The 115,343-nt window shown below is 33.6% G+C and carries 103 protein-coding genes and 1 tRNA gene (2 of these 104 running past the window's edge); 63 read left to right on the forward strand and 41 right to left on the reverse strand.

Features of this window, described 5'->3' with window-relative positions; all coding sequences use genetic code 11:
- From ACMDB5_RS12030 to ACMDB5_RS12040, 3 genes are all read left to right on the forward strand, one after another.
- Positions 1-74, forward strand: the 3' portion of a protein-coding gene (locus ACMDB5_RS12030; protein ID WP_413998502.1) for an ATP-dependent Clp protease adaptor ClpS. It extends 202 nt beyond the left edge of the window; only the last 74 of its 276 coding nucleotides appear in the window; its start codon lies beyond the left edge, outside the window; the stop codon is at positions 72-74.
- A 98-nt stretch (positions 75-172) separates the two neighbouring features.
- Positions 173-1,444: a sterol desaturase family protein gene (locus ACMDB5_RS12035; protein WP_413998503.1), complete on the forward strand. Its 1,272-nt coding sequence runs from the start codon at positions 173-175 to the stop codon at positions 1,442-1,444.
- Between the two features lie 99 nt (positions 1,445-1,543).
- Positions 1,544-2,215 (forward strand): lysoplasmalogenase, encoded by a 672-nt coding sequence (locus ACMDB5_RS12040; RefSeq protein WP_413998504.1) that lies wholly within the window; start codon positions 1,544-1,546, stop codon positions 2,213-2,215.
- 47 nt (positions 2,216-2,262) lie between these two features.
- Here ACMDB5_RS12040 and ACMDB5_RS12045 read toward each other — a convergent pair whose 3' ends face one another.
- The 3 genes from ACMDB5_RS12045 to ACMDB5_RS12055 form a co-directional block, all read right to left on the reverse strand.
- Entirely contained in the window at positions 2,263-2,676 is a 414-nt protein-coding gene (locus tag ACMDB5_RS12045; RefSeq protein ID WP_413998505.1) for a DUF6691 family protein, read from the reverse strand.
- Between the two features lie 3 nt (positions 2,677-2,679).
- Complete coding sequence (locus ACMDB5_RS12050) at positions 2,680-3,237, reverse strand: YeeE/YedE family protein (RefSeq protein ID WP_413998506.1); 558 nt, start codon at positions 3,235-3,237, stop codon at positions 2,680-2,682.
- A 266-nt stretch (positions 3,238-3,503) separates the two neighbouring features.
- Positions 3,504-5,393 (reverse strand): peptidase U32 family protein, encoded by a 1,890-nt coding sequence (locus ACMDB5_RS12055; RefSeq protein WP_413998507.1) that lies wholly within the window; start codon positions 5,391-5,393, stop codon positions 3,504-3,506.
- 370 nt (positions 5,394-5,763) lie between these two features.
- Between ACMDB5_RS12055 and ACMDB5_RS12060 the strand changes: the two genes are divergently transcribed.
- From ACMDB5_RS12060 to ACMDB5_RS12080, 5 genes are all read left to right on the forward strand, one after another.
- Positions 5,764-6,222, forward strand: a complete 459-nt coding sequence (locus ACMDB5_RS12060; protein ID WP_413998508.1) for a 2-dehydro-3-deoxyphosphooctonate aldolase — start codon at positions 5,764-5,766, stop codon at positions 6,220-6,222.
- 160 nt (positions 6,223-6,382) lie between these two features.
- Entirely contained in the window at positions 6,383-7,201 is an 819-nt protein-coding gene (gene kdsA / locus ACMDB5_RS12065; protein ID WP_413998509.1) for a 3-deoxy-8-phosphooctulonate synthase, read from the forward strand.
- An 89-nt stretch (positions 7,202-7,290) separates the two neighbouring features.
- The gene (locus tag ACMDB5_RS12070; protein WP_413998510.1) at positions 7,291-8,064 is read left to right on the forward strand and encodes a hypothetical protein; all 774 of its coding nucleotides are present in this window, start codon (positions 7,291-7,293) and stop codon (positions 8,062-8,064) included.
- Between the two features lie 217 nt (positions 8,065-8,281).
- Positions 8,282-9,391: a PAS domain S-box protein gene (locus tag ACMDB5_RS12075; RefSeq protein WP_413998511.1), complete on the forward strand. Its 1,110-nt coding sequence runs from the start codon at positions 8,282-8,284 to the stop codon at positions 9,389-9,391.
- 7 nt (positions 9,392-9,398) lie between these two features.
- Positions 9,399-10,481, forward strand: a complete 1,083-nt coding sequence (locus ACMDB5_RS12080; protein ID WP_413998512.1) for an AI-2E family transporter — start codon at positions 9,399-9,401, stop codon at positions 10,479-10,481.
- A gap of 43 nt (positions 10,482-10,524) precedes the next feature.
- Here ACMDB5_RS12080 and ACMDB5_RS12085 read toward each other — a convergent pair whose 3' ends face one another.
- The 8 genes from ACMDB5_RS12085 to ACMDB5_RS12120 all read right to left on the reverse strand — a co-directional run bounded on the left by ACMDB5_RS12085 (position 10,525) and on the right by ACMDB5_RS12120 (position 25,894).
- Entirely contained in the window at positions 10,525-11,901 is a 1,377-nt protein-coding gene (locus ACMDB5_RS12085) for a M20/M25/M40 family metallo-hydrolase (RefSeq protein ID WP_413998513.1), read from the reverse strand.
- 197 nt (positions 11,902-12,098) lie between these two features.
- Positions 12,099-13,874, reverse strand: coding sequence for a family 43 glycosylhydrolase (locus ACMDB5_RS12090; RefSeq protein WP_413998514.1), 1,776 nt, complete (start codon positions 13,872-13,874; stop codon positions 12,099-12,101).
- Between the two features lie 118 nt (positions 13,875-13,992).
- Positions 13,993-16,293 carry a beta-glucosidase BglX gene (gene bglX / locus ACMDB5_RS12095; RefSeq protein WP_413998515.1) on the reverse strand — a complete coding sequence of 767 codons (2,301 nt, stop codon included), beginning with the start codon at positions 16,291-16,293 and terminating at the stop codon, positions 13,993-13,995.
- A gap of 7 nt (positions 16,294-16,300) precedes the next feature.
- Complete coding sequence (locus tag ACMDB5_RS12100) at positions 16,301-16,999, reverse strand: prolyl oligopeptidase family serine peptidase (protein ID WP_413998516.1); 699 nt, start codon at positions 16,997-16,999, stop codon at positions 16,301-16,303.
- Positions 17,000-17,012: 13 nt separating this feature from the next.
- Positions 17,013-18,386, reverse strand: a complete 1,374-nt coding sequence (locus ACMDB5_RS12105; RefSeq protein WP_413998517.1) for a glucoamylase family protein — start codon at positions 18,384-18,386, stop codon at positions 17,013-17,015.
- A gap of 70 nt (positions 18,387-18,456) precedes the next feature.
- Positions 18,457-19,878 (reverse strand): RagB/SusD family nutrient uptake outer membrane protein, encoded by a 1,422-nt coding sequence (locus tag ACMDB5_RS12110; RefSeq protein WP_413998518.1) that lies wholly within the window; start codon positions 19,876-19,878, stop codon positions 18,457-18,459.
- 4 nt (positions 19,879-19,882) lie between these two features.
- Positions 19,883-22,906 (reverse strand): SusC/RagA family TonB-linked outer membrane protein, encoded by a 3,024-nt coding sequence (locus ACMDB5_RS12115; protein ID WP_413998519.1) that lies wholly within the window; start codon positions 22,904-22,906, stop codon positions 19,883-19,885.
- Between the two features lie 246 nt (positions 22,907-23,152).
- Complete coding sequence (locus tag ACMDB5_RS12120; RefSeq protein WP_413998520.1) at positions 23,153-25,894, reverse strand: histidine kinase; 2,742 nt, start codon at positions 25,892-25,894, stop codon at positions 23,153-23,155.
- A 506-nt stretch (positions 25,895-26,400) separates the two neighbouring features.
- Between ACMDB5_RS12120 and ACMDB5_RS12125 the strand changes: the two genes are divergently transcribed.
- From ACMDB5_RS12125 to ACMDB5_RS12185, 13 genes are all read left to right on the forward strand, one after another.
- Positions 26,401-26,883 carry a hypothetical protein gene (locus ACMDB5_RS12125; protein WP_413998521.1) on the forward strand — a complete coding sequence of 161 codons (483 nt, stop codon included), beginning with the start codon at positions 26,401-26,403 and terminating at the stop codon, positions 26,881-26,883.
- Between the two features lie 267 nt (positions 26,884-27,150).
- Complete coding sequence (locus tag ACMDB5_RS12130; protein WP_414000386.1) at positions 27,151-27,714, forward strand: helix-turn-helix domain-containing protein; 564 nt, start codon at positions 27,151-27,153, stop codon at positions 27,712-27,714.
- Position 27,715: 1 nt separating this feature from the next.
- A complete protein-coding gene (locus ACMDB5_RS12135) occupies positions 27,716-30,418 on the forward strand; it encodes a PAS domain S-box protein (protein WP_413998522.1) in 2,703 nt (900 codons plus the stop codon).
- Positions 30,415-30,849 (forward strand): response regulator, encoded by a 435-nt coding sequence (locus tag ACMDB5_RS12140; protein WP_413998523.1) that lies wholly within the window; start codon positions 30,415-30,417, stop codon positions 30,847-30,849. The genes ACMDB5_RS12135 and ACMDB5_RS12140 overlap by 4 nt, the downstream gene beginning before the upstream one ends.
- A 216-nt stretch (positions 30,850-31,065) precedes the next feature.
- Positions 31,066-31,260 carry a hypothetical protein gene (locus ACMDB5_RS12145; protein ID WP_413998524.1) on the forward strand — a complete coding sequence of 65 codons (195 nt, stop codon included), beginning with the start codon at positions 31,066-31,068 and terminating at the stop codon, positions 31,258-31,260.
- Positions 31,261-31,941: 681 nt separating this feature from the next.
- Complete coding sequence (locus ACMDB5_RS12150) at positions 31,942-32,229, forward strand: hypothetical protein (RefSeq protein ID WP_413998525.1); 288 nt, start codon at positions 31,942-31,944, stop codon at positions 32,227-32,229.
- Positions 32,230-32,290: 61 nt separating this feature from the next.
- A complete protein-coding gene (locus ACMDB5_RS12155) occupies positions 32,291-32,962 on the forward strand; it encodes a flavodoxin reductase (protein WP_413998526.1) in 672 nt (223 codons plus the stop codon).
- Positions 32,963-33,164: 202 nt separating this feature from the next.
- Positions 33,165-33,350: a CsbD family protein gene (locus tag ACMDB5_RS12160; RefSeq protein ID WP_413998527.1), complete on the forward strand. Its 186-nt coding sequence runs from the start codon at positions 33,165-33,167 to the stop codon at positions 33,348-33,350.
- A 246-nt stretch (positions 33,351-33,596) separates the two neighbouring features.
- Positions 33,597-34,241, forward strand: coding sequence for a porin family protein (locus ACMDB5_RS12165; protein WP_413998528.1), 645 nt, complete (start codon positions 33,597-33,599; stop codon positions 34,239-34,241).
- Between the two features lie 59 nt (positions 34,242-34,300).
- Positions 34,301-34,453, forward strand: coding sequence for a lmo0937 family membrane protein (locus tag ACMDB5_RS12170; RefSeq protein WP_413998529.1), 153 nt, complete (start codon positions 34,301-34,303; stop codon positions 34,451-34,453).
- A gap of 30 nt (positions 34,454-34,483) precedes the next feature.
- A complete protein-coding gene (locus ACMDB5_RS12175; protein WP_413998530.1) occupies positions 34,484-34,795 on the forward strand; it encodes a YtxH domain-containing protein in 312 nt (103 codons plus the stop codon).
- Positions 34,796-35,583: 788 nt separating this feature from the next.
- Positions 35,584-37,278: an Ig-like domain-containing protein gene (locus ACMDB5_RS12180; RefSeq protein ID WP_413998531.1), complete on the forward strand. Its 1,695-nt coding sequence runs from the start codon at positions 35,584-35,586 to the stop codon at positions 37,276-37,278.
- Between the two features lie 11 nt (positions 37,279-37,289).
- Positions 37,290-39,320: an outer membrane beta-barrel protein gene (locus ACMDB5_RS12185; protein WP_413998532.1), complete on the forward strand. Its 2,031-nt coding sequence runs from the start codon at positions 37,290-37,292 to the stop codon at positions 39,318-39,320.
- 117 nt (positions 39,321-39,437) lie between these two features.
- On the opposite strand, the gene ACMDB5_RS12190 is transcribed toward ACMDB5_RS12185, so the two are convergent.
- The 7 genes from ACMDB5_RS12190 to ACMDB5_RS12220 all read right to left on the reverse strand — a co-directional run bounded on the left by ACMDB5_RS12190 (position 39,438) and on the right by ACMDB5_RS12220 (position 46,526).
- Complete coding sequence (locus ACMDB5_RS12190) at positions 39,438-40,484, reverse strand: o-succinylbenzoate synthase (protein ID WP_413998533.1); 1,047 nt, start codon at positions 40,482-40,484, stop codon at positions 39,438-39,440.
- Positions 40,485-40,555: 71 nt separating this feature from the next.
- A complete protein-coding gene (locus ACMDB5_RS12195) occupies positions 40,556-41,755 on the reverse strand; it encodes a tetratricopeptide repeat protein (protein ID WP_413998534.1) in 1,200 nt (399 codons plus the stop codon).
- 116 nt (positions 41,756-41,871) lie between these two features.
- Positions 41,872-42,549, reverse strand: coding sequence for a metal-dependent hydrolase (locus ACMDB5_RS12200; RefSeq protein ID WP_413998535.1), 678 nt, complete (start codon positions 42,547-42,549; stop codon positions 41,872-41,874).
- 62 nt (positions 42,550-42,611) lie between these two features.
- Entirely contained in the window at positions 42,612-43,574 is a 963-nt protein-coding gene (gene menA / locus ACMDB5_RS12205; protein WP_413998536.1) for a 1,4-dihydroxy-2-naphthoate octaprenyltransferase, read from the reverse strand.
- Positions 43,575-43,624: 50 nt separating this feature from the next.
- A complete protein-coding gene (locus ACMDB5_RS12210; RefSeq protein WP_413998537.1) occupies positions 43,625-45,127 on the reverse strand; it encodes a PH domain-containing protein in 1,503 nt (500 codons plus the stop codon).
- Entirely contained in the window at positions 45,128-45,643 is a 516-nt protein-coding gene (locus tag ACMDB5_RS12215; RefSeq protein ID WP_413998538.1) for a PH domain-containing protein, read from the reverse strand.
- Between the two features lie 52 nt (positions 45,644-45,695).
- Positions 45,696-46,526, reverse strand: coding sequence for a 1,4-dihydroxy-2-naphthoyl-CoA synthase (locus ACMDB5_RS12220; protein ID WP_413998539.1), 831 nt, complete (start codon positions 46,524-46,526; stop codon positions 45,696-45,698).
- A gap of 232 nt (positions 46,527-46,758) precedes the next feature.
- Between ACMDB5_RS12220 and ACMDB5_RS12225 the strand changes: the two genes are divergently transcribed.
- Positions 46,759-47,598 carry a histidine kinase dimerization/phospho-acceptor domain-containing protein gene (locus ACMDB5_RS12225; RefSeq protein WP_413998540.1) on the forward strand — a complete coding sequence of 280 codons (840 nt, stop codon included), beginning with the start codon at positions 46,759-46,761 and terminating at the stop codon, positions 47,596-47,598.
- Between the two features lie 59 nt (positions 47,599-47,657).
- Here ACMDB5_RS12225 and ACMDB5_RS12230 read toward each other — a convergent pair whose 3' ends face one another.
- Positions 47,658-48,512, reverse strand: coding sequence for a S1 RNA-binding domain-containing protein (locus ACMDB5_RS12230; protein ID WP_414000387.1), 855 nt, complete (start codon positions 48,510-48,512; stop codon positions 47,658-47,660).
- Between the two features lie 176 nt (positions 48,513-48,688).
- On the opposite strand from ACMDB5_RS12230, the gene ACMDB5_RS12235 reads away from it, so the two are divergent.
- Positions 48,689-50,041 (forward strand): M28 family metallopeptidase, encoded by a 1,353-nt coding sequence (locus tag ACMDB5_RS12235; protein ID WP_413998541.1) that lies wholly within the window; start codon positions 48,689-48,691, stop codon positions 50,039-50,041.
- Positions 50,042-50,108: 67 nt separating this feature from the next.
- On the opposite strand, the gene ACMDB5_RS12240 is transcribed toward ACMDB5_RS12235, so the two are convergent.
- Together ACMDB5_RS12240 and menD are read right to left on the reverse strand one after the other, a co-directional pair.
- The gene (locus tag ACMDB5_RS12240; RefSeq protein ID WP_413998542.1) at positions 50,109-50,450 is read right to left on the reverse strand and encodes a DUF2853 family protein; all 342 of its coding nucleotides are present in this window, start codon (positions 50,448-50,450) and stop codon (positions 50,109-50,111) included.
- Between the two features lie 125 nt (positions 50,451-50,575).
- Positions 50,576-52,237, reverse strand: coding sequence for a 2-succinyl-5-enolpyruvyl-6-hydroxy-3-cyclohexene-1-carboxylic-acid synthase (menD, locus tag ACMDB5_RS12245; RefSeq protein WP_413998543.1), 1,662 nt, complete (start codon positions 52,235-52,237; stop codon positions 50,576-50,578).
- Positions 52,238-52,353: 116 nt separating this feature from the next.
- On the opposite strand from menD, the gene ACMDB5_RS12250 reads away from it, so the two are divergent.
- Positions 52,354-52,848, forward strand: a complete 495-nt coding sequence (locus ACMDB5_RS12250) for an N-acetyltransferase family protein (protein ID WP_413998544.1) — start codon at positions 52,354-52,356, stop codon at positions 52,846-52,848.
- Positions 52,849-52,921: 73 nt separating this feature from the next.
- Here ACMDB5_RS12250 and ACMDB5_RS12255 read toward each other — a convergent pair whose 3' ends face one another.
- From ACMDB5_RS12255 to ACMDB5_RS12270, 4 genes are all read right to left on the reverse strand, one after another.
- Entirely contained in the window at positions 52,922-53,509 is a 588-nt protein-coding gene (locus tag ACMDB5_RS12255) for a glutathione peroxidase (RefSeq protein ID WP_413998545.1), read from the reverse strand.
- A gap of 130 nt (positions 53,510-53,639) precedes the next feature.
- Positions 53,640-54,935: a tetratricopeptide repeat protein gene (locus ACMDB5_RS12260; RefSeq protein ID WP_413998546.1), complete on the reverse strand. Its 1,296-nt coding sequence runs from the start codon at positions 54,933-54,935 to the stop codon at positions 53,640-53,642.
- Positions 54,936-55,010: 75 nt separating this feature from the next.
- Complete coding sequence (locus ACMDB5_RS12265) at positions 55,011-55,562, reverse strand: DUF4331 family protein (RefSeq protein ID WP_413998547.1); 552 nt, start codon at positions 55,560-55,562, stop codon at positions 55,011-55,013.
- A gap of 22 nt (positions 55,563-55,584) precedes the next feature.
- Entirely contained in the window at positions 55,585-56,238 is a 654-nt protein-coding gene (locus ACMDB5_RS12270; protein WP_413998548.1) for a DUF4331 family protein, read from the reverse strand.
- A gap of 227 nt (positions 56,239-56,465) precedes the next feature.
- Between ACMDB5_RS12270 and ACMDB5_RS12275 the strand changes: the two genes are divergently transcribed.
- From ACMDB5_RS12275 to ACMDB5_RS12285, 3 genes are all read left to right on the forward strand, one after another.
- Positions 56,466-56,996 carry an RNA polymerase sigma factor gene (locus tag ACMDB5_RS12275; RefSeq protein ID WP_413998549.1) on the forward strand — a complete coding sequence of 177 codons (531 nt, stop codon included), beginning with the start codon at positions 56,466-56,468 and terminating at the stop codon, positions 56,994-56,996.
- Positions 56,996-57,781, forward strand: a complete 786-nt coding sequence (locus tag ACMDB5_RS12280; protein WP_413998550.1) for an anti-sigma factor domain-containing protein — start codon at positions 56,996-56,998, stop codon at positions 57,779-57,781. The genes ACMDB5_RS12275 and ACMDB5_RS12280 overlap by 1 nt, the downstream gene beginning before the upstream one ends.
- A 106-nt stretch (positions 57,782-57,887) precedes the next feature.
- The gene (locus ACMDB5_RS12285) at positions 57,888-58,832 is read left to right on the forward strand and encodes a tRNA dihydrouridine synthase (RefSeq protein WP_413998551.1); all 945 of its coding nucleotides are present in this window, start codon (positions 57,888-57,890) and stop codon (positions 58,830-58,832) included.
- A 113-nt stretch (positions 58,833-58,945) separates the two neighbouring features.
- Here the strand turns inward: ACMDB5_RS12285 and ACMDB5_RS12290 are convergent, their stop codons facing one another.
- The 4 genes from ACMDB5_RS12290 to ccsA form a co-directional block, all read right to left on the reverse strand.
- On the reverse strand, positions 58,946-60,475 hold the full coding sequence (locus tag ACMDB5_RS12290; protein WP_413998552.1) for a fibrinogen-like YCDxxxxGGGW domain-containing protein: 1,530 nt from the start codon (positions 60,473-60,475) through the stop codon (positions 58,946-58,948).
- A 29-nt stretch (positions 60,476-60,504) separates the two neighbouring features.
- Positions 60,505-64,890, reverse strand: a complete 4,386-nt coding sequence (locus ACMDB5_RS12295) for a beta strand repeat-containing protein (protein ID WP_413998553.1) — start codon at positions 64,888-64,890, stop codon at positions 60,505-60,507.
- A 35-nt stretch (positions 64,891-64,925) separates the two neighbouring features.
- Positions 64,926-65,396 carry a T9SS type A sorting domain-containing protein gene (locus ACMDB5_RS12300; RefSeq protein WP_413998554.1) on the reverse strand — a complete coding sequence of 157 codons (471 nt, stop codon included), beginning with the start codon at positions 65,394-65,396 and terminating at the stop codon, positions 64,926-64,928.
- A gap of 432 nt (positions 65,397-65,828) precedes the next feature.
- Positions 65,829-69,020, reverse strand: coding sequence for a cytochrome c biogenesis protein CcsA (gene ccsA / locus ACMDB5_RS12305; RefSeq protein ID WP_413998555.1), 3,192 nt, complete (start codon positions 69,018-69,020; stop codon positions 65,829-65,831).
- Positions 69,021-69,375: 355 nt separating this feature from the next.
- On the opposite strand from ccsA, the gene ACMDB5_RS12310 reads away from it, so the two are divergent.
- The 12 genes from ACMDB5_RS12310 to ACMDB5_RS12365 all read left to right on the forward strand — a co-directional run bounded on the left by ACMDB5_RS12310 (position 69,376) and on the right by ACMDB5_RS12365 (position 82,605).
- Positions 69,376-70,497 (forward strand): acyltransferase, encoded by a 1,122-nt coding sequence (locus tag ACMDB5_RS12310; protein WP_413998556.1) that lies wholly within the window; start codon positions 69,376-69,378, stop codon positions 70,495-70,497.
- A 205-nt stretch (positions 70,498-70,702) separates the two neighbouring features.
- Complete coding sequence (locus tag ACMDB5_RS12315; protein ID WP_413998557.1) at positions 70,703-71,476, forward strand: Rossmann-like and DUF2520 domain-containing protein; 774 nt, start codon at positions 70,703-70,705, stop codon at positions 71,474-71,476.
- Entirely contained in the window at positions 71,460-71,987 is a 528-nt protein-coding gene (locus ACMDB5_RS12320) for a KdsC family phosphatase (RefSeq protein ID WP_413998558.1), read from the forward strand. Before ACMDB5_RS12315 ends, ACMDB5_RS12320 begins: the two co-directional genes overlap by 17 nt.
- A gap of 90 nt (positions 71,988-72,077) precedes the next feature.
- Positions 72,078-73,004, forward strand: a complete 927-nt coding sequence (locus ACMDB5_RS12325) for a geranylgeranylglycerol-phosphate geranylgeranyltransferase (protein WP_413998559.1) — start codon at positions 72,078-72,080, stop codon at positions 73,002-73,004.
- Positions 72,997-73,581, forward strand: a complete 585-nt coding sequence (locus tag ACMDB5_RS12330) for a Maf-like protein (protein WP_413998560.1) — start codon at positions 72,997-72,999, stop codon at positions 73,579-73,581. The genes ACMDB5_RS12325 and ACMDB5_RS12330 overlap by 8 nt, the downstream gene beginning before the upstream one ends.
- A gap of 12 nt (positions 73,582-73,593) precedes the next feature.
- Positions 73,594-74,124, forward strand: coding sequence for a mechanosensitive ion channel domain-containing protein (locus tag ACMDB5_RS12335; RefSeq protein WP_414000388.1), 531 nt, complete (start codon positions 73,594-73,596; stop codon positions 74,122-74,124).
- Positions 74,125-74,424: 300 nt separating this feature from the next.
- On the forward strand, positions 74,425-76,245 hold the full coding sequence (locus tag ACMDB5_RS12340) for a hypothetical protein (RefSeq protein ID WP_413998561.1): 1,821 nt from the start codon (positions 74,425-74,427) through the stop codon (positions 76,243-76,245).
- A gap of 157 nt (positions 76,246-76,402) precedes the next feature.
- Positions 76,403-76,705: a hypothetical protein gene (locus tag ACMDB5_RS12345; RefSeq protein WP_413998562.1), complete on the forward strand. Its 303-nt coding sequence runs from the start codon at positions 76,403-76,405 to the stop codon at positions 76,703-76,705.
- A gap of 163 nt (positions 76,706-76,868) precedes the next feature.
- Entirely contained in the window at positions 76,869-77,372 is a 504-nt protein-coding gene (locus tag ACMDB5_RS12350) for a hypothetical protein (RefSeq protein ID WP_413998563.1), read from the forward strand.
- Between the two features lie 174 nt (positions 77,373-77,546).
- On the forward strand, positions 77,547-78,071 hold the full coding sequence (locus ACMDB5_RS12355; protein WP_413998564.1) for a hypothetical protein: 525 nt from the start codon (positions 77,547-77,549) through the stop codon (positions 78,069-78,071).
- A gap of 151 nt (positions 78,072-78,222) precedes the next feature.
- Positions 78,223-80,754 (forward strand): PIG-L family deacetylase, encoded by a 2,532-nt coding sequence (locus ACMDB5_RS12360; RefSeq protein ID WP_413998565.1) that lies wholly within the window; start codon positions 78,223-78,225, stop codon positions 80,752-80,754.
- A 123-nt stretch (positions 80,755-80,877) separates the two neighbouring features.
- Complete coding sequence (locus tag ACMDB5_RS12365) at positions 80,878-82,605, forward strand: sodium:solute symporter (RefSeq protein ID WP_413998566.1); 1,728 nt, start codon at positions 80,878-80,880, stop codon at positions 82,603-82,605.
- Positions 82,606-82,761: 156 nt separating this feature from the next.
- Here ACMDB5_RS12365 and ACMDB5_RS12370 read toward each other — a convergent pair whose 3' ends face one another.
- The 5 genes from ACMDB5_RS12370 to ACMDB5_RS12390 form a co-directional block, all read right to left on the reverse strand.
- A complete protein-coding gene (locus ACMDB5_RS12370) occupies positions 82,762-83,604 on the reverse strand; it encodes a DUF2911 domain-containing protein (protein ID WP_413998567.1) in 843 nt (280 codons plus the stop codon).
- Positions 83,605-83,678: 74 nt separating this feature from the next.
- Positions 83,679-84,332: an HAD family hydrolase gene (locus ACMDB5_RS12375; RefSeq protein WP_413998568.1), complete on the reverse strand. Its 654-nt coding sequence runs from the start codon at positions 84,330-84,332 to the stop codon at positions 83,679-83,681.
- Between the two features lie 66 nt (positions 84,333-84,398).
- A complete protein-coding gene (locus ACMDB5_RS12380; protein ID WP_413998569.1) occupies positions 84,399-85,112 on the reverse strand; it encodes a ThiF family adenylyltransferase in 714 nt (237 codons plus the stop codon).
- 33 nt (positions 85,113-85,145) lie between these two features.
- Positions 85,146-85,793, reverse strand: a complete 648-nt coding sequence (locus ACMDB5_RS12385) for a TatD family hydrolase (protein ID WP_413998570.1) — start codon at positions 85,791-85,793, stop codon at positions 85,146-85,148.
- On the reverse strand, positions 85,793-86,395 hold the full coding sequence (locus ACMDB5_RS12390; protein ID WP_413998571.1) for a DUF1684 domain-containing protein: 603 nt from the start codon (positions 86,393-86,395) through the stop codon (positions 85,793-85,795). The genes ACMDB5_RS12385 and ACMDB5_RS12390 overlap by 1 nt, the downstream gene beginning before the upstream one ends.
- Positions 86,396-86,701: 306 nt before the next feature.
- On the opposite strand from ACMDB5_RS12390, the gene ACMDB5_RS12395 reads away from it, so the two are divergent.
- The 14 genes from ACMDB5_RS12395 (at position 86,702) to ACMDB5_RS12460 (ending at position 98,409) form a co-directional block, all read left to right on the forward strand.
- Positions 86,702-87,922, forward strand: a complete 1,221-nt coding sequence (locus ACMDB5_RS12395; RefSeq protein WP_413998572.1) for an MDR family MFS transporter — start codon at positions 86,702-86,704, stop codon at positions 87,920-87,922.
- A 162-nt stretch (positions 87,923-88,084) separates the two neighbouring features.
- Positions 88,085-88,453: a BlaI/MecI/CopY family transcriptional regulator gene (locus ACMDB5_RS12400; RefSeq protein WP_413998573.1), complete on the forward strand. Its 369-nt coding sequence runs from the start codon at positions 88,085-88,087 to the stop codon at positions 88,451-88,453.
- A gap of 64 nt (positions 88,454-88,517) precedes the next feature.
- Positions 88,518-90,134, forward strand: coding sequence for a M56 family metallopeptidase (locus ACMDB5_RS12405; RefSeq protein ID WP_413998574.1), 1,617 nt, complete (start codon positions 88,518-88,520; stop codon positions 90,132-90,134).
- 88 nt (positions 90,135-90,222) lie between these two features.
- Positions 90,223-90,360 (forward strand): SsrA-binding protein, encoded by a 138-nt coding sequence (locus tag ACMDB5_RS12410; RefSeq protein ID WP_413998575.1) that lies wholly within the window; start codon positions 90,223-90,225, stop codon positions 90,358-90,360.
- 238 nt (positions 90,361-90,598) lie between these two features.
- Positions 90,599-90,672, forward strand: a tRNA-Arg gene (locus ACMDB5_RS12415).
- A 230-nt stretch (positions 90,673-90,902) separates the two neighbouring features.
- Positions 90,903-91,838: a DUF2806 domain-containing protein gene (locus tag ACMDB5_RS12420; RefSeq protein ID WP_413998576.1), complete on the forward strand. Its 936-nt coding sequence runs from the start codon at positions 90,903-90,905 to the stop codon at positions 91,836-91,838.
- A gap of 423 nt (positions 91,839-92,261) precedes the next feature.
- Positions 92,262-92,411, forward strand: a complete 150-nt coding sequence (locus tag ACMDB5_RS12425) for a winged helix-turn-helix transcriptional regulator (protein WP_414000389.1) — start codon at positions 92,262-92,264, stop codon at positions 92,409-92,411.
- A gap of 173 nt (positions 92,412-92,584) precedes the next feature.
- On the forward strand, positions 92,585-93,454 hold the full coding sequence (locus ACMDB5_RS12430) for an AraC family transcriptional regulator (protein ID WP_413998577.1): 870 nt from the start codon (positions 92,585-92,587) through the stop codon (positions 93,452-93,454).
- 91 nt (positions 93,455-93,545) lie between these two features.
- On the forward strand, positions 93,546-94,358 hold the full coding sequence (locus tag ACMDB5_RS12435) for an MBL fold metallo-hydrolase (RefSeq protein ID WP_413998578.1): 813 nt from the start codon (positions 93,546-93,548) through the stop codon (positions 94,356-94,358).
- A 316-nt stretch (positions 94,359-94,674) separates the two neighbouring features.
- The gene (locus ACMDB5_RS12440) at positions 94,675-95,796 is read left to right on the forward strand and encodes an LLM class flavin-dependent oxidoreductase (RefSeq protein WP_413998579.1); all 1,122 of its coding nucleotides are present in this window, start codon (positions 94,675-94,677) and stop codon (positions 95,794-95,796) included.
- A 113-nt stretch (positions 95,797-95,909) separates the two neighbouring features.
- Entirely contained in the window at positions 95,910-96,461 is a 552-nt protein-coding gene (locus ACMDB5_RS12445; RefSeq protein ID WP_413998580.1) for a cysteine hydrolase family protein, read from the forward strand.
- Between the two features lie 212 nt (positions 96,462-96,673).
- Complete coding sequence (locus ACMDB5_RS12450; RefSeq protein ID WP_413998581.1) at positions 96,674-97,441, forward strand: MBL fold metallo-hydrolase; 768 nt, start codon at positions 96,674-96,676, stop codon at positions 97,439-97,441.
- Complete coding sequence (locus ACMDB5_RS12455) at positions 97,441-97,854, forward strand: ester cyclase (RefSeq protein ID WP_413998582.1); 414 nt, start codon at positions 97,441-97,443, stop codon at positions 97,852-97,854. Before ACMDB5_RS12450 ends, ACMDB5_RS12455 begins: the two co-directional genes overlap by 1 nt.
- 141 nt (positions 97,855-97,995) lie before the next feature.
- Positions 97,996-98,409, forward strand: a complete 414-nt coding sequence (locus tag ACMDB5_RS12460; RefSeq protein WP_413998583.1) for an OsmC family peroxiredoxin — start codon at positions 97,996-97,998, stop codon at positions 98,407-98,409.
- Positions 98,410-99,277: 868 nt separating this feature from the next.
- Here the strand turns inward: ACMDB5_RS12460 and ACMDB5_RS12465 are convergent.
- The 5 genes from ACMDB5_RS12465 to ACMDB5_RS12485 form a co-directional block, all read right to left on the reverse strand.
- Positions 99,278-99,874, reverse strand: coding sequence for a pentapeptide repeat-containing protein (locus ACMDB5_RS12465; protein ID WP_413998584.1), 597 nt, complete (start codon positions 99,872-99,874; stop codon positions 99,278-99,280).
- A 6-nt stretch (positions 99,875-99,880) separates the two neighbouring features.
- Positions 99,881-100,435 (reverse strand): pentapeptide repeat-containing protein, encoded by a 555-nt coding sequence (locus ACMDB5_RS12470; protein ID WP_413998585.1) that lies wholly within the window; start codon positions 100,433-100,435, stop codon positions 99,881-99,883.
- 139 nt (positions 100,436-100,574) lie between these two features.
- Complete coding sequence (locus ACMDB5_RS12475; protein WP_413998586.1) at positions 100,575-102,140, reverse strand: hypothetical protein; 1,566 nt, start codon at positions 102,138-102,140, stop codon at positions 100,575-100,577.
- Positions 102,141-102,143: 3 nt separating this feature from the next.
- Complete coding sequence (locus ACMDB5_RS12480; protein WP_413998587.1) at positions 102,144-103,178, reverse strand: HlyD family secretion protein; 1,035 nt, start codon at positions 103,176-103,178, stop codon at positions 102,144-102,146.
- A 26-nt stretch (positions 103,179-103,204) separates the two neighbouring features.
- A complete protein-coding gene (locus ACMDB5_RS12485; protein ID WP_413998588.1) occupies positions 103,205-104,527 on the reverse strand; it encodes a TolC family protein in 1,323 nt (440 codons plus the stop codon).
- A gap of 127 nt (positions 104,528-104,654) precedes the next feature.
- Between ACMDB5_RS12485 and ACMDB5_RS12490 the strand changes: the two genes are divergently transcribed.
- Positions 104,655-105,557, forward strand: a complete 903-nt coding sequence (locus ACMDB5_RS12490) for a helix-turn-helix domain-containing protein (RefSeq protein ID WP_413998589.1) — start codon at positions 104,655-104,657, stop codon at positions 105,555-105,557.
- Between the two features lie 55 nt (positions 105,558-105,612).
- Positions 105,613-105,891, forward strand: a complete 279-nt coding sequence (locus ACMDB5_RS12495) for a hypothetical protein (protein ID WP_413998590.1) — start codon at positions 105,613-105,615, stop codon at positions 105,889-105,891.
- A 161-nt stretch (positions 105,892-106,052) separates the two neighbouring features.
- Here the strand turns inward: ACMDB5_RS12495 and ACMDB5_RS12500 are convergent, their stop codons facing one another.
- Positions 106,053-106,652 (reverse strand): YceI family protein, encoded by a 600-nt coding sequence (locus tag ACMDB5_RS12500; protein WP_413998591.1) that lies wholly within the window; start codon positions 106,650-106,652, stop codon positions 106,053-106,055.
- Positions 106,653-106,765: 113 nt separating this feature from the next.
- Positions 106,766-107,989 (reverse strand): M20 metallopeptidase family protein, encoded by a 1,224-nt coding sequence (locus tag ACMDB5_RS12505; protein ID WP_413998592.1) that lies wholly within the window; start codon positions 107,987-107,989, stop codon positions 106,766-106,768.
- 422 nt (positions 107,990-108,411) lie between these two features.
- Between ACMDB5_RS12505 and ACMDB5_RS12510 the strand changes: the two genes are divergently transcribed.
- From ACMDB5_RS12510 to benC, 8 genes are all read left to right on the forward strand, one after another.
- A complete protein-coding gene (locus ACMDB5_RS12510) occupies positions 108,412-109,494 on the forward strand; it encodes an FUSC family protein (RefSeq protein WP_413998593.1) in 1,083 nt (360 codons plus the stop codon).
- 211 nt (positions 109,495-109,705) lie between these two features.
- Positions 109,706-110,593 carry a helix-turn-helix domain-containing protein gene (locus tag ACMDB5_RS12515; RefSeq protein ID WP_413998594.1) on the forward strand — a complete coding sequence of 296 codons (888 nt, stop codon included), beginning with the start codon at positions 109,706-109,708 and terminating at the stop codon, positions 110,591-110,593.
- 173 nt (positions 110,594-110,766) lie between these two features.
- Positions 110,767-111,888 carry a muconate/chloromuconate family cycloisomerase gene (locus tag ACMDB5_RS12520; RefSeq protein ID WP_413998595.1) on the forward strand — a complete coding sequence of 374 codons (1,122 nt, stop codon included), beginning with the start codon at positions 110,767-110,769 and terminating at the stop codon, positions 111,886-111,888.
- Between the two features lie 2 nt (positions 111,889-111,890).
- Entirely contained in the window at positions 111,891-112,181 is a 291-nt protein-coding gene (locus tag ACMDB5_RS12525; protein WP_413998596.1) for a muconolactone Delta-isomerase family protein, read from the forward strand.
- Between the two features lie 27 nt (positions 112,182-112,208).
- Complete coding sequence (locus ACMDB5_RS12530) at positions 112,209-113,141, forward strand: dioxygenase (RefSeq protein ID WP_413998597.1); 933 nt, start codon at positions 112,209-112,211, stop codon at positions 113,139-113,141.
- Between the two features lie 130 nt (positions 113,142-113,271).
- Positions 113,272-114,618: a Rieske 2Fe-2S domain-containing protein gene (locus ACMDB5_RS12535; RefSeq protein WP_413998598.1), complete on the forward strand. Its 1,347-nt coding sequence runs from the start codon at positions 113,272-113,274 to the stop codon at positions 114,616-114,618.
- A gap of 11 nt (positions 114,619-114,629) precedes the next feature.
- On the forward strand, positions 114,630-115,115 hold the full coding sequence (gene benB, locus ACMDB5_RS12540; protein WP_413998599.1) for a benzoate 1,2-dioxygenase small subunit: 486 nt from the start codon (positions 114,630-114,632) through the stop codon (positions 115,113-115,115).
- Positions 115,116-115,126: 11 nt separating this feature from the next.
- Positions 115,127-115,343 carry the start of a benzoate 1,2-dioxygenase electron transfer component BenC gene (gene benC / locus ACMDB5_RS12545; RefSeq protein ID WP_413998600.1) on the forward strand. The gene runs 782 nt beyond the window's last position, so the window shows 217 of its 999 coding nt (coding positions 1-217); it begins with the start codon at positions 115,127-115,129; its stop codon lies beyond the right edge, outside the window.

Here is a 115,343-nt window from a genome sequence, read left to right on the forward strand (position 1 = left end):
CAGGTCCTTTGGACAAATTAAAGCCACAATGTATCCAATTATTGGAAGCAGGATTAAGCGCTGAAATTATTTAATCGTTACAGAATCGGTTTTTATAAATTATTTTTTATTATCAATAATTCACAAAACATTCTATTTTATTCTATATTTGAATGAAATAGAATGTTTTTTTATGGAAGAATACGGTAAAATACTAATTATTGCTATGCCTGTATTTCTATTGTTGATTATAATAGAAAAAGCATATGGCATATATATAAAAGAAGATAATGTTCCATTAATGGACAGTGTTTCCAGCATCAGTTCCGGAATTACCAATGCCGTAAAAGATGTTTTAGGTCTTAGTCTCACTTTCATTTCCTATGAATGGATGCTTTCTAAAGTGGCTGTTTTTCATATGGAAAGCAGCGTCCTTACCTATTTGATCGCTTTTTTTATAATTGATTTTTATGGCTATTGGACCCATCGATTAGCCCATCAAATTAATTTTTTCTGGAACAAACACGCCATACATCACAGCAGTGAGGAATTTAACTTGGCTTGTGCTTTGAGACAAACTGTTTCCAGTTTTGTAAATCTCTTCACTTTCTTGCTTATTCCTGCCGCCATTATTGGGGTTCCGGCAACAGTCATTGCCATTACGCTTCCTATTCAATTGTTTTTACAATTTTGGTATCATACCAAGCATATCAAAAAAATGGGTTTTCTGGAGCATATTTTGGTCACGCCATCGCATCATAGAGTGCATCACGCCATCAATCCGGAATACATTGACAAAAACCATTCGCAAATATTTATTTTTTGGGACAAATGGTTTGGAACTTTTCAGGAAGAATTAGAAACAGCTCCTCCTGTTTTTGGTATTACGAGACCCGCTCAAACTTGGAATCCTATCCGAATCAATTTTCAGCATTTAGCCTTATTGATTTCCGATGCATGGCGAGCCGAGAACTGGAAAGATAAATTTACCATTTGGTTTAAACCAACTGGGTGGCGTCCTGAAAATTTTGAAGAAAAATATCCTGTAAATAAGATTACAGATGTCTATAATTTCAATAAATATGGTACCGAAAACTCATCAAAATTAATCTATTGGTCGGTTACCCAAGTTTTAACAACCTTGTTATTTGTCACTTTTTTATTCGATAATATTGCAGTGATTGGTTTGCCAAACATATTCATTTATGGTTTGTTTATATTCGTGACCATTTACAGCTATTCTGAATTAATGGACAGTCGAAATTCTTCAGTTTTTTGGGAAACAATCCGATTCCTTTTTGGAATAAGCATTCTTTTCTATTTTGGAAATTGGTTTGGACTCAATGCTCAACTACCAATAATCAATTATATTATTGGTAGTTATCTATTAATTTCATTGAGTATATCGGCCTATTTTGTTGCTTTTGAGTTTAAAGCTAAAAAAGCAATTCTTGTCAATTCCTAAAAGCTTCTTATGAAATGAGCATCACTGTAAATTGGTAGCAAACACCAATCAGGATATGCGAATTACATATGACCTTAAAAAAACAATAAATATCTAAATATGAAAAGCAGCACTTTTTTATTAAGTTATATTGGCTTTAGTTTCATTTATCTTCTCATCATCTTAACAGGACAAGAAGATGTGGCATGGTATTTAAAACCGTTTTTACTTCCTTTTTTACTATTGGGAGTCTATTTTTACAATGACTTTCCTTCTAAAAAATTCTTACTAACGGCATTGACTTTTTCCTGGATTGGAGATGTTATTTTACTTTTTGCCGAGAGAGATGACTTGTTTTTCATTTCGGGATTAATCGCATTCTTAATTTCACACATTGTCTACATACTCCTATTTAACAAACAACTAAAAGAAAAAAACAAAAAAAACAAAGCAGTTTATTGGATTGGCGTGACGGTAATCATTGCTTATTTATTTGTAATGCTCACCATTTTATTGCCGAGTCTTGGCGATTTACAAATTCCTGTTCTAGTCTATGCCATAGTAATTTCGACGATGTTGTTATTTGCCTTAAAAGGTTTTTTAAGCTGGAGTGAACCCGCAAATTGGTATATACTCATTGGCGCAATTATTTTTGTGAGTTCTGATAGCATTTTGGCTTTCAATAAGTTTAAAGAGCCTATTGTATTGAGTTCCTTCCTGATCATGGTCACTTATCTTGCGGCACAATTTTTAATCGTAAAAGGAATTTTAAAATTAAATCAAAAAAAATAGCATCTCCTTTTCAGAAAATGCTATTTGTAATTTGAAATTATTTTTAATTAATGAGGCAATTTCTTTTGAAATAAACCATAAATGTAGGTTCCAAGCAAAGCACCGAAAAGTACTATACCAACATTCCAAAAACCGGCACCAAGCAATATAAAAATAGGTCCCGGACAAGAACCAACAAGTGCCCATCCCAATCCAAAAAACAAACCACCTACCCAATAACGAACAGATCCTTTTTCCTTGTCTTGAATTTCAATAGGCATCCCTTCGATGTCTTTTATATTTTTTCTTTTTATAATTTGAATTCCAATCAATCCCGTTGCAATCGCTACAGAAATAATCCCGTACATATGGAAAGACTGAAATTGAAACATTTCATAAATTCGATACCAAGAAACCGCTTCTGATTTTGTAAGAACAATTCCGAAAACAAAGCCAACTAATAAATATTTTAATACTTTCATGTTTTAAAAAATTAAGGGTAATAAAAAATGAGCCATGATCAATCCGCCGATAAAAAAGCCGATAACCGCTTTTAAAGAAGGTAATTGTAAATTACTTAAGCCTGAAATAGCGTGTCCTGAGGTACAACCACCTGCGTAACGGGAGCCAAAACCAATTAAGACACCTCCAATAATTAAAATAAAAATATGCTTTGGCGACTCAAAAATCTGACTTCCAAAAAGCGCATCCGGCATCAATTTACCATTTGGTGCCTCAATTCCCATTTGAGCTAACTGTGCAATCGTTTTTGGATTAATATCAACATTTGAGGGATCAGCCATAAAATGAACCGCTACAAAACCTCCTAACATGGCTCCTAAAACCACAACTAAATTCCAACGTTGCGACTTCCAATCAAAATTGAAAAAACCAACGCGTTTCCCTAATCCGGCCATAGAACAAAGAGAGCGCAAATTAGATGACATCCCGAATGTCTTACCAAAATAAACCAAAGAAAGCATGATCATGCCAAGTAAAAAACCGGAAACATACCAGCTCCATGTTTGAAAAATAAAATCCATATTGTATATTTTTTTAGGCAAATATAAGAAGCTTTCATTATTAGAAATGTGAGAAATGTTACATTAGCCCAAAAAGTATTCAACTTCCCTCAAAAGACATGCTATAATTGACAAATATTTGCGTTAGATCCCGATTTCAAATTGAGCAACTATATTTAAAATAATGAAAAAGTAAGTTCTAAACTAATCATTGGCATAAAAAAGAAAAACTACAGTACAAATCAAATGTGCTGTAGTTTTTTTATTTTAAGAATCGAGCTTTAAATTTATCTTTTCTTTACGTAATCCAGTTGATCATCTTGGTCTATAATTTCAAATTCGGCGTCTTTTTCCCAAATTTCCATCTCACAAGGTTTGCAATTGAATTTCAATTTATACTCGTTTTCACCATGTTTTAAGGTTAGCGGTTCTGCCACTTTCTCTCCCATCGTTGCTCTTTGGAATCTAGCACATTTACCCAACTCATATTTCACGCAATATTTGGTTGTCATCACGCGTGCTTTTCCCGGATCCCATTGCAGTTCGAATGCTTTTTCGATCTCGGTTACACCATGTCTTTTATAAAAAGCTTTGGCTAATTTGTTCGAAACATTAAAGGTGAAATCCAATTTTTCGGTTGGATAAGGAATATCTGATTTCGTAATCTGGAATTCTTCTCTATGGTATTCGTTGATTCGAATGTCAATGAGCTGTTCCAACACCGTTCTTCGCACTTCGTTTACTTTTGAAATAGGTAAAAACCAATTTTTAGTAAACTCCACTTCAATATCATCAACAATAAAAGGTGTATTTCCAGTTTTAGCTAAGTTTTTAGTAATATTTGGAACCACTGATTCTTCGCTTTTAGCCTCTTCTTTTTCGGCAACCAAAGTAGCAACACTCACATGTCCATCTTCATCAATAGCAGTTAATTGAAAACCATCCTGAGTTTCTGTAAATTGAAGATTTACGCCAATTTTTCTAACCGCAGCATTTTCTTTTTCTACAATTCGATTGAATTCCGCATCCGAATTTCGATAAATAACTGTTCCTACAGCAATGTTTTTAAAGGTGTTTGGTATCACAATATCATTCACAATAATATTGATTTGTACGCCATCAGCAATACCTTCTTCATTTATGAAAAATAAACCATCTCCGTTGTTCAGCTTATCATGATTTTCAATCACATAACCATTGGCTTTGATTTCAGTTATGGCACCTATGTATTGTCCTTGGGATTTTGGACTTTCCCAATTTCCAATTTTCTCTTTTCTTTGGTTTACAAAATAATCCGTGTAGCCTCTATTGAAACTTCTGTCCATTTCTGGTTCGAAATTATAGAAGGTTCTACCAGAAGATGCTTTTTGGAAACTCTCATTATTTTCTAAGAAAGCATCTAATTTCTTTCTTAAAAATGAAGTATTATTTTTTACGTAAACAATATCTTTTAATCGACCTTCAATTTTAAACGAAGTAATCCCTGCCTCAATTAAACTCGGCAATTGGTCACTAAGATCTAAATCTTTTATCGAAAGTAAATGGCTTTCGGTTAGCAAAGTCGTTCCGTTTCCATCAATCAAGTTGTACGGCAAACGACAGTTTTGAGCACAAGAACCACGATTGGCACTGCGTTCTCCTCCGGCAATACTCATATAACAATTTCCGCTAAAAGACACGCAAAGCGCTCCCGAAACAAAAAATTCTAATTCTACATCCGTTGCTGCAGCAATATCTCTTACTTGGTCTAAATTTAATTCTCTGGCTAAAACCACACGTTGCATCCCAATATCTTTAAGGAATTTGACATGTTTTGGTTCACGGTTGTTCGCTTGCGTACTGGCGTGAATTACTATTGGAGGTAAATCCATTTCCATAATTGCCATGTCTTGCACAATAAGCGCATCGACTCCAATATCGTATAAATGATGGATTAATTTTTTACAAGAATCTAATTCATTATCATACAAGATCGTATTAATAACCACAAAAACTTGCGCTTTGAATAAATGGGCATATTTAACCATCTCGGCAATATCCTCTACAGAATTAGTCGCATTAGTGCGCGCTCCAAATTGTGGTGCTCCAATATAAACAGCATCTGCACCCGCATTGATAGCGGCAATTCCTTGAACCAAATTTTTGGCTGGGGCAAGGATTTCTATTTTCTTTTTCATTTGTGGCTTTTTATTCTATTTTTAAAGTCAAATGTAATTCGCATAAATAATTTTTGCTGTTGGCACGAATTAAAGTTATGCTCATTTCATAGGAAATTAAACTACTATATCTTTTCTGTCTTAAAAAATGCAAAACTACTAAATACTTGATAAAAAGACAGAATTATGTTTAGAATTAGCTGACAAATTCGAAACTGAAGTTCTATTTCTTACAATTAAGCCCCATTTTCATCCTTTAGTGAAAACTATTTCATCAAAACAAAAAACAATTTTCTATAGTACGATCATTTAAAGTTCTCATTATATTTGTAGTTAAAATCAGAATTCCCAATTGCACTTTTATCTTCAACTGCTCAAAACAACTAAAAATATGAAAAAAACTTTTGTTTTTATTGCCCTACTAATTCTTTGCGTTTCTTGTATAAGCACTAAGTCAACACTTAAAAACATTGATGATAATGCCCCAATTCCCAAACTTACCAAAGACAACAGTTTTGTGATTACGGAATACAGCAAAGACAAAAAATACGGCTATGATAAGGATTATCCCATCAATGTTTTTTACAGAGATACCAAAGACGAATCTATAAATCAAGAACGATTTTTGAATGCTTTGGCCGGACCAAATGGAGAAAAAATCTCTTTCAAAAAATTAGAAAGCTGCTGTCCATTTCCAACGAAGAGAACCGAATTAGGAGCTGGATTCTTAGGTGTCTACGAAATAAAATGGGAAGGTCAAAAAAAGCCCGTTATACTTTATATAAACATTTATGAAAAAGGTTATTTATTGGTTCCTGTTGGACTTAGTTTGAAAAAAATTGAACTCTAAACGAATGTCCTAGCCCCGATAGCAGCGACATCCTTTATCTTTTTTCTTTAAAAAGATAAAGATATAGCGTAGAGCGGGAAACGGCTTCAAATTATTCGCAAATCATAAATCGTTAATCGCAAATCATAACTATCTTTGCAGTTTTAAAATAATACCTATTATGAACATACACGATATTCCACAAATTAAACATACCGATAGCGGTAACTTCTTTTTACTTGCAGGACCTTGCGCAATCGAAGGTGAAGAAATGGCGATGAGAATCGCTGAAAAATTAGTCGGCATCACCGATAATCTACAAATTCCTTTCGTTTTCAAAGGTTCTTTCAAAAAAGCAAATCGTTCTAGAATAGACAGTTTTTGTGGAATTGGAGACGAAAAAGCACTGAAAATTCTAAGAAAGGTTTCAGAAACTTTCGGAGTTCCAACCGTAACTGATATTCATACGAATGAGGATGCTGCAATGGCTGCTCAATATGTAGATATTTTACAAATTCCCGCTTTTTTAGTTCGTCAAACGGATTTAGTTGTAGCTGCCGCCAATACAGGAAAAACGGTAAACCTGAAGAAAGGACAATTTATGAGTCCGGAAAGCATGAAACACGCGGTTCAAAAAGTTTTGGATTGCAACAATCAAAATGTAATGGTTACGGATCGCGGAACGATGTTTGGTTACCAAGACATGATTGTTGATTTTAGAGGAATTCCTACTATGCAGCAATATGCTACAACGGTTCTTGATGTTACGCATTCCTTGCAACAACCCAACCAAACAGCTGGTGTAACCGGCGGAAGACCTGATATGATTGAAACCATTGCAAAAGCAGGAATTGCTGTTGGAGTTGATGGTATCTTTATAGAAACCCATTTTGATCCCGCTAATGCAAAAAGTGATGGAGCTAATATGCTTCACTTGGATTACTTTGAAGCCTTAATGACTAAACTGGTTGCTATCAGAAAAACCGTGAATTCTTTTTAAATTTTATATCTAGTTCATTGAAAAATATACTTTTATATTCAGCATTTTTAGCATTTCTTTTTTCAAATAGCGCAAGCGGCCAGGAAGAAATGAAAATACAAGAAAAATATACCGCTCACAATAAAGGAAAATTCTTTATTTCATGGGGCGGAAACAGAGAAAGCTATTCAAAATCAGATGTTACTTTTAAGGGAAAAGATTATAATTTCACCTTAGAAAACATGAAGGCGCAAGACAAACCAAAAGGTTGGCATGTTGATTATATAAATCCAGCAAGAATGACTATTCCTCAAACTAATTTTAGAATGGGGTATTTCATCAGCGATCATTATAGCGTAGCTGTAGGTGTAGATCACATGAAATATGTGATGACGCAAAATCAAACTGTTAATGTTAATGGTACAATTAATACTGGTAGTTCTTTTGATGGAGTTTACACTAACACCCCAACTGTAATGACCGAGGATTTTTTAATGTATGAACATACAGATGGTTTAAATTATGTAAATACTGAATTGTCAAGACATGATGATATTTCTTCGTTATTCAAAATTGAAAATACCGATAAAATTCAGGTAAATCTAACCGAAGGTGTTGGTGTTGGTCTATTATATCCCAAAACAAACACTACGCTTTTAGGGAAACAACGTCATGATGATTTTCATGTTTCGGGTTATGGAGTTTCTGCAAAAGCAGGATTGAATATTACTTTCTTCAAACACTTTTATATTCAAGGAGAACTTAAAGGCGGTTATATCAATATGCAAGATATACGCACAACACAAAGCAATGAGGATAGTGCTTCCCAAGATTTTTTCTTTTTTCAAAGAATAATTGCTTTTGGAGGAATCTTTAAAATCTAGTTTTAATTACAATAAAATAAATCAAAAGGAGGCTGAATTAAAAATTCAGCCTCCTTTTTTATGTCTTGGTTCTATTAGTTTTTTCAGAGTTCTTATGTTATATCATATTTTATCATTATTTTAGTATCAGTCTAAGCCCCAAATTAATTGAATTAAAAATGATAGCTTATTTTTTAAATAAAAAAAGCCTTCAATTATTAATTACAAGTAATTTAAAATGACAAAAATGATACAAAATGAAGGAAATGTCTTAAATAATCATTTAGACACCTTCAAAAATTTCGAAAAATTTTTCGATCTATCGCCGGATTTGTTATGCGTAGCTGGATTTGACGGCTATTTTAAACGTATTAATCCTGCAGTATGCAAATTATTAGGCTATTCGGCCGAAGAATTAATGTCAAAACCCATTAATGAATTTGTTTTTTATGCCGATCAAAATAATACTGCTACAGCCCGAAATGAGCTTCGAAAAAAAGTACCTTTATTTGATTTCGAAAATCGATATATAACCAAAAACGGAGGGATTGTTTGGTTGCTATGGACATCCTTTCCGGTAAAGAATGAAAAACAAGTGTATGCCATTGCCAAAAACATTACTTATAAAAAGGAACTAGAAGAAGAACGTAATTTTCATTTTGCAGAGCTAACTAAAATCAATACTGATCTAAGAGAATTGAACTATACTACCCTGCATGATTTAAGATCTCCGGTCAATAATTTGCTCTCCGTATTTGACCTTTTAGATACTTCTAAAATAAAGGATTCAGAAACACTCGAATATATTGCAATTCTTAAATCGACAAGCGAAAGTTTAAAGCAAACTTTAAATGAATATGTTGCCATTTTAAATAAAAAAAATGAAACAAATCTACATCTTGAAGAACAAAATTTAGCAGAATGTTTAAATGAAGTATTGCTTTCTATAAACTCATTAATTCAGAATTCACATACAACACTTAATGTCGATTTTTCACAGTTTGAAAAAGTGAATTTTGACAAAGCCTATTTGAAAAGTATCTTTTTAAATTTAATAACCAATTCGATTAAATATGTAAAACCAAATTGTTTACCAACAATTTCTATTCATTCCGAAAATAAATCGGGGAAAAAACAATTGATTATTTCTGACAATGGAATTGGTTTTGACATGGATAAAGTAAAAAACAAAATTTTCAAGTTGCACGAAAAATTTCATGATCATACAGACAGTAGCGGAATTGGGCTCTACTTAGTGTACAACCACATCACTAACTTGGGAGGCCAAATCACTGTAAAAAGCAAAATAAATGAGGGTACTAAATTCATCATTACATTTAAAGATTGAAATTCTCATGATACAAATTCCTAAAATACCAATCAATACAAATAAAAAAATTTCAGCCCTAGAAGTTCTTCAATACATAATACTGATTTCTTTAATACTTTATTACGGAAAAACACTTTTTATCCCGCTCAGCTTTTCATTATTGATTAGTTTTATACTATATCCTGTTTGTAAATGGATGGAAAAAAAAGGAACTAATAAAACTGTCGCAATATTTCTCTCTTTATCTGTTGTACTCTTTATGATGGGCCTAGTTCTACATTTGCTTTTTACTCAAATTAAAGAATTCACGAATGATTGGGAGCCATTTAAAGCAAAACTATTTGAAGCGTTAAACCAAATAAGTCTTTTTATTTACCAACAATTTGAAATAAGTTCAGAAGAACAATTACTATTTTTTAAAAGCTCAGTTGATAATTCTGGAACACAAATTTTTTCGTTACTGCAAACTATGTTATACTCCTTTTCGGAAACCTTTTTTTTTGTTTTAATCATCCCCCTTTTTTCGGCACTTATACTTTATCATCGTCAAATACTAGTGGATGTATTGTACCAAATTTTTCCCTTTGAAAAGAAAGAGATCATTCACGAAATTTTGGTTGAAACCATACACACCTACTACAATTTTATCAAAGGGATGTTATTGGTATATATAATTGTTGGACTTTTAAATAGTATTGGACTTGCCATTATTGGTATTCCACATCCTTTTATGTTCGGTTTTATTGCATCTATTCTTACTTTTATTCCGTACATAGGAATCATAATTTCTTCCCTTTTACCTATTGCAGTTTCATGGCTAACATTTAATTCTATATGGTATCCATTGGGTGTTATTCTAGTTTTTTCCGTTGTTCAAATTCTGGAAGCTTTTGTAATATTTCCCTTTGCGGTAGGCAGTCGTCTAAAAATAAATGCGCTCATCATAATTATCATGATTACTATTGGAGGGATTTTATGGGGCGCAGCAGGCATGATCCTATTTATTCCGTTTATCAGTATCCTTAAACTAATTGCTGATCGTACCAATCGCTTAAAAACATTATCGATACTTCTTGGCAATGGAGAAACAAAAAAACCACAAGAATAATACTTGTGGCTTTTTATATTTTCAATTTAATACAATAACATTTCTACTTCACAATCCCTTTTTGATCAATTAAATACATCAAAGAAGCCATTGTTGCCGCTCCGAGCTCTAGCTCTCTTTTGTTAATGGCGTCAAAAGTATCATTTGCAGCATGATGGTAATCAAAATAGCGTTGTGAATCTGGCTTTAATCCTGCTTTCACCAAAGGTTTATAGCTCAATGGTGCTATATCAGATCCTGCATGTCCTTTTGTAAAACTATGCACTAAATAAGGTTCAAAAAGATTTTTCCAACCCAGTATTCTATTAAAATTAGCATCATCGGTATCTAAAGAGAATCCTCTTGGGCTAAATCCACCAGAATCGCTCTCCAAAGCAAAAATGTGTTTTTCTTTGTTGGCTTGTGCCAATTCTTCGTATTTCTGTCCACCTCTGCCTCCATTTTCTTCATTCATAAATAATACAACACGAATGGTGTTTTTGGGTTTATAACCTAAATTTTTGAAGATGTTGATGACCTCCATACTTTGAACCACTCCTGCTCCATCATCATGAGAACCATCGGCTAAATCCCAAGAATCAAGGTGTCCGCCTACAACCATAATATTTTCCGGATGCTCGCTACCTTTTATTTCGCCAATAACGTTATGAGACAAAACATCATCCATTTGTTGGCATGACATTTTAAAATAAAATTTTAATTTTGGATTGCTTTTTAAGGTTTTACTCAACAATTCGGCACCATTTGTACTAATGGCGGCAGTAGGAATGTATTGCGATTTTGGAATTCCATTGTAACTTTGTGCTCCGGTATGTGGAAAATCATCCAATCTCAAATTTACGGAACGTACAATTGTACCCACCGCTCCAAATTTGGCGGCAGCCGCAGCTCCGGCATATCTCTGATCTACACAACCTCCATAAGAGATAAATGTTTCAATGTTTTCGGGTTCCATCGGTCTATTGTAAAAAACAATTTTTCCCTTTAATTTATCCCCTAAAATAGCCAATGCTTCAATGCTGTGCACTTCGACAACCTCGGCGGTTAATCCATTTTTTGGCGTGGCTACAGATCCTCCCAAGGCACAAATAGGCACATTTGTCTTAGTTTTCCCGTCTTGAATGTATGCGGTTTCCTTTTCGCCACGAACCCATTTAGGAACCATTACTTCCTGTAAGTATACGCGATCTAAGCCTAAGGTTTCTAACTGCGCTTTTGTATATTGAACAGCTTTTTCGGCATTCGCAGACCCGGATAAACGACCTCCGATTTTATTGGATAAATAGTCTAGCCAGGAATAACATTTTGAATTCGTTAAAGAAGAACTATAAATTTTTCTAATGGTTTCCTCTTCGTTGCTTTGGGCAAAAAGCAGTAATCCATTAAAAAGAAATAAAGCTAAAAAAATTTTTTTTTTCATGATTAATAGGTTTGGTTTTTCTTAATTCGACATTAAAATATTGAATTGGTTTGAAAAGATTATTTTTTGTAAAAGAACAAAATAATAGTTAGTTTTTCCAAAAAAAATTAAACCTCTAATTTAATAATCAGGAACAAGTATAAAAAAAACCTGCATATCTCTAAATTCATGCAGGTTTAAATTTCAAAAACTATTACTTATTCTGATTTCTTGATTTCCGTTTTTGGACCAATTCCGTTATTATTAAACGCTTCTATTTGGAAATAATAAGTATCTGATTTATCCAAACCATTAAAATAATATTCGTTTTTTCCGTAAACCATTATAGAACCGTACATCTTTTCTGGAGATTTTCCAAAATAGATAACATAACCATCCGCCGCAGGTTGCTGTTCCCATTTGAACCAAACATTGCGTCTTTCTCCTTTTTTTCTAGGTTCAGATCGCAAAGGAACAAAATTGTTAACCGCAGCTGGTGCCTTGCCGCTTCCCTTACCAAAAATCCTGAAACCGCTCAACGCAAATTTGCCAGTAGGCATTTGAATATTGACCATTTTCAGATAACGCGCCTTGATTGGTTTCTCTAATTCAATATAATCATGAGGAACATCTTTGGCGTTTTTGCTTTTGTCTACCAGAATTTCCCAATCCTTATTATTGTCTGAATAGTATAAAATATATTTGTGTCCCGTAGTCGCTTCCGGTTTTCCCATTAATTCTACATCCTGATCCGCAAAATTAATTTGGATGGCGTTGATGGTACTTTTTTCTCCTAAATCTGAAATAACCCATTCGCCTTTGTTTGCTGATTTTGCGGACCAATAGGTTTTGATATCTTCATTGACCATATAATTGGATTGGTATCCGCCAAGTGTTGACGAAACCTGAACCGATTTGTTGTAATTCAACAACATCCATCCTGCAAAATTGGCATCGAGGTGGTCTTTTTTTTGCGAAGGCAAAAAAGTTGGATAATCACCATAAGCCGTATTAGAATACAGAATACCATCCTTGTCAAAACCGGCAGGCCAAATTCCCAGTCTCCTTTCAAAATTATTTTTAGTTCCAATTACAATGGTTGATACATGCCAATAAGCATCATTGGCATCTTGATAAGTGGCACCATGTCCGGCACCTCTTGCAAAACCACCGGGTTTATAAGAAAACGGATTGTGGGATTGGTATTCGAAAGGTCCTAAAGGATTCTTGCTGACATAAACTCCATCGCCATAACCGCTAAACTCGGTTCCGGGTCCACCATATTGTAAATAATACTTATTGTTATGCTTTGTCATAAAAGCCCCTTCCATAAAAGGCTGTAAAAAAGTGTTATCGTTATTTTCTCCGAAACGCTCCCAACCGTGTTCATCTTCATTTAACGCAATTAACGGAATTCTCTCTCCTTCAGGTTGAAACGTTTTTCTGTTTAATTTCACTCCATACAAAGGATATAAATTGCTGGAGCCGTAATATTCATAAAGTTCGTCTTTTTCTTTATCCCAAAAAATTTGAGGATCCCAAGCACCGGCTTCTGATTTATGTACCAATTCTTTCCAATCGTCTTTGGACGGATTTTTACTCATCCAAATAGGGAATTCTTTGCCATGCGTAGAACCCACAACTAACAAAGTATCATTTACAAAAGACAAAGATGGTGCGCATAATTCATCATAAACTTTATGCTCGGGTCTGAGGAATTTTCTTGAAATAAATTTCCAGTCCAGCATGTCTTTACTGTGCCAATACCCCCATTGATTCGTAGAAAACAAATAATATTCCCCTTTGAAAAAAGTGATAACTGGATCAGCGGTAGCGCGATGTTTTCCTTGGGTCACGAAGTTAGGAATTGGGCAATATCCGTAATCTATATTGATCGGATTGCAATAGGTTTTTTGTTGTGCATTTACATTCGGGAGAAAGAAAAAGCAAACAACTAAAAAAGTAGTACAAAAGAAATTTTTGGCGTTTTTCATAATGGTATTTAAAAGTGTTATTCTTGTACAGTTTTATAAGCAATAAAATATTTTTATAAAAAAACCCTTCGGTATTTTATAACCGAAGGGCGAATCTCAAAAATAAACAAACCAAAATTTATTTAATCAACTCAAAACTAACATTCTTATCAGCGTTCGAATCCGTTCCTACGAAAATTTGGAAAGCGCCCGGCTCTGCCACAAATTCTAGATCAGAATTGTAAAATTTCAGATCTTCAACTGAGATATCAAAAGTTACCGTTTGTTTTTCTCCTTTTTTAAGGTTTATTTTTTGGAAACCTTTCAACTCTCTAACAGGTCTTGTAACAGAACCAATCAAATCTCTGATGTACAATTGAACAACTTCTTTTCCGTCATAATTCCCCGTATTCGTAACATCAACGGTAACTTTTAAAGTATCATTGAATTTCATTTTATCGGATGAAATTTTCAGGTTCGAATAATCAAAAGAGGTGTAGCTCAAACCATATCCAAAAGCGAATAAAGGCTCGTTTCTCTCGTCTATAAAATTAGATCGGAATTTTTCGAACTTTCCTTCTTTATTCATTAACGGCCTTCCGGTGTTTTTTTGATTGTAATAAATTGGCACCTGACCTACATTTCTAGGGAAAGTGGCAGTCAATTTTCCGGAAGGATTTTCATTTCCAAATAAGACATCGGCAATAGCATATCCTGCTTCACTTCCTGCAAACCAAGTATTCAAAATAGCTGGAACTGTTTCATTTTCCTCAACAAGAACCAAAGGTCGTCCGGTGAATAAAACCAATACAACTGGTTTTCCGGTTTTAATTAATTCCTTCAATAAATCTTTTTGTGCTTGTGGAATTTCAAGATTTGTTCTGCTGCTGCTCTCTCCGCTCATCTCGGCAGATTCACCAAGTGCGGCAACAATAACGTCTGATTGATTGGCAATTTTTAAAGCCTCGGCAAGTAATTCTTCCTTGGTTCTGTTATCACGGTGCAATGTTTTACCAAACATCGTTGCTTTCTCTTCGAATGTAACATCATAATCCAAGTTACTACCTTTGGCATAAAGAACTTTGGATGTATTTCCTAGCACTTCTTTGATCCCCGCAACTAATGAAATTGAATTATTCATATTAGTGGCAACACTCCAAGTACCTGCCATATTTTCTTTGGCATCGGCCAAAGGACCAATAACTGCAACCGTTGCTGACTTTTTCAATGGCAACAATTGGTCATCGTTCTTAAGCAAGACTAAAGATTGAGCCGAAATTTTTCTAGCTTCGGCTCTATTACTATTAGTGAAAATTTCAGTTTTTGCTCTTTTCTCATCACAATATTTATAAGGGTCTTCAAACAAGCCTAAATCATATTTAGCTTCTAAAATAAGACGAACAGCATTATCAATTTGCCCCATACTTACTTTATTATCACCCAATGATTTTTTTAATGTAGTTAGAAAACCTTCGCCTACCATGTCCATTTCAACCCCTGCATTCAATGCCAAAGCCGAAACGGTTTGTAAATCGCCCATACCATGATCAACCATTTCATTGATTCCGGTATAATCAGTTACCACAAATCCTTTAAATCCCCATTGTTTTCTTAAAACATCGGTCATCAACCATTTATTTCCTGTTGCAGGAATTCCATCAACTTCATTGAAAGACGCCATAACTGAACCTACTCCGGCATCGACAGCCGCTTTATAGGGTGGAAAATATTCGTTATACATTCTGATTCTACTCATATCAACCGTATTGTAATCACGTCCTGCTTCTGGCGCGCCGTATAAAGCAAAATGTTTTACACATGATAAAATCGTGTTGTTTTTAGAAAGATCTTGTTGTTGATATCCATTAACCATTGCCTTTGCAATTTGGCTTCCAAGAAACGGATCTTCTCCTGATCCCTCAGAAACTCTACCCCAGCGCGGATCACGAGAAACATCTACCATTGGAGAAAAAGTCCAGTTAATACCATCAGCACTAGCTTCTTGTCCGGCAATTTGAGCACTTCGCTCAATCAATTTCATATCCCAAGAGCAAGATAATCCCAATGGAATAGGGAAAGTAGTTTCGTAACCATGAATTACATCCATTCCAAAAAGCAATGGAATTTTCAATCGGCTTTTCTCAACGGCTATTTTTTGTACTTCTTTTATTTTTTTTACCGATTTAATATTGAATAGGCCACCTACTTTGCCTTCTTCTATATTTTTCGCCACATTAGAACTGTTTGCTTGACCAGTAGTAATATCTCCCGAAGTAGGTAAATTTAACTGTCCAATTTTTTCATCCAAAGTCATTTTCGCCATTAATTCGGCTACAAACTCTGTTTTGGGTTTAATTTTTGTTTTTTTAACTGTTTGCTTTTTTTGGCTATACCCAAAAATTGAGAATCCCAAAAGCACAATAAGTGATGCATTCTTCATTTTCATATTATTTTTTTGTTTGTTGTAACATCCAGTCATAAATCTCTTTGCTATCGTACACTCTGGACCAACTGTCGTGATTAGCATCATCAAAAATGGTTAACTCTATGTTTGGATTACAGCTTTTCAATTTTTTATATATTGAAATCGAATAATCTACGTTTACCACATCATCCAACAGACCATGGAAAATCCGAATTGGAATATTTTTTACCTTACAATTTTCAATCATTGGTACTCTATCCACAAATCCTGCAATAGGCACTAGAGCTGCAAACATTTCAGGATGAGCAAAAGCTAGATTCCAAGCGCCCCATGCCCCCATACTCAAACCCGTTAAATAAATTCTGTTAGGGTCGATGTTGTTTTCTTTTTGAATTTTTAAAATCAAGCGGTATAATGTTTCTTCATCCCAATATTCATTTTCCAGACATTGTGGAGCCAAAACATAAGCGCCAATTTCATTGTTTTTTAAATACTTAAATGGTCCATGAGTCTTAACTTTCTCTAAATCAGATCCTTTTTCTCCAGAACCATGAAGAAATACAATCAACGGTTGCTTTTCTTTGGTATCCTTTGGAATATGCAATGCAAAAGCTAATTCTTTCTTGTATACAATTTCTGTTTTAATTTTCCCAATTACTTCGCTTTGTGCAAGAGAAACAATGGAAAATAATAGAGTCAGCAGTATTAATTTGCATTTCATACTAAATTATTTTTTAAAATCCATATTTACCCGAATGAAAACCAAGATTGATTAATCCTTGTTTTACTTCCGGAGCATTCATGAATAATTTCCATAACAGACCACTACGATAATTTTCTAACATCACCATTTCGGTTCCTTGATCAATGGCCAAATAACGTTGTGCTTTCCAATTATAATGCAAACTATGTGCATCATAAAATCCTGCAACACCCCAAGTATCTTTTTTATAATTTTCATATAAATTTCGCATTACCGCAATAGACTCTTTTGGAGTATAAATGATTGAACTAATGGCTGCCGTTGGCGAAATTACTCCTATATCATTACTTGGCATGTGAGCGTTATAACCAATTGATCCATCATTATTTCTAGAATATGAGGCTGTTAATCCCCAATAATCAGCACCATAACCTTTAAAATTTTTAGGGTTTTCAATACTGTATAATTGATTTATTTTGGTGTGATTGTAATTTAAATCCCAATAATTGGCGTATTTATCGGTCAGTTGATTTGGGTCTAATCCTAAATAAGAATAATGAGCCCAAAAAAGAGGACCTCCAAATTCTTCGGCACCGTTGTGTTTTAAAACTAAAGGCAGATTGTATTTGGTTCTTTCTGTTTTAATTCCTCCGCTTCTCGCCCAACCTTCGTGATATGCTTTTGAATCAATCCCATGTGTTGGCGATGCTGCCGCCATTACATAGGTAATCAGGCATTCATTATATCCTTCCAAAGGAAAATTCATTTGCCATTCATAATTAGGAGACCAATGCCAGTACAAAACATTTTTATTATTAGTATACCATTGCCAATCCACACCTTTCCAAAGCGCGTCATATTTTTGGGCAACCGCTTTTTCGCTATCAGATCCATCTTTCAAATATTCTCGAACAGTAATCATTCCAGCTACCAGAAAAGAAGTTTCCACTAAATCTCCACCATTATCTTTGGTTCCAAATGGTTTTACACGTCCCGTATTGCCATCTATCCAATGTGACCAAGCACCATGAAAACGATCCGCTTTTGCAAGAAATGCAGCAATTTTATCTAATCTTTTTGTCCCTTCTTCTTTGGTAATATAACCGCGTGACATCCCAGAAACAATAGCCATAAGTCCAAAACCTGAACCTCCGGTTGTAATTATATTCGAATCATTTTCGGGATAAACTCCATCGGGATGCAAGCGCTCTCTTGCCAATCCTGAATTAGGCTCGGCATAATCCCAAAAATAGGCAAAGGTTTGTTTTTGCACCAGATCTATAAGTTCCTCATCCGTCAATTTAGCCGTAGGAGGATTTACTATCACATTTTTATTTGGCTTATCTCCAGGAGTAGCACAGCCTAAAAAAGCAAAAAGCATCAATGAAACTGTAATTTTAATCATTTTGGAATTTTTATAATAAATAAACACTCCCTCCGAAAAAATATGGAGGGAGTGAAAAATTAAATATCAATTAATAACGAGGGTTTTGAGTTAAAACACCATTACTTAAAGAAATTGCTACTGATGGAATTGGGAAAACTTCATTTTTTCCAGAAGTAAATCCAAGTGAACCTAAAACTTCTACTCCTCTGCCTTGACGTACCACATCTAAAAATCGGTCATATTCCATACCCATTTCCGATCTTCTTTCTTTCCAGATTGCTTGACGAAGTTGTTCTTTAGACATTGACACTAAAGCTGGTAATCCTGCTCTCAATCTAACTTTATTAACCGAAGTTAACGCCAATGTAGTATTACCCGTTTCATTTGCTGCTTCAGCATTCATCAAAAGAACTTCGGCAAAACGCATTATTCTAATATTTTGCTCAGAACCTTCAGAACAGTTACCTATTTGTCCTGATGGAACATAAGCTTTTTGGTTGTACATAGGATTATCACCCGTTAGATTAATAAAATCACCTTCGGGAGTGGTTTCTCCTCTGTAAATAATAGTTGCGTCTCTACGTAAATCACCCGCTTCATAAGAATCGGATAAATTCTGAGAAGGAACATTGAATCCCCATCCGTATTGATCCCTTACACCTTGTGTTTGAGAATATTGAGAATTTGATAAGTCGCAATTACCAGAAACATAAGTGCATTGCACTTCGAAAATTGATTCTATACTATTTTCATTTGCAATGCGGAAGACGCTGTTATAATTTGGCAACAAACCATATCCCATTCCCATCACTTCATTAGTAAAGGATAGTACTTTATCCCAATTTCCTAAATACATATTTACTTTAGCTTCAAATCCTTTTGCAGCTCCTTTCGTAGCTCTGCCAATATCAGTAGCACCGTAATTAGCCGGTAAATTCTCATCGGCAAATTTTAAATCAGCCAAAATAAAATTATAAACTTCCTCTTTTGTATTTCTAGGAAGATTGTAATTACCGTCGGCTGGAAGACCTTCATAAATAGGCACTCCGCCAAAAGCTTTCACTAAATTAAAATAATGATGTGCTCTCAAAAAACGAGCTTCGGCAAGTAATCTCGTTTTCAAAGCTTCGTCCATAGTAATATTTGGAATATTAGAAATGGTTTGATTACACAAATTAATACCTTTAAATTGCCCAGACCAATATCCTTCAATTATACCCGTTGCTGAAGTAAATGTAAAATTATTGATATCTGTAAAAAAAGAAGCATCACCGGGGCTACTGCCTTTCTCAGCATCATCAGAAGCTATAGACAAAATCATTGGAGAAAAAGCTGCTAAATCCCAGGTTCTTAAATTAGAATAAATTGCATTTACAGAAGCTAATGCATCTTCTTTTGTCTTAAAGAAATTTTCGGTCTTGATCTGATCTTCTGGCTTTATATCCAGATAATTTTCGTTACAAGCACTAAAAAGTGTTACTCCAAAAAGTATAAAAAATATTTTTTTCATTTTATTAAAAATTTAAATTAATACCAAAACTGTATATAGCTGATAATGGGTAAGCATTATTATCAACCCCTAAATTCTCAATACTTTGATTTCCAAACTCAGGAGAGAAACCATTGTATTTGAATGTTGTAAATGGATTTTGCGCACTTAAATAAAAGCGCAATTTTTCGATTTTAATTCTATCTAATAAATTTTTAGGAATTGAATATCCTAACTGTATTGTACGCACTCTAAAATAATCTCCTTTTTCTACGTAAAATGAACTAGGGCGAGAAGAAGTTTGATCTGAATTTGCTGCCGGATATGTATTAGAAGGATTAGAAGTTGTCCAACGATTGTTTACAAAATCCTGGTCCCAATTTTCGTTACCAAAACGAGAATTTCTATTGAAATTATAAATTTCGTTTCCTGCAACTCCTTGAAATTCTAATGCCAAATCAATATTTGAATATCCTAAGTTTAAACCAAAACCATAAGTAACTTCTGGAATTGGGCTACCCAAAAACGTTTTATCATTGTCATCAATTACACCATTTTCATCTAAATCTTTGAATTTAAATGCTCCCACTTTTGATCCTAAAGCAGTTGCTTCAGCTTGAGTTTGTATAACACCATTCGTCTGGAAACCATAGTATGCTCCTATTTCCTGACCTTTTTCATATCTTTTTACCGGATTACCAAACAAACTAGGACCTGTATTAAAGAAAGATCCTCCTATTACATCAGTAATTTGGTTCTTAATGGTTGTAAAGTTTCCATAAACTGAATATGTAAATTTCTCACCAATGTTATCATTCCAGGTAGCCGAAAATTCAACTCCTTTATTTTCAAATGAACCCGCATTAGTATAATAACTTCCTCCTAAACCTGAAGTAGACAAATTAGTTATATTAAAAATAGCGTCTTTGGTCTCTTTTTTATAATATCCTGCTTCAAGAGACAAACGATTGTTCAATGTTCTTAATTCAAATCCTAAATCAGTACCGGTAACAACTTCCCATTCGATAGACGGATCTACTAATTTTGTAATAGAAATTGCTGAATTTACTTGAGAAGGATTTCCAAAAAATGCTCCTGGAATAGTAGATGCTATATTATCAAATTGTCTGGTAATAGTTGCATTTCCTAGTTTACCCCAGCTTCCTTTTATTTTTAAGAAATCTAAACCTGATTTTTGCATGAAATTTTCCTTACTAATTACCCATCCTAAACCTACAGAAGGAAAAGTAGCTGATTTTTGATCTCCATTAAAATTATAAACTGAAGCTCCATCACGACGAACAGTCGCATTCAAAAGATACTTATCATCATAAGCATATTGCACACGACCAAAATAAGATTGAAAACGAGTTTCACTTCCTTGATCTCCTGGATTATCTGCAAATAAATCTGTTAAGGATGTTCCTAAATTCAAATATAACGTTTCATCAGAACCATAAAAAGGAACATCAATTACTGAAAATGAAGAATTTTTAGTTTTTCTACTCTCACGACTTGCTCCTGCCAAAGCTACAATTCTATGTTTATCAAAAGATTTTGTCCATGTAAGAGTGTTTTCTGTCAAAAGATTATCTCTTTGTCCATCATTCTTTATAAGCACACTATTTCTAAGTATACTTGATGTAAGAGGCATGTATTCAGGAGTAAAAATGTAACTTGAAGAAGTTTCATAATCTCTTGAAAGACTAATCTTGTAAGTTAAACTTTTGAAAATATCATACTCAGCAAAACCACCCAATAATGTTCTTGTTATATCCGTTTTTCCTCTAAATATATCCAACATCATTCTAGGATTGTTATCCCCTGCTGTTCCTAAACCAGATCCGGCAGGAACTTTTCCATAAGAACCGTCTGCATTATATACAGGAACTACAGGTGGTGTGATTCTAGCTGCTTGAAAAGGAGCATTTGAATCATTTGAATCTGATTTTGTATACGCTAAGCTGGCGCCAATTCTAAATCTGTCAGATACATCATAACTAGTATTAAAACGAGCAGTTATTCTTTTGTAATCTTCGCCAGAACTCACTCCTTTACCTGCATTCATCATACCATCTTGAGTAAAATAACCTATACCCATAGCATACTTTGCCTTTTCTGAAGCACCAGTAATACCCAAATTATGAGAATTTGTAAAAGAAGATTTCTTTAAAATTTCATCCATCCAATTTGTATTTACTCCATTAAATTGAGCCAGAGTCAATACTTTTGTCGGATCTGTATTATTTTCAAATGCTAATTTTTCATTATAAAGCGTTACATAATCTGCCGCATTTGCATATTTTGGAACGTTTGTAGGTGTCTGAAATCCGAAATTTGAATCATAATTAAATCTTATGTTTTCAGCACCATCCTTTTTACCTAGCTTAGTTGTTATTACAATAACTCCATTTGCTGCTCTAATACCGTAAATCGCTGAACTTGAAGCATCTTTAAGTACACTCATTTTGTCAATATCATTTGGATTGAGATAAGAAATATCATTTGTTATTACTCCGTCAACAACATAAAGAACATCTCCTCCTGAAATACTGCCAATTCCTCTAATGCTCACCTTTGGTTGTCCTCCAGGACTCCCTGAATTAGTAATTGAAACTCCCGCAACTTTTCCTTGCAAAGAACTCACCGCACTGGCATTGGGTCTGTTAGATAAATCTTTTTGAGAAACTACTGTAATAGAACCTGTAATATCTGATTTTTTTTGAGTTCCATACCCAATTACAACCACTTCTTTTAAGGCTGTGTCTTCAGATTCTTTTAAAGTTATAATCATAGAACCTGATGTTGCCTTTACAGACAAAGCTTCAAAACCAACCATGCTAATCTTTAGCATCTCGCCTACTTTGGCGTTTATATTAAAATTTCCATCAAAATCAGTATCAGTCGAAATTTTAGAATCAGCAGCAACTAATATCGCTCCTGGAATTCCAATTCCGTTTTTATCTAATACTTTTCCTTTGATTACTTGACCAGACATATAGGCCGGTAGTAAAATGAGCGCTAAAAAGCTAAAAATAAAATTTCTCATGTATTAATAATTTGTTAAAAAGTTAGTTGAGCCAAATTAGACAATTACAACGTTATAGTAAGTCTTACACGAATACTACATAAATACATCAAAACAAGTAAAAAAACTCGTAAATACATGTTTTACAAGTCATTAAAAACAATAATAACACACAAATAAACCCATCATGATGTAGTAATGATGTATTGCTATTTTATTGAAAAAGAGGAAATAATAATAAATTATCGTAAAAAATACATCTTTTTTTTACAGATTTAATAAAAAATTAGAAAGGCTTTCGTCATGAACAAGCTTCAATTTCTTCCTTAATCTATAACGATGTAGTTCTACACCTCTAAATGAAATATTCATCATAGGTGCAATTTCTTTCGAGGAAAGATTCATTTTTAAGTAAATGCAAAGCTTAATATCCTTTGAAGTAAGGTTGGGGAATTTTTTAGAAAGATTAATGGTAAATTCGTTATGAATCTGATTCAGATTACTTTCAAAGGTTTCCCATTCGTGTTTATTAACCGAATTGATTTTTATAGCTTTTTTAATCTCGCTTTTTAACTTATTAAAATTAGTTTCGGTATCTAATATACCTTGAATTTTTTCAATCATCTCACCTTGCTTGGCAATCGAAAGCGATTTACCGGCAACTTCTGAAGCTTTAGATTGCAATTCCAGTTCCAAAATGTGTTTTTCATATTCTTGAATATTTAGTTCATTTTCGGCTTTTAATTCCATTTCCAAAATTTCCTTTTGGTGCTTCAATTCTTCGTCACGCAATTCTAGCTTTTGGATGTAGCGTAATTTATTCCATTTATAATACACATATAATATGACTCCTATAACAACTAAGTATAATAAAATCATCCAAAAAGAAAAAAACCATGGTTTAGCTACTATAAATTCGAAATTGGAAATTGTATCATAATTTAATCCATCATAACTGTAAATGGTAACTTCTTGGGAGCCGCTATTCAAATTATTCAAAACAATCAAACCTTCTTTTACTGGAATAAATTCTTTGCCTCTATTTATTGTATAAAACAAATTGGGTCTTGAAGCTCCAAAAACTCCTGATACTACTTGTAACTGAAGCTCTGAATTATATGGTATCTTTGATTTATTTTCAACCAAATTAGCATTAGCAAAGGCTTCAATACATATTTTAGAGTCCCCTTTGTTCACATATTTTAATTGTAGCGAAATAAATCCATCATCAAGATTTAACAAATAATCATTTTTGTTTTTGAATACATTCAAATTGTCATTAATGATTTTTCCTTTGTAATATTTCTCTTGAATAATATTACGGATAAACTTATTATTGTGTGCATAAATATGATACAAAAGTCCTTCTTGAAGTATCAAAAAATGATTTTCATCAATAGAAACGATATTTGAAACATTTTTAAAGTTAGTATTAAACAAATCATTTTCCTCTAATTGGTTGGTAATTGAATTATAGGTGTACCAAGATTTATTAATCAAAAAAAGGATTTCGTTTCTAAATTCAAATATTTTCACTCCAAAATCATTAGTTATTTTACTGCGTTTGCTAACATTTTCAACATTTGTAGTTTCATAAGTATCATTGTATAAAATTCGATACAATCCTCTGTTATTATCAGCCGCCCATATTTCATTTTTTCTGTTTTGTGCAACATATTTTATAGGCTTCTGAATTTGTTTCACAACAATGCTATTATCTAAATCATTATAAATTACTACACCACTATAGGTCGATTGCAGATAAGAATTATTAATACTGCTTTTGGCTAAATTCCAGCCTCCGTTTATTGGACTTAATTTATAAAACAAACCATTGTCATATACAAAAGTTCCTTCATTATGACCAATTAAGTATTTATTATTTATTTCACCAATATTCCAAGCCTGACCTTGAGAATTAGAAATTAAAGAAAGTTGCTTGTTTTCATATTTAAAAACACCATGATTTGAAGCCATCAAATATCCTTTTGTAGTACTCGCCACAGAATAAACAGAGCCTAAAATTCCGGTACTATCATAAAAAATAGAAATAGGTGAATTGACCTCAATATGAGCAATTCCGTTGTCTAAACCCAACCATAAATCATTTTCTTTGTCTTGACCAATACTCAATATTGAATTATTCATCAATACGTTATTTCGATTGATATTTTTATACGAACCAAAATTTAAATCAAAAATATAAACCCCTTTATTAGCCGTACCTATTATCAGTTTATTATTTTTAATAAATTTAGCCACATTGATATTTGCAGCTTTCAAAATAGTATTTAAAGGGCTGTTCCAAGCACTTAGGTTTCCGTTTTCTTCAATATAAACTCCATTTTTTTTAGTAAAAATATAAGTTTTGTTTTGGAATTTTTCAATCGCATGAATCACATTATTCTCTAAGACTGACCATCCTTTAATTTTTTCAAACTCAAAATTATTCATCTTATAGATTCCTTTTTCAACAAAAGCTACTAATAATTGATTGTCTACCACAAAACAGTAAGAAACTAAATAAGGGAATTTTTTTTCTTTAATTGTTTTTCTATCATACTGAAAAATCCCATTGAAAGATTGGAAATATATTTTATTATTAAATTTGAAAATTTTCCAAATCTCTTCATTTTCACTATCATCAAAAACTTTATTTTTTTCAGAATTGGATATTGAAACGTAATGCATCTTTCCTTCTTTTCGAAACCAATAGCCAAATTCTTTATAAGAGCCTGTATATATTCGGTCACCATCAACCATTACAGAACGAATTATAGTTTTGTTAGGCAAGCTGTATTTTTCCCATTTCACACCGTTGTAACGCAATAAATAATAATTATTGGCAAAATACATTGCATCATCATTTCCTTGTTCTACACCCCAAATCTGATTATCACCTTGATAATTTGATTTGCTGTAATTTTCAACAAAAGGAAGTAACTCTTGAGAATAAAGTTGGGATGATATAAAATAAAGAAGGATTAATCTAACTATTCTTGCTTTCAAAATTCGTGGTTTAGTATCCAAATATAAACACATTTATTCAATAATAAAGAACAAAAAGAAGCCTTCTCAAGTTGTGAGACGGCATACTTTTTTATGTTTTTTGAGATTGCAAAATCGCTTCATGATATCTTAATTAAAAGTTATAAATTCAGCATAGATTTTTTATACCGGTTTTTTTATTTTAACTTAATAATTCGCAAAAAAAAATCTAAAATTAACTGCTCAGAAACTATATCAAAAGAAATTCAACATATAGATAAATAACCGTTTTTATTGACCTCAAAGACAATACTTCTTTGGTTTCATCCGTTTCTAATGTTGCATTAGCAAAGTGTAATTTATGCAAAGTAGAAGATTTCGCGAAATATATAGAAAATCAATTGGTCACAAACAACTCAAAAGTCAACTGTAATAACAAAAAAAGAAAACTTCATAAAAGAATCCGATTTTAGCAATAAAATACCGAGTAAAAAAAGCACAGATACCAACTTATTATAAAAAAAAGCATGAAAAAATTAGTTCTGATACTTAGCTTAATTGTTTTTTTTGGATGTAAATCCAAAAAAACTGTTTTAGAAACTGAGGAAAAAACAACGGAAATCAAAATCGAAAAATTAGCTTTGACAGAAGTCGATGCTGGCTTAAAAAATAAAGCATACGAACTAGGCAAAAGAGTTTTGATGACTTGTAATACTTCAAAATTCAAGCCTTTTACTCAAAGTGAAGCTACAAACTCCGTTATAACCAATATGACTTTAGAGAAACTCTCTAAAACATGTAACCGCTATCGCCAATTTTATGGCGATTTTAAAGATATCCAATTGACAGAAATCTACAAAGATTACGAAAACAACAGCACTATTTTTCGCTATAAGGCTCTATACACAAAGAAAGTTGCCAATAAAGAGCTTCGCGTTTTTATGAATAATGAAAACAAAGTCTCTGCAATAAAATCAATGGATTGGGTGGATACTTTTCAAAATAAATAACAATAATCATATCCATTGTGTCTTCAACAGTACCTTCTTTCTAATATAAAAAAGATACAGCAATCATCCGTATTTAATTAAATATAAAAGCAATCCTCTTTACAACAATTTAGCTGTAGATTTAAACAAATTATTAAGACCATTAAGATTTAAAAATGTGTGAATTATACAACTTTTTTTTAGAGTTGTATAATGCATATTGATAAAAACAGCCTCATTTTTACATCTACTAATAAAACTATCAATTTGAAACTATATATAAAATACATGGTCAGTAATCGCTGCAAGATTGCAGTTAAAGAAGAATTAAAAAAACTTAGACTGCATTTTATTCTTGTTGATTTAGGAGAAGTCGAAATCATGGAAAATATTTCCATGGAACAGCGAAATCAATTAAAGGTGGCACTTTTAGATTCCGGACTTGAACTAATGGATGACAAAAAAGCAATACTGATTGAAAAAATAAAAAATGTGGTTATCGAAATGGTTCACCATTCAACAGAAAGCATCAAAATTAACTTTTCCGATTATTTAAGTCAAAAACTGAATCACGATTACACCTATCTGTCCAACTTATTTTCTGAAGTACAAGGAACTACAATCGAGCAATTTATAATTTCCCATAAAACGGAAAGAATAAAAGAATTAATTATTTATGGTGAATTAAATATTACAGAAATTGCTTGGAAAATGAACTATAGCAGCGTTGCGCATCTATCAAGCCAGTTTAAAAAAGTTACGGGACTCTCGCCTTCCCATTTTAAAAAATTGAAAGATAAAAGACGTAATCCGATTGAAGAAATTGGTAATTTAAGTAATACAAATAAATAAAATGAAAAGTCCCAAAACACACGAATCTCATTACACACGAAGTTTAATTGAAGCCAGTTTAGATCCTTTTGTTGCCATTAGTGTTCAAGGAAAAATTACTGACGTCAATGAGGCATCAATAAAAATAATTGGAATTTCGCGAGAAAATTTGATAGGGACTGACTTTTCTGATTATTTTACAGAACAAGAAAAAGCAAAAAAGGGATATCAGCAAGTTTTTGATAAAGGCTCCGTTACCCATTCCCCTCTTACACTTCGACATAAAAATGGTAAATTGACCAATATAGTATTCAATGGCTCAGCCTATAAAGATGAAAATGGAAATGTATTAGGTGCTGTTATTGTTGCAAGGGATATTGCTGAACAAAAATGGGCAACCGAATTACGCATTGCCAATAAAGAGCTGGCTTATCAAAACCATGAAAAAGAAAAACGAGCCGAGGAGTTAGTGATTGCTAACAAAGAATTAGCCTATCAAAATGATGAAAAAGAAAAACGAGCAGCCGAGTTAGCTATTGCCAATAAAGAATTGGCCTATCAAAATGATGAAAAAGAAAAACGAGCCCAAGAATTAATAATTGCCAATAAAGAACTCCGATTTCAAAACAAAGAAAAAGAAAAGCGAAAAATTGAAAACAAAGAATTAGAAGAATTTAGTAATTCTTTAAAATTAGCCTCTCAATACTCTTTAAGTTTAATTGAAGCAAGTCGTGATCCCCTATTTACAATCAATCCACAAGGAAAAATAACAGATACTAATGAAGCATCAGTAACAGTTACAGGAGTTTCTCGTGAAAAATTAATCGGTTCTGATTTTTTTGAATATTTTACGGAACCGCAAGAAGCCCGCAAAGGATATCAGGAAGTTTTTGACAAAGGTTTTATCGCTGATTATCTCTTAACCTTAAAAGACAAAAATAGCACGGATGTTTTATTGAATGGCTCCGTATATAAAAATGAACAAGGCAAGGTGCTTGGCGTTGTTGTGGTAGCAAGAGATATTACCGATCAGAAAAGAATTGAAAAAGAATCAATAGAGGCAAGACTATTTGCAGAGTTGGCAACAGAAATTGCCGAAGAAGCAAAAATTAAAGCCGAAAGCGCAACTCTAATTGCAGAAAATGCAACTCTAATCGCAGAAAATGCAGTAAAAGCAAAACAGCAATTTTTGTCGAATATGAGCCACGAAATTCGTACACCAATGAATGCCATCATCGGATTTACAAAAGTGGTATTAAAAACAGACTTAACCGTTAAGCAAAGAGAATATTTAGATGCCATAAAAATGAGTGGAGATGCATTGATAGTACTCATAAATGACATCCTAGATTTGGCAAAAGTAGATGCAGGTAAAATGGTATTCGAAAAAACTCCTTTTAAGATGAAGGCCTCAATATCGGCAATGCTCCATTTATTTGAAACAAAAATCCAGGAAAAAAATTTAAAGTTAATTACGGAATATGACAATAAAATTCCAGATGTTTTGGTGGGAGATCCAGTTCGTTTACACCAAATTATTTTAAATCTGGTAAGCAATGCCGTAAAATTCACATCAAAAGGAAGGATCACCACAAGTGTAAATATGTTGCACGAAGATGAGGATAAAGCGATTATAGAATTTGCTGTTAATGATACTGGGATTGGAATACCTACTAGTAAAATAGACAGCATATTTGATAATTTTCAACAGGCAACCAGTGGAACTTCAAGATTATATGGCGGAACCGGACTTGGTCTTGCTATTGTAAAACAATTAGTTGAACCGCAAGGAGGTAAAATCCGAGTAAAAAGCGAAGTGAATGTTGGAACAACATTTAGTTTTACATTAAGTTTTCAAAAAACAAATGCAGATGCCGAGTTAGAAAACGAATTGATGGAGTTGGATTCAGAAATAAAAAATATCAAAGTATTAGTAGTAGAAGATATTCCTCTGAACCAATTGTTGATGAAAACACTCTTAGATGATTTTGGATTTGAACGAGACATGGCTGAAAACGGTCAAATTGCTATCGAAAAACTCCAAAATAATAGCTATGATATAATTTTGATGGACTTACAAATGCCCATAATGAACGGCTTTGAAGCTACAGAATACATTCGTAAAACATTGAATTTAAAAATTCCAATTGTAGCCTTGACCGCCGATGTCACTACGGTTGATTTAGCCAAATGTAAAGCCGTGGGAATGAATGATTACATTGCAAAACCCGTTGACGAAAGATTACTGTATAGCAAAATAGTCGGAATATTAAAAAAAAATAGACTTGCGGAACTTACCGCCAAGCTTAATGAAAATAGCACATCTGAAAATTGCATATCTGGAAATAGTGCCGAAAAAATGATAAAATGCATTGATTTGGTCTATTTGAATCAACGCACCAAATCAAACCCAAAATTGATGATCGAAATGATAACGCTGTATTTAGAGCAAACTCCTTCATTGATCGCCACGATGAAACAAAGTTTAGAAAAAAGAGACTGGAAATTATTGCAAGCTTCCGTTCATAAAATAATTCCTTCTTTTTCAATAATGGGAATTCATTCCGATTTTGAAAATATAGCCAAAAAAATTCAAGAATTGGCTGAAAAACAAGAGTTATTGGATGAAATTCATGATCTTGTATATCAGATAGAAACCATTTGTGTACAAGCATGCGAGGAATTAAAAGAAGAATTTAATAGAATTAAAAACATACAATTGTGAAAAACGATAACAAAATAAAAATTTTTCTGGTAGATGATGATGCCATTTTTTTAAAATCATTAGAAATTGATTTTATTCATAATACTGATTTTATCGTAGAAACATTTGCAACTGGCGAACTATGTATTGCTAATTTGCAAAGCAAACCCGATATAATAATCCTAGATTATCAACTTGATGGTATTGATAAAAATGCCATGAACGGAATTGATACTTTGGATAAAATTAAGGAATTCAATCGTGATACTCCGGTAATAATGCTATCCTCTCAAGACAAAATTGATGTTGCCATAAGCTGTATGCACCATAAGGCTTTTGATTATGTAGTAAAAAGTGAAACCGCTTTTTTACGTCTTCAAAAAAACATAACCGCTTATTTTAATTTCAAAAAAACTGAAGAAGAATTAAATTGGTATATGTCCAGAATGTAATTTTTCATTTTTAAAGTGTGAATGATGCAATATTTTTCAATAATTCTGTAACATCATTGAGATTTATCCGCAATACATTTGAAATATAATACTGCTGGCATAAAAATGCCTGTAAAATTGATTCTAAATACTTTTTTCCCAAATGGAATATATTTTGAGAATAAAAGCTTTCAAAAATGAAATTTAGATGTCATAAACCTTTAAAAATGAAAAATCATGAATATTAAAAGAATCTTTGGAGCATTACTTACTACTCTCGGAATTGGCGGCCTTATTTATACTGCGGTATTGTTCACTAACGCATCCAGCAACACAGCCGACATTAAATCGCTCATCATTTACGGTGTCCTGGGCCTTATATTCTTTATTTCAGGAATTAGTCTGGTTCGCACAACAAAAGACGAATCATAACGTTCATTGATCATAGTCAATTAGACTTTCATTAGCTAAACAAGAAATTATGCCATTTGTATATAGTATAATATATATTGTAAAGAATCGTATCCCAAAACTTCGGGTCAATGATGCAACAATGTTTTTATTGACTAAATAATAAATAAAAACAGTTATAAAAACAAAAAATAGAATCTCTCTGCGTATTTTCCAAATCAGAGAGATTCTATTTTTTTTGTTTCAACTTAAAATCAAATTTGTTAACACAATTTTTGGCGATTCCTACATTTTTATTTTTTAAAGAAAATTATAGAAATATCAGCTTTGCTTCCTTCTCATTTAAATCTCGAACAAAAGACCTATCACTCATCAAATCAGTGACTAATGCAATATTTTAGGTTAATATTATAACGCATTCCCGATTAAAAAAACTAACTTAGTGTTCTGATTATCAGCTTTCTAAAACAAAAAAAAGTCTCCAAAAAACAACTATACGTAGATTACAAAAATTATTTTGATTCCCAAATATATTCAACAGATTACATAATAAATCCTGAGGATATTTTTAAAAATGAAAGTGCATTAAACCAAATTCTAATTACATCCATAAAAAAAACATGTTTTTAAAAAAAGGATCAGCAATAGAAAATAAAAGGAAATTATAGAAACTCAATAATTTAATCATTAAAAATCAAGAACATGAAAAAGCTAATTTTATTTATCAGTTTGGTAGGATTCCTATCGTTTTTTAATTCCTGTTCAGTGGGATACGTTTCAGAGCAACCGCAATATCAATATTACAACAGGCCAGTAAATCCCGGCGCAGGTTATATTTGGATTGATGGAGGTTGGTCTTGGGATAGCAGAGCAAGAAATTACAGACAAAGGGATGGTTATTGGACCAGACAAAATGACGGGCGCAATCATTCAAACGGATATTGGAAAAAAACGAACCGTGGATACCAGTGGAGAAATGGCAGAAGGTAGATAAATAACGTACTTTCTATTAAAAATGAAAAGTTTAGTTAAAAAAACAAAGAAACCGATCATGGAAAAACACATTGTAAAAATCAAATCGATACAAAATGTCACACATGATGTGCTACAAATTGTAACCACCAAACCCGAAAATTATCATTTTTCACCGGGTCAAGCCACAGAAATTTCCATAAATAAGCCGAGTTGGGACAGCAAAAGAAATCCCTTTACTTTTACCTGTCTTCCCGAAAATGATTATCTGGAGTTTACCATAAAAACATACCCATCCCACAATGGGTTTACCAATGAACTTTTAAAATTGAAAAAAGATGATGAGTTAATTGTGCATGATGTTTTTGGTTATATTTCCTATAAAGGAGAAGGAATATTTATTGCGGGAGGAGCTGGAGTCACGCCATTTATATCAATTTTCAGGCATCTTAAATCCAAAGATGAAATAGGCAATAACAAACTTATTTTTGCCAATAAAACTAAAGACGATATAATATTAGAAGATGACTTCAAAAAATTATTAGGCAGTAATTTCATTAACATTTTATCCGATGAAAAAATAGATGGTTATGCAAACGGATTCATCACGGAAAATTTCATAAAAACCCATAAAAAAGCAACGGACGAGTTTTTTTACCTCTGTGGTCCTCCTCCAATGATGGAGGCAATAGAAAAACAATTACAAACATTAAATGTAAAAAAAGAACTTATAATAAAGGAAAAAATGTAAAGTGCAAAAAAATTACAAAAATAAAAATTAATACTATATATCCCCAAAACAAAAAACTGTTTTGCTATTTGAATTATAGACATATTCAAAATAGAATGTGTGAATGATGTAAGCCATAATTAGAATTGTGTAATTCCTTTATAAGCCTAAAAGCGGAACTTTGTTGGAGCATGTATTATTTTCATGATCTAAATAAAATAAAATGGATACTAAAGAAATAAAAGGGAATTGGGATGAACAAAAAGCCAAGTTAAAACAAAAGTTCGCTGCTTTGACTGAGAATGATCAACTATTTAAAGAAGGAAAGATAGAAGAAATAATTAGAAAACTTCAAATCAAGTTAGGTAAAAACAAAGAAGAATTACTTAAAATCATCAAGGAGCTTTAAAAGACATACAAACTGACAGTCTTAACTAGATGAGATTACTGTTTGTAATTCTTTAACTCTAAAATTGTCTCTAGCTTATCATTAATTAATAACTCAAACATTCTACAAAGAAATATATAACTATTCATTTTGTAAAATCAAAAAAAGTATTATTAACTGTTAATAATATACATTTCACAAAAAGTTTTGCAATTTTCCACCAAAAATAGTGATCCTCTTTGTATAAAAAAACTGAAACAAATTAATATGAAAAATTCAAGTAAAATAATTTTAGCCTCATTAGCAATGTCTCTTATAGCTTTCAATACTGTAAAAGCTCAAGAAAACAGAGCTAAATTTGGTGTAAAAGGTGGGATTAACTTCTCTAATTTATATACAGATAATGTAGATGATCAAAATGTATTAACGGGTTTTAATGTTGGTTTATTTGCTAAGTTACCGGTAACGAATTCTATTTCTATTCAACCCGAAATATACTATACAGAAAAGGGCTCCGAGCTAACTTACAATAATACTTTTGTTTCCGGAACCGCAAAATTCAAATTGAATTATATCGAAGTTCCTGTTATGTTAGTTGCAAATCTTACGAAAAACTTCAACGTGCAGTTTGGGCCTTACGCAGCTTACTTAATCGATGGAAAAACTACAAATGAATCAAATGGTGGAACATTTAATTTTTCGGACAATATAAATAAAGACGATTTCAATAAAATTGATGCTGGAATTGCAGCAGGTCTTGGGATTGATCTAGAAACTATTAGTTTTGGTGTACGTTATAATTACGGACTTACTAAAGTAGGAAAAGAAAGAAATTTTGCCGGAACAAACTATACTTTTCCCGACGGTAAAAATAGCGTATTAAGTCTTTATGGTGCCTTTTCATTTAATTAGGGCAATTTAATAAATAGAAAAAATTAATTATCATTTTAATAATTAAAAAACTAGAAATCATGGGCAATCTTCTTTACACATTAGCAGTAATTCTAATCATTTTTTGGGCAATTGGATTTTTCGTTTACAGCGTAGGATCACTAATACATATACTGCTGGTCATTGCAGTAATAGCAATCTTATTAAGACTAATCCAAGGAAGACGATTATAAAAAAAAGAATGTAATCATTAAAAAAAAATTATGAAAACAGACAAAGTAGTATTAGGAATATTAGGCGGCGTTGCCGTTGGAGCACTATTAGGGATCTTATTTGCTCCTGAAAAAGGGGACAAAACAAGAAGAAAAATTAAGGATAAAAGCAATGATTATACTGATGAGTTGAAAGACAAATTAGATACATTATTGGGAACCATTACCAATAAATATGAAAAAATTTGGAAAGAAGGCGAAAATTTAATCGCTGAAGGAAAATCAAGATTTGATCGAACAAAATCTGACGGCGAATTAAGGCTTGACGATCTAAAAAAAGAAATCAAGAATTCAAGTATCTAACACTAATTGAATATTAAAATTGCATAATCCAATACACTTAAAATTAACTCATAGGTAATGAATAAACAACAATATAAATGCTATTTGAAAAGCAGCCGAATTACTCTCGATGAACTTTAAAACTAGCAGAGTTCTACATCGTTGATCTATTTGAAAACACTTTAAAGATAGATTATTCTCAGGGTTTACCATTATTGCTGTTGTTATGTTTGTCCAACTAATTTAGATCAGACTTTCTATGTGGATAAACAAATTACTTGGTAAAATATATTATGCTTATTTTGAATTTGTAACAATAATTCAAAAAGAAAGAGAAACATCTCACATAATTAATTATTGACCATAGAGAGCAAATATGTCAAAAATCAAAAAAGAGTTAAGCACTTCAAAAAAAGATCTTAAACTAGCCTAAAACATCAATTGTATATGCAATATAGTCTCCCGAACAAATTTAGGAGACTATTTTTATATTAAATCATTACTTTACCAAAGACACTTCGAACTAAAATATAATCCATTTGGTATAACTTTCTAAAGCATTAAAGTTCTTTTAGTTCCAAAAACACCCCTCCCTTAATTTTACTTTTTTACGTTTATTTTTTAATAGCAACTTAGATTAAAAAACAAAACCATCAATTTAAAACAATTATAATCAACCACTTGCGCCAATCCACAACCTTTTAAAATGTGAATTTTGTAAGTTAATTTTTAAATTGTGTAATACATTTAGGCTAGAACTAAACAACCTTTGTTGAATATAATTCCTTAACCTAAATAAATAAAATATAATGAAAACTAAAAATTTACTATTAACCCTTGCAATAGTATTTATTGCATTAATCTCTGGATGTGAAAGCGATGATTTCCAGGAGACTATTGGCGTGTGTCCGGTGGTCACATCCGAAACCCCTTTAAACGGCAGCATAAACGTGCCTCTTGACCAAGTTATCACTGCAACATTTAATGAAGACATGGATGCTTCGACTTTTACAAAGACAACTTTTATTGTGCAAGGAGCCACGACCATAGACGGAAATGTAAGCTTTAGTGGAAAGACAGCAACATTTACTCCAACAGCTAATCTTAAGGCTAACACAACTTATACTGCCATAATTAAAACAGCTGTTAAAGACTTGATGGGTAATGCATTGCAAACTGATTATATATGGACGTTTAGTACTGGTGCAACTGTTAGGCCAAGCGTGATTCTTACAGATCCTTTGAGTAATGCCACTAACGTTGCAATTAATAAAACAGTTACGGCAAATTTTAATATGTTGATGAATTCCGCTACTATTAACAGTACAACGTTTACCTTAAAACAAGGGACTACCGTTGTAGCTGGAACCGTTACAGATAATGGAATGACAGCATTTTTTGATCCAACAGTTAATTTAGCTGCAAATACAGAATATACGGCTACCATAACCATTGGAGCTAAAAACACCCAAGGAACGACACTTGCTGCTGACTTCGTTTGGAAATTTACTACTGGATCATCTGTTGCTCCTAAGGTAGTTTCAACTGATCCTTTAAACAATGCTTCCAGCGTGGCGCTTAATAAAAAGATTACTGCTGATTTTAGTATGTTAATGGATCCTTCGACTATTAACGACACTAATTTTACTTTAAAAAATGGTACAACAACGATCACGGGAATAGTTACTTATTCTGGCACAATTGCTACGTTTAGTCCTTCAAGCGATCTTGTAACGGGTACCACTTATACCGCTACAATCAAAGCAGGAGCTAAAAACTTAGCTGGAACACCTTTAGCAAATGACTATGTTTGGACATTTAATACGAATGCTCCAATAATTGGCGGAGCAGTTATAAACCTTGGGACTGCAGCTAGATTTGGAATATTAGCAGGCGTAGGAGTAAGTAATAATGCGGGATTTAGCGTAATTAACAACTTGGATGTGGGTATTAGTCCCGGTGTCCGTTCTTCGGTTACTGGATTTCCTCCTGCGACCATTGTAGGTGGAGCAATTTATGCCTCAGACGATATTGCCCCGGCAGGTATAGCCGCTATGTTAACTCAAGCAAAATTAGATTTGACTAATGCGTATCTTTTCGTGGAAGGAGCTTCTTATAGCGCTCCGATAACTGTGGCTGGTGATCAAGGTGGAAAAACACTTGTGGCTGGAATTTATAAATCAACATCTACACTTTTAGTACAAAATGGAGATTTAACACTGTCAGGTAGCGCAACCGATGTTTGGATTTTCCAAGTAGCATCTGCTTTTACGACTGTTGGTGGAGCTGGTGGAAACATTATTCTTTCTGGAGGTGCCCAAGCTAAAAATATTTACTGGCAAACTGGTAGTTCAGCGACCATAGGAAACTACACCAATTTTAGCGGTAACATATTAGCCTTACAATCAATAACAATGGGAGATCATGCAAAAGCAACTGGTAGAATGCTTGCCAGAAATGGAGCTGTAATAATGACGCACACTAATATCATCAGCAAACCTTAATTCTAAAAAAAATGAATATAAAAAATAATAGTAAAGAAGGATCATACTTAGTATGGTCCTCTAATAATCTAACCATCAAAAGTGTTGCAATAATCGCTTTGTCATTGTTAAGTTTTCAAACTGCAGTTAACGCACAGGAAACGCAAGTGGTAAAATACACAAAACCTTCTTGGTTTTTCGGTGCCGCAGCTGGCGCTAATTTCAATTTTTATCGTGGTTCAACGCAACAAATGAATGCCAGTTTTACATCTCCAACCGCTTTTCATGATGGATTTGGAGGCGGACTGTTTATTGCGCCGCTTTTAGAATTTCACCGTCCGGATTCAAAATGGGGCTTTATGTTTCAAACCGGATATGATAGCCGAAAAGCTTCTTTTGATCAAGTTGTAACTCCATGTAACTGTCCAGCCGACTTAAAAACAAACTTAAGTTACATTACAGTAGAGCCAAGTGTACGTTTCGCTCCATTCAAAAACAATTTTTACTTATATGGAGGTCCACGTTTGGCCTTTAACATGGATAAATCGTTTACATATCAATTGGGCGTTAATCCAGCTTTCCCAGATCAGGCTTTAAGTCCTGCAGTAAAAGGTGATTTTGATAAAATCGAAAAAACTCTTATCTCAATGCAAATAGGAGCAGGATATGACATCCCACTTTCATCTGATGCTAATAAGACACAATTTGTATTATCTCCTTTTGTTGCCTTCCAACCATATTTTGGTCAAAATCCTCGCTCAACAGAAACTTGGAATATCACTACCCTAAGAGCTGGTGTTGCACTTAAATTTGGACAAGGACGCAATATCCAAGAAGATACGGCGATATTAAAAGATAATGAAGTCCAGTTTTATGTTGACTCCCCTGCCAACGTTCAAGGAGAACAGAAAATGACTGAAATATTTCCACTTAGAAACTATGTTTTCTTCAATGCTGGATCAACTGAAATACCAAGTCGTTATGTTTTATTAAACAAAAATCAGGTTAAGGATTTCAAAGAAGACCAATTGGAAGTTTTTGCACCAAAAAATCTATCCGACCGCTCAAAACGTCAGATGATCGTTTATTATAACGTAATAAATATAATTGGCGACCGTATGGAAAAAAATCCTTCGGCAACTATTACTTTGGTAGGTTCATCTGAAAAAGGTAATGAAGATGGTCTGGTAATGTCAGAATCGATCAAAACCTATTTGGTAAATGTATTTGCAATAAATCCTTCTAGAATAAATACTAAAGGACAAATTAAACCTACTGTGCCTTCAGAACAAACGGGTGGGACATTAGAACTTGAACTTCTTCGTGAAGGAGATCGCAGAGTTACCATTGAAAGTAATTCTTCTGATTTATTGATGGAATTTCAAAGCGGTCCTGATGCGCAATTGAAACCTGTTCAAATTGTCGCCCTTCAAGAAGCGCCAGTTGAAAGCTATGTTACAATCAATAACAAGGGAGCGAACGAAGCTTTGTCCTCATGGTCATTACAAATGACTGACGAGCAAGGAAAAGTACAGTCTTTTGGACCTTACACTCAGGAAATGGTGAGTATTCCCGGAAAATCGATTCTTGGAAGCAGAGCAGAAGGTGATTTCAAAGTAAAAATGATTGGGCAAACCAAAAGCGGCAAAATCGTTGAAAAAGAAACTCCAATGCATGTCGTATTATGGAAACCTGCAACAATGATAGAAGGTATCAGATATAGTATTCTGTATGAATTCAATAAATCAAAAGCAATTACGATCTATGAAAAATACCTTAGTGATGTAGTTACTCCAAAAATTCCAGCTGGAGGAACCGTTATCATTCACGGCCATACTGATATTATTGGTGGTGAAGCGTACAACTTAGATTTATCTGTAGCTCGTGTTAATGATGTTAAAAAAATTATCGAAAATGCTTTATCAAAAGCCGGTAGAAAGGATGTGAAATTCGAGCTAAACGGATTTGGAGAAGATGTAAACAAAGCACCTTTTGAAAACAAAACCCCGGAAGAACGCTTTTATAACCGTACGGTGGTAATCGATATAATTCCTGTAAAATAAATTAGTAAACTTTTTAGAATACATTTTTATTGAATGCCAGAAAGGATAGAAACTCAAAAGTCTATCCTTTTTTTATGTACTGAATCAAATTAGTGACAAAATTTTACCTTAAAGAATTCAATCTAATTGTTCAAAATCAAACTTCCAATCCAGCTCTTTTTTATACCATAATTGTCCCTTAGAAACTTCGAGCGGACAGTCAAAATTATTAGTATAAAGTGCTCCCGTTCCCAATCCTTGAGGCATCAAATTATGCTGTAAAAAGGTCCATTGCGCAATGGCATTTAATCCAATATTACTCTCCAAAGCCGAGGTAATCCACCAACCTATTTTATACTTTTCAGCCAAAGAAATCCACTCTTGCGTACCTCTGAAACCGCCCACAAAACTAGGCTTCAAGATGATGTATTGTGGTTTTATTTTTTGCAATAATCGCTCTTTGTCATCCAATGAAAACACTCCTATTAACTCTTCGTCCAATGCAATTGGCAAAGGAGTCCTTTTACATAGTTCTGCCATCCTGTCAGTGTGGTTTTTAGAAATAGGCTGTTCAATGCTATGTAATTGAAAACCAAATAATTTATTTAATTTATCTAAAGCTTCATTTAAACTAAAAGCGCCGTTAGCATCGACCCTTATTTCTACTTGTTCTGGTGTAAAATGCTTTCTGATAAACGCTAATAATTCCAGTTCTTTATCAAAATCTATAGCCCCAATTTTGAGTTTAATACAACGGAAACCTTGCGCTAATTTTTCTTCTATTTGTTGCTTCATAAAAGCCGCTTCTCCCATCCAAACGAGCCCGTTGATCTCAATAGAATCTGAACCATTTGTAAATCCAGAAGGAAACAATAAAAAAGGAGTTTCACTCTCCAAAGATTGGAACGCCATTTCAACGCCAAACTGTATCGAAGGAAACTCAATTAAGGCGTCCCAAAGCGCATCTTTCCCAAGATGAATGTTATCACAAGTCCATTGCAATTTCGCCTCATAATCCGGTCTGTCATCTGCGCTCAATCCTCTCAAAATTCCGCACTCTCCTATTCCTTTTTTTCCGTCTTTTTCAAGGACAATAAACCAGGTTTCTTTTTCGGTCATAACGCCACGCGATGTTCCCGAAGGTCGTTTGAAATTGAGAATGTATTTATGATAAGTAGCTTTCATTTTTATTTTTTAACAGCAAAGGGTACTAAGTTTTTGAATAGTTTTTTATTCTAAAATCTATCTTTATAATTCTAATTCATCAATCTCAGAACTTTTTCAAAATCATTATTTTGAATCCCGGCTTTTTTGAATGTTTCAAAATCCAGTTTTATTTTTTGAGTCCAACCAACGCTATCAGTCACATTTTGGGATTGGTATTCCTTATAAATAGCCTTAGCCGAGGAATAGTTATTATTCAATAAATAAGCATGCGCCAAATTTAATTTTACCAACAACTCAGCATCATCTAATTTTTCACCTTCTTTCAAGAATTTTATCGCTTTTCCGTATTGCTTGGTCAAAATATAGCTCTCCCCAATTGCATTGTAATCTAAAACATTTGCTTTACCAGCATCGATTAGTGCCGTATATTGAGCTATAGCGTTGCCGTAATCGCCCTTTTTTACAAAAGTCGAGGCTTGCTTGCGCAAATCACTATAAAGCACTCCAGAAGCTCCCGTTTCATCAAAACAACTATTGCCAAAATCTTTATACAACTTTTGCTGTTCTATAGCGAGCAGTTTCTGAAATTCCTGAAATTTGTATTGTTTTTGAATTTTCTCTTGGATGCAAATACAAAAATCATCCGAATTAGCCATTTTTCTGGCCAATGCCGAAGTCTTAACCTGATTAATGATGTATTTTCTGTTTTCCAAAGACCAACCTCTACTGAGTTTGGTATCAACCCAGGGAACGACTTCGAGAATTATTTTTTGTTTCATTACCCAATTGGTGCTTTCAAAACCAAACCATAAATTTCCGATCCCAGGCTTCAAACAAGCGGATTTATCTATTGAAAGTCGTTTTGCATCTTTGCTCACCGGAGTATCCTGAACAAGACAAGCTTTGTCTTTTTTGCCGTTTTCTTTGTATTTAGAAGCCAATTCAGCGGATGAAAAAACAGCATACTTGCACTTATCGGTTCCTGAAATTTTAGATACCACAAAAACGGCTCCAGCCGATCCTTGACTGATTCCTGTTGGATCCGGAATGGCTTTTAAAACCGAAACCAAGCTACTGGCCAGTTGCTGATTTTCATCCAAAAGTGTGATTCTATAAATCAACTCCGTGGTTCCTACTGGAAAATCGTCTGTTTTTATAAGGATTCGATCTCTAGCCGAAACAACAATTTCTTTGGTTGTTGCCCTCTCTTTATCCCAATAGCCGTCTTTTTGCGCAAAAGCCGACTGATAAAAAATGCTAATAAATAGCAATGTCAATATTTTCTTCACTTAAAAATGTATTTGATAACGAAATGCCTTAGCCCCGATAGCAGCGAAAATCCTTTGTTGCTGGGGTTCAGCAACAAAGATTATAGCGAATAGCGGGAATTAGCTTCAAAAAAAAACTATAATTCGATACTATCCCCTATTTCTAAAAGCATTAAATCTTTGCCTTTATCAAAGAATTTACGAATTGCCTCTTCGTGATCGATTTTGATATATCCAAAAGTATCGTAATGGTAACCTAGAATTTTATCGCAATCGACAAAATCAGAAGCAATAATGGCGTCTTCGATATCCATAGTGAAATTATCCCCGATAGGCAGAATCACTAAATCGAGTTTGGTTCGCATCGGGATAAGCTTCATATCCATCGTAAGCGCCGTGTCTCCGGCGATATAAATGTTTTTGTGTTCGCCTTCGATGACAAAACCGCCAGGATTTCCTCCGCAAGTCCCGTCAGGAAAAGTACTGGAATGAACCGCATTGACATATTTTACTTTTCCAAAGTCAAAATTCCAGCTTCCGCCATGATTCATCGGATGTGCCTGAAAACCTTTGGCTGTATAATAAGTTGCAATCTCCGCATTGGAAACAATGGTTGCATTTGTTCGTTTCGCAATTGCTTCCACATCCAAAATATGGTCGCCATGAGCGTGCGTCAACAAAATATAATCTGCCTTTAAGTTATCGATATCAATATGTTCTGCCAACGGATTAGCAGAAATAAAAGGATCAACTAAAATATGCTTTCCGCCCACTTTTATACCTAAGGAGGCATGTCCGTAAAATGTGATTTTCATATGTTGCTGTTTATTGTTTTTTATTGGTCTCCCGATAAGCTATCGGGAGTAATACTTAAAATTTATCTTCCGCCCAATAGCGTGTTTACAATTATATCTGAAAAAAAGTAAATCATACACAAAGAAAGTAATACCGAAAGTGCAAAAGTGCTCAGCGCTAATTTTTTCAATTCAGGATCTAATGCTTTAGGCTCTTGATTTTTATACACATTAATTAAATGTTTCGTCAAAGGAATATAAGCCAATAAGAAAAGGTATTGATCTAATTTGAAATCGCTTAAAACAGCAAAAATAAGCACTGCAACCATAGCTGAAACTATCAAGAAATAATGGTATTTTTTTGCTTTAGCTCCACCAATTTTCACAACTATAGTATTCTTATTTGATTTTTTATCTGAGGCTTCATCACGCATATTGTTTAAATTCAAAACCCCAACGCTCAAAAGTCCAACCGCAGCTGCGGGTAAAAATAACAGCGGATCTAATTGTTTTGAATATAGAAAATTCACCCCTAAAGTACTTACCAATCCAAAAAACACAAACACAAACAAATCTCCATAACCGCGATATCCATAAGCAGTATTCCCCACCGTATAACGGATAGCCGAAGCAATTGCCAAAATACCTAAGGCCAAGAAAAACAAGGAATAATAAATATTTGTATCAGTAAAAGCATAAAAAATCAATAAAACCGCCGAAAGCAATGTCAACAAAGAGGTTATTATAATTGCACGTTTCATGGCAGCAGGCGAAATCACACCCCTTTGAATGGCCCGCTTTGGCCCAACTCTATCCTCGTTATCTGTTCCTTTCATTCCATCGCCATAATCATTGGCAAAATTGGACAATATCTGTAATCCAAGAGTAGTCAAAATCGCAAAACCAAAAATCCTCCAGTTAAAAACTTCTGTCGGCGTAAGTATATTGTCTGTTGGGTTAGCCAATGCATACATACTCCCCACTATTATTCCGGAAACAGATAAGGGTAATGTTCTTAATCGTGCGGCTTCAATCCAATGTTTCATTTTATTTCTATTTTATTATTTCTATTTATTCATTTTTAAAAATTGGAATTCTACATCCAATTATTATTTGAGGCTTCTATCTTATACAACCAAAGGTTTACATAGCTCTTAATCATGGCGAAATTCCCCATTTGAAAAACCATATTTCCGCCCGCTGTATGTATTATCACTGAACCTATATCGGCTTTTTTATGCCAAAACAACTGCGAGGTTGTTATTGCCTGAATTTTTCCAGGCTCTATAATTTTATTATCAATATCCCAAGCTCCACTTTGCTTAATAATAAAATTATCATTAATATAAAGCCTATTATTTCTGTAACCAAAACACACTATTAGCCCTACAAACAACAAATACAAAGGCAAGAAATAAACGTATTCTAAAAATACCGGCTGAATATAATTTGCAAAAGCAAAAAAAGCGGCAACCGGAAGCAGCATGAACAAGAATATTGAAAAAACCAGCTTGCGGTAATTTGGTTTCAATACAATCCCTTTTTCGGGCATTGTGTGAAACAAAAGCTTAAAAATAGCCATTCTTTCATTCTCATCACAACCCGGAATTTCGATTATGGATTTGCCATCCTCTTTATCACCGCTGGTTGCTTGCTTTATTTTAATCTCCAGAATATTCATTTTCTTCTGAAAATAATTTCTGCTTACGGTAACTATTTGAACTTTCTCCGGTTTCACAATCGTACTTTTGGTACTCAATAATCCAAAAGAAAGCAGCAAAGAACCTTTTTGTTTCGTTATCTGATAATCAAAATATTTGAAAACAACTCGAACTAAATTTATAATCAAAATTAAACCCAACATCAAAAAGAAAATAAGCCCAATTGATCGAACAGCAGAACTTTGATCGATGTAATTACCAATATGTTCCTCACTAAAATCCTGTTCTGACATCAAGTTTTTTCCGTTTTCGAAGACGGTCGCCAAAAAAGCTAATATCAAACCCAAGGTTTTTACATAATTCGATGTAACACCTACTTTCAATAAGCTCAAAAAACTAATCTTTATAAAAGGTTTTTCTTCAATATTCTCTACTTGCAAAAATTCTTCTGCATTGATTGCATCCGTTTTTTTCTTGTCGTTTTCCAATAATCTTGCCTTTAAGGCCAATGCTAAGGAATGCGAAATTGCTTTTATCTTTCCTTCTTTTTTAGTGCTCCCCGCCGTATCAACATTAAGTTCATAAACCCCTATAAATCTTTGGATTAAAGACTGATTAATATCTACTTGTTGAATCTTATCCAGCTGAATGATCGTTCTTGTTTTATTTAAAATCCCTTCATTGATGATAAACTCTTCATTTTCACTTTCTAAATAAAAAGTAAAATTCAAATATTTTAAATAGGCTACAAAAGCAATAATCAGCAAAAAAACGCTGACACCCAGAAAAAGATAGACTTTATTTAGCTCATTAAATCTAAAAGCATAAACAACCATTATAGGCCACAAACCGCGTCCCCATTGTTGTAAAGTATCAAAAAACGTCACCAAAATACCTATGGAAGATTGCCTTTGAGGAGAATTAAATTGTTGCTCCATTTACAATTGCTTTTGAATTTTACCCATCAACAATTGCTTGATTTTTTCGGCTTGTTCAATTTCTATTCCGGGAACTTCAATATCACTTGAACTGCCTCCTGCTGTGAAAATTTCAACTTTAGCCAATCCAAAATAACGAGAAAGAAAACCTTCATGTAAAGCCACATGTTGCACTCTATTATACGGAATTATGATTGTATTTGTGGCGATAACTCCATATCTAAAAAGCACATCATGGTCCCGAAAAGCAAATCCTTTTTTCTTAAAACTGATTCTGGAAAAAGTAAACGAAAGCAACAGTAAAACAAAAAAAAGAGCGCTTATTTCGACCACAAAAAGTTTTAAATCTTCATTGTAAAACAGTAACAAACTAAGTCCTGCTCCTAAAATCAGGAACAGGATTATAATATTTATTAATATTACTTTCCAATAATTTGAATGCAAGACCGAGAATTCTACCGCTTCAAATTTAGGAAGCTGAGTTGTATCAATTGTCTCGTTGTTGAAATTTTCCATTAATAAAATTTAGTTTTTTATGCCTTAATTAAAATCTTAATGCTGAGCTGTATTATGGCAACCATTTCTTTTCAAAACTTGGCTTTCTCTTTTCAAGAAAAGCATTTCTACCTTCTTTGGCCTCTTCGGTCATGTAAGCCAATCGTGTTGCTTCACCCGCAAAAACCTGTTGTCCTACCATGCCGTCATCTGTCAAGTTCATCGCAAATTTCAGCATTTTGATTGAAGTTGGTGATTTTTGCAAAATTTCCTGTGCCCATTCAAAAGCAGTAGCTTCTAATTCAGCATGAGGCACCACTGCATTTACCATTCCCATATCAAAAGCATCTTGAGCAGAATAATTACGCCCTAAGAAGAAAATCTCACGCGCTTTTTTCTGACCTACCATTTTAGCAAGATAAGCAGATCCGTATCCGCCGTCAAAACTGGTTACATCGGCATCCGTTTGTTTAAAAATAGCGTGTTCTTTGCTGGCAAGTGTCATATCGCAAACTACATGCAAACTATGTCCACCACCTACAGCCCAACCCGGAACTACGGCAATGACAACCTTTGGCATAAATCGTATTAAGCGCTGTACTTCTAAAATATTCAAACGATGCTGACCGTCTTCACCTACATATCCTTGATGACCACGGGCATTTTGATCGCCACCGCTACAAAAAGAATAAACTCCATCTTTTGACGAAGGCCCTTCAGCCGAGAGCAAAACCACGCCTATAGAAGTATCCTCTTGTGCATCGTAAAAAGCATTGAATAATTCAGCAGTAGTCTTAGGTCGGAAAGCATTTCGCACATCCGGTCTATTAAATGCAATTCTAGCAACTCCATTGCATTTTTTATAAGTGATATCTTCGTATTCTTTGGCAGTGATCCAATCCATTATAATAGCTTTAAATTATTTTAGTGTAAAAATAATGCATTTTCAGGCTTTAAGCAACTCTATTTCGACTATGAGAGAAAAGGAATCCATGACAATCCCAAAAACAGAAAAACAGGACGATTACTTCAAGCAAATGATCGAAACTTTTTTTACTTTCTCAAGAATATTCTTTTTACATTTACAACACCTAACATCTCATTATCAAACAGTTATTAATTTAATTTAATCTGTGATGAATTTTTGTGAAAAATATACTTCAGCTATAAAGGATACTGTTTTAATTTCTTTAAATCAAAATAAAAATTTGAAATATTGGAGAGACGATATGTTTACCAATACGCTTATTTTTGTAATTCCCTTATCTATTATTGCTTTAATCCCTTCTGTTCTTTGGGCTTTAGATTTTGGTTATTATCAGTTGGTGATAATTGATGTGGTTTCTGTTTTAATCATTATAATGCTGGGTTTTAAAAAAGGAATTAAAATAAAACACCGAAAACTATTATTTATAGGCACTGGTTACGTGCTTAGCTTTACTTTGATCTATTATGTTGGTCTTAATAGTACTCTCTATTTACTTGCTTGTTGTTTTTTATCCGTTTTTATATATTCTTTTAAAAACGAATACTTTCCGGCGCTTTTAAATCTATACATTTCAATACTTTATATTTTATTATATTATTTTGATTTCATACTGGCTAATAATGCTACTATTAAACCAAGTGAACTTTTTGCGGTTTTTTCGAACTTAATTTTTCTCAGTTTTTTAGTCTGTACCTTAATTCCTAGATTGTTCATGAGATTAAATGATAGTTTTAAGGAAACTTTACGGCATACTAAAAAAATAGAAAAGCAAAATAATTTACTCAAAGAGATAACTTGGATACAATCTCATGTTGTTAGAACACCCTTATCGAGATTAATGGCTCTAACTGAACTTTTAAAAAATACGGATAACTCTGTAGAAGAAAAAAAGTTTCTTTTAGATAATATAATCATTTCAAGCAAGGAACTTGATGAGATCATTAAAGAAATTGTACAAAAATCTGAAAGTGTACATGCTAATGAATAGCTAGACTTGAATTTGAAAACCTAAAAAAAAGACTAATCGTTATGATTAGTCTTTTTTTATTACTCTTTAACCAAGTAAATACCGTCTTCCTTGATTTCGATTAGTTTTTCTCTATATAAAGCTCCAATCGCTTTCTTGAAGGTTTTCTTACTCATCTTCAAAACCGTCTTTATATCTTCGGGATGAGAATTGTCGTTCAAGCGCAAGAAACCGCGACTCGCTCTTAGTTCGTCTAATATTTTATCAGCATTGGGTTCAATACTTTCATAGCCTTGAATTTGCAAGGAAACATCTATTTTATTGTCAGGACGAATGGTTTTAATATAACCACGCATACGATCTCCGGTACGAATTGCATCATCATAAACTTCATCTTTGTACAATAATCCTTTATGACGCTCATTTATAATAACATTGATTCCTATTTCGGTAATATGAGAAACAATCAGTTCCACTTCCTCTCCTTTTTCAACAGTAAGTTCTTCGTTTTTCAGAAATTGGTTGGTTTTACTTGATGCTACCAAACGGTTGGTTTTTTCATCCATGTAAAGATAAACCAGGTAACGCTTGCCTTTTTCCATAGGACGTGCTTGCTCTTTGAAAGGAACAAGAATATCTTTTTCCATTCCCCAATCCATAAAAGCACCAATTTGGTTGACATAATTCACACGTAAAAGCGCAAACTCATTCAATAAAATATAAGGTTCTAATGTAGTTGCTACCGGGCGTTCCTCATGGTCTAAATAAACAAAGACAATAAGTTCTTCACCTATTTCAAATTCGTTGGGAACATATTTATTAGGCAAGAGTATATCGTGTATTCCTTCGGGATCCGTTTCTGGCGTACCTAAAAACAATCCAACTTTAGTATCTCTGAGTATAGTTAACGTATTGTATTTTCCTATTTCAATCATTTTATTCATTTTTCTAAAGCGCAAAGGTACGAAGTTTGAAAATAGCATTACCAAAAATGATTTTGCAAAGAATATATATTCGATTACCAAAATTCCTTTCGAAATAATATCAGTCAAAAGTCTGGCTAGTTTTGATTTATATTTTTTTGTTAAATTTGAAAAAAACATAACCAAAAATGAAACTACATTCTATTATTTATCTATCCCTCTTATTTTTCTTTCCTGTTGTAATATCCGCTCAATCGACACTTAAGGATCCAGAAATTGACAAAATGGTTGCCGAAGTAAAAGCGGAAAATCTAGAAGCAACGGTACGTAAATTAGTGTCTTTTGGAACCCGACACACCTTAAGCGATACTAAAAGTAAAACCCGTGGCATTGGCGCAGCACAACGTTGGGTCAAATCTGAGTTTGATAAATATGCTTTAGAATCTAATGGAAGACTGACTGCCACAATTGACTATTTTACCGTAAAAGCGGATGGAAAAAGAATTGCAGTTGACAGCCAATTGGGCAATGTAATGGCTACTTTAAAAGGAACTGATCCAACTGATAATCGTGTCATAATCATAAGCGGACATCTTGACTCTCGCGTTTCTGATGTTATGAACACAACTTCAGATGCGCCCGGAGCAAATGACGATGGTTCTGGTGTAGCTGCGATGATGGAATTGGCCAAAATAATGTCTAAAAGAGAGTTTCCTTATACCTTAATTTTTGTTGCCGTTACAGGAGAAGAACAAGGTCTTTATGGGGCTAAACATTTAGCAGAACTTGCCAAAGAGTCTAAATGGAATGTGATTGCGATGATTAATAATGACATGATTGGCAACAGTTTGTCAAGCGGAACGCTATTGAGAGACAATACAAAAGTGAGAGTATTTAGCGAAACCATTCCATATCTGGAAACCGAAGAAGAAGCAAAAATGCGCAAAGCAACCAACAGAGACAATGACAGTCCCTCAAGACTGCTGGCGAGATACATAAAAACAACTACAAATCAATATATAGATCAATTGGACATCAATTTAGTGTATCGAAATGATCGTTTTTTGCGTGGTGGAGATCACACGCCTTTTAGCCAAAACGGTTTTCCTGCAATTCGTTTTTGCGAAATGAATGAAAACTATGAGCATCAGCACCAAGATTTAAGAACTGAAAATGGTATAAAATATGGTGATCTTCCTGAATTCATGGATTTTGAATACCTAAGAAAAATTACCTGTTCAAATCTGGCTGTATTCAGCAATTTAGCTTGGTCTCCGAAAGCGCCGCTTAACGTAGGAATTGAAGTTAAAGAGCTTAGCAATTCATCAACTTTAGTATGGAAAGCCCCTGAAGGAAAAAAGATTTATGGCTATCAAATCCTAATTAGAGAAACGGCATCTTCACATTGGGAGAAAAGCATTTTTGTAACTAATACTAAAGCAGAAATACCTTATTCTAAAGATAACTTTTTCTTTGCCGTCCAGTCAATTGATGAATTAGGACATGCAAGTATTCCTGTGTTTCCTATTCCAATTCGCTAAATTTATTTATCAAAAAAGCGTTCCCCAAGGCGAACGCTTTTTTTATTTTAATAAGGGTTTTTAATAATTAATTATAAACACTCTCTTTGTTAAAGTGAACTGTCAATAAATAATAAACAACCGCTCTGTATTTATTTTTGTTAGATCGACCGTATTTTTCCATTACAGCATCAATTCCTGCATCCAAACTAGATCCATCAGAAAGTCCTAATTTTTTGATCAAAAAATTATTTTTAACCGTATCTAATTCTTCTTGCTGGCTTCCGGCAACGGTAGCAGCATCCGCATTATAGATTGAAGGACCACAGCCAATCGTTACTTTTGTCAACAAATCCATGTTCGGGCTAACACCGCATTTGTCTTTCAAATCGGCAGCATACTTTAAAATTAATTCATCTCTTACACTCATAAATAAAGTTTTAAATGTTGATTAATAATTTTCTTATATCCTCAAATCTAAACATTTATTTAAAAAATAGCTATTATTTAATGTAAAAAAAATATTATAATTTATATACTCCTCAAAACTTTTAATCAAACCAACTCCTTGAAATATTGCAAAAGAATACTGTTATTTTCTAACATTGGAGTAAAAACTTCTAAAATGGCCGGTTTTTCATTTTGAGCATATAAGTTTTTCAAATTGTTTATTAAACTCGTTTCATCATTGGCAATTGCATATTCAAAACCATGCATTTTGGCCAAATGTTCGGCTGTCAAACTGTGAGATGTTTCAAAAAAGGTATTAAAAACAGGGGTTTCTTTATGTCCCGGTAAAATTCTAAAAATACCGCCGCCGCCGTTATTTATCAAAATAATCTTGAAATTAGTTGGAATATATTTATTCCAAAGTGCATTGTTATCGTAAAGGAAACTAATATCTCCCGTTATAAAAACGGTCTGTTTTTTATTGGCCACAGCCGCACCAATGGCAGTCGAAGTGCTTCCATCGATACCGCTTGTCCCACGATTACAATATACCTCAATTGAAGGATCTATATCTAAAAGTTGGGTATAGCGAATCGCCGAACTGTTACTGATTTGCAATAGACTGTTTTTGGGTAAAGTTTTAATCACTTTATCGAAAACTACAAAATCAGAAAAAGGAATTTTTGAGATATAATTTTCGCGTTTTATTTTACGCAAAAGATTTACCTCATTCATTTTATGAAAGTAATCGCTTGGAATTGCTTTTGTAAGAGGTAAAAACAATTCGAAAAAATCATTTGGATTCATTTCAAAATGCTTGGTCAAAGCGCCAAAAGTATCATAGGCACGCAAAGAATCAATATGCCAATGGTATTTAGGCTTATATTTTCGTAAAAAAGCTTTGATGCGCTTAGAAACAATCATTCCTCCAAAAGTTACCAAAACATCGGGACGAAAACGCTCAAAATCTTCCTCTACAAAAGGAGTAATTATACTGTCAATATTAGAAATAAAAGAAGGATGATGTAAATTTGAAGTCGTTTCTGTCAGCACCACAACCGATTCCTCTTGAGCCAATGTGTCAATTACAAAATCGCTTATCGTATTAGGCTCATTGACCCCAACGAGAATCATTTTTTTGGATGATTTATTCCAAATATCTGCAAATTCAGAGAAATCTTCTATTGAAATTGTATTATTTTCCTTTGCTGCAGTAGTAATATTCGCCTTTACAGAAAGCTCCGAAACCATTTCATACAAAGGTTCTTCAAAGGGCGCATTAATATGTATCGGCCCTTTTTTTAGGATTGCCGTATTAATGGCTTCATTTATTTTTAAATCATTTTCTACAGAAACCAATTCATTCAAATTAGCATTGTATAAAGAATGATTTATAAAAACATTTTGCTGTCGGATGGTTTGTCCGTCTCCAATATCTATTTTACTTTGAGGTCTATCGGCTGAAATTACAATCAAAGGAATCTGACTGTAAAATGCTTCCGCAAAAGCGGGATAATAATTCAATAAGGCCGAACCAGAAGTACAAACAAGCGCTACCGGTTTTTTAGTTTGCTGTGCGATTCCAAGTCCAAAAAAAGCAGCGGCACGTTCATCGGCAATACTATAACATTGAAATTCTGGATTACTAGCAAAACCAATCGTTAAAGGGGCGTTTCTGGAACCCGGAGAGATTATAATAGTTGTTATTCCTTTGACTAAACAAATTTGAATTAAACTTTGAGCTAAAGGTATTTTGGGGTAAATCATTGTTCTTATTTTATGTTTGCCTATCGGCTATAGTCAAAGTCCCAAAGATACAAAGTTCCTTCGTTTTTCTATAAACTTAAATAGTTTTCTTAATTTTGTAGTAAATTAGATTTTATATGAAAATCAAGATCAGACCCGCCGTTTTTTCAGACTTAGACACCATATTAGAAATCGTAAATCACCAAATACTCAACAGTACATCGATTTATGATTATGAGCCACGTGATTTTGAAACTCAGAAATTATGGTTTGAAAAAAAGCAAGATCAAAACTTCCCCGTAATTGTTGCGGAATATGAAAATGCTCCTATTGGATATGCAACCTATGGTACCTTTAGGGAAAAAACCGGCTATCGTTTTACGGTTGAGCACTCCGTTTATGTAGCTGAAGAATTTATAGGCAAAGGTGCCGGAAAATTTCTATTGGCCGAATTGATTCAACTGGCTAAAAAACAAGGTTTCCACAATATGATTGGCGTTATCGATTCCGAAAATCAAGGCAGTATCGATTTTCATAAAAGATATGGTTTTGAAATTGCGGGAACTATCAAAGAATCAGGTTATAAATTTGACCGTTGGCTGGATTCCGTTTTTATGCAACTTTTACTTTAAGTTTCATTTTCAACTATAAAAAAAGCTATTCCAAAATCAGGAATAGCTTTTTTATTTTAAACTCTTTTGAAAATTAACCTTTAATCCAATCAATTACAGATGGATCAGTTGGCAATGTTTTTGGTGCAATTACTTTCTCTAATTCTCCTTTTTCATTGATAAGGTATTTTTGAAAATTCCATTCCACATTCGAATCTTGCAATCCGTTTTTAGCTTTCTGTGTCAAAAATTGATAAACGGCACACATATCATCTCCTTTTACAGATACTTTATCCATCATTGGAAAAGAAACTCCATAATTTTGTTGACAAAAAGTGGCTATTTCTTCATTGGTTCCCGGCTCTTGTGAAGCAAAATTATTAGCCGGAAAACCTACAATAACAAAGCCTTTGTCTTTGTATTCTTTATAAATGGCTTCTAAATCTTTATACTGAGGAGTTAATCCACATTTTGAAGCCGTATTTACAATCATTATTTTTTTACCTTTTAAAGTCGAAAAATCAAAGATATTCCCTGACAAATCCTCTACTTTAAATTGGTAAATTGTTTGTTTTCCCATAGCTATTTCACTTTTACTTTTAACTGCTTTTTTGTTTTGAGCCTGAGTTTGACCACTAAAAAAGAATAATGAACAGCAAGCAAATACTAATATTTTTTTCATTTTTATATTTTTTATAAAATTAAACAAATAGCTATTATACCAACTATTTAAATATATATTATTTTGCTTAAACGGATGTTAAATAAAACCAAATACCAAAGAAAGCAATTAGAGCTGTAAAAACTCAATGCTACAATTGATTTAGCTTTTGGTCAAAATTAGGTCCTAATTCATAGATGCTGGAGAGTAATTCTTCCTTAATAGGTTTTGTTTTTTGCTTTAAATTATTCGATTTATAAATCATTGCCAAGTGGTATTGTACTTTTGGTTCAAATGATTTTCCAACTACGTGTTTTTGGGCAATTTCTAATGCCTTTTTATTTTCCCCCATATTCAAATACGACCAGGCAAGCAAATCATAGGAATCTGGAGTTGGACGGTGATCTACTTCCGTTTTTGCAATTTCTAATGCCTTCGAAGCCGTTTCTTTTGCATCAGCATAAATCAAAACATTGTATTTGTTGTACATCGCGCCATAATTGTTGGCTTCCAGCATTGCAAAATAAGCATTTCTATTTTCTGTTTCTTTGGCTTTATTTCCCTCAAATTGGGCAATTTGTGATTTCAATAAATAGAAATCGGGCGTATTGTGAGTCAATTCAATTGTCTCTACAATTCTTTTGGCTTCCGCTGTATTTCTTTCGTGCGAAAAAACAATCCAAGCAATTCCTTTCAAAGCATAGGAATAATTAGGATCAATTGCCAAAGTTTTCAGGTAACTATCATAGGATTCCTGAATTCTGCCTGCATGACCATAATAATCGCCAAGATTAGAATAAGACCAAATTTTAAGCACTTTATTACCTTCGTTTTCGGCAATATCTCTGGCTTTTTCCATCAAACCAATGGCGGTTTTCAAATCGCCTTTATGGTCATTCCATTTCGCCAATCGAATCAGATAATCATAGTCTTTCATATTTTGAAAAGCATTCAAATTCTTGATGGCTTCGGGATAATTACCTAATTCCATCTGAACATCAAATAATAATTTTTGAGTTTCTTTTTTCCCTTCCCCAATCGCTAAAGCTTTATTAGCTAATTCCAAAGCCTCTTTAAAGCGATGCTGCGTTATATAATTTCTTGCTAAAGATCGAATAGTTGAAGTCTTAGAATAATTATAAGCTGCATTAGATTGTGTCAGCAAAGACTCTGTCTTATATAAATATTTAATATTCCCAGTATATTCAAAAAGTGTAGCATAATTAGCAGCAATAAAACTTAAATAACTAATTTGATTGGGAGCAGCATCAAATTTTTTTTGCCAAAAATCGATTTCATTATTGGCAAAAGTCATTGATTTATTATCTTTTACATTTAAATATTTATTGTAATCTGAAGTTTTTGTAACTTCATCCGGTTTCGTTTCACAACCGAATATAAATAAGATCGTAAAACCCAATAAGGTGATTGTATTTGCTATTTTCATAATCTAATGTTATTTGTTAAAAAAAAACAGCGTGCAATTACAAAGAAAGCACCCTGTTTTTTTTATATAAAATTATTACCAAGCTGTAGCCAAATAAGGGAATGAGTTTAAAAATGGTTTATCATTGATGCTAACATGATCAGAAGTAAGTCCTGGGTTTGAAGTTCCTGCTGGTCCACCAAAAATTAATAACAATTCTGTATCAATTACGTCATCGGCTAAAGCCCTACCTGTTAGAATATTTGTTCCATCATAAAAAGTAGTTGTTTTAGTTTTATCAACATTCAATACATCGGTCGCTAAAAGCCCCGTAAATTGTGATGCTGTTTGAGTTAAAGCATTTGTGGTGTATCCCGGATATAAGGCTAACAATCTAGATTGAAAAATAGGTTGGTATTTTACTCCCATTGTTGAGGGAATAGCCAGGTTATATTCATCTTTTGTTTGACCAGCAGCAATAAAAACGGTATTTATTGCCGGTCTTGCCATTTGGTCTTGTTGCAGAAAAGTCCCTGAAAAATCAAGATTTACATGCTGACCATTATTGTCATTATTGTCGTCACAATTTACTAAAACAACTGTGCAAAATAATGTTATAGCTATAATTTTTAATTTATTTGATTTCATCTTTTTATGTTTTTAAATAAAATTATAATTGTTTTTTCTTTGTTTTAGCCCAAACATTTATAGTGCTTGAATTACCTAACATTGTTTTTGGAACTTCTACTACTACTGCAAGTACATTAGATCCTGCAAAAGTATCTGTCCCCGGATTATTGAATCCAGAAGCAGTTCCGGCAAGAATTGCCTTAAATTGTCCTAAGTCAAAAAAGAAAGGATCGTCCCTTGGTCCTGCAAAAAACTTCATTCCGTTTTTTGTTTCCACTACAGGGGTTGCACCATAAGCAGAAATCGCCACACTTCCTGACTCCGCACTCCTTTTAATTGTACTTGAATTACCAGTTGTCATCGGGGCGTAAGGTCCAAAGAAATACATCCTATTTCCTCTTTTAATGGCTTGAATCACTAAATCCTCCACATTATCACCTGTGTTGTCAATATTGATTTCAATCATTACATTTTCATTAAATACAGCTGAGGCTGTTGCATTAGGGCTTAACAGTCCTTGTGTATTTACTACAAATACCAAATTATTTGTGTCTTGCCCTTGAAAAGTATACATATCGGTAATATCAGCTGCATTACCAGTCACCGCAGGAGCATCAATATGATCTGCTGCTACTAAAATTAAGCCTGAAATCGCCACTAATGACAGGCCTAATATCATTTTTGTTTTTTTCATTTTGTCATAATTTAAAAGGTTAGTATTGTATTTACGTAATTGTATCCGATTTGGTTTTCCAAATCTTAAAAAAAAATAAATTTTATCTAATTTACTGATTATTAAACAATTACACATTACATGAAAGCGTGTTTTTTTTAATTTTCAAAAAAAATTAAACCAGCCGATAATATAACTTATCAATTGTAAATAAGAATGTATAAGTTTGTAACAGCAAAAAAAAGAATATGACCCAAGAAGAATTACTAGTATTGATTTATAAAAAAGACGAAAAGGCATTTACGCATCTTTATGATATGTATGCTAAAAGTCTATTTGCCGTAATCAGCGTTCTTGTAAAAAACAGAGAGGAAGCCGAAGATGTACTTCAAGACGTGTTTGTAAAAATCTGGAAAAATATTGATTCGTATCAGGAAAATAAAGGCCGATTCTATACTTGGATCATAAACATTGCCCGAAATACCGCTATAGATACACTGCGCTCTAAAAATTTCAACAACAACCAAAAAAACCTTTCTTCGGATAATTTCGTAAATCTATTAGACGATAGCAGTAAGCTAGTAAATAAAGTAGATACAATTGGGATTCAAGAATTTGTAAAAAGACTCAAACCAAAATGCATACAAATAATTGATTTATTGTTTTTTAAAGGCTATACCCAGCAAGAAGCTTCAGAAGAGTTGGATATTCCTCTAGGAACCGTAAAAACCCACAATAGAAATTGCATCAATGATTTAAGAAACTATTTGAAAGTATAATGGAAACAAAAGAATATATAGAATCAGGAATTTTGGAACTCTACGTTTACGGCTTGCTAAGTGAATCCGAAAATGAAGAGGTTACCGCTATGGCAAAAAAAAATCCTGAAATTAATGCGGAAATTATTGGCATCGAAAAAGCAATTGTGGCATTGTCTTCCAGTTTTTCTCCTTTTCAATCGGTGGCTAATTATGAAAAAATTAAAGCAAAACTCGATTTAAATCAAATAGCAATAATTGAAACGGAACCATCAAGAAACTGGGCACAATATATAGGTTGGGCGGCCGCCATTATATTAATGATTGGAATTGGTTATCAATACAATCAATTGGAACAAAGCAATAAGCAAGTAGTAAATATTGAGACCGAAAAAGCAAAAATAGAAAAAGAAAAAAATGAGTTTATGCTTAAAAACCAGCAAAGTGAAACCAACTTAGCGGTAATAAGAGATAGCAAAAATACCGTTATTATTCTTGGCGGACAGACTGTAGCCCCTGAATCTTCTGCTAAAATCTATTGGAACAAAGAAACCCAAGCGGTTTATGTTGATGCCTCCGGATTACCGGAACCTCCAAAAGGAATGGTTTATCAAGTTTGGGCATTGAAATTAAATCCTTTGACTCCAACTAGCATTGGGTTATTGGAAAAATTTGACGAAAATAACCAACACATTTTTGCTGTAAACAACACAGAAGAAGCGGAAGCCTTCGGAATTACGCTAGAACCAGCCGGCGGAAGTTTAACACCTACAATGGAACAATTATATACTTTGGGTAAAGTGTAAATTCTGAACCAAATTTTATTTACAAAAAGACTTTCAATCGAAAGTCTTTTTTTTGTTTGATACAGTTGTAGTTTGCATTGATTATATTTGCACAATTATAATTTTCATGAGCTACACCCTACTTTCTTCGCCACTTCAAGGATTTACTGATTTTCGTTTTAGAAATGCCCAAAACAAGTATTTTGGAGGCATTGACACCTTTTATTCGCCTTATATCCGTTTGAACGGAAAACTGATTATCAAATCGTCTTATCAGCGCGATTTACTTCCGGAAAACAATTCGGATTTAGAAGTTATACCGCAAATTATTACAAATGATGCCGATGAATTTTTATTCGTGGCAAAGTATGTTCAGGAATTGGGATACAAAGAACTGAATTGGAATTTAGGTTGTCCTTATCCTATGGTGACCAAATCTGGAATGGGCTCGGGATTAATTTGCCAAACAGAAAAAATAAATACCATTCTGGACAAAGTACATGCCGAGTCGGATATTATAGTTTCGATGAAAATGCGTTTAGGTTATGAAAATACCGATGAAATCCTTCAGGTCTTACCCATCCTAGAGCAGTACCCAATCAAAAATATTGCGATTCACGCCCGCCTTGGAAAACAATTGTATAATGGAGGCGTAAATTTAGATGCCTTTCAACAGTGTGTCGATGCTACAAAATTGAAATTGTATTACAATGGCGATATTACATCGGTGGCTAAATTCAATGAAATGCAAGAGCGTTTTCCTTCGATAGACCATTGGATGATAGGCAGAGGCTTAATTGCCGATCCTTTTTTGCCTAGCATGATAAAAAGCAACAGCATGGAATATCCATCCAATAAAATGGAATTATTCAGCGATTTTCACGATACCTTATATGCTGGCTATAGCGAATCTTTATCAGGAGCAACACACATTTTATTGAAAATGCACCATCTATGGGAATACTTTTCGGTTATCTTTTCGAACCCACACAAAGTCCATAAAAAGATAAAAAAAGCCAAAAGCATCCGTAATTATGAGCAGGCGGTGAGAGAAATTATGAAAGAAGGATAACGTTTTGAAGGAAAATTACGCAATTAATTTGTAAAACTTTACGTTAATATTAATCCAATATCTTTAAACTAAAAAGCTTCCAATCTTTACAGAGTTGGAAGCTTTTTAGTTTATTATCTCACCCAATACCAAATGGTTTCTGGTTCTTGCATACATCCCTCGATGCCACAACCAGAAGAAATCCATGGAGCTGGTTTCCAACCTGGTCCTGAAATTAAAGTTCCCCACCATGATCCGCCTGAGCAGTCCAAACTTGTGGTTACAAATCCTTCATTACCACAATTGGAGTACCAAGGCATTCTTTGTTCAATCCCTCCATCACTATAAGTCCAAGTGCCGACACTTCCATCAAGCCCAAATTTTGTATTTATGGTAATATTAGTTTGTGTATTATTGGAGTTAGTAAATGAATAATTACCATTTGCAGTCCAAATTCCTCCATAGCTTCTTCTTGATTTTGCATCAATCATATATTGAAAACCGCTACTGCTTTTTTTAATATAGTCAGCCCAGCCAATAATGGAATAATTAGAAGATATACTTGGGGAAGATGTATTTAAAGAAATAGCATTGCCATAATTCCATCCTGCATTACTTGCATTACACATAATCAATGTCCATCCACCACCATCAGTTGTCATATCGGCATAAATCTGGAAAGGAGTTCCTCCATTAATATTGGAATTCGATATCCAATACAATCCATCCGGAGAGGATGGATAATCCTGTTTGATTTGATAAGCGCTTGTTGCTGCTGTGGTTGCTGTCAATCCATTCTTTACAGACGAAATTACTTTTCCGTTTTGGGTCAATCCATTTCCATAACCTACAATTCCATTTTTATTTATGGATTGAGGAATATTGGCATCTATTTTTCCATATTTATCTAATGTTGGAATTTGTTTAAAAATAGTAATTTCATCAATGCTACCGGATCTTATGAAAATATCAAATCGATCCATTGCTGGTGCAAAACCAGAAGCTGTTGCAGATGGACTTGTTGGATTCAAATAATCAAAAGCGGATAAGTCGGGATTAATCCACATCTCCGTTTTATTCAAACCATAGTCTATACGAACTATTACCAAATTTTGTGCACTTAAACTTGCTGAAGACGAACTCAAATTAGCAAGAGAAGCCGCTAAAATGGACATATTCGAACCACCACTCGATCCAATACCGCCAGTTTGTGTGTCTCCGTCAAAAAGCCTGATGGTGGGAGTTCCTCCTCCCGCAGAAGCTTCAAAAATGGATATAAATTGAAAATAAACAACCCCTTTATTTTGCAACGGAAATGATCTTCCTAAAGAAGCAATATCATTACAGGCTCCATAACAAGTAAAATCGAATTCGGCTTTAAGGCCGGTGGTTATCAATCCAGCATAATTAAAACCTGTTGTTGAAGTTTTTAAATATCTATTATCATAAGTCTTTATCCAATCAGTTGACCAACCAGTACCACCACTTGCATTTAATAATGATGAACCACTGGCATAATCAAATCCTTCGTAAGCAACCAGATTAAAACCTGCTTGAATTGTTTGTGCGTTTCCCAAATAAATATTTACTACTAAAAACAGTATCAAATAATTAATACGGTTGGAAAATTTATCTACTACAAACTTTAAATTAAATTTATTCATCTAATTGATTATTTAAAAATATTAATTCATTAATAGAAGAAATCCATTTGAATTCTATCTCCAGCTGTTAAATTATAATTGCCATTATTAGACGGAACATAAGTTAATGTAGTTCCCGAAAAAGAACAAGCTGTATTACTAACTCTAATTCCATTTACATACATTTTTATTATTCGACCAGTTAAAGGAGTTTGAGTTACTGTAAAATTAGTTTGACTAGCGGTGGCGGTAAATTCAGCATTCACTTCTCTCGGTCCAGTAGAAACTGTTCCGTCTGCCATTAAATACTGGATTGAAGTTCCTCCTGATATCACAAAAGATGATCCAGTAACTGCATTACTAAATGTTTTTGCTCCAGCAACAGTTTGGGTATTAGTCAAGTCAACAAAATTTTGAGTTGCTGAACCAGTACCTCCATTGGCTATAGCAACAGTTCCTGTTACATTCGTAGCATTACCCGTTATATTTCCAGAAATTTTTGAACCACTTACTGTTGCAATTTTAGCATCAGTTACATTTGAATCCAAAATCATAGCAGTAACTACTTTGCCACTACCAATTGTCGTTGCATTGCCAATAGAAGTAATATCTCCTGTTAAATTTGCATTGGTTGAATTTGCATTAGTAACAAAAGCGGTAGTAGCCAGTTGAGTTGTACTTGTTCCAGCTATAGCTGTTGGTGCAGTTGGTGTTCCAGATAATGCTGGTGAAGCCAAATCAGCTTTTAAATTTAATGCCGTTTGAGTTGAAGTTGATATTGGTTTATTTAAATCAGTGGTGTTATCCACATTTCCTAAACCAACCATTGTTTTAGTAATTCCTGAAACCGTTCCTGTAAAAGTCGGTGAAGCTAAATTGGCTTTTAAATTTAATGCCGTTTGAGTTGCAGTAGAAACCGGCTTATTGGCATCAGTTGTATTGTCAACGTTTCCTAATCCAACCATCGTTTTAGTAATTCCTGAAACTGTTCCTGTAAAGGTTGGTGAAGCCAAATCAGCTTTTAAATTTAATGCCGTTTGAGTTGAAGTAGATATTGGTTTTAATAAATCCGTTGTATTATCAACGTTTCCTAATCCAACCATCGTTTTGGTAATTCCTGAAACCGTTCCCGTAAAGGTTGGTGAAGCTGAATCAGCTTTTAAATTTAATGCCGTTTGAGTTGAAGTTGATATTGGTTTTAATAAATCTGTTGTGTTGTCAACGTTTCCTAATCCAACCATCGTTTTAGTAATTCCTGAAACTGTTCCCGTAAAGGTTGGTGAAGCCAAATCAGCTTTTAAATTTAATGCCGTTTGAGTTGAAATGGATATTGGTTTTAATAAATCTGTTGTGTTGTCAACGTTTCCTAATCCAACCATCGTTTTGGTAATTCCTGAAACCGTTCCCGTAAAGGTTGGTGAAGCTGAATTGGCTTTTAATGCTAAATTAGTTCCTAAAGTAGATTCCGCTGCAAGAGCACGAGTAGTTTCTGCAGCCAAAGCCGTTGAACCAGTTGCAACTGTTCCATCCACATAGCTTTTAGTCGCTTTCTCTGTTGGAAATTTCACATCCGAATTAGAAGCAAATGTTCCGTCAGTGCTTTTGTTAGTTGTATTTTCTTTCGTTGCTTCCGCAGTTGTAGCGCGTGTTATTTCTGTTGCCAGATTTGTTGTTAATGTAGCTTCTGATCCAGTGGCACGAGTTGTTTCGGTAGCGATTGCAGTAGCATTGGTTGCTTCCGCTGCAGTTGCTCTTGTGGTTTCTGAAACCAAATTTGCCGCAATCGCATTTTCGGAAGTTGTAGCTCTGGAAATTTCAGCTGTCAAAGCCAATGAAGTTGTTGCAGCAGTTCCATCAACATAGGTTTTTGTCGCTTTCTCTGTTGGGAATTTCACATCCGAATTAGCAGTAAAAGTTCCATCTGTACTTTTATTGGCTGTATCTTCTTTCGTTGCTTCAGCAGAAACTGCTCTGTTTACTTCCGCAGTTAAATTCGTTGTTAAAGTAGCTTCTTCAGCAGTTGATCTTGCAGTTTCTGAAACCAAATTCGCAGCAATCGTATTTTCGACAGTGGTTGCTCTGGAAATTTCAGTTGTCAAAGCCAATGAAGTTGTTGCAGCAGTTCCATCAACATAGGTTTTTGTTGCTTTTTCTGTTGGGAATTTAACATCGGAATTCAAAGTAAAACTTCCGTCTGTACTTTTATTTGAGGTATCTTCTTTTGTAGCTTCAGCAGTAGTTGCTCGGTTTACTTCCGTAGTTAAATTCGTAGCTAATGTAGTTTCAGCCAAAGTGGCTCTAGAAATTTCATTTGTTAAAGCCAAAGAATTTGAAGATGCACTTGCATCCACATACGTTTTTGTTGCTTTCTCTGTTGGGAATTTCACATCCGAATTGGATGCGAATGTTCCGTCAGTGCTTTTGTTAGTTGTATTTTCTTTGGTAGCTTCTACAGTTGTTGCACGAGTAGTTTCTGTTCCAATAGCATCTGAATTAGCTGTTTCAGCTGCTGTAGCTCTGGTAATTTCTGCATTCAAATTCGTTGTCAAAACTCCATCTGCTGCTGATCTTAAGTTTTCTTCGTTTGAAATACTCGTTGTTAAAATTCCTTCAGCTGTTGTAGCTCTGTTGATTTCGGCAGTTAGCGCTGTAGAACCAGTTGAAGCACTCACGTCAACATAAGTTTTAGTAGCTCTCTCTGTTGGGAATTTCACGTCTGAATTAGATGTAAATGTTCCGTCCGTGCTTTTATTTGAAGTGTTTTCTTTGGTTGCTTCTGCAGTTGTGGCACGAGTAGTTTCTGTTGCAATGGCATTTAAATTAGTTGTTTCAGCTGCCGTGGCTCTGGTAATTTCTGCGTTCAAATTAGTTGTCAAAACGCCATCTGCTGCTGTTCTTGTACTTGCTTCGTTGGCAATACTTGTTGTCAAAACTCCTTCGGCTATTGTAGCTCTATTTATTTCTGCAGTTAATGCTGTTGAACCAGTTGAAGCAGTTGCATCAACATAGGTTTTCGTGGCTCTCTCTGTTGGGAATTTCACGTCTGAATTAGATGCAAATGTTCCGTCTGCACTTTTGTTAGAAGTGTTTTCTTTGGTAGCTTCTGCTGTTGTGGCTCTAGAAGTTTCTGCAGTTATAGCTGTTGCATTTGCTGTTTCTGCTGCTATAGATCTGGTAATTTCTGCGTTCAAATTCGTTGTCAAAACTCCATCTGCTGCTGATCTTAAGTTTTCTTCGTTTGAAATACTCGTTGTTAAAACTCCTTCGGCTGCAGTTGCTCTATTTATTTCGGCAGTTAATGCTGCTGAACCATTTGAAGCACTCGCATCAACATACGTTTTAGTAGCTTTTTCTGTTGGAAATTTTACGTCTGAATTCGATGCAAATGTTCCGTCTGTACTTTTGTTAGCTGTATTTTCTTTGGTAGCTTCTGCTGTGGTAGCTCTAGAAGTTTCTGTAATTATAGCTGTTGCATTTGCAGTTTCTGTCGCTGTTGCTCTGGTAATTTCTGCATTCAAATTCGTTGTCAAAACTCCATCTGCTGCTGATCTTAAGTTTTCTTCGTTAGAAATACTCGTTGTTAAAACTCCTTCGGCTGCAGTTGCTCTATTTATTTCTACAGTTAAGTTTGTTGCCAAAGTTGCATATGAAGAAGTTCTTGCCGATATTTCAGCAGTCAAGTTAGCTGCAATTATTGCATCCGCAGCTTTGGCTCTTGTTACTTCTGCAGTTAAATTTGTTTCCACTAATCCAGTATTGGCATCGACATAAGTTTTTACCGATTTTACACTTGGATATTTAGTATCAGATCCTCCGTCAGCAGTAAGATCAGTACTTTTATTTACTATATCTTCTTTTGAATCTAAAACTGCTTGAGTCGCCGTTGATACCGGTTTATCTATATCAGTCGTGTTATCCACATTTTGAATTTGCAAATTTGCTTTGGCCTCCATAACAGTACTAGCATTAGTACCTCCGTTTTTGATAGCAACCACACCGCTTACATTTTCAGCATTTATTGCAGAAAAGGCATAAGGAACATAGCTAAAATCTTGATTGCTTATCTCTACAAATGAAGAACAACTCCCATTTATATTCACGCCAACGGCTAATTTTTTGGTGAATTTACCCCAAGAAATAGTTTCAAAAGACGATGCATATCCACCCGTTTTTTCTCCACTACCAATCATTAAATTAACCATTCCATATTGATCTGTCTTAGTTTGAATAATTTCTTGATATTCCAGATTTGAAAATTCATCAACAAATTTAAAAATCATACAAAGGTCCTTATTCATTAATGGAATATCCTGACTTCCTTCTTTTGATTGTTTTGTTGATGGATTCAATATTACAGCTTGGTAAGTAATACCTCTAGTCTGTGAATAACTTTTTAATGCAAAAAAGAATATAAAAAGTAAAATTATTTTCTTCATAATGTAATTATATTTCTAAGGAACGATCCCTTTTATTATTGTTTAATGATTTTGGTATAATGGATAAAATTATCGGTTTGCAATTGCACTAGATAGGCTTGACCTGAAATCACACTCAAATCAAAAGTTAAAACTTTATCGATTGGTTTTTGGGATTTTTTAAAAACTAAATGTCCACCAATATCAAAAATAAACACATTTACAACTTGGTCAATTGGCTCCGAGAATTCAAAACTAACAGTATTAATAAAGGGATTAGGGTAAGTTCTTGTTTTAATATTGCTGTAATAATTTGACGCTATATATTTATTCCAAAAACTCTGCTGAAAACCTTGCATAACTATATAATTCTCCTTAGAAATGCCAATAACACTTTGCTGACCAATAGTTTGTTTAACAATAATTCCATTTGAAAGTTTTTGGGTAGCTCCCTGTGATGAAATCATTTGATGATGTAGAACCTGCCCATAAAAAGAAGCAGTAAAGAGTAATAGTATATACTTCATAGGCAGACATTTTGAAACAACGACTTTATTTTTTAGTCGTTTATAAATTAATTCTACTTTTTCAAGTAAAAAACTGTGACAAATATAGATTAAACACCAAAAAATACGATTAAAAACATATTATATTATTTAAAAAATTTTATTAAAGCCAACTAAAATTGTTAAAAAATTATGATTTCTAAAAACTTAGAGTCCGATATGAAAAGAAATTATTTGATTCTTAAACCTCAAATTTCACATTAAAACCTATTGTAACTCAACTTCTATTTTAAAAACTGATAATAATTCGCTGTTTTATATTTAAAAACAATCCACCAGCATAAAACCTAATATTGAAAAGTTTGCTCCACAATGAAGTGCTTTGCCAAATCTATTTTAAACAAAAAAGGTTCAACCGCGAAGTTGAACCTTTTTGTTTGGGAGAAATTACTCCTATTTTTTATAATACTTTCTGTACTTTGGATAAGTAATCGCTCCAATGAAAGTAATCGTTCCTAATGAATACCAAATCCAGTTTAGAGAATGGGCTTCACCGCTAGCATATGAATGCAATCCTACCAAGTGGAAATTCACCCCATAATAGGTAAACAAGATAGAAATAAAAGCAAACATACTCATCAGATTAAAAATCCATTTTCCTCTCATAGCAGGTACAAATCGAGCGTGAATTACAAAAGCGTAAACCATAATACTGATTAGTGCCCAAGTCTCTTTTGGATCCCATCCCCAATAACGTCCCCAACTTTCATTGGCCCATTGTCCTCCAAGGAAGTTTCCAATGGTTAACATAATTAGTCCGATAGTTAAAGCCATCTCGTTGATATAGGTGATTTCTTTAATATTCAAATCCATCTTTGCTTTGTTCTTTTCATTAGTAAAAAAGATCAACAACAAGGAAACAAAACCTAAAATCATACCCAACGCAAACGGTCCGTAACTCCCCACGATTACCGCCACGTGAATCATTAACCAATACGAATTAAGAACAGGCTGTAAATTAGTAATTTCTGGATCGATCCAGTTTTGATAAGCCGCCCAAAGAATCATTGCTGTTACAAAGGCCGATGAAGCTACGGTCAGTTTCGATTTTATGTCGAAAGCCAAACCAAAGAACATCGTTGCCCACGCTATATATATGATTGATTCATACGCATTACTCCAAGGTGCATGCCCGGAAATATACCATCTGGCGATTAAGCCCAAAGTATGCAATCCGAACAATATTCCTATAATTACATGCATTGCATTTACTGCAATAACCAAGGCTTTACGTTCTTTAAATATTAACAAAATTGTAAACGCAAGCATTAATATCGCAGAAAGAATATACCAATAAATTAGTTTCTGAAAAACATCATATTTATTATACAATATTTCAGTTGTTACCTTTTCTTCGCTTGGCAATACTTTACTTCCAAATTTTCTCTGAAAACCGTGAATACTTTCCAGTAATTCATCGGCATTTTTATAATCATTTGAAGTCGAAGCATTATTTAAAGAGCCAAAATACAAGGGCAAAACACTCTTCGTATAAGTAGAATCCATGCCTTTTAAACCCGAATTACCAACTTCTAAATAAGAAATCCATTTGTGGTTTGTATCATTCGGGATCGGGAAAATCTTTAATATTCTTCCGCTCAAAGCCGATTCCATTAAATTTACTTTCTTATCCGTTTCAATAAAATCTTTCTCAAATTTATTTGGATTTGCTGCCTTATAGGCCTCTTCTAAATAAGAAGATAGCTTATAGTTCCCTTTTTCATCAAAGAAAGAGATAAAAGGAGCATATTTTGCTTTAACATCAATCCCGATAATTTTACGAATGCTGTCATTACCTCTATCGATATAAATCAACGGAACTTCAATCCATAATTGTGCATATTGGGACATCGATAAAAATACCTGATCCGAATTCATTCCATTGAATTCGTTGGCATGACTCACTTTTCGCAACAATTCAGACGAAAAAGTATTGATCGGCTTCATCCTTCCTCCTGCATCCTGGATAATTAATCTTCCAAATTTGCCGGCGTGAGCTTCGCTTACTTTAAATTTGTTTAGTAAAGAATCTAATTGCTTTTCGGTTGGTTTAGTCCTAACATGTGTTCCATGATCAGCATGGTCGGGATGATTTCCATGTTCATCATGCTGATGATTATGAGTTTGCGCCATTGCCCCAAAACTCAAGAACAAAACTAAAATAGTAATCAGTTTTGATTTTTTCTTTTTAACTACTTCTAATTTGCGTTTCAAATCGGCAAAACGAGAATACTTGGTAAACATAATTGCCATCATCGCAAAGTACAAAAAGAAATACCCAATATAAGTAATAAGTGTTCCCCAATAGTCATGATTTACTGACAAAACTGTCCCTTTCTCATCTGGATCAAATGAAGATTGAAAGAAACGATATCCTTTATGATCTAAAATATTGTTCATATAAATTCTGGCATCAAATGGTTTTTCAGTATCTTCAACAGTAACTTTACTTTCAAAAGAAGAATAACTTTTTTCTGTACCAGGATATCTTTCGGCAATAAAATCATTCAATTTTATCTTGAAAGGCAGCACATAAGCTTTGCTTCCAAAGAAAAAAGTATAATCCATTTTTCCGATTTTTACCGTTTGAAAATCACCTATTTTCCCTTTAGAACCCAATACGGTTACTTCTTTCTCCTCTCCTTCAGCAGTTACTTTCAGTACCAAAGCGTCTTCATGAGTTTTGGCTTTAAAATCATTTTCTGATTCATAAGCAATAACACCTTTTACAGCCTGATCCGGAAATACAAATCGCATTTCGCCAATGCTGTAAAGCGAACGCATCATTAATGGCTGTACATTATCCTTAGTTACGGCTCCTTGTAATTTGTCAGCCATACGCATAAAATTCCCTTCAAATGGCGTTTGAATTGTATACGCTTCTCCGTTAGTGTTGATATTAATAGCTCCATCAGTCGGCTTATTCAACGCAAATAAAACGTTGTGAATATTTTGAACTTCTCCTTCTTTTAGATAATGTTCATGACGACCGCCATCTCCTGCTTCTACAATTTTCAAATACAAAATACCTTTAGGATCGGCTTTTACATATTCTTTTGCACCCATGATAAAATTCTTGTACTCGACTTTAAAAGGTGTATCTGCAAATTGACCCGAAACAGTAAAATTATTATTGGTAACCGGAGAAAGCAATAAAGGTTTTTCAAAAACCCTACGCTTCATTTCTCCTTTATATTCTCCATCGACAAAAATCGTAAGGAATGTTTTATCTGAATAAAATTGATTTTCGCTTGCTCCTTCTCGGATTGGCATCATTCCTTCATAGCTGATATACCTTGTTATAAAGGCTCCCAAAAGGATTAAAACAAAAGCCAAATGAAGCATCAAAGTAGCCCATTTTTCTTTTTTAAATAATTGGTATCGTTTTATGTTTCCAATAAAATTGATCATAAAGAATACCATAATTGCTTCAAACCACCAGGCATTATAAACCAGAATACGAGCTGTATCTGTATTATACTTGCTTTCGATAAAAGTTCCTGCACCCATTGCAATTGCAAAAACGACAAAAAGAAACGCCATTAATCGTGTAGAAAATAAAAACGAGGATATTTTTTTATTCATTTGTAAGGAATTACGTTTTATAAAAGTGCGACAAAAGTACTTAAAAATGTTGACTTCTATGCTTGCATAATTGTTAATTAAATCCAAAATTAAGCCTTCATAACTTTATTTTTTCATTCATTATTTGAGTCTTCCAAGTCTTGCTTTGGTTGCCTGTTTATGCCCCTTCGCAAAGACGAACATGCCTACCAGTTTATTTTATCAGTATAAAATTTTGTAAGAAAATTTGAAATATATTTGAAAAAAAATAATGTATGACACCTATCATACCTATAAACGGCTTAGTTTAAAAGTAAAAAACACATTTCATATCGGTGGAATTTACCTTAAACAACTAAAAAATATTTTATTACAAATGACACAAAAACAAGAGAAAAACAGAATTCCACAACTTGATATTCTAAGAGTATTGGCTACGCTAATGGTAATAACAGTACACGCCGGAGATATCTATATGTACGATGCAAAAACAATGAGTTTTGGCACCGAAGCTTCTGTAATTGCCGTTTTGCTGCGCTCTTGCGTACCCCTTTTTATCATTATGTCATCGATTTTGTTGTTGCCCATAAAAACCGACACCACCACTTTTTTCAAACGACGTTTTTCTCGTGTTGTCATTCCATTTTTAATTTGGTCTATTATTTATGTATTCCTACCCATTCCAAATGAAATAGCCTTTGGAGGTCCTTCCAATGCATTCACAGATTTAGGAATGAACGTATATCTATATAACCTGATGATGATTCCAATAAACTTCACAGGAAGTAACGTTCATTTTTGGTTCATTTACATCATATTAGGCTTGTATTTATTTATGCCTATTTTCTCTCCTTGGATAAAAACAGCCACGAAGAAAATGTTGGTTTTCTATCTTTCTCTATGGGGAATCACCTTGTTTTTACCGTATGTTCATTTACTTTTCCCTCAAATACAAGGTGAATGTGACTGGAATAGTTTTGGAATGTTTTATTATTTTGGAGGTTATTTTGGCTATGTTATCCTGGGGTATTTTTTACACCATTACAACTCTTTGTCTATTACTAAATCTGTAGCAATTGGTAGCATTCTTTTTATTGTTGGCACAATTGTTACTTATATCGGATTTAAATCTGACCAAAACGCATTTTTACATAAAATAATAAGCTCAAATGTAGAAGATTGGAAACTTATTGAATTCAACATCAGCTTTCTTGCACCAAGTGTTGTAATTATGACTGCCGGAGTTTTTATGATATTTCAAAAGATTCAAATTTCAGGTTTAATCGAACGCCTATTTAAGGAATTATCCGTTTTGAGTTATGGTATCTTTTTAATCCATTATATCCTCGTTTTATGGATTGGCAACTGGATGCAAGATATTCTAATAATAAACGCGGGAATCGAACAGCTTTTAATAGCGCTGCTTACATTTTTGATTTCGTATTGCATCGTAAAACTTATTTCATTAATTCCAAAATCAAAATACATCATCGGTTGATTTTAGAATCGATTGGAAACTACGAAAAAACAATTTCGCTGTCTGCCCTTTTCGGATTGACAGCGAAATTGTTTTTTTACAATAAACGTGCATTTCATTTAAATATTCTTGAAAGTGTCACTCTTTCAAAAAACACAGTGATTGTAGGCATTTCCGAATTGCAATCAACGGGTTTTTCTTCACTTTTTTTTGTTAATTTTGCCGAATGATTAAAGTGATTATTATAGGTTCGGGAAATGTAGCGCAACATTTGATTGCCGCATTTCAAAAATCTCAAAAAGAAGGGACTGAAATTGAGCTGATTCAGGTTTTTTCAAGAAAAAGGGAAGCACTTGTCCATCTGCTCGGTTCAGATCAAATTACTTCTGATTACAATCAATTATTGGAAGCTGATTTGTATATCATTGCCGTTTCAGATGATGCAATTTCAACGGTTTCTGACCAATTGCCTTTCAAAAACCGTTTGGTAGCCCACACTTCTGGAAGCGTTCCGTTGGATGTTTTAAATGATAACAATCGGAAAGCTGTTTTTTATCCGCTTCAAACATTTACAAAAAACAAAGCAGTTGATTTTAGGAACATTCCCATTTGTTTAGAAAGTGAAAATGCTACAGATTTTCAATTATTAAAAAAAGTAGCCCAAACTATATCTGACAGTGTTTTTGCTATCAATTCCCATCAACGAAAAGCCTTACATGTTGCGGCGGTATTTGTAAACAATTTCACGAATCATTTGTACCAAATTGGGAGTGAGATTTGTCAGGAAAACCAAGTCCCTTTTGACATTCTAAAACCATTGATACAGGAAACCGCTCAAAAAATAATGAGTCTTTCGCCCGAAGAAGCGCAAACAGGACCCGCAATGCGCAATGACAAAAAAACAATTGAAGCACATGAATTATTTTTATACGATAAAAATCAAGCAACTATTTACAAAATACTAACACAATCTATACAAGATAATGGCAAAAAGTTATAAAGAAATAATGAACGACATCACTACTTTTATTTTTGATGTTGATGGTGTACTTACAGACAGCTCCGTTTTTGTAACCACCGAAGGAGAAATCCTTAGAACAATGAACATTCGTGACGGTTATGCGATGAAAGCGGCCGTAGAAAGCGGTTATAATGTATGCATTATTTCGGGAGGAAGCAATGAAGGCGTTCGTGTGCGTTTGCGAAATCTCGGAATTACTGACATCCATTTAGGCACGCCGGACAAAGTAGAAACTTTTAAAGAATACACCGAATTATACAATATCAATCCAGCGCAGGTTTTATACATGGGAGACGATATCCCGGATTATCACGTTATGAAATTAGTTGGTTTGCCTACTTGTCCACAAGACGCAAGTCCGGAAATTAAAACGATATCTACTTATATCTCGCATAAAAATGGAGGAAAAGGTGCCGCACGCGATGTTATTGAACAAGTGATGAAAGTACAAGGAAAATGGATGGAGCATTTTGATGGCAAATTGGATTAGTTTGCAGTGATCAGATTGTAGTTGTAGTTTACATAAGTAGATGACTAATAAAAAACAGACAACTCTTAACTCATAACCAATAACTCCAAAATGAACTTCCTAAAACTCATTCGTTACCAAAACCTGCTTCTGATTGCTTTCATGCAGTTGGTTTTCAGATACGGCTTTTTGAAATTGCAAAACATTCCTCTGGCTTTAACCGATTGGCACTATGCATTATTGATATTAAGTACAATACTAATTGCTGCTGCAGGCTATGTAATCAATGATATATTTGATCAAAATACCGATAACGAAAATAAACCCAACAAAGTTATTGTTGGCAAAAGCATCAGCGAAACCAAAGCTTACAATCTATATGTCGCTTTGAATGTAAGCGGTGTTGCAATTGGTTTTTATTTATCGAATGTCATTCAGAAACCCAGCTTTGCTGTCATTTTTATCTTGATTGCCAGTACGCTTTATTTGTATGCAACAAGTCTAAAACAACTGCCACTTCTAGGAAATATTGTTGTAGCATTACTGTTGTCATTTAGTGTTGTTATTATTGGTGTTTTTGACTTATATCCTGTCATTGACTCCGAAAATCAATTGCTAATGGCCAATCTGTTTTCGATACTTTTAGATTATGCTATCTTTGCCTTTATAATCAATTTCATTCGAGAAATTGTCAAAGATTTAGAAGACATAAACGGTGACTCTTCCCAAGGAATGAAAACCTTGGCTATTATATTAGGAACTAATAAAGCCTCAAAGTTGATTTTTGCTTTGGGATTGTTTCCAATTGTATTGCTTTTAAATTATGTCAACAATTATTTTGTGACCAATAATTTACTTATTGCCAGCATTTATGCTTTTCTCTTTGTCTTGGCACCTTTGATTTATTTCAATATAAAAATTTGGACGGCAAAAACGAAAAATGACTTTAAAGCTCTAAGTTTACTCTTAAAATGGATTCTCCTTTTTGGAATTTTATCCATTGTCATCATTACCTTAAATATAAAATACAATGCTTAAAAATAAATTAAAACAATACAAACTCATTTTAGCTTCCGGTTCTCCAAGAAGACAGCAATTCTTCAAAGATTTAGACTTAGATTTTGAAATTCGGCTAAAAGAAATTGAAGAAATATATCCACCCGAATTAAAAGCGGCCGAAATAACGAACTATCTTGCTGAATTAAAAGCCAATGCTTTTGAAGGAGAATTAAAGGAAAATGAAATCCTAATAACAAGCGATACCATTGTTTGGCATAATGAAAAAGCATTGGGCAAACCAAAAGACAAACAAGATGCTTTTGAAATTTTAAAATCACTATCTAATTCTACTCATGATGTGATCACTTCGGTTTGCTTTAAAACGGCTACAAAAACGGCACTTTTATGCGAAACCACAAAAGTCAGCTTTAATGAATTAAGCGATGAAGCAATTCTCTATTATATTGATAATTACAAACCTTTTGACAAAGCCGGCGCTTATGGCATTCAGGAATGGATTGGATTCGTTGGAGTTTCTAAAATCGAAGGTTCTTATGCCAATGTCATGGGTATGCCGGTAGATAAAGTGTATGAATATTTGAACAACTTAGCATAAAAGCATATGGATATTACTTTTTTTAATGATTTTGTAAAAGAATTAATCGAATCGGGAATTTTGATCCTTTTTGTAATCGCATTGCGAATTATCATTTCAAAAGTGGTTCGACGTTTTGCAAAATCATCACAAATTATAGAGCATCGCACCAATCTGGTTATCAAATACATTCATTTGCTGATTACCATTTTGGCACTAATTATTCTTATCGTTATTTGGGGTGTTCAGGCTGAAGATATTATCATTGCCGTTTCATCGGTTGCCACGGTCGTTGGTGTTGCCATGTTTGCTCAATGGTCTATTCTGAGTAACATCACTTCGGGAATCATACTGTTTTTTTCATTTCCCTTCAAAATAGGCGATGTTATCCAAATTCATGACAAAGATTTCCCTATTGTTGCGGAAATTGAGGACATTGGAGCTTTTCATATAGCCTTAAAAACCAAGGAAGGCGAAATGATTGTCTATCCTAACAATCTTCTTTTCCAGAAAGGAATCTCGATATTAAAAACTCATTTTGATGACAAGGAATTTGTTGATTAATGATTTTCTATAAAATTTCAAATCTTCCTATTATTTTGTTCTAACTTTATAGTAAATAAAGCATAATCCGATTAAAGATAAACATCTAACTTACAATCAAAAACATCATTTTTGTCTGTAAGTTAGCGTTTCTTAAATTGTATAAAAAGTAGAACAAAGTAACAAACTTGATCCCAAATCTAAGACTGAACAATTTAAAATAATAATTTTAAATAAACTTCCCCGGAACACAATAATAAGCTGATTTTCTTATTGTTGAAATTCTATTTAAAGTACAAAAAGCTATTAAAATTATTAAAAATGCCTTCAATTCAAAAAATAGCAGTATTAATTTTAATATTCCTCAGCTATCAGATTTCTTTTTCGCAAAGTAATAAAAAGGAAAAAGATAGCTCCAGAGGTTATCAAAATATTCAAACCTATTCTAAAAAACACAAATACACCACGTTTTTACACAAGCTAATTTTTGAATCCATTGATTCAAAAAAAGAAACACCAATAATTGAACCAAAAAATCAAAAAGATTTTGAAGGAAAAATTATTAGAAACATCAATATTATAACGCTCGATCCGTTTGGTTTTTCTGAAACAGACTCAACCAAGCGGCCCAAAAATTGGTCAGAAAGATCGGGAAATATATTGCATCTAAAAACCAAAAATATTGCAATCAAAAATCTATTGCTTTTTAAGAAAAACACTCCTTATAATGCGCTAAAAATAAACGAATCCGAACGTATTATCCGGTCTCAAAAATTCGTAAACAGAGTCAATATTTCAGAAAAACTGACCGCTAAAGAATCAGATTCCGTTGATGTATTTATTCGAGTTTTGGATTCTTGGAGTTCATTACCAAAAGCTTCGATTTCCAGCTCAAAAGCCTCTTTAGGAATAAATGAAAGAAATATATTTGGTATAGGTCATCAGTTTGATTACAAATTCACCAACAGATCAAGTGATGGAAAAAATGCCAACGATCTTACATACACGGTTCCAAACATTAGAAACACTTTCATCAAAACAATATTAAATTACCACATTGATTTAGATAATAATTATGGCAAAAGCATCACCGTAGAACGCCCTTTTTATTCGCCTTTGACAAAATGGGCGGGCGGAATCTATTTAGATCAACAATTTCGGGTAGATACTTTGCAAGGTTTAGATCTAAAATATGCTAAACAAAATTTTAAATACAATTCCCATGATTTTTGGATTGGCAAAGCTTTCCAAATATTTAAAGGAAATACTATCGATGAAAAAACAACTAATTTAATAATTTCTGGGCGTTTATTAAATAAAAAATATATAGAAACCCCTACTATTGCCTACGATTCTATCCGTTTTTATGCTGACGAAACCTTCTTTTTATCAGGAATTGGAATTAATACTCGTAAATTTATTGGAGACAAATATATATTTAAAAATGGTGTCATAGAAGACGTCCCAATTGGAAGAATATATGGTATAACATTGGGGTACCAAAATAAAAATAACAGTTGGCGTCCTTATTTAGGAAGTCAGATTTCCTTTGGAAAATATTACAAATGGGGATTTTTAAGCACTAATTTTGAAGTTGGTACTTTCTTTAATAAATCCAAAACGGAACAATCCGCTTTTTCATTTCAAGCCAATTATTTCACCAAACTAATCGACATTGGAAGCTGGAAATTGAGACAGTTTATTAAACCCGAAGCTATCTTAGGTATCAACCGTAAAAATTCTATTGGCGACCAACTTACTATTAACGACGCAACCGGAATTCAAGGATTCAACAGTCCAATATACGGAACCAATAAAATGGTATTGACACTACAAACACAAGCTTACTCTCCTTGGAATCTTGGGGGATTCAGGATAAACCCCTATTTTAATTATTCGGTTGCATTATTAGGAAATTCACAAAATAAGTTACAAAAAAACAAAGCTTATTCTAAAATTGGAATCGGGCTTATAATTAATAATGATTATTTAGTGTTTAGTGCTTTCCAAATATCACTTGCTTATTATCCTGTTATTCCATTTGAAGGAGAGAATATTTTTAAAACCAATGCCTTCCAAACCTCTGATTTTGGACTGCAAAATTTCGAATTAGCCAAACCTAGAGCTGTACTTTATAAGTAAAACAGATAAATATATCTTTAACACACTTATAAAATAATATTTTTTTTATCAAAAAGTGTAAATTTCACAAAATTCATCTTAAATCATACAACTCTAATAATCAGATTATTATTATCTTTATACAAATAATCTGAATAAATCAAAAACCAAGAAAAAGATGAAAAAATTAACTTTCTATTTAATGATAATGGTGTTATCGTTAAGTGCTATTCCAACTACAATGGTTGCCGCCGAAAAAAATCCAACTCCAAAAGAAGTTCCGGCAGAGGTTCAAATCAAGCTAAATCGCTTGGAAGAAATCAAAGAAATGGATAAATCTTCTTTAACTTCTTCGGAAAAAAAAGAACTCCGTAAGGAAGTAAGGGAAATAAAAAATAATTTGAGATCATCCGGAAATGGAGTGTACCTATCTGTAGGTGCGATAATTATCATTATCTTATTGCTGATTTTATTGTTGTAATATATTTAAAGAGAATAAAATAAGAGCCTTTTCAAGGCAATATCTTCTTTTACTTTAAATAATAAAGAAAGCCAATCAACCATTTTGGCACAATTGTTGGCTTTACTCAAGAGTATTGATCAAATCAATGCTTTTTAGATACTAATTATAAAACATAATAGAAATGAAAACTTTAAAATTAATCGCTTTTGGGATAGTGCTATTTGTAAGTAGCTCGATGCATTCACAAGTATCCGTTAATGTAAACATTGGAAGGCCGCCTGCTTGGGGACCAGCAGGCTATTCAGCAGTAGAATACTACTATTTACCAGATGTTCAAGCTTATTATGATATTCGGGCTTCACAATTTATCTATTTTGGTAGTGGAAGATGGATAAGATCTAGAAATTTACCTAGACAATACCGTAACTATGACTTATATAATGGCTATAAAGTAGTGTTAAACGATTATCACGGAAACACACCTTATACTTATTTTAAAAATCATAAATCAAAATATCATAAGGGATACAGAGGGCCTCAACAAAGAACAATTGGTAAACGATACGATAAAAACGATAATTACAATAAAAAGGAAAATAACAATCATAAAGGAAATAATGGTCATGGAAATAAAAATGATCATGGAAAAGGAAATGATCGTGGTCATGGAAACGGAAAACACTAATTTCAATTTCATCTAGATAAAAAAAGAAACGCAAGTCGCGTTTCTTTTTTTTTTGATTAATTATTAAACCAATTTTTAGGCAAAAAATTATCTTGGCACAGTTGTTGGATTTAGCTTTAAAGTATTGAGACAATCAATACACTTTTAAAAATATAAACATTAAAATATAGAAAGATGAAAAATTTAAAATTACTCGCCGTTGGAATAGTTCTACTTGTATTCGGTTCAGCTCAAGCTCAAGTTTCAGTAAGTGTAAATATAGGTTCACCTCCTGCCTGGGGTCCTAGAGGTTATGCAGAAGTAGAATATTATTATTTGCCAGATGTTCAAGCTTACTACGACATTAGAGCTTCACAATTTGTTTATTTTGGAAATGGAAATTGGGTAAGATCAAGATATTTACCAAGACAGTACAGAAACTATGATTTATATGCAGGGCATAAAGTAGTACTAAATGGCTATCATGGTAATCGCCCTTATGCACACTTTAACAATCATAAAAAGAATCATCATTCAGGATATAGAGATGGATATCATAGACCGGTAGCATATAAAAATTATAATGACAAAAGATATTATGCTAATAATCATAGATATTCAAATGATAAAAGACATTATGATAACCGCAAAGACCATGGCAAACATGATAACCGTAGAAACAACAGGGATTCTAGAAATAATGACCACGGAAGACATTAATTCCTAATCAAGAATAGTCAAAAAAGGGAGCATCACATCGGTGCTCCCTTTTTTGACTATTTTTATATTTTAATAAAGAAAATAAAAATCAGCTTTAAATAAAACTTTTAATTACTACATTTGAAGTAATTGCAAATTAATTTTACCAAAAATGCACCAAAATAAAATTCAATTTCTTTTAATTTTTCTTTTTTCATTTCAAATATTGTTAGCTCAAAAGCCTCAAAAACCTAATTCGGTTGAAATTTACAATCAAATCCAAAAATTAAATTTTCTGGGATCAGTGCTTTATATCGCTGCGCATCCTGATGATGAAAACACCCGATTAATTTCTTATTTATCAAATGATAAAAAAGCAAGAACAGGATATCTATCATTGACCCGCGGTGATGGAGGTCAAAACTTGATTGGTCCACAATTGAGAGAATTATTAGGTGTTATAAGAACCCAAGAACTGATAGAAGCCCGAAAAATTGATGGGGGTGAACAATTTTTTTCGCGTGCCAATGATTTTGGTTTTTCTAAAAATCCTGCTGAAACCTTAGAAATATGGGATAAAGAAAAAGTACTTTCGGATATAATTTGGGCAATTCGAAAATTTCAGCCAGATGTAATTATAAATCGCTTTGATCATCGTTCTCCGGGAACCACACACGGGCACCATACTGCATCAGCGATGTTGAGCGTTGAAAGTTTTGATTTAACGGCCAATCCAACAATATTTCCTAATCAATTAAGTTTAGTGCAAACTTGGCAACCCAAACGTCAATTTTTTAATACTTCTTGGTGGTTTTACGGAAGCAAAGAAAAATATGATGCCGCAGACAAAAGCAATTTAACATCAATTCAAACAGGGGTTTATTATCCTAATCTGGGAAAATCAAATCAAGAAATTGCCGCATTAAGCAGAAGCGCCCATCAATCACAAGGTTTTGGCGCTACGGGAGTTCGTGGTGAAGACAAGGAGTATCTAGAACTCATCAATGGCGAAAAACTAAAAGACAAATCCGATATTTTTGAAGGCATTGATACCAGCTGGAACCGCATTAAAGGCGGAAAAGCAATCGGTGATTTATTGACGCTAATAGCTACTCAATTTGACTCTAAAAATCCTTCTGCAAGTATTCCAAATTTGGTGAAAGCTTATTCGATGATTCAATCATTGGATGAAAATCATTGGAAAACATTAAAATCTGAAGAGATAAAAAATATCATTGCTGCCTGTTCAGGTCTATATCTTGAAGCAGTTGCGCAAAACCAGGAAGCAACTCCGGGAAGCACTGTAAAATTAAAGCTCGAAGCGATCAACAGGAGTACTACGCCGATGCAATTAAGCAGTATTACCACTTTACCCGGACATATAAACACCTTACAAAATAGACCTTTGAATAATAATGTTTCTGAAAATATAGCCTCAGAAATATTGCTGCCTTCTTCAATTGAATATACCCAACCTTATTGGCTCAAAGAAAAAGGAACAGAAGGAATGTATGCCGTAGAAGATCAAAAAAACATTGGAATTCCTGATGTAATCCGAGATGTAAAAGTGATTTTTAATGTCAAAATTAACGAAATCGAAATCCCATTTGAACGCACTGTAATCTATAAATACAATGACGAAGTAAAAGGGGAAATGTACAATTATCTTGATATTGTACCCGAAGTAACCACAAGTATTCTTAACAAAGTATCCCTTTTTAATAATGGAAAAAATAAATCTATTGCCGTAAAAATAAAAGCGGGAAAAGATAACGTAAAAGGAAATCTACAATTGGAGTTATCAAAAAAATGGATTGTCTCTCCAAAATCGGTTCCTTTTAATTTAGATAAAAAAGGAATGGAGCAAGTAATTTACTTTGATGTAACGCCTCCTTCAGAAACCTCAGAGATTATTGCCAAAAGTATCGCCATTGTAGACAACAAAAAATTTGATAAAGATCAAGTAATAATCGATTTTCCACATATCACAAAGCAACAGGTACTGAAGCCGGCAGAAGCTAAATTCATCAAAATTGATTTGAAAACCATCAATAAGAGAATTGGTTATATTATGGGTGCTGGCGATGAAGTTCCCGAAAGTTTAGCACAAATGGGCTATAAAGTCACACTCTTGAAGCCCGAAGAAATAACTCCCGAAAAACTGGAATCCCTTGATGTTGTCATCACCGGAGTAAGGGCTTATAATACCGTACCGGAATTGGCTAACAAACAAAGTATTCTTTTTGATTTTGTAAAAGGTGGAAAAACAATGTTAGTGCAATACAATACGCCAAATACAATCATTTCGACAAATATTGCTCCATATCCATTAAAAATTTCAAATGATAGGGTAACTGAAGAAAATGCTGAAGTACGTTTTTTAGCGCCAAATCATCCCGTTATGAATTATCCCAACAAAATCACTTCTAAAGATTTTGAAGGTTGGAAGCAAGAACAAGGTTTGTATTATCCCAATGAATTTGATAAAGCCTTCACTCCTATTTTATCTTCCAATGACAAAGGCGAAAGTCCGAAAAAAGGTGCTTTACTTGTAGCGCCTTATGGAAAAGGGCACTATATTTATACCGGGCTGAGTTTATTTAGGGAATTACCAGAAGGCGTTTCGGGAGCATATCGATTATTATCAAATATAATTTCGTTAGAAACACCGCCAACTGTTCCTGCTCAAAAACTAAAACCATAAAACAATCACAATATGGAAACTAAAAAAACAAACCCTTGGAAGAAAAGTTATACTTGGGTACTAATGGCTAATGTCATATATATTACGCTCTTTTATCTAATAATGAAATTATACTCTTAAAATATGCAGCTATTCGATTGGATTGTACTTATAGTTACCCTATTATTTATTGTAATTTATGGAGCTTGGAAAACAAAAGGAAGTAAAAGTGTAGAAGACTTCATTCTTGGTAGTAACGAAACGCCTTGGTATACCGTAGGATTATCTGTTATGGCTACTCAAGCCAGTGCCATAACCTTTTTATCTACGCCCGGACAAGCCTATCATGACGGAATGGGTTTTGTACAATTCTACTTCGGATTGCCTATTGCTATGGTCGTAATCTGTTTGACATTTATTCCTATTTATCATAAGTATAAGGTTTATACCGCATACGAATATCTCGAAAAACGTTTTGATCTAAAAACTCGTTCGCTTGCCGCAGTCCTTTTCTTGTTTCAAAGAGGATTGGGAACGGGATTAACAATATATGCTCCGGCTATCATTTTGTCGGCTTTATTGGGTTGGAACCTTACTTACATGAACATTATCATTGGTGTATTGGTAATAATCTACACTTTTTCAGGTGGAACCAAAGCGGTAAATGTTACCCAAAAACAACAAATGTTTGTGATTATGTCTGGAATGTTAATCACTTTTTTCCTGATTTTACATTTTTTACCAAATGATATGACATTTAGCAATGCCATGCATATTGCTGGGGCAAATGATAAAATGGATATTGTGAGTTTTTCAACAGATCCCGAAGAAAAATACACCTTGTGGAGTGGAATCACTGGCGGATTTTTTCTGGCTCTTGCCTATTTCGGAACTGACCAATCTCAAGTGGGACGCTATTTATCCGGAAAATCTGTTCGCGAAAGTCAGATGGGATTAATCATGAATGGCCTTTTAAAAGTGCCAATGCAGTTTTTTATATTACTTACCGGAGTTATGGTTTTTGTTTTTTTTCAATTCAATCCAGTTCCGTTAAATTTTAATCCAAATAATAAAGTTGCCATAGAGAAATCTCAATATAAAGGGGAGTATGATCTTTTAGAAAAGAAATTAGACAGTCTTTCTGAGGAAAAAAAAGTGATCAACCTTTTGTATATCGATCAACTTAACCAAGATTACGACAACCCGATTTTGCGAAAAGAATTAGTTGCCCTGTCAACAAAAGAAAAAGACTTAAGGGATCATGCCAAAGAAATTATTTTGAAAGCGGATAGCAGTAGCGAAACGAATGATAAAGACTATGTTTTTTTTCACTTCATTTTGCATTACTTACCCAAAGGACTTATCGGATTATTATTGGCGGTAATTATATCGGCAGCAATGTCATCAACCGCTTCTGGACTTAACGCCCTTGCTTCTACTACGGCAATCGATATTTACAAACGCAATGTAAAAGGAGAAAAATCAGATAAACATTATTTAAATGCCACAAAATTTTTCACTTTGTTTTGGGGAATTATTGCCATACTTTTTGCTTGTGTCGGGACTCTGTTTGAAAATTTAATCCAATTGGTAAATATCATCGGATCGATTTTCTATGGAACGGTATTGGGGATTTTCTTGGTAGGATTTTATATAAAACACGTCAAAGCCAAGTCTATTTTTTATAGTGCGCTTGTCAGCCAAATCACCATTTTTATCATTTACTATTACGCTATTGCTATTTTCCCAAGTGGGGAAGAAAAACTAGGCTATTTATGGCTCAATTTCATTGGAGCCTTACTTACAATAGTACTTTCCTCGATACTGGAATGGACTGTTTTCAGAAAACAAAAAGTAGTATTAAACGACTAAACTAATATGATTAGACAGACTGAAAATCTTCGATCTTGGATAATAAACTTTATTAAAAGCTAAAACGAAATGCAGTTTTAACTATTCTTGGAACCAATAAAAAATCCCGTCTAACCTTAAGAAAGACGGGATTTCTTTATTTATAATATAAGAATATTATTTACTCCATTCAGCAATGCTGTCTTTATTCATTTTTACATAATCTTGATTCCCGGCAGCTTCAGAAGCAGCAAGCGACAATTTAGCTGTCTCGATAGCGCCTTTTTTATCGCCTTGTTTTGCTTGGATCAAAGATTTTAATCGCAAATAATAAAAGGGTTTGTTCTGAGTCAATTCCAATGCTTTATCAATATAAGTTCTTGCTTTATTGACATCCATATTAGCCAAATAATAGAACTGGGCAGAAGAAAAATAATCGGCTGCTGATGGGCCTGTCAATACCTTTTCTATGCTTTCCATCGCGGTCTTTTTAGTAGGTACCTCAAATTTCAAAGCAGCATACGAATTCTCCCAATAGATCTCTAAATAAGCAAAATCAGTATCTAATCGGCTGAATCCAATGGTAAAAGTTTCTACCGCCTTAGGCAAAGCTTCTTCTTTTACTGTAGCTCTCAAAGCCACATTTGCTTCATTAAATTCTTGTGGTGTTCCCCAATTATCAGTTGTTTTATAAAAAATTACTTCCCAACTTTGAATATTTGGAATAGTATATAAAGCGTACTTTCCTTTCTTTAATGTCTTACCATCAATAACTACGTCATCACTAAAAGAAATAATCGTATTTTCATTGGCACCGGTTCTCCAAAGTTTCCCAAAAGGAATCAAATTACCAAAAACAGCTCTTCCTCTTGCAGAAGGTCTAGAATATACAACTTCTACATCCGTTAGACCAACAACTTGTTTTATGGTTGTCTTCGGACTTGATTCGGGCGTTTTTACCTGGGCTTCAATGGTAAAATTTGCAATAATAACCGCTAATAAAATAAGTACTTTTTTCATATTATTTTTTTTATTTTTTTTCAAATTTACAAATTCAAATATTCATAATTGTTAATTTTTTAATAATACCCAAATCAGAATTGAGCTACTTTTTCAAAATTTAATTCATCGAAATGGTTGATTATCAAATCCGCATCCGATAAATCTTGCAATTTCGAGTGGAAACTATTGTAACCCACGCATAAAATTCCGGCTCCTTTAGCCGCTTTCACTCCATTAGTACTGTCTTCAATTATGATGCAATTTTCTTTTGGCGCAATTGATAAAGAAGCAGCATGTACAAAAATAGCCGGATCGGGTTTTGATTTTGGAAAATCCTCGCCGCTTACAATATGACTGAAGTATTGATGTAAATTAAAACGTCTAAAAACACGATCTATTGTTACTTTTGAAGCCGAAGAAGCTAAAATTAATTGCATCCCTTTTTCATGGAATTCTTTGATTAGTTTTTCTACGCCTTCCAATAATTCTAAATCGGCTTTGTTGTCAAAGGCATCATTAAAAATGGTTCTTTTTCTTTGGATTAAATCTTCAACATCTTCTTCCAAATTAAAAATTGCCTTTAAATTCTGGAACACATTACGGGTAGAGTTTCCGGTAAATGTGGAAAACAACTCATTGCTTACCGGAATATTTAATTCTTCAAAATGTTGAAAATAAGCATAACGGTGCACGGGCTCCGTATCAACTATTACTCCATCCATATCGAAAATTACTGTTTGTATCATTATTTTAGTTCTGAAATTTATATTTAAAATTATTTTTTATTCTAGGATCTGAAAACAGCAATAGACTTACTTTTTCAATAAATAACGGATCACGGTCTCAGCGGCATAAAGACCAAATAATCCTGGCATATAACTATTGGTTCCATAAAATGATTTTTTATAATTAGAACCATCTGTCATTTTTAAACTGGCGTCGTCTTGGATTTCTGATGAAAAAACGACTTTTAGTTTATCTATTTTAGCCTCTTTTAAGCGTCTTCGGATCGTTTTGGCCAAAAAGCAATTTACAGTATTACTGATATCGGACACTTTTACTTTAGAGGCTTCCATCTTTCCTCCGGCCCCCATACTTGAGATAATTTTCACTCTTTTTCGCTTGGCTCCAATAATTAAATTTAGTTTTGGAGTCACGCTATCAATACAATCCAAAACATAATCAAATTCATCAGTAACAATTTCAAACGCACGCTCAGGCGAAAGAAACTCTTGTACTCTTATCAATATTAATTCGGGATTAATATCCATTAATCGGTCTCCTACTACGGTAATTTTGGGTTGTCCTACGGTAGAGTGCAAAGCTGGCAATTGTCTGTTTATATTTGTTATATCTACTACATCTCCGTCTACAATAGTCATCTTGCCCACTCCTGCCCTGGCCAAAAATTCGGCAGCAAAGGATCCTACACCACCAAGACCTACCACTAAAACATTTGCGTTTTGTAATTTTTCTAAGCCTTCTTTTTTAAATAAAAGCTCTGCTCGCTCTGTCCATTCTGCCATGATTAAAGTTTATTCGTTAATTCGGTAATTTTTTTATCTGTTAAAAACAGCCTCAAAATTAATTGCAACTTGCTGTTGTAATTTCGCTACTGTTGTATTCTTATATTTTGCGGCCAAAGTATACACTTCGCCAATCGTTTCTTCTATCGTATCTGTTTCCAGAAAAAAGCGGTTATCGGGAACGTTCTGAAAAACTGCCTTCAACTCTGGATTTCTCAATAAATATTTCCCAAATGAAATATAAAATCCATTATCTACTAATTGCTTAGCTACTTGTTGATTTTTTGAGAAACCATGAATAATCATGGGGACACTAATATTCAACCGTTTCTTAATTTCGATTACTTCCTGAAATGCGGCTACACAATGAACGACAATCGGTTTATTGTATTTTTCGGCCAAAAGCAATTGTTTCTCGAAAACCATTTGTTGCAAATTCAACGGGATTTCAGTCCTTTTATCCAATCCGCACTCGCCAATGGCTAGACAATTAGTTTTTTGTAATTTATTTTCGATAATTTTCAAATCGGCTTCAATCCGATCCTCAACTATATACCAAGGATGAATTCCAATGGAATATGTCGGAATTGTATCATCAAAGTCCTGCGGGTATTGATTTACTAATTCCTTTATATTAGCTTGGTTCGTGAATTTATGAGTATGAAAATTAAAGAATTCCATTAATCATGAAATTTTTTCACTCCGGCTTCTATTGCAATATTCAAATCATTTTCCAAAGGGACAATTGGGCAAGAATATTTGTGATTATAGGCACAATAAGGATTGTATGAAATATTGAAATCGATAGTTATGGTATTTCCTTTAGGAATTTTTAAATCAATATATTTCCCACCTACATAACTTTCGTTACCGCAAGTCAGATCCGAAAAAGGCAAGAATAAATGGTCTTTATATTCCTTCTTTTTAGAAAGCGCAATGTTTCTGTAAATATTAAGTTTAAGATCCTTACCGTCTAAAATAAAATGGGCCTCGCCGTATTTAACATACACTGGCTTTTTATCGCCAGTAGTCTTCATCACAAACGGTTTTTCTTTTTTTGTTCGGATAAATTTAGCCGTGACAAAGAATTTTTCGTTGATTGGATAAAAATCTAGGCTTTTGAATGTGGCCAAATCTTCCGCCATCAAAGGACTCGTTTTAGCATCAGCATATTCGGAATTTAAGTCCGTTTGAAATTTAGTTACTGACGTAACATCAAATTTTTCCTGGGCAAAGCCAAAATTCAATTGCACTAAAAAAACAAAAAGCAGAATGGTTCTCATTTGTATATTTTTTTTGCAAAAATAGCGTAAAAGTTATAAAGCCACAAAGTTAATGTTTTGCAAAACATAGTTCGCATTTAGAGGCTTAAAGCCAAAGCAAATGCTTTTTAGAAGCATCAAACAATTAAGTTTTGCTGAAGATAAATTCCTTCAGACTAAAATAGCTATCTCTTTTGCACTGAATCCTAGCCCAGATAGCAGTAAAAATCCTTATATTTTTTTCTTTAAAAAAATATAAGATTGAAACGAATAGCTGGAAAAAGCTCCTAAAAAACTTTGTAAATTTGCAAAATATAAATTTACGTGATGTTCAAAACTGCTTTTAGTCGCTATATTAATAATTTCAAAGGATTTTCTAGAGAAATTTGGATTCTTACCCTTATCACTTTTATCAATCGAGCTGGAACTATGGTTCTTCCTTTTTTATCCAAATATTTAAAAGAGGATTTACAATTTACCTATGGAGAAGTGGGCTGGATCATGGTTGCATTTGGACTGGGCTCTATGTTGGGTTCATGGCTTGGAGGAAAACTGTCTGATAAAATCGGGTTTTATAAAGTGATGGTTTTTAGCTTGTTTAGCAGCGGAATTTTCTTTTATATTTTACAATATATAACGAGTTTTTGGGGCTTGTGTTTGGGAATGTTTAGCATTATGACTTTGGCCGATATGTTTAGACCGGCTATGTTTGTATCGCTTGGTGCTTATGCGAAACCCGAAAATAGAACGCGTTCCTTGACTCTTGTCCGACTGGCAGTTAACCTTGGATTTGCAGCTGGACCCGCTTTAGGCGGATTAATTATTATGGGAATTGGTTACAAGGGCTTGTTTTGGATAGATGGTACTTCTTGTATTGTATCGATACTGCTTTTTGCTTTGCTGGTAAAAGAAAAGAAAAAAGCCTCTAATCAGGATCCGCACAATACTATCTTAGAAGCTGCTTCAGTTTTTAAAGATAAAATATTCTGGATTTTTCTGTTTGTAAGCTTTATAGGTGCCATGATTTTCTTCCAACTTTTTACCACTTTACCTTTATACCACAGCGAGAAATTTGCCTTAACCGAATTTCAAACCGGTTTATTAATGACCTTGAATGGCTTGCTGATTTTTGCATTAGAGATGCCTATTGTGAGCTATTTTGAGCGAAAGAAAGTTCAAAAACTAAAAATAATCCTTTGGGGCACATTCTTGATGGCTGTCAGTTTCTATAGCTTGTTGATTAATGTTTGGGCAGGAATTTTAGTCATTAGTATGATTATAATTTCTGTCGGAGAAATATTTTCGTTTCCTTTTTCGAATGCTTTTGCCATGAGTAGAGCTTCCAAAGGACATGAAGGACGCTATATGGCGCTTTATACCATGAGTTTTAGTTTGGCTCATATCCTGAGTTCAAAAATGGGAATGGAAATCATTGCGCAATTTGGTTATCAAATCAACTGGTTTGTAATGGGAACTTTTGGCTTATTGGCCGTGGTATGTTGCATTTGGATCCAAAAATTATTGAAATTGGAAAACAATCCAATATAAATCACCCTAACAAAAGACTCCCTTATTTATTGCTTTTACTGACTTAAGCAAATAATTTTCTGTGTCTTACTAGCATTAAAACTTAATTTATAGTTAACAAACTACATTTATAGTTGCGTAACTATAAATATAGTTGTAAGTTTGAATAATAAATTTACAACAATGCAAAAGTTAACCAACAAAGAAGAAGAAATCATGCACATTTTATGGAAGCTCAAAAAAGCTTTTGTGAAACAAGTCATGGCAGAAATCACCGAAGACCAACCTCACTATAACACCCTTTCTACCATAGTACGCAACTTGGAAGAAAAAGGATATGTATCTCATAATGCATTTGGAAATACCCATCAGTACTTTCCTATTGTAAGCATCGAAGATTATCGAAAAAAATTCATGAGCAACGCTATTGACAATTATTTCAATAGTTCGTATAAAAACATGGTTTCCTTTTTTGCAAAAGAAGAAAAAATAACAGCAAAAGAACTTCGCGAAATCTTAGAGATGATTGAGAACCCCAAAGAAACAAAATAGCCCTTTATAAATAAACTATAAATTGTGCCATCTTAAAAAGCAGCACTTTCAATAAAGCAAATTAATGGATACACTATCTATTTACCTAATCAAATCAAGCGGACTATTGATCCTATTCTTTCTAGCATATCATTTTATGCTGCGAAAAGAGACCTTTTTTACCGCTAACCGCTGGTTTTTATTGGCTGGATTAATTAGTTCGGTTCTATTGCCTTTTGTTGTTTTTACAAAGATCGTTTGGGTCAATCCAAGTCCGGCAAATATAAATTGGTCCAATATTCCTAGTAGTGCTCCTATTGAAAATAATGATTTCGAAATCAATTGGTATTGGGTTTTGATTATTGGCTATGCCATAGGTTTGACACTCTTTTTAATACTGTTCCTTTTGGATTTTTATAGTTTAACCAAAATTTTAAAGAACAAAAAAATTCATCAGCAAGCCGATTTTAAGTTTATTGATTTAACAGCCAATGTAGCTCCCTTCTCTTTCTTTAAAACTATTGTATATAACTCGTCCTTATACAGCAAGTCTGAACTAGAAGCTATTTTAGAACATGAAAAAGTACATAGCGAACAAAATCATACGGTTGATGTCCTGATTTCAAGACTATTTTGCACTGTATTCTGGTTCAATCCTGTGGTTTGGTTTTACAAAAAAGCCATCGTACAAAATCTTGAATTCATAGCTGATAGCGAAGCCTCAAAGAAAATATCTGACAAAAAAGCCTATCAAATCACGCTTTTAAAAATAACAACACATGAAAATTGTGTTGCCATCACCAATCATTTTTATCAATCATTAATCAAAAAACGAATCGTTATGTTAAACAAAAATCAATCAAAAAAGAGAAATTATTGGAAGTATTTTTCAATATTACCGGCACTCATTGCCTTTGTGCTACTATTTCAAGTTGAAGTTATTGCCCAAGAGAAAAAATCCGATGAAATTGAACTTAAAGTTGTGAAAATTGATAAAACAGATCTTAATGACACTGTTAAGAAAAAAAAGGTCATAGAAATTCAACCTTCAAATATAAATGATCTTACTGAAATTTATATCGATGGGAAAAAAGTAAGCAAATCAGAAATGGATGATTTAGATCCTTCTGACATTGCCACTATGGATGTTAATAAAAAAGGGGCGAAATCTATAATCAAAATTATAAGCAAAAGTTCTAATGAAATAACTGATGATAAAAAATTAATAATTTCAGGAGTCAACATGACAAATTTAAATTTAGAAAAAACAGACCCAACAAACTTAAATAATAAGCAAACCAGTAAAACAAGCAGAACAATTAAAATCATTAGAAATAGTACGAATGGGATTCCTGTCGAAACTGAAATTTATATTGATGGTATAAAATCTAACCAAACAGAATTAGACAATCTAAACCCCTACTTAATTGAAAGAATGGATATTAATAAATCTAATGTGGATAGAAAAACGATTGAAATAATTACAAAAAGTAAAAATGATGTTAATCAATCTAAACTTGATGTAGAACAAGCCAAAAGAGATATCGAGCAAGCCAAGAAAGATGTAGAACAAGCAAAAAGAGATATTGAGCAGGCCAAGAAAGATGTGCAACAAGCCAAAAGAGATGTTGAGCAAGCCAAGAAAGACGCGCAACAAGCCAAAAGAGATATAGAACTCGCAAAAAAAAACAGCTCTAAATAACATCAAATCATCATCAATCAAAATCGAAAGAAAGACGGTCTCTATCAAGGTCGTCTTTTTTTATATCTTTGCCCAAAACAACAAACTTATGTTTAAAATTTTAGCCCAAATCAATAAACTTATTTTGCCAAGCTTTAGCAAACAACAATTGGACTTGTCCAAAGCCAAAAAGTGGCAGATGGCCATCATCGGCTACCGATATTATGTAACAAGCCGTGCGTTGTAGTAATAGGCAAAACATCATGATAGAGTAAAAAAAGACCAATTATAAAAGGAATACTAGCTTTAAATAAAATTATTTATTTTGGAAATCACTGAATATCATGCATATAATTTCCTACCTCCATTTTTTTTTATTTTTATTCTATTTTACGCTTGCAAATTACACATTTATCTCTATCTTTGCACCCGCAAACACGTTCACCGAACAACTATCAAAATAGTTACTAAGTGAATAATGCTAAGGCCTCGTGGCGCAACTGAATAGCGCACTTGATTACGGCTCAAGAGGTTACTGGTTTGAATCCAGTCGAGGTCACTTTTAAAAACGAATAATCCCTATATACTTGATATATAGGGATTTATTTGTTTAGTACTAGGATTCAAACATTCTTCCAACTCGCTTTTCAAATCACTAATAGTCAATTACTTAAACTTTATTTTAAAAATTATGATAGATACGTATATCATTTCACTTCCCATAAACTTCCCTGACATATTTAGTGGAAAGCAAAATAAACTCAATAATTAATATAAAATTTATATGTAATGGAAAATAAACTTAGTTTAATATCTTTTGAAGGCAAACCACTTGAAAAACTTCTTGAGGTTATTCAAAGCGGTGTTGGCACATTGTATCGACCAAGAGCAATAAGAAAGGAAGCCGATGCAAAAGCGTATGAGATCGCTGTCATTTCAAAAGCAAAAGCAATTGCAAATGTAGAAAGTACTTTAATTGATTTAGAACTAACCGAGCGTATTCAAAATAGAATTATTTATCAAGAAACTAGGAAACAATTTAATATTGATAACATTGTTGAAGTTGCTGCCGACCAACTAAATGTCGAAAATGAAGTTTCAGACGAAAAAGTTGAATCAGACTGGATAACAAGATTCTTCAATATTGCTCAAGACATTTCTGATGAAGACATGCAAAAACTATGGGGAAGAATACTTGCGGGTGAAATCAAACAACCCAAATCTTTTTCTTTAAGAGCCATTGAATTACTTAAAAATCTTTCCAAAGAAGAAGCTGAAATCTTTACTAAAATATGCCAGCTCAAAATCATTTCAAGTACTAACACTTTCATACCGAATCTAGACAGAGACTCCCTAATTAACAAGTTTAATATTAAATATTTAGACATTTTACTATTAGCTGAGTTAGGTCTAATATCTAGTGACAGTAATCTAGGACTTACATTACATGGTATAGGAAAGAAGCATATTCAGGTATTCGACTATGGAGAACTTGGAATATTAATGGAAACTGAAGAAAGCGCATCAAATAAGACTATAAAAATATACAAATTTACAAAAGTAGGGGCAGAATTATCGAAGCTAATACAACAAGATATAAATATAGAATATTTAAACATTATACTTCAGTCCCTATCTTCTCCATTTAGAAAACTCCAATATGGTTATATTAAATTTATTGATGGAGAAAAAAAATTAACTAATGTAACTGAATACAAATCATAAGGGTTACTTCCCATAAACTTCCCAACACATGAAAAAATATATTGATTTACAACACATTACATCTAAGATTTATTTCCAGTCGAGGTCACAAAATAAAAAGCTCAATTCAATATGAATTGAGCTTTTTTTATACCTTTTTTTTTTAATAATTAACAAGCTTAAACTTATATATGTAAAGTGGTTTGGATATTTATTGAAGTTACCTTGACTGGACAAAAACCAGATCAGTCTCAAAAGTCGGGCATTATCCAAAAAAATAGATAATCTGAATGGTAAGAAATCTATTTTCCTTGCCCCTCTAAACTGACTTTTGAATGCTTTTATTTTTACATTAGAAGATGCTGTAGAAGTACTTTTAGGTACTCCTCCTCACGATTATACCTATTCCAATGCGTTCATCTTAACAACAATAAACTGTTTCAAATCAACGAAAATGTGGCAAGGTATGGAGAATTAAAAAGATCTGTAAAAGGGATCAGCGAAAAAATGTTAATACAGGAATTAAATAGACTTGTCGAACATAAATTAGTCAGTAAAAAGGTATATCCCCAAATTCCGCCTAAAGTACAATAAAGTTCAACTAAAATGGGAGTAAAAACCTTACCGATTGTAGATCAATTGGCTCAATTTGAATTGCAGAATTTAATTTAACCTTTACAGAAGTAAAAAGTATAATTTTAAAAAAAACTTAATAAAGAAAGCTTATTTTTAAACCAAGAATGTAACTTTAAGAACAAAAAATAGCTATGAAAATAATTAAATTCCATAAAACAGAATGTGGTGTTGACTTTTTTATAAACGTATTACCTTATAATGAAGTAAAAAATAGTTATACACATTCGGAAGTTTACAATACCGATTATTTTGAAATTATTATATTCAAAAAAGGCAAAGGAACTTTAATTTTAAATCAAAAGCAGATTGAAATTTCGGATAATCGTATTGTTTTTATTTCGCCATTCCAAAAGCGACAATGGAAATTAGAAGGCAATGATCTTGATTTTACCGTTCTCATATTTCAAGAAGAATTTATGAATGACTTTTTTGCCGATAAATTATTTACCTACCGTTTACTGTATTTTTATCAGTTAGAATGTCCTTTGTATTTTTCAACTACAGCTGAAACTATAGCAAAATATTGTGAATTCCTTACCGAAATTAAAACAGAATTGTTTATCACAAAACCAGATAGCGTACATATTATTCGCTCTCTAGTTTATTATATATTGCAAAAATTAAATCGACAATACGCCCAACAATATGAACTTTCATTAGAAAAAACCGAAGGGAATTATGCTTTTCTTTTCAAACAACTTTTAGAAAAACACATTAAAACGGAACAACGAATTGAATTTTATACCCATCAGTTGAATGTGAGCCGAATTACATTGAACAAAGCCGTTAAAACACATTTTAATGTCACAGCAACTCATTTGCTCAAGCAACGTTTACTTTTTGAAATTAAAAATTATTTGATCCATTCCGAAATTACAGTTTCTGAAATTGCATCCGAATTGAATTTTTCAGAACCCAATCATTTGATGCGTTTTTTTAAAAATCAAACAGGTGTAACTACAAGTGAATTTCTATTGGATTATCAAAATGGTAGTTCTTAACTGTTTTTTGGTAGGTTTTCAATGGACTTAAATCTTGAAATTTGCATTTATAATTTAAAATGTAAAATTGAATATGAAAAAAGTTTTTTTAATGATAGCATTTATGCTGTCTTCAGCCTTATCTTTTGGTCAGACAAAATCAAATGAAGCAAGGTTACAATTAGTTAGAAATGCGACATTGGTTATTGATTATGCGGGAAAAAAGATTCTTGTGGATCCAATGTTTTCTAAAAAAGGCGCTATAGATTCTTGGGCAGGGATTGCAAAGAATCCAACAGTTGAGTTGAAAATGCCCGTAAAAGATATTATTAAAAATATTGATTTGGTTGTGGTGACGCACACACACGAAGATCATTTTGATAAACCAGCAAGTTCGGCACTTAGTAAATCGATAGAATTAATTATGCCTCCTACAGATAAAGATTTCTTCATAAAAGAAGGTTTTATCAATGCAACTGTTTTACAAGATCAGAAAGTATGGAATGGCATTACAATTACTCGCGTAGACGGACAGCACGGTACTGGTGCTGTTTTGAAGCAAATGGGTGAAACATCTGGTTTTATATTTCAGGCAAAAAACCAACCTACCATTTACCTTGTTGGAGATACGGTTCTGACAGATAATGTTTTAAATACTATTAAAAAGTTTAATCCCGATTATATTATTGTTAATTCTGGTGGTGCGATGATTAGAAGTTTCGGTCTTATCCCAATTATTTTAGATGAAGACCAAACAATGACTTTAATAGGCGAAAGTGGTAAAGCAAAAGTGATAGCGGTTCATATGGATGCCTTAGACCATTGCTTCACGACCAGAAGTATTTTAAAGAATAAAGCGGAAGTATTACAAATAACGGAAGACAAATTAATCATTCCTCAAGACGGTGAAATTATAAAACTGTAATTACAGAAGAAAATAAAAAACTCATTTGCAAATGTTGGGTAGAATAAACAGAGAAGTTTGCAATGTTATAATGATGTATTTATATTCTTCTACTAGAAAACAATAGGATCAAATCAATAGCGGTTAAAGTTTAGGCTTTAATCGCTATTTTTTTTAAGATGTATAATCTATCGTAAACTTTTTTTGTTTTGAATTGTTTAATAAGCTAAAAATAAATAGTCTTTGAATTATCAAAACGGTAGGTATTAACTATTTTTTGGTAGGCTACACTCTTTTTTTCTAAAGTAATTTTGTAAAATAATTTAAATTACAAATTATGAAAAGTAAAGATATAGATACTACACAAAATAAAAAATCAGGTTTCGAAGTTGTTACTAAACAAGGTAATACACCTGTGCCTCTTTCGATTTTAGATGTAGCAACCACAGGCAAAGGCTATTCTGCAACTCAAGGTATTAACAATAGTATTGAACTAGCAAAATTGGCGGATCAAAGAGGATTTGCCCGCTACTGGGTAGCTGAGCATCACGCTATGCCCGCAGTTTCCACTTCATCACCTGCTATGTTGCTTTCTAGGCTTATTGGTGAAACAAAACAAATTCGCTTGGGTTCTGGCGGAATGATGCTCTCTAATTTTCCTCCTTTAGTGATTGCCGAGCAATTTGGTATGCTTCAGGCAATGGCTCCTGGGCGCATCGATTTAGGGATAGGACGTGCTCCAGGAACCAATGGATTTACAGCACAAGCATTGCGTCGTAACCTTCTTGGAGAAGAAGATTTCCCTGCCCAAGTAACTGAATTGATGCATTTTTTGGATGATGATTTTCCAGTAGGTCACCCGTATAAAGACAAAGTTTTTGCGGTTCCTGGGCCTGGACAAGATCGTGAAAATGGAATAGCAAGGTCTTTTCATAGTCCATCTTTATGGTTATTGGGTTCGTCGGGATATTCTGCACAATTAGCTGGTAAACTTGGATTACCTTTTGCTTTTGCAGCGCAGTTAGCTCCAGAGAATTTGTTAGCAGCATTTGAACTTTATAGAAAAAATTTCAAGCCTTCGGATGTTTTGGATAAACCACATACTATTGCCTGTTTTTCTGTATTTGCAGCAGATAGTGAAGAAGAAGCACAAATACAAACACGTTCTTTTTCTCATAGTATGTTGCGAATGATGAGCGGTCAATCTTATGTTATTCCCTCTCCTGAAGAATTGAAAAGTTATGTTTACAGCGAATCGGAAAGATATGTTTTAGAAAGCTGGAACGAAAAAATAATACAAGGTACGGCCGATCAAGTAGTCAATCGATTGAATCAATTTCAAAAAGCTTCAGGAGCAGATGAATTGATGATTGCCAGCTTGGGGCATTCTCTCGAAGGAATATTGCATTCTACGAAATTGATAGCAGATGCTTATGGGATGCCTAATAATAAAGAGTAGATTGATTTAATCTTTTAGAGGTTATCAAAATGGTAGTTATTGATAACGATTTGGTATCCTTTGATTTTTAATGAAACAGTAACTTTGAATATTAATTTAAGAACAAAAAAATTATGAGCAAGCAAGCGTTAATTATCATAGACATACAAAACGATTATTTTGAAGGTGGAAACATTACATTGGAAAATGCTGTAGAAGCAAGTGTAAATGCGGGTAAAGTATTGGAGCATTTTAGAGCCAACAATTTACCAATTGCACACATCCAACACGTATCCGCTAATCCTGAAGCAATGCCAATTTTTGTAGAAGGAACAAAAGGGATTGAAATACACGAAAACGTAAAACCGCTTGACGGAGAAAAAGTTTTTCAAAAATATTATCCAAACAGTTTTAGAGAAACGGGACTTTTGGATTATTTGAAAGAAAATGATATCACTGAAGTAGTGATTACAGGAATGATGACGAATATGTGTGTGGATTCAACAACAAGATCAGCATTCGATTTTGGTTATAAATGTACGGTTATCGGAGATGCTTGTGCAGCAAAAGATTTGGAAATTAACGGAAAAAAGGTTAGCGCGGATGATGTACACCACGCCTTTTTAGCAGCACTTGCATTTTTCTTTGCTGAAATAAAAAGTACAGAAGATTTTCTAAAAGCATAACATTACTATCGAAGTGATTTAAACTTTTTTTATTTGCTAAAAGTTTAAATCACTTCATTATAAAAGACCGACTAACCATCTTGGTGTTAGGATATTCATTGATGTGTTTTTATTAAATACACGATATGAAAATGGTAGTTAACCGTTAACTATTGGTAGTATAAAAAAATAAAATGAATTGTAAATTTTTATTATAATTAAACACATAAATTATGAATATCCATCTGATAAGAAATGCCACAATGGTCGTTGACTACGGCGGAAAGAAAATGTTGGTTGATCCGATGTTTTCTAAAAAAGGAGAATTACCATCAGGGCCAATGCCCTCAAAAAACTGGAGTTGGAAAAGAAATCCACTGCATGAACTTCCAATTTCAATTGAGGAAATTATTAAAGATATTGATTTTGTTTTTTTATCACACCTTCACTTTGATCATTGGGATAAAGCGGCAGAAAAGGCATTGCCAAAAGATATTAAAATTTTTCTTCAAGATGAAAATGATAAAAAAGTAATAAGCCAATTAGGATTTACCAATCTTGAAATTTTGGGTGAAAATTCAAACTTTGGTGGTATTAAATTGAGCAGAACTAAAGCCCAACACGGTAAAGGATTTATTCTTAAGGTTGCAGGTCATGTATGTGGAATGATTATGCAGCATCCGTCAGAACAAACACTTTATATTGCTGCAGATACGGTTTGGTACGAGGAAGTTGAAAAAACAATAAATAAATACAAACCCGAAGTAATCGTGGTAAATGGCGGTGATAATCGATTTATTATTGGTGATCAATTAGTTATGAATAGTGAAGATATCTATCGCACACATCAAGCTGCACCAAAAGCAAAAATAGTGGTAGTACATATGGAAGGGGTTTACCATAATACACTTTCAAGAAAAGAGTTAAAAGAATTTGTTGACAAAAAATCAATTAGCAATAGTATAATCATTCCAGATGATGGAGAAAAAATAATTTTGTAATGGGAAATAATATAGAACAAAACAAGCAATTAGTACGTGATTTTTATGTTGCTGTAAATAATGAAGATTACAACACAGCCAGTAACTATTTGCATAACGATTTTAACTTTTACCATCAGGTAGATCACCGCATTCCTGGAGCCGAAGGATTTGTAGCATCAGAAAAGAAAAATTTTGATGCGTTTGAAGAGTTCTCTTTTCAGGTTATAGATCTTATTGCAGAAGGTGATAAAGTAGCCGTTTATATGATTCACGAAGGTAAACATAATAAAAATCCACTGATGGGAATTGAGCCGAAAGGAAATAATATTCGTATTTCTCTAATGATGTGGCTGACTATCAAAGACGGTAAAATTATTGAAAAACGAGCTCATTTTGACAGGGCCGATATTAAAGAACAGGCAACTCTGTAATGAATAAGTTTTTTACTTCAATAAAAAAAGTGAAGGACATCAAATCAAAATGGTCAAAATATCTTATAATTAAGAGTTTTGACCATTCTCTTTTACTGATATTCAGTTCAACTTTATTCGCAATAATTAAATAATAAATTTATGAAATCAAACATTAAAGCCGTTTGGCAAGGAAATTTTAAAGAAGGAAAAGGACAGTTCAACAATGAAAATTCAAAATTGGATACCATAACTTTTAAGCCTTCGTTTGCAAAAAATGATGGTAGTTTTACCAATCCAGAAGAATTGTTAGCTTCTGCTCACGCTTCTTGTTATACAATGACATTGAGTTACATCCTGTCTGAAAGTGGATTTTCTGCTGACAACTTAGAAACAAAAATTGCATTGGAAATGGAAAATAACGTGATTACCCGTTCCAATTTAATATTGCAAGCTAAAATCCCTGCTATAACAGCAGAAAAATTTCAGGAAATTGCCATCAAGGCGAAAGGAATGTGCCCTGTTGGAAATGCTTTGAGTGTTGAAGTTAGTTTAGAGGCATCATTAATACAATAAAGATTTCTAACAACGGAGCAGTACAGTTCAAATGAAAAGTACTGCTCCGTTGTTATTATTTTTAGAGAAAATGTTGGCATATCAAAGACTAAAAAGTATAGAATTTTATTTTAAAACAAAGTATAAATATCCGCTGTTGTTTATCAAAATGGTAGCTATGGTATCTCTTTTGGCATTGATTTAAGTTGGAGGTTATACTAATTTTGTATGCGTAAATTAAATCAAAATAAGATTGGACATCCTAATAAAATGTGCAGATATAGTTAAGAAAAAAGCGACCTAACTTTTACTCTTATTTTGTTTACAAATCTGAAATTTTTAGTTCTATTATTTTTTTTAAATATTGAACTTGTTTCTCCAAATTAAAAAAAACACTTCTTCCCTGCCTAATTTATGATGTGGATTTTCTAAAAACATTTGCTTAATTTTACATAAAACTAGAAACAGATTTGTACTTTCTATAATGGATTCCACATAGCTAATTTCTTCAAATCTTGTATAAAATGATTTGTAAATTGTGCAGTAAGGGTCACAAAACCCCAATATTTATTGGGTTTTTTTTATGCTTTGAAGTTAAAAAAACCTGCAAAACCAGTAGGTGGAGCTAATAAAACAAAAAAAACCTCAAAATCATATTACACTCTCAGTACACTATTGGAAAAAACGATCAAACTGACCACCCAATTCCAATTTTAATTGACCAATAAAAAACATTAAAAATTATCTCAAACACAAATCAGTTTGTTAAAAATCAACAAATTATCATTTATTTTCACGAACAATACCTAATAGAATTCAGTAGTCATTTCAAATTGGAATGAGGTGGTCAACACGATTGGATTTTACTATATATGACGTGCTGCTATATTTAAGTAAAGAAAGTGGTATTGTTTACAATATCAATATCTAATACATCAAGAAAACTCAAGGCTTCAGGAAAGGAAAATTTAGCATCATCAATAGTATTGTTGCGTATATCAATTCTATAATTAACAGCCGATACCAAGTCACAACGATTCAGTTTTGTACCATTGAATTGGACTTCTTTAAGATTGGTACCTGAAAAATCTGATCCTGAAAGATCGCATTCGCTAAAATCAGCTTGTTCAGCATTACAGTTGATAAATTTAGTATTTTTCAGCAATTTACCATAAAAACTACAGTAGCTTATATCAGTATCCTCAAATTGAACGGAGAACGGAGAAAGCAGGTCTGACCAAATCATCCCCTGAAAATTACTGTTTTTTATCTTTGCATTACTAAATATGGAATCTTCTGACTTCAAGAGGGAAAAGTCGCAGCTATCAAAAATACAGTTTCGGAAATCGCAATTCTCCAGTTCTGATCGGCTAAAATTGCATTGCTTAAAAATACACTTATCAAAAGACATATCGGTATAGGACTGAGCAGAACAGTTTAAATTGTCAAAATACTCGCCGCTATAATATGAATTGCTTTTTATCATAATTTATTATTCTATTATTATATCATAATGGCTCAAAAGCCCATGCAACTGCTCCGGAGAAAATTTAGTCTTTTTTACCAAATTATTTGAAAGGTCCATTTGAAGATTACTATTCGTTTTAAAGTCGATGCCTTTTATGTTGGTTTCTAAAAAAACAGCATGAAGCAGATCGCAGTTTACAAACTTAGATCTGTTAATATCGGCTCTATTAAAGCTAACGCCGTGCATTCTACACTCTTTAAAACTGCTGGTGTTTGTTTTTTTATTGTCAAAGCTACAATAATCGAGAATACAGTTTTGACAATGGATAGAAAAACCAAAATCGTTTACATCGTAAAATATGATGCCCATTAACTTGCAATCCGTAAATGAAACTTCCTGCAGGCTGCTTCCACTGACGGTACAATTGCTTAAGTCACATCCAACAAATTTACACTTAGAAAAATCGCTTAACGCAATATTACTGAAGGAGCAGTTTCTGAACTCGGTAAGATAATAGTCTTTGTCGGGCATACTGTCGAAATGCATTTTCTCGATTATATTAGATTGTTTTTGTTGCATATTTTAATTTTAGAATACGACAGCATTTTAGGACATTGTCGTATTTATTTTTAGATTTTTAATTTTGTAAAAAGAAAGCGAAGTGATGTTCACTCCGCTTTCTGTTATGTTTTTCTGAAAATAGGTGAGCAAGAATTACTTAGCTCATTTCCAGTTTCAACACCTTTTTAATGGTTTTTAGTCTGGGATAAATCAGGTTTTTAGGGAAGTAAGGGTATTTATACAAAATCAAGATTACCATAAATAAGATTCCGAATAGCACTAAATAACCATACATTTCCTTAAATGAAACCAGCAAAACTTGCTGCGGTATCATTTGTTCCAGATGAGCATTTTCGGGTTTAAACAAATTATAATTCACGCGGTCGATATTAGCCGAAATCAGTTGAAAGTTTTTAGTAAACAGATAATTCATTCCGCGTAGCAATGCAGCTCCCGCAATAGCACTACCACAAGCAGCACTTATAAAAGCTTGTACCGAAATTGCTTGAAAGAAATGATGAAACGGCACTTTAACCAAATCAGAAATCAATACAATTGCGATAATAACATACCCAAAATTTCTGAAAAACAACGGAATTGCCAAAAGCTCTTTACTGGTGTTTTTATCGATAAAAAAGTACATCATCAATAAGTAAACTAAAATCCCCGAAAAACCAATAAGGAACGTAGATTTAAACGAATGTTGCTTAAGGGCAAAATATCTGTAGGCAAAAAAAGCACCTGCAAGAACGCCTAACCAACCAATCCAACTCACATACATCAGGTTTTCCATATCATAACCTAACACTGCCTCAAAATAAATATGTTCGATTAAATGCGAAGGCGAAATAAATAGATCGACCACAAGATATAGTAAAACCGATTGGTAAACCGCTTTGTATTTGAAGGTTTGCAAACTAATAAACGGATGACGAATAAAGGAGGCTCGGTAAATATTCAATCCCAATAAAATAAGTAGAAAAACAGTCGCAATTTGAATATGCTCTGAATACCACCAATCATAATGTTCTCCATAAACAAAGATAAAATTAACCGTCATCAAAATTAATCCCCACAGAAAAGCACCTAACCAATCAATTCCAAAAAGTGGAAAAGCAGGAAATAAACGCCTGTTGTTAAAGAACAACATCGTAAATAAAGCCAAAAACAATAAAGTACCAATAACAAACCAGTGAATATAATGCCAACTGGAAAAAAGAACAATATAAAAATCACCCACGCCACCTAGCAAAATAACACTTTGCACCAGCAGATAAATATAACAAAAGAAAATAGGCATATCTCTAGTAGGCGTAATCCACAACTGAATAGTTGAATTGCATTCAAAAGTAGCCCACATTTTGAAAATCCCGGCTACAAAACAGGTTGCAACCAATACAAATATATTGGTTGTATACAAAGCAATGACATTGCAAATTATCAAAGCAATACTACAAATAAGGAAGGCGACTTTTGTAGTGATACGCATTTTTAAACGCAGCATAAAAGTGAAAGTCAATGCCATACCCGCTAAACTGGCATAACCGGCCATCAATACATCTTCCTGCATTAAATCGGTCGATCCCACCATTTCACTGGCAGTCGCTAGATATACGCCTCCGCTAAACTGAAAAATGATAACAAAGAGGATAATAATCCACGGTTTTATCTTTTCAGGAAAGTAATTAACAGCCGGTATGCTGAATGGTCCTGTATGATGCATAAATTAATATTTTACGATACTCTCCACATTCATCCCAGCTCTTAATTTCTGGATTAATTGTGCGTCATTATCTTTAGAAAATTCGATTTTTACTGGAATACGTTGTTCTACTTTCACAAAGTTTCCAGATGAATTATCTTGGGGTAAAATAGAAAAACTTGAACCTGTTGCATTGGATAGCGATTTTACAATCCCTTTAAATTTTACATTTGGCATTGCATCGACAACCAATTCTACTTCTTGACCTTCAGCAATATGATGTGTTTGCGTTTCTTTATAGTTAGCAATTACCCATTTGGTATTGTCATCAATCATATCAACAACGGTTTGTCCGGGTTGCAACAGTTGTCCTACCTGAATATTTTTTCTACCAGTGTACCCATCAAATGGGGCTAAAACAACAGTATAGGAAAGGTTTAATTTTGCCAAATCAACCCCTTTAGAAGCCAATTCGATAACGGCATCATTTTGTGATAATCTATTGTTTTGTTGATCTTTAACCAAAACAACAGTTTGTTTTTGACGGTTTAAAGTTTCGTACTTCGCTTTTAAAGCTAAGTAACGCGTGTGAACGCCATCATATTCTTGTTGCGTAACTGATTCTTGATTCAATAAATTTTTATACCGCTTGTCTTCGGTTTGGGCATTATTTAATAAAGTACGAACCTCTTCTATACCTGCAGCAGTAACTGTAATGTCATTTACAGCCGTTTTTACACTTGTATTGGCTACATTTTTTCCTGCCAAAGCATTGCTATAATCCGCTTGTGCCTGTGCCAAACGATATCTGAATTCGGTGTCTTCTATAATAAGTAAGGTATCCCCTTTTTTTACTTGTTGGTATTCTTCAAAACGAATTTCTTTGATATACCCCGGAATTCTGTTGTTCACCGGAACAATCAATTGTTTCACTTGCGCATTTTCGGTATATTCTACATTCCCGAAGTGAAAAAATTTAGCGCCAACCCATACAACGCCAACAACAAGTAACAGGATTACAATAACATTGTACGTATTTTTTTTAGCTTTATGATTCATTTTTAATATATTTTATGTTGATGATTTTAAAGCGTTCCGCTTAATTTTTTAAGTTGGTAATAGTGGAAAAGAATATTGATTTTTGCATTCGTAGCTTGTAATTCGGCATCTAATTTTGCATTCTCAGCATCGAGCATTTCAGTAATCAAGACCAAATCGTTGTCGTATCTGTTTTTAATTACCGTATAGTTTTGTTGGGCAAGATCTACACTTTTTAGCTGCGTTTTATAGACATCTAAAGTTTCCAAATAGCGAATGTATGCCGCTTGAACATCATTTTCCAATTGCTCTTTTACGATATCTTGGTTTTCTATACTGTTTTGAGTAGAAAGTTGGGCTGCTTTTAGTTTGTTTTTAGTTTTGTATAAAGACGCAATGTTGTATTTGATTCCAACACCTGCGAACCAATAATTAAAATTCTTATCTATTACTGGAATTTCAATCATAATAGGACCGTTAAGATAATCTCCTGCAAAGGCAAAAATCTGTGGTAAATTATCTGTTTTCACCAATTTTTCGCCGCTTTTTGCTTGTTCGGTTTGCAATTGCGTTTCTTTTAATAAAGGCGAATTATTGGTTGCCAATGTTTTCCAAGAATCACCGCTAGCCGTTTGCAATTCTGCTACGGCTTGATCTTCTGAGTGCAACTCTAAAATGGTTCCAACAGGAAGTTGCAACATTTTCACCAATTCATTATTTAGAATGGTAATGGTATTTGTTATTTTCAACAACCCTAAATTATATGATTGTAACTGCAGTTCAAAACGAGTAATGTTGTTCTTCAACGCCACACCTTGATTGTTTTTTGCCTTGATTTGCGCAATCATCTTTTGGGTTTGCGCGATATTTTTCCCAATAATTTGTTTCTGATTGCCCAGTTTAATTATTTCAAGATAATAGCCAGCAATGCCAAAACGGATATTTTGACGCACTTTATCTTTAGTCAACTGACTCAAATCCTGGTTTCTTTTTGCCATCCCGACAGCCGTTTTAATGGCGCCTCCGGCATAAATAATCTGTTTCGCTTCCAGCGCAAAATTATTTCCGAAATCTGGAATGGGCGCACTAAAACCATTACTGAAATCTCTATCTGTAATCCAGCCGTCGCCATTATAGCTAAATGCCATAGAAGCTTCTAGAGAAGGAAGCAATTTATCCTTTTCTACTTTTACGGCTGTTTCCGCTATTTTCAGGTTATTGTCCAAAATTTTAAGCTCACGATTATTTTCGTCAGCCAATTGGAACAAATCGGTTAATCCCACCTTTGCTGTTTTTTGATTTTGGGCAGAAAGTTGCTGGATGCTTATCGCCCACAACATCACACAAAAAATCCCTTTTAGTCTATGCATACGTTATATAATTTGTTAATAATACGGTGCAAATTTCCGCTTTTAATGTTTCTATGGAGTATTCCGAAATAAGGATAAATTGGTTTATTTTGAATATTTGTTAAAATATTAATTACCTTTGTTTACTATGAAAATTATTGAAGACAACATGCAGAACGATTCTGAAATTTTTATAGAATCGCTCATAAATACAGACAATATAAGCATTCGAAGTTTTGAATACAAAGAATTAAAAAGGTTCTTAAACGTCAATATTTATTTAAAATCCACCTTGTTTATTTTGGTTTTAAGTGGAAGAGGAAAGATTGAGATAAATTTTAAAACCCATGAGGTTGCACCTCATAATTTGATGTTATTATCTTTTGGTCACTTCTTTAAAATGAACCAAATAAGTACTGATTTCAAATGTCTTTTGTTATATGTAGACAACGCCTACATCGAAGAAATGTACTCCGTCGATATGTTGTACAAACGCGTAAAATATGGGGTAAAAATGTACAAAACACCTTTACTACAGCTTTCGCTGTCCAACTTTAATTTATTGAAAAAACGTTTTTTTTTAATAGATGAAATTATCCTTGAAGAGCAACATCGATATTTTAAAGAGATGATTTTAAATGGATTGCGATTATATTTTCTCGACTTGAGTAATATTATTGAAGAAAGGAAAGAATCAAAAGAAGACACACAACAACAATCTCGGGAAGAATTACATTTTTTGCAATTTCTAAATTTACTAGCCACACACTATCAATCGGAACATTTGGTTGAATTTTATGCCAGAACCATTCATATCACACCGCATCATTTAACCCAAATTGTAAAACGATTGAGCGGACAAACGGTAGCTGATTTCATTTTTCAGTTGCTATATAGCGAAGCCAAACTGCTGCTCAAGCAACCCAATTTACCGATACAGGATATTGCTGTGCAGCTCCATTTTTCGGATCAATCTGCGTTTGGAAAATTTTTCAAACGCAAAAGTGGCCTTTCACCAAAAGAGTACAGGAATGGGATTGTAACAGAATAAAGTTCTTATAGACTTATTTTTAATAGTTATGTAGAAGTGGAGTTCATTCCTAAAAGTGGACACAGAGACACAAGATCTTTGGTTTAAAAAGAATAAAATAAAAAAAACCAAGGCAATCTCTTACACATTAGAATTCAAATTTTGGGCTGTAGAGCTCAGCAATAAATATCATAATATTATAAGAGCCTCTCTGGAATTAGAAACAAGTGCTGAAAATATCAGGCGATGGAAAAACCAGCTTGACAATGGAAAACTGGTCTGCAAGACAAAACAGACTGAGAGTAAACTTCTACTGGAAAAAACGATCAAACTGACCACCCAATCCCAATTTTAATTGACCAATAAAAAACATTAAAAAATTCATCTCAAGCACAAAACAGTTTATTAAAAATCAACAAATTATCATTTATTTTCACGAACAACACCTAATAGAATTCAGTAATCATTTCAAATTGGAATGAGGTCGTCAACGTCATTGGGTTTTACAATTATGGTTTATAACCTGTCTTTTATTAATTCCATGTCAATGAAAATCTGAATATCAGAGGCTATTTGCAACTGATTATTGCCAAATGTTTCTTTTTGATTAATGTGATAATCAAATCTATTAATGGTTAAAACGGCACGCAATCCGGTTCTGGTATTTCCCCAAGGATCAGTTATAGCTTTGTGAAAAACCGTTTTTAATGTTACTGTTTTCGAGACATCTTTGATAGTCAGTATGCCAGTCAGTAAATAATTTTCTCCTTTTAGTTTTCTGATACCAGTGCTTTTGAAAGTCATTTGAGGATATTTATTCACCTCAAAAAAATTAGCAGACCTTAAATCCTCATCTCTCTTGGCGACATTAGTATTAATACTATTAGTAGTAACAACAAAATCGAATTTTGCATCGGTAAAATCAAGTTTGTCCGCCATCATACTTCCTTCAAAACTTGTAAATTGACCCGCAACCAGTGAAAGCCCCAAATGTTTAGCTGAAAATTTTACCGAAGTATGTAATGAATCAACCGTCCATTTTGTTTTTTGCGCTATAACACTTGTTGGTGACTGAAACACAAATACTGCAATTAAAAAAAGGATTTTCTTTATCATGATTTTATTATTATTATTAGCGTGTGAATATTAAAAACCATTTTAGGATTATTATTTGTCTAAGCCAATTGAAATTTCAAAAATGGAATTTTCTGATAAATGGTTTGTTTTTATTATTGATTTAAATAATCCAAGATAATTTGCACTTCCGCTTTTACTCCATTTGATAAAGCTGCTTCGTCAATATTAAATTTCGGGTTATGATTGGCTACTCCAGGTCCAACCCCTAAAATCATAAAATATACCGGCGCCACTTCTTTATAGTAAGAGAAATCTTCACTGGCTGTCATACGCGGAGCATCAAATACCCGGTTAGCTCCCAGTACCTTAGTAGCACTCTTTTTTGCGAAAGCCGAAAGAGCGAGGTCGTTTTCAATCGCGGGATAACTCAAAACGTAATCTAGTTTATAAGTTGCATCATTTGCCTTTGCGATATGATCCACTATGGTTTCAATTCGGGTTCTAATCAACTGACGGGTAGGATCACTAATGGTTCGAATGGATGCTGCCAACTCAGCTTTATCAGGAATCACATTGGACGCTTTACCCGATTGGAATTTACCAATAGATACAACAGCCATTTCGCCCGGTGTTACATTACGCGATACGATAGTTTGTAAACCCATAACAATTTCAGCAGCAGTAACGATAGGATCGACTCCTAATTGCGGCATAGAACCATGCGATCCTTTACCGAAAACCGTAAGATAGAAACCATCGGATGTTGTAGAAGCAGCACCAACAGGAAGAATACCTATATGACCCACAGGATTATTGGGAATAACATGCAGCCCAAAAAAAGCATCCACGCCTTTCAAAGCACCTGATTTGATTATTTCCAAGGCACCTCCGGGATCTTCTTCTTCGGCATGTTGGAATAAAAAATACACCGTACCAGAAATATCTTTTTGCATTTTAGAAAGTGTAGCAGCCGTTCCAAGAAGCATGGCGGTATGAGCATCATGACCGCAGGCATGACTCACGTCTTTTACAACAGACGCATACGGAAGACCCGTTTCTTCCTGTAAAGGTAAAGCATCCATGTCAGCACGAAAAACAACCGTTTTGCCCGGTTTCGAACCTTTTAAAACACCTAGTAGACTGGTAGCAGTTGGTTTTTGTACGCTAATATTGCCAAAGCTTTTAAGAATCTTTTCAACATAGGCTGAGGTGTTCTTTTCTTTAAAAGAAAGCTCGGGGTTTTGATGAATATGGCGACGCCATTCTATGACTTTGTCAGTTGGTACTGTTTTTATCCATGTGGGTTGTGCTATTAAGCTAAGACTTGCGAAACAACTACAATAAATTACTGCGAGTATTCCTATTTTATGTTTCATTTTTAATAATTTATGTTGACATTATATTTATTTCCGGTATCGATAAAAGTGATAAACCTAATACTTATTGGCGGTAACACAACAGCACCCGCATTTACCTTTTTTCAAGTATATAGAAGGCAGCAAATCATCTGTCGTTAAGTTGTACGGGGACGAAATTCTATTTGGCGAATATGCCGTTATTATCAAGATCAGCTTCGGTCAATTTAGAATAAAGAGAAGGGCTAATTCATTTCACTAAGTTACTAAAATAAATTATTAGTTGTTGCACATCTACCTCTGCAATTTTTCAATAATCTCAAGTGATTTGTTGTTTTAACTCAAATAAATTATTTTTCCAGCAGGGTGAATTTCTAATTTCAAATTGTTTTACGCTTAAAAGATTTAACTTTACTGTCCAGAATATATAAAAAATGGACACTTTGGAGAATATTAAAATATTTATTAAAACTGAGACTAAAAACTTTTTTAAAATAAAGGAAAGTAAGCGTATCTGGCATATTCCGTTATTAGCTGCTTTATGTTTAGGTATCCCTATTTTTTTAGGATTATTCCTAGGTAATCTACAAATGGGTTTATCCGCAGGTCTTGGTGGGTTGGTTATTTTGTATTATCAACCATCACTTCCCTTGGCAAGTAGGATGTTAACTATGTTGGTTTGTTCGTTTGGATTTATACTTTCTCTTGCAGTCGGAATTGGGTTTAGTTTTAACGCTTATATTTCCTCCATTGTATTTGGCTTATTCGCAATGGGAATCCATTGGGTGACCACTTATTTCAGAACGAATCCACCCGGTAGCTTTTTCTTTATTATGATTGCTTCTATGGCAAGTTGTCAAACATTTAAATTTGATGTCATTCCTCAAAAAATAGGACTTATCGTTTTAGGTACTATTTTAGCCTGTTTGCTTGCATTGTTTCATGGCTTACTTACGAACAAAAAGAATATTACTACTCAAGCTCTTTCGATAAGTATCAAAAAAGGAGAAGCAGTTCCTGTGATAGAATCTGTAGTTATTGGGTTATTTATGTTTATTTCATTAATTATCGGACATTTGTTCGATATGAAGAATCCCTATTGGATTCCTATTTCCTGTCTTGCCGTAATGCAGGGTATTTCCTTGTATCATGTATGGGAACGAGTAGTGCACCGCATTATAGGAACATTTGTAGGCATAGGACTTTGCTGGCCAATATTACTGTTTTGTAAAACCCCTTTAAGCATTTGTATCAGTATTTTTATTTTACAGTTTATTATAGAAATACTTATTGTTAGGCACTATGCTTTGGCTGTTGTTTTTATAACTCCTATGACTATTTTATTAACAGAAGCCGGAAGTTCTTTTAGCAATAATTCGGAAATCATTATTTCTGCAAGGTTTATGGATATTGCATTAGGAAGTTTTATCGGAGCCATTGGAGGTTGGTTTATTTATAACCAACAGCTTAAGCAAAAAGTAGCAAAACAATTCCGAAAAGCAAGGTCTTTTGTTCGGAAAAAATAGTCCCACCTTTTATTGTAGTCCATTATTGAAAATAGACGAAGGCGAAATTTATACTCCAACAACAGATTAATTACTCAAAGCTTCAATAATTTTAAAAAAAATGTAACCACTCAGCCACAAAAGAAGTAATACAACTATCCGTTTCATTACAAAATAGATTTGTTTAATTAATTTCATTAAATTTGTTTGAATAAATTCTTATTATTTAACGGTGCTGAAAAAACTATATTATGAAGGCCTTTACGGAAACGACTCTATTGAGTTTGTTAAAGGTCTAATTAATGTTTATCCTTTTGGAGTGATCGGAAAACAGTTCGACGGTGAAGTAAAACCTCATATACACAACAATCTATTTCAGATTTTTATTATTGAAAACGGAAGTACCGAACTCATTTTCAATGAAAATCAATATGCACTTTCTGGCCCTTGCTTCATTACCGTTCCAAAGAATACCGAACATGGTTTCAAGCACAAAACCGATATGAACGGTTGGATTATAACACTATCGGACAAAGTCTTGGAAAACATGTTATATAGAGAAGCGGATGTTATTTTTGAAATGGATGCCATACATATTACAGCCATTAACTCTGGCGACGAAACTTTGACGGAAGTCTACCAGACCATGCAAAAATGCGTAGCAGAATACCAAAACAATCTTCCTGGAAAATTGCTGATGCTTCAAAATTTAGTCGGACAGATTATTGTTCAATTGTATCGCCTCCCTTCCGAATCAAGAAAGATCATCACTTCATCCGATAATTCGGGAAAAATATACTTTAGGCGATTTCAGCAATTAATCAAGGTTTCCAATTCTTTTAAGATAACAGTAGAAAAATATGCGAGTGAATTAGGAATTTCTGCCGGACATCTCAATCGCATCTGTCACACCATAGCCGCTAAATCTCCTAAAGACATCATCATTGATTTTTTTATCACCGAAGCACAATTGGCACTTACCAATCCAGATAATTCCATTACTGAAATATCGTATAATTTAAGTTTCGAAGATCCGGGCTACTTCACTCGTCTTTTCAAAAAAAGAACCGGATTAACTCCAAAAGCATTTCGCGAAAAAATTGGCGTAAAGATCCACTAACCTCTTTTATATATTTTTATCCATTTGGTTTGATTTGTCTCATTTTTAATCCAATAGTCCTATAATAGACCTTTTATTTAGTTATAAATTTGTGATTATCAAATAGTAAGTGAGTACTCAGTTATTATTTGTAAGCACTCACTTTTGTGAAATTAACATTTACAGCTATTAAAATGGAGTATCCCCTTATTGAAAAAATCGAGACTATAATTGTTGATTTACCAACAATCCGTCCACACCATCTTTCTATGGCAGTGATGAGAAGTCAGGCCATGGTTATTATTCGTTTGATCTGCAGCGATGGAATTGAAGGAATCGGAGAATCGACCACTATCGGCGGAATTAGTTATGCCGATGAATCGCCAGAAGGAATAAAACTGAACATTGACACCTATTTCAGCCCGCTATTGGTTGGGAAATCTGCCACACAAATCAACGCATTAATGAAGATGCTTGATAAAAACGTCTCGGGAAACAATTTTGCCAAATCAGGAATTGAAACAGCGCTGCTCGACGCTCAAGGAAAACGTTTAGGCGTACCGGTTTCGGCATTATTTGGAGGTGCTATTACTGACACTTTACCTGTTTTGTGGACGCTTGCCAGCGGAGACACCCAAAAAGACATAGACGAAGCACACCTATTAATAAAGGAAAACCGCCATAATACGTTTAAACTAAAAATTGGCCGCAACGATCCGAAAATTGATATCGCTCACGTGGCTGCCATCAAAAAAGCGGTGGGTGAAGATATAAAAGTAACGGTAGACGTGAACCAAGCCTGGAGCGAACAAGTGGCAAAACGCGGCATTCAAAAATTACAAGATGCAGGTATCGATTTAATTGAGCAACCCATTATAAAAACCAATTTTGAAGGATTAGCGCGTTTAACCCAATACTTCGAAGTTCCAATCATGGCTGATGAAGCCGCAGGAACTGTAGTTGATGCTTTCAAATTAGCTAAAATTCATGCAGCGAGTGTTTTTGCTTTAAAAATCTCAAAATCAGGTGGCTTAACCAATATACAACACCAAGCCGCGATTGCTCTAGGAGCCGGAATATCGCTTTACGGCGGAACCATGTTGGAAGGAACCATAGGAACATTGGCTTCGGCACATATTTTTGCCTCGCTTCCAAATCTTGATTGGGGAACGGAACTTTTCGGCCCCTTACTTTTAACCGATGACATCGTAAAAAAACGCATTGTTTACCAAAATAACGTAATGGAAATTCCTCAAGGTCCTGGATTGGGGATTGAATTAGACATGAATCAAATTGAAAAATACAAACGAAAATAGCTATGTTATATTTAGTAGAAATGGATGTACACATCCCTGAATCCTGGAATGAAGAAAAACTACAGGATTATATCACAAGAGAAAAAGCCTGTTCCCAAGGACATCAAAAATCCGGAAAATGGGTGTATTTATGGCGCGTGGCAGGACAATATTCCAATGTCAGTGTTTTAGATGTGGAAAGTCCAGATGAATTGCACAAAATTATCAGTTCATTGCCGCTGTTCCCTTATATGACAATCAATGTAAAAAGTTTATGCAAACATCCGAATGCTGTTCGTGAAACAATGCTTTAAAAAATAGAAAAACAAAAAAATATTACTATGAAAAGAATGGATCAGGCAGTGATAGATGCCGCAATAAGGGAAATAACTGCACCAGAAAAAGAAGGAAAAGGAAACGAGAGAGTTAAAGAGATTGTAAATCGTCTTGTAAAAGATTTATTCAATGCAATGGCCGACTTAGACATCACTTCTGAAGAAATGTGGAAGGCTTGCGATTTCTTGACTCAAATAGGACAAAATAACGAGTGGGGATTAGTATATGCCGGTTTAGGAATCGAGCGTTTCATCGATGTAAAAATGGATTGGGAAGATGAACAAGACGGAATTGAATTGAAAACGCCTCGTACAATCGAAGGTCCTTTATATGTGGCAGGAGCTCCAGAATCGAAATCATACGCCGAATTGGAAACAGTTCCAGAACCCAATAGCGAAAGATTATACATGTCCGGTGTAGTTCGCGATGAAGAAGGAAACCCAATTGGAGGTGCTAAAGTGGAAATTTGGCACTGCAATTTAAAAGGCTTGTATTCTATCTTTGATTCCTCACAGCCGGAATATAACCTACGTCGTACAATCATTACCGGAGAAGACGGAAAATACGAATTCAAATCGTTCGTTCCTGTAGGTTATAGTTGTCCTCCAGGCGGATCAACTGATACATTAATGGCTTTGTTAGGACGTCACGGATCTCGTCCGGCACACATTCACTTTTTTGTGACCGCACCAAATTACAGAAAACTAACAACGCAAATCAATATTGAAGGAGATCCATTAACCTATGACGATTTCGCATTCGCAACGCGTCCTGAATTGGTTCCTCATATCGTTCGCAAATCAATTGAGGAAGCCAAAGTAGCTGGTAAAGATGAAGCGCATGCAGCTATAGCATTTGATTTTAATATGGTTCACGATAATGCCGAACTTGTTCCGGGAGAAAACAAACGTAGCAGAAGAGCTTCTAGCGCAAAATAATAAACTTCAATTATTCCTTCTAAAGAATCGCATTCCTTTTGACTGCGATTCTTTAAAACCAATTAATATTTAGATTCTTTCCGCATTGATTGAACAACCTGAAAAGGATTTACTACTAATAATTAAGAACATGAACAACCTCACAAAAGAGTATATAGACGGTTTAGTGGTTGACGATAAAGAAGCTGGACAGTACAAACACAATCGTGAATCCTTTACCAATCCAGATCTTTTCGATTTGGAAATGAAAGCAATTTATGAAAACAATTGGGTTTATTTAGCACACGAAAGTCAAATTAACGAACAAAATGATTATTACAGCACCTATATTGGGCGCCAACCAATCTTTATATCCAGAAACAAAGAAGGCGTTTTAAATGCTTTAATCAACGCATGTTCTCACAAAGGAGCTATGTTGTGCCGCCACAAAAAAGGGAATAAAGCGACATTTACTTGTCCTTTTCATGGTTGGACATTTAACAATTCTGGTAAATTACTAAAAGTAAAAGACCCTAGAGATGCCGGATACCCGGATCAATTCAATTCTGAAGGTGAGCTTAATTTGAAAAAAGTGGCCCGATTTGAATCTTACAAAGGTTTCCTTTTCGGAAGTTTGAATCCAGATGTACAAGCGTTAGAAGATTATTTGGGAGATACCAAAGTCATCATTGATCAAATGGTTGATCAGGCTGAAAATGGTTTGGAAGTTTTAAAAGGAAGTTCATCGTACGTATACAACGGAAACTGGAAACTGCAAATTGAAAATGGAGCCGATGGTTATCACGTAAGTTCCGTTCACTGGAATTATGTGGCAACTATGGGGCGTCGTAATTATGAAAAAGAAGGAACAAAAGCTGTCGACGCCAACTCTTGGTCCAAATCGGTAGCTGGAGTATATGGTTTCGAAAATGGACATATTTTGTTATGGACCCGAAAATTAAATCCGGAAGTAAGTCCAAATTTCCAATACAAAGACCAATTAAGTGAAAAGTATGGTGAAGATAAAGCGGATTTCATGATTAATTACACCCGAAATTTAGCCATTTATCCAAACGTATTTTTGATGGATCAGTTTTCGACTCAAATCCGCGTGGTTCGACCAATATCGGTTGACCAAACAGAAGTAACGATTTATTGTTTTGCTCCTAAAGGAGAAGATCCAGAAGCAAGAGCTACACGTATTCGTCAATACGAAGATTTCTTCAACGTAACAGGTATGGGAACTCCAGATGATTTAGAAGAATTTCGTTCTTGCCAAATAGGTTATAACGGTATCGCTTTAAAATACAGTGATATGAGCCGAGGTGCTAAACATTGGATTTATGGTCCTGACGAAAACGCGATAAAAATGGGCATAAATCCAAAATTAAGCGGAATTAAATCGGAAGACGAAGGTTTGTTCCTGATGCAGCATGAGTATTGGCAAAGCGCTTTAAAAAAAGCTATTGCCGAGGAAGAAAAAACCACAACCGTTTAATTTTCAAAAAAATGACAGATTATAACAAAATACTAGCCTTTTTATACAAAGAAACCCGCTTTCTTGACGATAAACAATGGGACGAATGGTTGAAATTATACCATGAGGATTGCGAGTACTGGATGCCTGCTTGGACCGATGAAGATGAACTGACGCAAGATCCTCAATCCGAAATTTCGTTGATTTATTATCCAAATAAAGGAGGTTTGGAAGATCGCATTTTTCGCATCAAAACCGAAAGATCATCGGCTTCTATGCCGGAACCCAGAACAGCGCATAACATCACTAATATAGAAGTTTTTGAAGAAACCGAAACGGAAATTAAACTGCGTTTCAACTGGCATACCAACAGTTTTCGTTACCAAACATTAGATCAATATTTTGGAACCTCATTTTATACTTTGTTAAAAGTAGAAAATTCGTTTCAAATCAGCAACAAAAAAATAATTCTTAAAAACGATTATATCCGTCAAGTTTTGGATGTATATCACGTTTAATTTACACAAATATGGCAAAAATTGCATTGAATTTTGAAGATGGCGTAACGCGCTTTATCGAAAGCAATCCAAACGAAACTATAGCAGAAGCCGCCTATCGCGTGGGAGTTAACATTCCTCTTGATTGTGCCGACGGTGCTTGTGGTACTTGTAAATGTTTATCAAAATCTGGAACTTTTGATCCGGGAGATTATATCGAAGAAGCTTTATCTGATGACGAAGCTGCTG

This window comes from Flavobacterium sp. W1B (genome assembly GCF_047344965.1).
GTDB lineage: Bacteria > Bacteroidota > Bacteroidia > Flavobacteriales > Flavobacteriaceae > Flavobacterium.

Excerpts from the sequence above, each read along its gene's own strand:
- ACMDB5_RS12110 (WP_413998518.1), bottom strand. The coding sequence starts at position 19,878 with ATGAAAAAAATATTTTTTATACTTTTTGGAGTAACACTTTTTAGTGCT.
- ACMDB5_RS12215 (WP_413998538.1), bottom strand. The coding sequence starts at position 45,643 with ATGGAAAATTTCAACAACGAGACAATTGATACAACTCAGCTTCCTAAA.
- ACMDB5_RS12320 (WP_413998558.1), top strand. The coding sequence starts at position 71,460 with ATGGCAAAAAGTTATAAAGAAATAATGAACGACATCACTACTTTTATT.
- ACMDB5_RS12240 (WP_413998542.1), bottom strand. The coding sequence starts at position 50,450 with ATGAGTGTAAGAGATGAATTAATTTTAAAGTATGCTGCCGATTTGAAA.
- menD (WP_413998543.1), bottom strand. The coding sequence starts at position 52,237 with ATGATTTACCCCAAAATACCTTTAGCTCAAAGTTTAATTCAAATTTGT.
- ACMDB5_RS12390 (WP_413998571.1), bottom strand. The coding sequence starts at position 86,395 with ATGAGAACCATTCTGCTTTTTGTTTTTTTAGTGCAATTGAATTTTGGC.
- ACMDB5_RS12420 (WP_413998576.1), top strand. The coding sequence starts at position 90,903 with ATGGAAAATAAACTTAGTTTAATATCTTTTGAAGGCAAACCACTTGAA.
- ACMDB5_RS12150 (WP_413998525.1), top strand. The coding sequence starts at position 31,942 with ATGAAAAAGCTAATTTTATTTATCAGTTTGGTAGGATTCCTATCGTTT.
- ACMDB5_RS12180 (WP_413998531.1), top strand. The coding sequence starts at position 35,584 with ATGAAAACTAAAAATTTACTATTAACCCTTGCAATAGTATTTATTGCA.
- ACMDB5_RS12060 (WP_413998508.1), top strand. The coding sequence starts at position 5,764 with ATGAAAAAAACTTTTGTTTTTATTGCCCTACTAATTCTTTGCGTTTCT.
- ACMDB5_RS12470 (WP_413998585.1), bottom strand. The coding sequence starts at position 100,435 with ATGCAACAAAAACAATCTAATATAATCGAGAAAATGCATTTCGACAGT.
- ACMDB5_RS12070 (WP_413998510.1), top strand. The coding sequence starts at position 7,291 with ATGAAAATACAAGAAAAATATACCGCTCACAATAAAGGAAAATTCTTT.
- ACMDB5_RS12135 (WP_413998522.1), top strand. The coding sequence starts at position 27,716 with ATGAAAAGTCCCAAAACACACGAATCTCATTACACACGAAGTTTAATT.
- ACMDB5_RS12520 (WP_413998595.1), top strand. The coding sequence starts at position 110,767 with ATGGAGTATCCCCTTATTGAAAAAATCGAGACTATAATTGTTGATTTA.
- ACMDB5_RS12460 (WP_413998583.1), top strand. The coding sequence starts at position 97,996 with ATGAAATCAAACATTAAAGCCGTTTGGCAAGGAAATTTTAAAGAAGGA.
- ACMDB5_RS12235 (WP_413998541.1), top strand. The coding sequence starts at position 48,689 with ATGAAACTACATTCTATTATTTATCTATCCCTCTTATTTTTCTTTCCT.
- bglX (WP_413998515.1), bottom strand. The coding sequence starts at position 16,293 with ATGAAGAATGCATCACTTATTGTGCTTTTGGGATTCTCAATTTTTGGG.
- ACMDB5_RS12285 (WP_413998551.1), top strand. The coding sequence starts at position 57,888 with ATGAGCTACACCCTACTTTCTTCGCCACTTCAAGGATTTACTGATTTT.
- ACMDB5_RS12185 (WP_413998532.1), top strand. The coding sequence starts at position 37,290 with ATGAATATAAAAAATAATAGTAAAGAAGGATCATACTTAGTATGGTCC.
- ACMDB5_RS12330 (WP_413998560.1), top strand. The coding sequence starts at position 72,997 with ATGCTTAAAAATAAATTAAAACAATACAAACTCATTTTAGCTTCCGGT.
- ACMDB5_RS12040 (WP_413998504.1), top strand. The coding sequence starts at position 1,544 with ATGAAAAGCAGCACTTTTTTATTAAGTTATATTGGCTTTAGTTTCATT.
- ACMDB5_RS12530 (WP_413998597.1), top strand. The coding sequence starts at position 112,209 with ATGAAAAGAATGGATCAGGCAGTGATAGATGCCGCAATAAGGGAAATA.
- ACMDB5_RS12300 (WP_413998554.1), bottom strand. The coding sequence starts at position 65,396 with ATGAAGTATATACTATTACTCTTTACTGCTTCTTTTTATGGGCAGGTT.
- ACMDB5_RS12080 (WP_413998512.1), top strand. The coding sequence starts at position 9,399 with ATGATACAAATTCCTAAAATACCAATCAATACAAATAAAAAAATTTCA.
- benB (WP_413998599.1), top strand. The coding sequence starts at position 114,630 with ATGACAGATTATAACAAAATACTAGCCTTTTTATACAAAGAAACCCGC.
- ACMDB5_RS12380 (WP_413998569.1), bottom strand. The coding sequence starts at position 85,112 with ATGGCAGAATGGACAGAGCGAGCAGAGCTTTTATTTAAAAAAGAAGGC.
- ACMDB5_RS12410 (WP_413998575.1), top strand. The coding sequence starts at position 90,223 with ATGTTTAAAATTTTAGCCCAAATCAATAAACTTATTTTGCCAAGCTTT.
- ACMDB5_RS12190 (WP_413998533.1), bottom strand. The coding sequence starts at position 40,484 with ATGAAAGCTACTTATCATAAATACATTCTCAATTTCAAACGACCTTCG.
- ACMDB5_RS12485 (WP_413998588.1), bottom strand. The coding sequence starts at position 104,527 with ATGCATAGACTAAAAGGGATTTTTTGTGTGATGTTGTGGGCGATAAGC.
- ACMDB5_RS12250 (WP_413998544.1), top strand. The coding sequence starts at position 52,354 with ATGAAAATCAAGATCAGACCCGCCGTTTTTTCAGACTTAGACACCATA.
- ACMDB5_RS12290 (WP_413998552.1), bottom strand. The coding sequence starts at position 60,475 with ATGAATAAATTTAATTTAAAGTTTGTAGTAGATAAATTTTCCAACCGT.
- ACMDB5_RS12085 (WP_413998513.1), bottom strand. The coding sequence starts at position 11,901 with ATGAAAAAAAAAATTTTTTTAGCTTTATTTCTTTTTAATGGATTACTG.
- ACMDB5_RS12440 (WP_413998579.1), top strand. The coding sequence starts at position 94,675 with ATGAAAAGTAAAGATATAGATACTACACAAAATAAAAAATCAGGTTTC.
- ACMDB5_RS12280 (WP_413998550.1), top strand. The coding sequence starts at position 56,996 with ATGGAAACAAAAGAATATATAGAATCAGGAATTTTGGAACTCTACGTT.
- ACMDB5_RS12455 (WP_413998582.1), top strand. The coding sequence starts at position 97,441 with ATGGGAAATAATATAGAACAAAACAAGCAATTAGTACGTGATTTTTAT.
- ACMDB5_RS12400 (WP_413998573.1), top strand. The coding sequence starts at position 88,085 with ATGCAAAAGTTAACCAACAAAGAAGAAGAAATCATGCACATTTTATGG.
- ACMDB5_RS12500 (WP_413998591.1), bottom strand. The coding sequence starts at position 106,652 with ATGATAAAGAAAATCCTTTTTTTAATTGCAGTATTTGTGTTTCAGTCA.
- ACMDB5_RS12275 (WP_413998549.1), top strand. The coding sequence starts at position 56,466 with ATGACCCAAGAAGAATTACTAGTATTGATTTATAAAAAAGACGAAAAG.
- ACMDB5_RS12345 (WP_413998562.1), top strand. The coding sequence starts at position 76,403 with ATGAAAAAATTAACTTTCTATTTAATGATAATGGTGTTATCGTTAAGT.
- ACMDB5_RS12100 (WP_413998516.1), bottom strand. The coding sequence starts at position 16,999 with ATGAAATGCAAATTAATACTGCTGACTCTATTATTTTCCATTGTTTCT.
- ACMDB5_RS12385 (WP_413998570.1), bottom strand. The coding sequence starts at position 85,793 with ATGGAATTCTTTAATTTTCATACTCATAAATTCACGAACCAAGCTAAT.
- ACMDB5_RS12170 (WP_413998529.1), top strand. The coding sequence starts at position 34,301 with ATGGGCAATCTTCTTTACACATTAGCAGTAATTCTAATCATTTTTTGG.
- ACMDB5_RS12525 (WP_413998596.1), top strand. The coding sequence starts at position 111,891 with ATGTTATATTTAGTAGAAATGGATGTACACATCCCTGAATCCTGGAAT.
- ACMDB5_RS12360 (WP_413998565.1), top strand. The coding sequence starts at position 78,223 with ATGCACCAAAATAAAATTCAATTTCTTTTAATTTTTCTTTTTTCATTT.
- ACMDB5_RS12050 (WP_413998506.1), bottom strand. The coding sequence starts at position 3,237 with ATGGATTTTATTTTTCAAACATGGAGCTGGTATGTTTCCGGTTTTTTA.
- ACMDB5_RS12145 (WP_413998524.1), top strand. The coding sequence starts at position 31,066 with ATGAATATTAAAAGAATCTTTGGAGCATTACTTACTACTCTCGGAATT.
- ACMDB5_RS12045 (WP_413998505.1), bottom strand. The coding sequence starts at position 2,676 with ATGAAAGTATTAAAATATTTATTAGTTGGCTTTGTTTTCGGAATTGTT.
- ACMDB5_RS12260 (WP_413998546.1), bottom strand. The coding sequence starts at position 54,935 with ATGAAAATAGCAAATACAATCACCTTATTGGGTTTTACGATCTTATTT.
- ACMDB5_RS12220 (WP_413998539.1), bottom strand. The coding sequence starts at position 46,526 with ATGGATTGGATCACTGCCAAAGAATACGAAGATATCACTTATAAAAAA.
- ACMDB5_RS12175 (WP_413998530.1), top strand. The coding sequence starts at position 34,484 with ATGAAAACAGACAAAGTAGTATTAGGAATATTAGGCGGCGTTGCCGTT.
- ACMDB5_RS12125 (WP_413998521.1), top strand. The coding sequence starts at position 26,401 with ATGAAAAAATTAGTTCTGATACTTAGCTTAATTGTTTTTTTTGGATGT.
- ACMDB5_RS12265 (WP_413998547.1), bottom strand. The coding sequence starts at position 55,562 with ATGAAATCAAATAAATTAAAAATTATAGCTATAACATTATTTTGCACA.
- ACMDB5_RS12325 (WP_413998559.1), top strand. The coding sequence starts at position 72,078 with ATGAACTTCCTAAAACTCATTCGTTACCAAAACCTGCTTCTGATTGCT.
- ACMDB5_RS12155 (WP_413998526.1), top strand. The coding sequence starts at position 32,291 with ATGGAAAAACACATTGTAAAAATCAAATCGATACAAAATGTCACACAT.
- ACMDB5_RS12210 (WP_413998537.1), bottom strand. The coding sequence starts at position 45,127 with ATGGAGCAACAATTTAATTCTCCTCAAAGGCAATCTTCCATAGGTATT.
- ccsA (WP_413998555.1), bottom strand. The coding sequence starts at position 69,020 with ATGAATAAAAAAATATCCTCGTTTTTATTTTCTACACGATTAATGGCG.
- ACMDB5_RS12480 (WP_413998587.1), bottom strand. The coding sequence starts at position 103,178 with ATGAATCATAAAGCTAAAAAAAATACGTACAATGTTATTGTAATCCTG.
- ACMDB5_RS12365 (WP_413998566.1), top strand. The coding sequence starts at position 80,878 with ATGCAGCTATTCGATTGGATTGTACTTATAGTTACCCTATTATTTATT.
- ACMDB5_RS12535 (WP_413998598.1), top strand. The coding sequence starts at position 113,272 with ATGAACAACCTCACAAAAGAGTATATAGACGGTTTAGTGGTTGACGAT.
- ACMDB5_RS12465 (WP_413998584.1), bottom strand. The coding sequence starts at position 99,874 with ATGATAAAAAGCAATTCATATTATAGCGGCGAGTATTTTGACAATTTA.
- ACMDB5_RS12035 (WP_413998503.1), top strand. The coding sequence starts at position 173 with ATGGAAGAATACGGTAAAATACTAATTATTGCTATGCCTGTATTTCTA.
- ACMDB5_RS12315 (WP_413998557.1), top strand. The coding sequence starts at position 70,703 with ATGATTAAAGTGATTATTATAGGTTCGGGAAATGTAGCGCAACATTTG.
- ACMDB5_RS12160 (WP_413998527.1), top strand. The coding sequence starts at position 33,165 with ATGGATACTAAAGAAATAAAAGGGAATTGGGATGAACAAAAAGCCAAG.
- ACMDB5_RS12200 (WP_413998535.1), bottom strand. The coding sequence starts at position 42,549 with ATGAAAATCACATTTTACGGACATGCCTCCTTAGGTATAAAAGTGGGC.
- menA (WP_413998536.1), bottom strand. The coding sequence starts at position 43,574 with ATGAAACATTGGATTGAAGCCGCACGATTAAGAACATTACCCTTATCT.
- ACMDB5_RS12350 (WP_413998563.1), top strand. The coding sequence starts at position 76,869 with ATGAAAACTTTAAAATTAATCGCTTTTGGGATAGTGCTATTTGTAAGT.
- ACMDB5_RS12055 (WP_413998507.1), bottom strand. The coding sequence starts at position 5,393 with ATGAAAAAGAAAATAGAAATCCTTGCCCCAGCCAAAAATTTGGTTCAA.
- ACMDB5_RS12475 (WP_413998586.1), bottom strand. The coding sequence starts at position 102,140 with ATGCATCATACAGGACCATTCAGCATACCGGCTGTTAATTACTTTCCT.
- ACMDB5_RS12270 (WP_413998548.1), bottom strand. The coding sequence starts at position 56,238 with ATGAAAAAAACAAAAATGATATTAGGCCTGTCATTAGTGGCGATTTCA.
- ACMDB5_RS12295 (WP_413998553.1), bottom strand. The coding sequence starts at position 64,890 with ATGAAGAAAATAATTTTACTTTTTATATTCTTTTTTGCATTAAAAAGT.
- ACMDB5_RS12395 (WP_413998572.1), top strand. The coding sequence starts at position 86,702 with ATGTTCAAAACTGCTTTTAGTCGCTATATTAATAATTTCAAAGGATTT.
- ACMDB5_RS12310 (WP_413998556.1), top strand. The coding sequence starts at position 69,376 with ATGACACAAAAACAAGAGAAAAACAGAATTCCACAACTTGATATTCTA.
- ACMDB5_RS12090 (WP_413998514.1), bottom strand. The coding sequence starts at position 13,874 with ATGAAAAACGCCAAAAATTTCTTTTGTACTACTTTTTTAGTTGTTTGC.
- kdsA (WP_413998509.1), top strand. The coding sequence starts at position 6,383 with ATGAACATACACGATATTCCACAAATTAAACATACCGATAGCGGTAAC.
- ACMDB5_RS12435 (WP_413998578.1), top strand. The coding sequence starts at position 93,546 with ATGATAGCATTTATGCTGTCTTCAGCCTTATCTTTTGGTCAGACAAAA.
- ACMDB5_RS12230 (WP_414000387.1), bottom strand. The coding sequence starts at position 48,512 with ATGATTGAAATAGGAAAATACAATACGTTAACTATACTCAGAGATACT.
- ACMDB5_RS12405 (WP_413998574.1), top strand. The coding sequence starts at position 88,518 with ATGGATACACTATCTATTTACCTAATCAAATCAAGCGGACTATTGATC.
- ACMDB5_RS12375 (WP_413998568.1), bottom strand. The coding sequence starts at position 84,332 with ATGATACAAACAGTAATTTTCGATATGGATGGAGTAATAGTTGATACG.
- ACMDB5_RS12165 (WP_413998528.1), top strand. The coding sequence starts at position 33,597 with ATGAAAAATTCAAGTAAAATAATTTTAGCCTCATTAGCAATGTCTCTT.
- ACMDB5_RS12490 (WP_413998589.1), top strand. The coding sequence starts at position 104,655 with ATGAAAATTATTGAAGACAACATGCAGAACGATTCTGAAATTTTTATA.
- ACMDB5_RS12370 (WP_413998567.1), bottom strand. The coding sequence starts at position 83,604 with ATGAAAAAAGTACTTATTTTATTAGCGGTTATTATTGCAAATTTTACC.
- ACMDB5_RS12450 (WP_413998581.1), top strand. The coding sequence starts at position 96,674 with ATGAATATCCATCTGATAAGAAATGCCACAATGGTCGTTGACTACGGC.
- ACMDB5_RS12105 (WP_413998517.1), bottom strand. The coding sequence starts at position 18,386 with ATGATTAAAATTACAGTTTCATTGATGCTTTTTGCTTTTTTAGGCTGT.
- ACMDB5_RS12340 (WP_413998561.1), top strand. The coding sequence starts at position 74,425 with ATGCCTTCAATTCAAAAAATAGCAGTATTAATTTTAATATTCCTCAGC.
- ACMDB5_RS12225 (WP_413998540.1), top strand. The coding sequence starts at position 46,759 with ATGAATTTTTGTGAAAAATATACTTCAGCTATAAAGGATACTGTTTTA.
- ACMDB5_RS12355 (WP_413998564.1), top strand. The coding sequence starts at position 77,547 with ATGAAAAATTTAAAATTACTCGCCGTTGGAATAGTTCTACTTGTATTC.
- ACMDB5_RS12115 (WP_413998519.1), bottom strand. The coding sequence starts at position 22,906 with ATGAGAAATTTTATTTTTAGCTTTTTAGCGCTCATTTTACTACCGGCC.
- ACMDB5_RS12130 (WP_414000386.1), top strand. The coding sequence starts at position 27,151 with ATGGTCAGTAATCGCTGCAAGATTGCAGTTAAAGAAGAATTAAAAAAA.
- ACMDB5_RS12255 (WP_413998545.1), bottom strand. The coding sequence starts at position 53,509 with ATGAAAAAAATATTAGTATTTGCTTGCTGTTCATTATTCTTTTTTAGT.
- ACMDB5_RS12505 (WP_413998592.1), bottom strand. The coding sequence starts at position 107,989 with ATGAAACATAAAATAGGAATACTCGCAGTAATTTATTGTAGTTGTTTC.
- ACMDB5_RS12075 (WP_413998511.1), top strand. The coding sequence starts at position 8,282 with ATGACAAAAATGATACAAAATGAAGGAAATGTCTTAAATAATCATTTA.
- ACMDB5_RS12430 (WP_413998577.1), top strand. The coding sequence starts at position 92,585 with ATGAAAATAATTAAATTCCATAAAACAGAATGTGGTGTTGACTTTTTT.
- ACMDB5_RS12445 (WP_413998580.1), top strand. The coding sequence starts at position 95,910 with ATGAGCAAGCAAGCGTTAATTATCATAGACATACAAAACGATTATTTT.